This is a genomic window from Sneathiella sp. HT1-7, from assembly GCF_020731145.1.
GTDB lineage: Bacteria > Pseudomonadota > Alphaproteobacteria > Sneathiellales > Sneathiellaceae > Sneathiella.
Genome location: NZ_JAJFZN010000004.1, coordinates 113842 through 229184 on the forward strand (window position 1 = coordinate 113842; position 115343 = coordinate 229184).

The 115343-nt window shown below is 50.4% G+C and carries 106 protein-coding genes, 3 tRNA genes and 1 pseudogene (2 of these 110 only partly in view); 54 read left to right on the forward strand and 56 right to left on the reverse strand.

The genetic code is table 11. From position 1 onward, the window contains the following. A protein-coding gene (locus LKE13_RS14120) for a Ppx/GppA family phosphatase (RefSeq protein ID WP_227952035.1) crosses the window boundary here: on the forward strand, positions 1 to 771 show its 3' portion. It extends 744 nt beyond the left edge of the window; only the last 771 of its 1515 coding nucleotides appear in the window; the start codon falls outside the window, past its left edge; it ends in the stop codon at positions 769 to 771. On the opposite strand, the gene rnd is transcribed toward LKE13_RS14120, so the two are convergent. Then, positions 755 to 1906 carry a ribonuclease D gene (gene rnd, locus LKE13_RS14125; protein ID WP_227952036.1) on the reverse strand — a complete coding sequence of 384 codons (1152 nt, stop codon included), beginning with the start codon at positions 1904 to 1906 and terminating at the stop codon, positions 755 to 757. The two genes, LKE13_RS14120 and rnd, sit on opposite strands and share 17 nt — an antisense overlap. A gap of 202 nt (positions 1907 to 2108) precedes the next feature. Here rnd and aspS point away from each other — a divergent pair, with 202 nt between their 5' ends. Beyond that, the gene (aspS, locus tag LKE13_RS14130; RefSeq protein WP_227952037.1) at positions 2109 to 3893 is read left to right on the forward strand and encodes an aspartate--tRNA ligase; all 1785 of its coding nucleotides are present in this window, start codon (positions 2109 to 2111) and stop codon (positions 3891 to 3893) included. 130 nt (positions 3894 to 4023) lie between these two features. After that, a complete protein-coding gene (locus LKE13_RS14135) occupies positions 4024 to 5706 on the forward strand; it encodes an EAL domain-containing protein (RefSeq protein ID WP_227952038.1) in 1683 nt (560 codons plus the stop codon). A gap of 226 nt (positions 5707 to 5932) precedes the next feature. On the opposite strand, the gene LKE13_RS14140 is transcribed toward LKE13_RS14135, so the two are convergent. Beyond that, complete coding sequence (locus LKE13_RS14140) at positions 5933 to 9595, reverse strand: vitamin B12-dependent ribonucleotide reductase (RefSeq protein WP_227952039.1); 3663 nt, start codon at positions 9593 to 9595, stop codon at positions 5933 to 5935. Between the two features lie 447 nt (positions 9596 to 10042). Between LKE13_RS14140 and LKE13_RS14145 the strand changes: the two genes are divergently transcribed. From LKE13_RS14145 to LKE13_RS14155, 3 genes are read left to right on the forward strand one after another with little or no spacing between them, the layout of a single operon-like run. Beyond that, a complete protein-coding gene (locus LKE13_RS14145; RefSeq protein ID WP_227952040.1) occupies positions 10043 to 10405 on the forward strand; it encodes an NADH:ubiquinone oxidoreductase subunit NDUFA12 in 363 nt (120 codons plus the stop codon). Positions 10406 to 10459: 54 nt separating this feature from the next. Further along, positions 10460 to 10921: an outer membrane lipid asymmetry maintenance protein MlaD gene (gene mlaD / locus LKE13_RS14150; protein WP_227952041.1), complete on the forward strand. Its 462-nt coding sequence runs from the start codon at positions 10460 to 10462 to the stop codon at positions 10919 to 10921. Between the two features lie 36 nt (positions 10922 to 10957). After that, complete coding sequence (locus LKE13_RS14155) at positions 10958 to 11416, forward strand: DUF2155 domain-containing protein (RefSeq protein ID WP_227952042.1); 459 nt, start codon at positions 10958 to 10960, stop codon at positions 11414 to 11416. On the opposite strand, the gene aat is transcribed toward LKE13_RS14155, so the two are convergent. The 4 genes from aat to aroQ are packed head-to-tail and all read right to left on the reverse strand — an operon-like array spanning position 11353 to position 14289. Beyond that, positions 11353 to 12006 (reverse strand): leucyl/phenylalanyl-tRNA--protein transferase, encoded by a 654-nt coding sequence (gene aat / locus LKE13_RS14160; RefSeq protein WP_415776542.1) that lies wholly within the window; start codon positions 12004 to 12006, stop codon positions 11353 to 11355. The two genes, LKE13_RS14155 and aat, sit on opposite strands and share 64 nt — an antisense overlap. Positions 12007 to 12015: 9 nt before the next feature. Next, positions 12016 to 13356, reverse strand: a complete 1341-nt coding sequence (gene accC / locus LKE13_RS14165; protein ID WP_227952044.1) for an acetyl-CoA carboxylase biotin carboxylase subunit — start codon at positions 13354 to 13356, stop codon at positions 12016 to 12018. Between the two features lie 15 nt (positions 13357 to 13371). Then, positions 13372 to 13830, reverse strand: a complete 459-nt coding sequence (gene accB / locus LKE13_RS14170; RefSeq protein WP_227952045.1) for an acetyl-CoA carboxylase biotin carboxyl carrier protein — start codon at positions 13828 to 13830, stop codon at positions 13372 to 13374. A 21-nt stretch (positions 13831 to 13851) separates the two neighbouring features. After that, entirely contained in the window at positions 13852 to 14289 is a 438-nt protein-coding gene (gene aroQ / locus LKE13_RS14175; RefSeq protein ID WP_227952046.1) for a type II 3-dehydroquinate dehydratase, read from the reverse strand. A gap of 212 nt (positions 14290 to 14501) precedes the next feature. On the opposite strand from aroQ, the gene LKE13_RS14180 reads away from it, so the two are divergent. Then, positions 14502 to 14927, forward strand: a complete 426-nt coding sequence (locus tag LKE13_RS14180; RefSeq protein ID WP_227952047.1) for a hypothetical protein — start codon at positions 14502 to 14504, stop codon at positions 14925 to 14927. A 111-nt stretch (positions 14928 to 15038) separates the two neighbouring features. Here LKE13_RS14180 and LKE13_RS14185 read toward each other — a convergent pair whose 3' ends face one another. Next, positions 15039 to 15434: a hypothetical protein gene (locus LKE13_RS14185; RefSeq protein WP_227952048.1), complete on the reverse strand. Its 396-nt coding sequence runs from the start codon at positions 15432 to 15434 to the stop codon at positions 15039 to 15041. 83 nt (positions 15435 to 15517) lie between these two features. Between LKE13_RS14185 and LKE13_RS14190 the strand changes: the two genes are divergently transcribed. Next, positions 15518 to 15925 (forward strand): hypothetical protein, encoded by a 408-nt coding sequence (locus tag LKE13_RS14190; protein ID WP_227952049.1) that lies wholly within the window; start codon positions 15518 to 15520, stop codon positions 15923 to 15925. A gap of 364 nt (positions 15926 to 16289) precedes the next feature. After that, entirely contained in the window at positions 16290 to 17066 is a 777-nt protein-coding gene (locus tag LKE13_RS14195) for a DUF3750 domain-containing protein (protein ID WP_227952050.1), read from the forward strand. On the opposite strand, the gene LKE13_RS14200 is transcribed toward LKE13_RS14195, so the two are convergent. Then, on the reverse strand, positions 17058 to 17510 hold the full coding sequence (locus LKE13_RS14200) for a MarR family winged helix-turn-helix transcriptional regulator (RefSeq protein ID WP_227952051.1): 453 nt from the start codon (positions 17508 to 17510) through the stop codon (positions 17058 to 17060). The genes LKE13_RS14195 and LKE13_RS14200 overlap by 9 nt on opposite strands. An 87-nt stretch (positions 17511 to 17597) precedes the next feature. On the opposite strand from LKE13_RS14200, the gene hppD reads away from it, so the two are divergent. Then, entirely contained in the window at positions 17598 to 18656 is a 1059-nt protein-coding gene (hppD, locus tag LKE13_RS14205) for a 4-hydroxyphenylpyruvate dioxygenase (protein ID WP_227952052.1), read from the forward strand. A 10-nt stretch (positions 18657 to 18666) separates the two neighbouring features. Here the strand turns inward: hppD and LKE13_RS14210 are convergent, their stop codons facing one another. Further along, on the reverse strand, positions 18667 to 19452 hold the full coding sequence (locus LKE13_RS14210; protein ID WP_227952053.1) for a DsbA family protein: 786 nt from the start codon (positions 19450 to 19452) through the stop codon (positions 18667 to 18669). A gap of 233 nt (positions 19453 to 19685) precedes the next feature. On the opposite strand from LKE13_RS14210, the gene mscL reads away from it, so the two are divergent. Then, entirely contained in the window at positions 19686 to 20105 is a 420-nt protein-coding gene (gene mscL, locus LKE13_RS14215; RefSeq protein ID WP_227952054.1) for a large-conductance mechanosensitive channel protein MscL, read from the forward strand. 19 nt (positions 20106 to 20124) lie between these two features. Here the strand turns inward: mscL and LKE13_RS14220 are convergent, their stop codons facing one another. Beyond that, complete coding sequence (locus LKE13_RS14220) at positions 20125 to 21474, reverse strand: M48 family metalloprotease (RefSeq protein WP_227952055.1); 1350 nt, start codon at positions 21472 to 21474, stop codon at positions 20125 to 20127. Between LKE13_RS14220 and LKE13_RS14225 the strand changes: the two genes are divergently transcribed. Both LKE13_RS14225 and LKE13_RS14230 read left to right on the forward strand, forming a co-directional pair. Next, positions 21443 to 22978: a gamma-glutamyltransferase gene (locus LKE13_RS14225; protein ID WP_227952056.1), complete on the forward strand. Its 1536-nt coding sequence runs from the start codon at positions 21443 to 21445 to the stop codon at positions 22976 to 22978. The genes LKE13_RS14220 and LKE13_RS14225 overlap by 32 nt on opposite strands. Positions 22979 to 22995: 17 nt before the next feature. Beyond that, on the forward strand, positions 22996 to 24156 hold the full coding sequence (locus LKE13_RS14230; RefSeq protein ID WP_227952057.1) for a pyridoxal phosphate-dependent aminotransferase: 1161 nt from the start codon (positions 22996 to 22998) through the stop codon (positions 24154 to 24156). 34 nt (positions 24157 to 24190) lie between these two features. Here LKE13_RS14230 and LKE13_RS14235 read toward each other — a convergent pair whose 3' ends face one another. Next, complete coding sequence (locus LKE13_RS14235) at positions 24191 to 26803, reverse strand: Rne/Rng family ribonuclease (RefSeq protein WP_227952058.1); 2613 nt, start codon at positions 26801 to 26803, stop codon at positions 24191 to 24193. 502 nt (positions 26804 to 27305) lie between these two features. Here LKE13_RS14235 and LKE13_RS14240 point away from each other — a divergent pair. From LKE13_RS14240 to prfB, 3 genes are all read left to right on the forward strand, one after another. Then, positions 27306 to 28502, forward strand: coding sequence for an N-acetylmuramoyl-L-alanine amidase (locus LKE13_RS14240; RefSeq protein WP_227952059.1), 1197 nt, complete (start codon positions 27306 to 27308; stop codon positions 28500 to 28502). 111 nt (positions 28503 to 28613) lie between these two features. Beyond that, entirely contained in the window at positions 28614 to 31052 is a 2439-nt protein-coding gene (locus LKE13_RS14245) for a penicillin-binding protein 1A (RefSeq protein WP_227952060.1), read from the forward strand. 52 nt (positions 31053 to 31104) lie between these two features. Continuing rightward, positions 31105 to 32221 (forward strand): peptide chain release factor 2 gene (gene prfB / locus LKE13_RS14250; RefSeq protein WP_227952061.1). Its coding sequence is split into 2 segments (ribosomal slippage): positions 31105 to 31173 and positions 31175 to 32221, totalling 1116 coding nucleotides; the frame shifts between segments, so codons are not numbered across the junction. Here the strand turns inward: prfB and LKE13_RS14255 are convergent. From LKE13_RS14255 to purC, 7 genes are read right to left on the reverse strand one after another with little or no spacing between them, the layout of a single operon-like run. After that, positions 32222 to 33247 (reverse strand): alpha/beta hydrolase, encoded by a 1026-nt coding sequence (locus LKE13_RS14255; RefSeq protein ID WP_227952062.1) that lies wholly within the window; start codon positions 33245 to 33247, stop codon positions 32222 to 32224. A gap of 41 nt (positions 33248 to 33288) precedes the next feature. After that, positions 33289 to 33627, reverse strand: coding sequence for a Grx4 family monothiol glutaredoxin (grxD, locus tag LKE13_RS14260; RefSeq protein WP_227952063.1), 339 nt, complete (start codon positions 33625 to 33627; stop codon positions 33289 to 33291). A gap of 26 nt (positions 33628 to 33653) precedes the next feature. Then, positions 33654 to 33896: a BolA/IbaG family iron-sulfur metabolism protein gene (locus LKE13_RS14265; RefSeq protein WP_227952064.1), complete on the reverse strand. Its 243-nt coding sequence runs from the start codon at positions 33894 to 33896 to the stop codon at positions 33654 to 33656. 12 nt (positions 33897 to 33908) lie between these two features. Next, positions 33909 to 36110: a phosphoribosylformylglycinamidine synthase subunit PurL gene (purL, locus tag LKE13_RS14270; RefSeq protein ID WP_227952065.1), complete on the reverse strand. Its 2202-nt coding sequence runs from the start codon at positions 36108 to 36110 to the stop codon at positions 33909 to 33911. 4 nt (positions 36111 to 36114) lie between these two features. After that, positions 36115 to 36804: a phosphoribosylformylglycinamidine synthase subunit PurQ gene (purQ, locus tag LKE13_RS14275; protein WP_227952066.1), complete on the reverse strand. Its 690-nt coding sequence runs from the start codon at positions 36802 to 36804 to the stop codon at positions 36115 to 36117. 21 nt (positions 36805 to 36825) lie between these two features. Next, positions 36826 to 37068 carry a phosphoribosylformylglycinamidine synthase subunit PurS gene (gene purS, locus LKE13_RS14280; protein WP_227952067.1) on the reverse strand — a complete coding sequence of 81 codons (243 nt, stop codon included), beginning with the start codon at positions 37066 to 37068 and terminating at the stop codon, positions 36826 to 36828. A gap of 43 nt (positions 37069 to 37111) precedes the next feature. Continuing rightward, complete coding sequence (gene purC / locus LKE13_RS14285; protein ID WP_227952068.1) at positions 37112 to 37876, reverse strand: phosphoribosylaminoimidazolesuccinocarboxamide synthase; 765 nt, start codon at positions 37874 to 37876, stop codon at positions 37112 to 37114. Between the two features lie 294 nt (positions 37877 to 38170). Here purC and LKE13_RS14290 point away from each other — a divergent pair, with 294 nt between their 5' ends. Continuing rightward, complete coding sequence (locus LKE13_RS14290) at positions 38171 to 38494, forward strand: DUF1476 domain-containing protein (RefSeq protein ID WP_227952069.1); 324 nt, start codon at positions 38171 to 38173, stop codon at positions 38492 to 38494. Between the two features lie 50 nt (positions 38495 to 38544). Here LKE13_RS14290 and purB read toward each other — a convergent pair whose 3' ends face one another. The 4 genes from purB to sfsA all read right to left on the reverse strand — a co-directional run bounded on the left by purB (position 38545) and on the right by sfsA (position 42284). Then, the gene (purB, locus tag LKE13_RS14295; RefSeq protein WP_227952070.1) at positions 38545 to 39840 is read right to left on the reverse strand and encodes an adenylosuccinate lyase; all 1296 of its coding nucleotides are present in this window, start codon (positions 39838 to 39840) and stop codon (positions 38545 to 38547) included. Between the two features lie 94 nt (positions 39841 to 39934). Then, the gene (gene radC / locus LKE13_RS14300) at positions 39935 to 40714 is read right to left on the reverse strand and encodes a RadC family protein (protein ID WP_227952071.1); all 780 of its coding nucleotides are present in this window, start codon (positions 40712 to 40714) and stop codon (positions 39935 to 39937) included. Further along, a complete protein-coding gene (map, locus tag LKE13_RS14305; RefSeq protein ID WP_227952072.1) occupies positions 40704 to 41504 on the reverse strand; it encodes a type I methionyl aminopeptidase in 801 nt (266 codons plus the stop codon). The genes radC and map overlap by 11 nt, the downstream gene beginning before the upstream one ends. A 78-nt stretch (positions 41505 to 41582) precedes the next feature. Continuing rightward, positions 41583 to 42284 carry a DNA/RNA nuclease SfsA gene (sfsA, locus tag LKE13_RS14310; protein WP_227952073.1) on the reverse strand — a complete coding sequence of 234 codons (702 nt, stop codon included), beginning with the start codon at positions 42282 to 42284 and terminating at the stop codon, positions 41583 to 41585. A 105-nt stretch (positions 42285 to 42389) separates the two neighbouring features. Between sfsA and LKE13_RS14315 the strand changes: the two genes are divergently transcribed. After that, the gene (locus LKE13_RS14315; protein WP_227952074.1) at positions 42390 to 43163 is read left to right on the forward strand and encodes a competence/damage-inducible protein A; all 774 of its coding nucleotides are present in this window, start codon (positions 42390 to 42392) and stop codon (positions 43161 to 43163) included. A 121-nt stretch (positions 43164 to 43284) separates the two neighbouring features. Here LKE13_RS14315 and LKE13_RS14320 read toward each other — a convergent pair whose 3' ends face one another. Further along, entirely contained in the window at positions 43285 to 43806 is a 522-nt protein-coding gene (locus LKE13_RS14320; RefSeq protein ID WP_227952075.1) for a fasciclin domain-containing protein, read from the reverse strand. A gap of 238 nt (positions 43807 to 44044) precedes the next feature. Here LKE13_RS14320 and LKE13_RS14325 point away from each other — a divergent pair. The 3 genes from LKE13_RS14325 to LKE13_RS14335 all read left to right on the forward strand — a co-directional run bounded on the left by LKE13_RS14325 (position 44045) and on the right by LKE13_RS14335 (position 45982). Next, a tRNA-Leu gene (locus LKE13_RS14325) sits at positions 44045 to 44131 on the forward strand. Between the two features lie 89 nt (positions 44132 to 44220). Continuing rightward, on the forward strand, positions 44221 to 45564 hold the full coding sequence (locus LKE13_RS14330; protein WP_227952076.1) for an ABC transporter substrate-binding protein: 1344 nt from the start codon (positions 44221 to 44223) through the stop codon (positions 45562 to 45564). A gap of 1 nt (position 45565) precedes the next feature. Continuing rightward, entirely contained in the window at positions 45566 to 45982 is a 417-nt protein-coding gene (locus LKE13_RS14335) for a YybH family protein (protein ID WP_227952077.1), read from the forward strand. 9 nt (positions 45983 to 45991) lie between these two features. Here the strand turns inward: LKE13_RS14335 and LKE13_RS14340 are convergent, their stop codons facing one another. Continuing rightward, a complete protein-coding gene (locus tag LKE13_RS14340) occupies positions 45992 to 47566 on the reverse strand; it encodes a pentapeptide repeat-containing protein (RefSeq protein WP_227952078.1) in 1575 nt (524 codons plus the stop codon). Positions 47567 to 47747: 181 nt separating this feature from the next. On the opposite strand from LKE13_RS14340, the gene LKE13_RS14345 reads away from it, so the two are divergent. Then, positions 47748 to 48410 (forward strand): hypothetical protein, encoded by a 663-nt coding sequence (locus LKE13_RS14345; RefSeq protein ID WP_227952079.1) that lies wholly within the window; start codon positions 47748 to 47750, stop codon positions 48408 to 48410. A 5-nt stretch (positions 48411 to 48415) separates the two neighbouring features. Here the strand turns inward: LKE13_RS14345 and LKE13_RS14350 are convergent, their stop codons facing one another. Both LKE13_RS14350 and LKE13_RS14355 read right to left on the reverse strand, forming a co-directional pair. Then, positions 48416 to 49045: a MarC family protein gene (locus tag LKE13_RS14350; RefSeq protein ID WP_227952080.1), complete on the reverse strand. Its 630-nt coding sequence runs from the start codon at positions 49043 to 49045 to the stop codon at positions 48416 to 48418. A gap of 133 nt (positions 49046 to 49178) precedes the next feature. After that, positions 49179 to 49254, reverse strand: a tRNA-Lys gene (locus LKE13_RS14355). A 264-nt stretch (positions 49255 to 49518) separates the two neighbouring features. On the opposite strand from LKE13_RS14355, the gene LKE13_RS14360 reads away from it, so the two are divergent. Beyond that, positions 49519 to 50046, forward strand: coding sequence for a peptidylprolyl isomerase (locus LKE13_RS14360; protein ID WP_415776543.1), 528 nt, complete (start codon positions 49519 to 49521; stop codon positions 50044 to 50046). Between the two features lie 18 nt (positions 50047 to 50064). On the opposite strand, the gene LKE13_RS14365 is transcribed toward LKE13_RS14360, so the two are convergent. Next, on the reverse strand, positions 50065 to 50820 hold the full coding sequence (locus tag LKE13_RS14365) for a glucose 1-dehydrogenase (RefSeq protein WP_227952082.1): 756 nt from the start codon (positions 50818 to 50820) through the stop codon (positions 50065 to 50067). Positions 50821 to 50921: 101 nt separating this feature from the next. After that, complete coding sequence (locus LKE13_RS14370; protein WP_227952083.1) at positions 50922 to 52634, reverse strand: PAS domain-containing sensor histidine kinase; 1713 nt, start codon at positions 52632 to 52634, stop codon at positions 50922 to 50924. A 218-nt stretch (positions 52635 to 52852) separates the two neighbouring features. Here LKE13_RS14370 and LKE13_RS14375 point away from each other — a divergent pair, with 218 nt between their 5' ends. After that, positions 52853 to 53620, forward strand: coding sequence for a DUF502 domain-containing protein (locus LKE13_RS14375; RefSeq protein ID WP_227952084.1), 768 nt, complete (start codon positions 52853 to 52855; stop codon positions 53618 to 53620). On the opposite strand, the gene recG is transcribed toward LKE13_RS14375, so the two are convergent. Further along, on the reverse strand, positions 53612 to 55702 hold the full coding sequence (gene recG, locus LKE13_RS14380; protein ID WP_227952085.1) for an ATP-dependent DNA helicase RecG: 2091 nt from the start codon (positions 55700 to 55702) through the stop codon (positions 53612 to 53614). The two genes, LKE13_RS14375 and recG, sit on opposite strands and share 9 nt — an antisense overlap. Before the next feature lie 156 nt (positions 55703 to 55858). On the opposite strand from recG, the gene LKE13_RS14385 reads away from it, so the two are divergent. Then, positions 55859 to 56137: a succinate dehydrogenase assembly factor 2 gene (locus LKE13_RS14385; protein WP_227952086.1), complete on the forward strand. Its 279-nt coding sequence runs from the start codon at positions 55859 to 55861 to the stop codon at positions 56135 to 56137. A gap of 6 nt (positions 56138 to 56143) precedes the next feature. Beyond that, a complete protein-coding gene (gene mfd / locus LKE13_RS14390; protein WP_227952087.1) occupies positions 56144 to 59641 on the forward strand; it encodes a transcription-repair coupling factor in 3498 nt (1165 codons plus the stop codon). Between the two features lies 1 nt (position 59642). On the opposite strand, the gene LKE13_RS14395 is transcribed toward mfd, so the two are convergent. Both LKE13_RS14395 and LKE13_RS14400 read right to left on the reverse strand, forming a co-directional pair. Beyond that, positions 59643 to 60296, reverse strand: coding sequence for a DsbA family oxidoreductase (locus tag LKE13_RS14395; RefSeq protein ID WP_227952088.1), 654 nt, complete (start codon positions 60294 to 60296; stop codon positions 59643 to 59645). Positions 60297 to 60366: 70 nt separating this feature from the next. Next, positions 60367 to 61671, reverse strand: coding sequence for a diguanylate cyclase domain-containing protein (locus LKE13_RS14400; protein ID WP_227952089.1), 1305 nt, complete (start codon positions 61669 to 61671; stop codon positions 60367 to 60369). Positions 61672 to 61869: 198 nt separating this feature from the next. Here LKE13_RS14400 and LKE13_RS14405 point away from each other — a divergent pair, with 198 nt between their 5' ends. Together LKE13_RS14405 and LKE13_RS14410 are read left to right on the forward strand one after the other, a co-directional pair. Then, positions 61870 to 62637 carry a glucose 1-dehydrogenase gene (locus LKE13_RS14405; protein ID WP_227952090.1) on the forward strand — a complete coding sequence of 256 codons (768 nt, stop codon included), beginning with the start codon at positions 61870 to 61872 and terminating at the stop codon, positions 62635 to 62637. Positions 62638 to 62646: 9 nt separating this feature from the next. After that, positions 62647 to 63900: a flavin-dependent oxidoreductase gene (locus LKE13_RS14410; RefSeq protein ID WP_227952091.1), complete on the forward strand. Its 1254-nt coding sequence runs from the start codon at positions 62647 to 62649 to the stop codon at positions 63898 to 63900. 3 nt (positions 63901 to 63903) lie between these two features. Here the strand turns inward: LKE13_RS14410 and LKE13_RS14415 are convergent, their stop codons facing one another. The 4 genes from LKE13_RS14415 to LKE13_RS14430 form a co-directional block, all read right to left on the reverse strand. Further along, positions 63904 to 64515, reverse strand: a complete 612-nt coding sequence (locus LKE13_RS14415) for an NADPH-dependent FMN reductase (RefSeq protein WP_227952092.1) — start codon at positions 64513 to 64515, stop codon at positions 63904 to 63906. 171 nt (positions 64516 to 64686) lie between these two features. Next, on the reverse strand, positions 64687 to 65781 hold the full coding sequence (gene arsB / locus LKE13_RS14420; protein WP_227952093.1) for an ACR3 family arsenite efflux transporter: 1095 nt from the start codon (positions 65779 to 65781) through the stop codon (positions 64687 to 64689). Positions 65782 to 65819: 38 nt separating this feature from the next. After that, a complete protein-coding gene (locus tag LKE13_RS14425) occupies positions 65820 to 66332 on the reverse strand; it encodes an arsenate reductase ArsC (protein ID WP_227952094.1) in 513 nt (170 codons plus the stop codon). Positions 66333 to 66347: 15 nt separating this feature from the next. Further along, entirely contained in the window at positions 66348 to 66677 is a 330-nt protein-coding gene (locus LKE13_RS14430; RefSeq protein WP_227952095.1) for an ArsR/SmtB family transcription factor, read from the reverse strand. 160 nt (positions 66678 to 66837) lie between these two features. Between LKE13_RS14430 and LKE13_RS14435 the strand changes: the two genes are divergently transcribed. Further along, on the forward strand, positions 66838 to 67518 hold the full coding sequence (locus tag LKE13_RS14435; RefSeq protein WP_227952096.1) for a 5-formyltetrahydrofolate cyclo-ligase: 681 nt from the start codon (positions 66838 to 66840) through the stop codon (positions 67516 to 67518). Here the strand turns inward: LKE13_RS14435 and LKE13_RS14440 are convergent. Continuing rightward, positions 67515 to 68558: an alpha/beta fold hydrolase gene (locus LKE13_RS14440; RefSeq protein WP_227952097.1), complete on the reverse strand. Its 1044-nt coding sequence runs from the start codon at positions 68556 to 68558 to the stop codon at positions 67515 to 67517. The genes LKE13_RS14435 and LKE13_RS14440 overlap by 4 nt on opposite strands. 190 nt (positions 68559 to 68748) lie before the next feature. Between LKE13_RS14440 and LKE13_RS14445 the strand changes: the two genes are divergently transcribed. From LKE13_RS14445 to LKE13_RS14455, 3 genes are all read left to right on the forward strand, one after another. Beyond that, positions 68749 to 69474 (forward strand): carbonic anhydrase, encoded by a 726-nt coding sequence (locus LKE13_RS14445; protein WP_227952098.1) that lies wholly within the window; start codon positions 68749 to 68751, stop codon positions 69472 to 69474. Between the two features lie 89 nt (positions 69475 to 69563). Beyond that, positions 69564 to 70385: a helix-turn-helix domain-containing protein gene (locus LKE13_RS14450; protein ID WP_227952099.1), complete on the forward strand. Its 822-nt coding sequence runs from the start codon at positions 69564 to 69566 to the stop codon at positions 70383 to 70385. A gap of 94 nt (positions 70386 to 70479) precedes the next feature. Further along, positions 70480 to 70917 carry a VOC family protein gene (locus LKE13_RS14455; RefSeq protein ID WP_227952100.1) on the forward strand — a complete coding sequence of 146 codons (438 nt, stop codon included), beginning with the start codon at positions 70480 to 70482 and terminating at the stop codon, positions 70915 to 70917. A gap of 15 nt (positions 70918 to 70932) precedes the next feature. Here LKE13_RS14455 and LKE13_RS14460 read toward each other — a convergent pair whose 3' ends face one another. Continuing rightward, on the reverse strand, positions 70933 to 71280 hold the full coding sequence (locus LKE13_RS14460; RefSeq protein ID WP_227952101.1) for an antibiotic biosynthesis monooxygenase family protein: 348 nt from the start codon (positions 71278 to 71280) through the stop codon (positions 70933 to 70935). 225 nt (positions 71281 to 71505) lie between these two features. Between LKE13_RS14460 and LKE13_RS14465 the strand changes: the two genes are divergently transcribed. After that, positions 71506 to 72090, forward strand: coding sequence for a carboxymuconolactone decarboxylase family protein (locus LKE13_RS14465; protein ID WP_227952102.1), 585 nt, complete (start codon positions 71506 to 71508; stop codon positions 72088 to 72090). A gap of 73 nt (positions 72091 to 72163) precedes the next feature. Here LKE13_RS14465 and LKE13_RS14470 read toward each other — a convergent pair whose 3' ends face one another. Continuing rightward, a complete protein-coding gene (locus LKE13_RS14470) occupies positions 72164 to 72529 on the reverse strand; it encodes a response regulator (protein ID WP_227952103.1) in 366 nt (121 codons plus the stop codon). A 215-nt stretch (positions 72530 to 72744) separates the two neighbouring features. Between LKE13_RS14470 and LKE13_RS14475 the strand changes: the two genes are divergently transcribed. From LKE13_RS14475 to LKE13_RS14505, 7 genes are all read left to right on the forward strand, one after another. Further along, on the forward strand, positions 72745 to 75249 hold the full coding sequence (locus LKE13_RS14475) for a response regulator (protein WP_227952104.1): 2505 nt from the start codon (positions 72745 to 72747) through the stop codon (positions 75247 to 75249). 731 nt (positions 75250 to 75980) lie between these two features. Then, the gene (locus tag LKE13_RS14480; protein ID WP_227952105.1) at positions 75981 to 77333 is read left to right on the forward strand and encodes a serine/threonine protein kinase; all 1353 of its coding nucleotides are present in this window, start codon (positions 75981 to 75983) and stop codon (positions 77331 to 77333) included. Continuing rightward, positions 77330 to 78163: a PP2C family serine/threonine-protein phosphatase gene (locus LKE13_RS14485; RefSeq protein WP_227952106.1), complete on the forward strand. Its 834-nt coding sequence runs from the start codon at positions 77330 to 77332 to the stop codon at positions 78161 to 78163. Before LKE13_RS14480 ends, LKE13_RS14485 begins: the two co-directional genes overlap by 4 nt. Before the next feature lie 2 nt (positions 78164 to 78165). After that, entirely contained in the window at positions 78166 to 79614 is a 1449-nt protein-coding gene (locus LKE13_RS14490) for a PrsW family intramembrane metalloprotease (RefSeq protein WP_227952107.1), read from the forward strand. Then, entirely contained in the window at positions 79589 to 80308 is a 720-nt protein-coding gene (locus LKE13_RS14495) for a vWA domain-containing protein (protein WP_227952108.1), read from the forward strand. The genes LKE13_RS14490 and LKE13_RS14495 overlap by 26 nt, the downstream gene beginning before the upstream one ends. 12 nt (positions 80309 to 80320) lie before the next feature. Continuing rightward, positions 80321 to 81424, forward strand: coding sequence for a hypothetical protein (locus LKE13_RS14500; RefSeq protein ID WP_227952109.1), 1104 nt, complete (start codon positions 80321 to 80323; stop codon positions 81422 to 81424). Between the two features lie 3 nt (positions 81425 to 81427). Continuing rightward, the gene (locus LKE13_RS14505; protein WP_227952110.1) at positions 81428 to 82570 is read left to right on the forward strand and encodes a rhodanese-like domain-containing protein; all 1143 of its coding nucleotides are present in this window, start codon (positions 81428 to 81430) and stop codon (positions 82568 to 82570) included. 258 nt (positions 82571 to 82828) lie between these two features. On the opposite strand, the gene LKE13_RS14510 is transcribed toward LKE13_RS14505, so the two are convergent. The 11 genes and pseudogenes from LKE13_RS14510 to cadR form a co-directional block, all read right to left on the reverse strand. Beyond that, on the reverse strand, positions 82829 to 83929 hold the full coding sequence (locus LKE13_RS14510) for an alanine/ornithine racemase family PLP-dependent enzyme (RefSeq protein WP_227952111.1): 1101 nt from the start codon (positions 83927 to 83929) through the stop codon (positions 82829 to 82831). Beyond that, a complete protein-coding gene (locus LKE13_RS14515) occupies positions 83926 to 85125 on the reverse strand; it encodes a DUF1611 domain-containing protein (protein WP_227952112.1) in 1200 nt (399 codons plus the stop codon). The genes LKE13_RS14510 and LKE13_RS14515 overlap by 4 nt, the downstream gene beginning before the upstream one ends. A 255-nt stretch (positions 85126 to 85380) precedes the next feature. Next, the gene (locus LKE13_RS14520; protein ID WP_227952113.1) at positions 85381 to 85731 is read right to left on the reverse strand and encodes a hypothetical protein; all 351 of its coding nucleotides are present in this window, start codon (positions 85729 to 85731) and stop codon (positions 85381 to 85383) included. Positions 85732 to 87341: 1610 nt separating this feature from the next. Then, a complete protein-coding gene (locus LKE13_RS14525; protein WP_227952114.1) occupies positions 87342 to 88550 on the reverse strand; it encodes a radical SAM protein in 1209 nt (402 codons plus the stop codon). Between the two features lies 1 nt (position 88551). Next, positions 88552 to 89235, reverse strand: a complete 684-nt coding sequence (locus LKE13_RS14530; protein WP_227952115.1) for a hypothetical protein — start codon at positions 89233 to 89235, stop codon at positions 88552 to 88554. Between the two features lie 488 nt (positions 89236 to 89723). Continuing rightward, the gene (locus tag LKE13_RS14535; protein ID WP_227952116.1) at positions 89724 to 92660 is read right to left on the reverse strand and encodes a UvrD-helicase domain-containing protein; all 2937 of its coding nucleotides are present in this window, start codon (positions 92658 to 92660) and stop codon (positions 89724 to 89726) included. 535 nt (positions 92661 to 93195) lie between these two features. Further along, positions 93196 to 93597, reverse strand: a complete 402-nt coding sequence (locus tag LKE13_RS14540) for a hypothetical protein (protein ID WP_227952117.1) — start codon at positions 93595 to 93597, stop codon at positions 93196 to 93198. A 395-nt stretch (positions 93598 to 93992) separates the two neighbouring features. Further along, positions 93993 to 94421, reverse strand: coding sequence for a hypothetical protein (locus LKE13_RS14545; RefSeq protein WP_227952118.1), 429 nt, complete (start codon positions 94419 to 94421; stop codon positions 93993 to 93995). 184 nt (positions 94422 to 94605) lie between these two features. Next, complete coding sequence (locus LKE13_RS14550; protein WP_227952119.1) at positions 94606 to 95502, reverse strand: phage integrase SAM-like domain-containing protein; 897 nt, start codon at positions 95500 to 95502, stop codon at positions 94606 to 94608. A 24-nt stretch (positions 95503 to 95526) separates the two neighbouring features. After that, a pseudogene (locus LKE13_RS18915) lies at positions 95527 to 95703 on the reverse strand (DUF6538 domain-containing protein); the annotation flags it as partial. Between the two features lie 701 nt (positions 95704 to 96404). Then, positions 96405 to 96809, reverse strand: coding sequence for a Cd(II)/Pb(II)-responsive transcriptional regulator (gene cadR, locus LKE13_RS14555; RefSeq protein WP_193717955.1), 405 nt, complete (start codon positions 96807 to 96809; stop codon positions 96405 to 96407). A gap of 98 nt (positions 96810 to 96907) precedes the next feature. Between cadR and LKE13_RS14560 the strand changes: the two genes are divergently transcribed. The 6 genes from LKE13_RS14560 (at position 96908) to LKE13_RS14585 (ending at position 101510) form a co-directional block, all read left to right on the forward strand. Further along, the gene (locus tag LKE13_RS14560; RefSeq protein ID WP_193717956.1) at positions 96908 to 97771 is read left to right on the forward strand and encodes a cation transporter; all 864 of its coding nucleotides are present in this window, start codon (positions 96908 to 96910) and stop codon (positions 97769 to 97771) included. A gap of 9 nt (positions 97772 to 97780) precedes the next feature. Next, positions 97781 to 98263, forward strand: a complete 483-nt coding sequence (gene lspA / locus LKE13_RS14565) for a signal peptidase II (RefSeq protein WP_227952120.1) — start codon at positions 97781 to 97783, stop codon at positions 98261 to 98263. A 153-nt stretch (positions 98264 to 98416) separates the two neighbouring features. Then, entirely contained in the window at positions 98417 to 98992 is a 576-nt protein-coding gene (locus tag LKE13_RS14570) for a c-type cytochrome (RefSeq protein WP_193717958.1), read from the forward strand. Between the two features lie 71 nt (positions 98993 to 99063). Next, positions 99064 to 99351 carry an SHOCT domain-containing protein gene (locus LKE13_RS14575; protein ID WP_227952121.1) on the forward strand — a complete coding sequence of 96 codons (288 nt, stop codon included), beginning with the start codon at positions 99064 to 99066 and terminating at the stop codon, positions 99349 to 99351. Positions 99352 to 100178: 827 nt separating this feature from the next. Then, complete coding sequence (locus LKE13_RS14580; RefSeq protein ID WP_227952122.1) at positions 100179 to 100727, forward strand: recombinase family protein; 549 nt, start codon at positions 100179 to 100181, stop codon at positions 100725 to 100727. Between the two features lie 348 nt (positions 100728 to 101075). Next, a complete protein-coding gene (locus LKE13_RS14585) occupies positions 101076 to 101510 on the forward strand; it encodes a hypothetical protein (protein WP_227952123.1) in 435 nt (144 codons plus the stop codon). Between the two features lie 289 nt (positions 101511 to 101799). Here LKE13_RS14585 and LKE13_RS14590 read toward each other — a convergent pair whose 3' ends face one another. The 5 genes from LKE13_RS14590 to LKE13_RS14610 all read right to left on the reverse strand — a co-directional run bounded on the left by LKE13_RS14590 (position 101800) and on the right by LKE13_RS14610 (position 106064). After that, positions 101800 to 103311 carry a hypothetical protein gene (locus tag LKE13_RS14590; protein ID WP_227952124.1) on the reverse strand — a complete coding sequence of 504 codons (1512 nt, stop codon included), beginning with the start codon at positions 103309 to 103311 and terminating at the stop codon, positions 101800 to 101802. Then, the gene (locus tag LKE13_RS14595; RefSeq protein ID WP_227952125.1) at positions 103308 to 104015 is read right to left on the reverse strand and encodes a hypothetical protein; all 708 of its coding nucleotides are present in this window, start codon (positions 104013 to 104015) and stop codon (positions 103308 to 103310) included. The genes LKE13_RS14590 and LKE13_RS14595 overlap by 4 nt, the downstream gene beginning before the upstream one ends. Before the next feature lie 5 nt (positions 104016 to 104020). Beyond that, positions 104021 to 104314 (reverse strand): hypothetical protein, encoded by a 294-nt coding sequence (locus LKE13_RS14600; RefSeq protein WP_227952126.1) that lies wholly within the window; start codon positions 104312 to 104314, stop codon positions 104021 to 104023. Beyond that, the gene (locus LKE13_RS14605; RefSeq protein ID WP_227952127.1) at positions 104305 to 105630 is read right to left on the reverse strand and encodes a site-specific integrase; all 1326 of its coding nucleotides are present in this window, start codon (positions 105628 to 105630) and stop codon (positions 104305 to 104307) included. Before LKE13_RS14605 ends, LKE13_RS14600 begins: the two co-directional genes overlap by 10 nt. A gap of 344 nt (positions 105631 to 105974) precedes the next feature. Beyond that, positions 105975 to 106064: transfer RNA gene (locus LKE13_RS14610), tRNA-Ser, on the reverse strand. A 226-nt stretch (positions 106065 to 106290) separates the two neighbouring features. On the opposite strand from LKE13_RS14610, the gene LKE13_RS14615 reads away from it, so the two are divergent. The 7 genes from LKE13_RS14615 (at position 106291) to LKE13_RS14645 (ending at position 112898) form a co-directional block, all read left to right on the forward strand. Then, the gene (locus LKE13_RS14615) at positions 106291 to 107277 is read left to right on the forward strand and encodes a lytic transglycosylase domain-containing protein (RefSeq protein WP_227952128.1); all 987 of its coding nucleotides are present in this window, start codon (positions 106291 to 106293) and stop codon (positions 107275 to 107277) included. Positions 107278 to 107313: 36 nt separating this feature from the next. Then, positions 107314 to 108315 carry a septal ring lytic transglycosylase RlpA family protein gene (locus LKE13_RS14620; RefSeq protein ID WP_227952129.1) on the forward strand — a complete coding sequence of 334 codons (1002 nt, stop codon included), beginning with the start codon at positions 107314 to 107316 and terminating at the stop codon, positions 108313 to 108315. A gap of 97 nt (positions 108316 to 108412) precedes the next feature. After that, positions 108413 to 109576: a D-alanyl-D-alanine carboxypeptidase family protein gene (locus LKE13_RS14625; RefSeq protein ID WP_227952130.1), complete on the forward strand. Its 1164-nt coding sequence runs from the start codon at positions 108413 to 108415 to the stop codon at positions 109574 to 109576. Positions 109577 to 109591: 15 nt separating this feature from the next. Further along, positions 109592 to 110233 (forward strand): dTMP kinase, encoded by a 642-nt coding sequence (tmk, locus tag LKE13_RS14630; RefSeq protein ID WP_227952131.1) that lies wholly within the window; start codon positions 109592 to 109594, stop codon positions 110231 to 110233. Continuing rightward, on the forward strand, positions 110230 to 111330 hold the full coding sequence (locus LKE13_RS14635) for a DNA polymerase III subunit delta' (protein WP_227952132.1): 1101 nt from the start codon (positions 110230 to 110232) through the stop codon (positions 111328 to 111330). The genes tmk and LKE13_RS14635 overlap by 4 nt, the downstream gene beginning before the upstream one ends. 24 nt (positions 111331 to 111354) lie before the next feature. Next, a complete protein-coding gene (locus LKE13_RS14640) occupies positions 111355 to 112140 on the forward strand; it encodes a TatD family hydrolase (RefSeq protein WP_227952133.1) in 786 nt (261 codons plus the stop codon). Continuing rightward, a complete protein-coding gene (locus LKE13_RS14645) occupies positions 112140 to 112898 on the forward strand; it encodes an MBL fold metallo-hydrolase (protein WP_227952134.1) in 759 nt (252 codons plus the stop codon). The genes LKE13_RS14640 and LKE13_RS14645 overlap by 1 nt, the downstream gene beginning before the upstream one ends. 217 nt (positions 112899 to 113115) lie before the next feature. On the opposite strand, the gene LKE13_RS14650 is transcribed toward LKE13_RS14645, so the two are convergent. Continuing rightward, positions 113116 to 113703: a regulatory protein RecX gene (locus LKE13_RS14650; protein ID WP_227952135.1), complete on the reverse strand. Its 588-nt coding sequence runs from the start codon at positions 113701 to 113703 to the stop codon at positions 113116 to 113118. A gap of 106 nt (positions 113704 to 113809) precedes the next feature. Between LKE13_RS14650 and mazG the strand changes: the two genes are divergently transcribed. Next, a complete protein-coding gene (gene mazG / locus LKE13_RS14655) occupies positions 113810 to 114634 on the forward strand; it encodes a nucleoside triphosphate pyrophosphohydrolase (RefSeq protein ID WP_227952136.1) in 825 nt (274 codons plus the stop codon). 10 nt (positions 114635 to 114644) lie between these two features. Here the strand turns inward: mazG and hflX are convergent, their stop codons facing one another. After that, positions 114645 to 115343, reverse strand: the 3' portion of a protein-coding gene (hflX, locus tag LKE13_RS14660; protein ID WP_227952137.1) for a GTPase HflX. 615 nt of this gene lie beyond the right edge of the window; 699 of the gene's 1314 nt are visible here — the last part of the coding sequence; the start codon falls outside the window, past its right edge — the gene reads right to left on this strand; it ends in the stop codon at positions 114645 to 114647.

The following is a 115343-nucleotide window of genomic DNA, read 5'->3' on the forward strand; positions in this document are numbered from 1 at the left end:
GACGAAATTCTTGGCATGTCAATTCAGGAACTCAATGCCGCCAATGGCATTCCCAAGTCACGTGCGAACACCATGCACACCGCCGCCATCATCATGCAAGAACTGATGACGATGACGGAGCCAAAGAATATTATCTTCTCCGGAAACGGCCTGCGCGAAGGGATGCTGTTTTCCGAGCTTAAGAAATCCGTTCGACGCCGCGATCCGTTGCTTGATGCCTGCCGGGACATGGCCGCCGCAGAAGGACGCTTCGCCGAGCATGGGGAAGAAATTTTTGCCTGGCTCCATGATATATTGGGGAATGTTGACGAAAACGGGAAACGCCTGACCCTGGCCGCCGCCACACTGTCTGATATTGCCTGGTGGGCCAATTCTGACTATCGCGCAGCGCAGGCGTTCCGGCGGATATTCCGCGCACCCTTTAACGGTATTGGTCATCGCGGCCGGGCCATGGTCGCATTATCCGTTTATGCTCGATATAAAGGCGATTTTTCCGGACCCGCGACAGATGACAGCCTGCGCCTGCTCTCCGATGAAGAGGCGAAAGATGCCTTGACCGTTGGCCTCGCCCTTCGTCTATCGCATACGTTAAGCGGCGGGACGATTGGCATTCTCTCCCAGACACGGCTGGAAGTCTCCTCTACGGCCATAGCATTGAGAATTCCGTCCACTCTCTCTCCGCTGGTCGGGCATCATGTGGTCAATCAGTTCGAGGCACTGGCCAACAATCTCGAACTAAAATCCGCCATTGATATTATGCCAGATCAATAATCTTGATCTTCCCGCTCTCAGAGGAGAGGGCAATCTCACCATTTTTAAGCTTCAGGGCGTCGTCGCCAAAGACACGACGGCGCCAGCCTTTAAGCGCGGGAACATCGGCATTATCGTCGATGGCAATTTTCTCTAAATCCGACATATTGCAGATAAGCTTCTGCGCAACCTCGTTTTCCTCACACCGGAGCTTCAACAACACCCGAAGCAATTCCATTAAGGGCCCAATTCCTTTTGGCGGCGGCGTCTTCTTATCCATTCGCGGCGCCATATCTGCGGGAAGGTTCACGCCTTCCTGAATAGCCTCAAGGAGACCGCGTCCCATTTTTCCTTCGGCAAATTTAAGGCCAATCCCCCGGACATGGGAAAGGGAATTTGCGTCCTTCGGTGGATTGGATGAAATCTCGATCAGAGCCTCGTCGCGCAAAATCCGGTTGCGGGGAATATCCTGCAAATGCGCCTGACGCTCCCGCCAGGCGGCAACGGCCTGCAACAGGCCGAGGAATTTTGAATGATGATTACGGGCTTTGATCCGTTGCCACGCATTTTCCGGGGGAATAAAATATGTCTCGGGAGAGCGAAGAATTTCCATCTCCGAAGTTACCCATTCTTCGCGGCCGCTCTCCTTTAGTTTTTTCGAGAGGAACTTATAGACCTTTCGAAGATGGGTCACATCCGCCTCTGCATAGGTGAGTTGCCGGTCGGACAAGGGACGGCGTGACCAGTCCGTGAAACGCGAAGATTTATCGATGCCTTTACCGGTAATCTTGGAGACCAATGTATCATAACCCACGGATTCACCAAATCCACAGACCATCGCCGCGACCTGTGTATCAAAAATCGGTTTTGGAACTTCACCGTTCAAATGATGGAAAATTTCAAGATCCTGTCGGCCCGCGTGGAAGACTTTTAATACATCCTCATTCTGCAACAGACGGAAGAGGGGGGCGAGATCAATCCCATCCGCCATCGGGTCGACAATCGCCGATTCATCATCGGTCGCCAATTGAACCAGACAAAGAATTGGCCAAAAGGTGTTTTCGCGCAAAAATTCTGTATCAATCGTGAAATAGGGATATTTTTCGAACCGTGTTACCAGTTCTTCAAGGTCCGCTGTTGTTTTTATTATCTGCATTGAGTTTCAGTGCCCTTTCCCAACAAAACACGCCCGGGGGCACCCAAACGCTACTTGTTACATTGCAAAGTTCTATTCTTGGTAAGATAGCTGATAATTCCCAATAAAGGAAGGTTGGCGACAGGCGAAAAACCATGTAATACAGGCCCTCATTATCAAATACGGCCCTTTGCGGCCCCGAAGATTTTATAAGAGAGTAACGATGCATAGCTACCGAACCCATACTTGCGCGGAACTGCGCGAGAGTGATGTTGGCGAAACCGTCCGGCTGTCTGGCTGGGTTCACCGCAAGCGCGACCATGGCAACCTTCTGTTTGTCGATCTGCGCGATCATTACGGTATCACCCAATGTGTGATCGAACATGATGTCGCTAATTTCGAGGCCGTGGAAAGCCTGCGGTCCGAGAGCGTCATCACCATCACGGGGAAAGTGGTAGCCCGGAGCGACGAGACGGTGAACTCGAACCTGCCAACCGGTGCAATTGAAGTCGATATCGAAGAATTCGCGCTTCAGTCCGCAGCGGATGAACTTCCCATGCCGGTCTTTGGCGAGCAGGAATATCCGGAGGATATCCGCTTGCGTCATCGCTATCTTGATTTGCGCCGCGATCGGCTGCACCAAAATATCGTGCTTCGTTCCAATGTTATCTCCGAATTACGCAATCAAATGGTTGGCCAGGGATTTCAGGAATTCCAGACCCCTATCCTGACGGCATCATCGCCCGAAGGCGCGCGCGACTTTCTCGTACCGAGCCGCATCCATCCGGGCCAGTTCTATGCCCTGCCGCAGGCGCCGCAGCAGTTCAAGCAGTTGATCATGATGTCCGGCTTTGACCGATATTTCCAGATCGCGCCCTGCTTCCGTGATGAAGATGCCCGCGCAGACCGTAGTCCGGGTGAGTTTTACCAGCTCGATATCGAGATGGCGTTCGTGACACAGGAAGACGTCTTCGCCGCTGTTGAACCCGTCCTGACGGAGGTATTCCAGAAGTTCGCAGGTGAACGCAAGGTCGTCACCCCGTTTGAGCGGATTCCCTTTGATGAAGCTATGCTGAAATACGGCACGGACAAGCCGGACCTTCGCAACCCGATTATCATTAGTGATGCGACCGAACCCTTTACAGGCTCAGGCTTCGGGCTGTTTGCCAAGAATATCGAGAAAGGTTCCGTCGTCAGGGCCATTCCCGCGCCAGGGGCGGCTGACCGCCCGCGCAGCTTCTTTGACAAGATGAATGACTGGGCCCGCAAAGAAGGCGCTGGCGGCCTCGGTTATATTATCTTCAAGGAAGGTGAGGCCAAAGGACCGATCGCGAAGAACCTTGATGAAGAACGTATTGCGAAAATCCGCGAGTTAACTGGCGTAGGTGAGGGAGATGCTGTTTTCTTTGCCTGTGACAAGGCTGCGGGTGCCGCCGATATTGCCGGCAAGGCGCGCGTTCGCATTGGCGAAGAGCTCGATATATCCGAGAAGGACGTCTTCCGCTTCTGCTGGGTTATTGATTTTCCAATGTTCGAATATGACGAGAATGAAAAGAAAATCGATTTCAGCCATAACCCGTTCTCAATGCCGCAAGGCGGGCTTGAGGCGCTGGAGACCATGGACCCGCTCGATATCAAGGGCTATCAGTATGATATCGTCTGTAACGGGATTGAATTGTCGTCGGGTGCTATCCGGAACCATCGCCCTGATATCATGATGAAGGCCTTCGAGATTGCAGGATATGAAGCGCAAGTCGTTGAAGATCGTTTCGGCGGCATGTTGAATGCGTTTCGCTATGGCGCACCGCCGCATGGTGGCATTGCTCCGGGTGTAGACCGCATTGTCATGCTGTTGGCGGACGAGCCGAATATCCGCGAGGTTATTCTGTTCCCGATGAACCAGCAGGCGCAGGACCTGATGATGCAGGCTCCGGCGGAAGTACCACTTAAAAACCTGCGGGAACTGCATATCCGTACGGTAATGCCACAGCCAAAATCGGAAGAATAAACCTCCCATCAACGGGAGCGATGAAAAACCCGCCCAGTGGCGGGTTTTTTTGCGTAATTTTCAGGCATTTTTCTGATTTGTTAATAAATCAACGGTTAATGTTACCGGGAATTAACCAAAAGGCTGCAAGGTGACTCAAGATATTAAACTAGAAAATCTGCGGACAGAAAAAGAGCGATTTGTTGCCTTTTCTTTTGCTGCAGCGGACTTATTGATTGAGCTGGACAATAACGGGGTCGTCATTTTCGCTTCCGGTGCCGCCAAAGGACTGACCGGCGTTGACATGGCGGATCTTAAGGGGATGCCGTTTGTCGATCTGGTCGCGCAACAGGATAAAGGCGTCCTCACCCATATCCTTGACACTATGAACGTCGGGGACCGTATTACGCCTGTCGTCGCACGGATGGAAAAGACCAAGGTCTCAGCCATCGTTGGCGCCTGCAAGCTGCCCCGAAATCATGAACATGTCTTTCTTGCCCTGAATGTCTCAAGTATGGCAGCCGCCCGTTCATCGACAAAATATCGAGACAACGAAACCGGACTTCTCGATCGACAAGATTTCCTGAAACTTGCCGACCAGCAGTTGGCAATTGCCTCCGACGCCGGACAACGGACGGAACTCACGCTTCTTCACTTGAACGGCCTTTCCGCGCTCAAAGAAAGCGTTGGCGATGATGAAATGAACGGTTTCCTCGATAAAATTGGCATTCTCCTGCGGCGTTATTCTTTGGGTGGCGATGCCGCCGGCCGGCTTGATGACGATAAATACGGATTGGTACACAGCCCCTCTGTCAATGGAAAAATCCTTGAAGAAAAAATATCTACCCTGACAACTGATATCGATCCCAAGGCGAATTTTTTAGTGCAAAGAAGCACTGTAGATCTTTCAAAAGGCCAACTTTCCGCAAATAATGCGACACAGGCGCTGATGTATGTGATCAACCGCTTCGTAGATAGCGATCAGGAAGAGTTCAACATAAAATCGCTGGCCGAAGGGATGGATACCCGTCTCGAAAAGACGATGAACCGGATGCTGGCACTGAAATCCGTCTTTCAGAACTACAAATTCAAGCTGGTCTATCAACCGATCGTTAAAATTGCCGACAAGGAAGTCCATCATTACGAAGTGCTTTCCCGTTTTAAGGACGGGGAGTCTCCCTATGAGACCGTTGTTTTTGCCGAAGAGACCGGCATTATCCAGGACCTCGATCTCGGTGTTGCGCAGAAGGCAAAGGACAAGTTGCTGGAATTCCAGAAACGCGGCGACGTGTTACCGAAACTGGCAATCAATATATCTGGATATTCGCTTGAATCGAATATCTTCATCGACAATCTTCTTGCCCTTTATGCGGATAACGACGAAATCCGTGAACATGTCGGCCTGGAAGTCACTGAAACCAGCCGTATTAAGGACCTGCAGAGGGCGGAGAATATTATTCAGACCCTGCGCGAGACGGGCATGGAAATCAGTCTCGACGACATGGGATCGGGGTCTGCATCCTTCCAGTATATACGCGCCATGACAGTTGATTATATCAAGATCGACGGCACCTATATCAAGGAAGTGCTGACCAACAAGCGCGACGCCGCCATTCTGAAGGCGCTCTCACGTCTTTGTCAGGAGCTGGATATCGGAACCATCGCGGAAATGGTGGAAACGAAGGAACAGCTACATGTTCTCAACGTCTTGGGCGTCAATTACGGCCAGGGTTGGTACTTTGGCAAGCCACAGCAGGAAATTGAAACAAAGCGAAAGTCCCGGTCAATTACCAAGAATTTGAAACGCAAGGGGTTTGCCACAAGCTGGTCCTAGAAAAAAGAGCATGCCTCCGGAGACATGCTCTTTATCTTAGGGAGTAAGACAAATAGGTTTAGCAATCTCGAAAGTGCTGCAGCACAACACTTTCTAACCCTTACTCGACGTAAATTTACGTTTTACGCTACTGGTTACACTACTCTTGTACTCTACTGGTTACGCAACAAAACTCTTAATCTGCCAGATTTAAACAACTACTCAAGCAACTGAATCTTTTGTACTTTTAAGAACAACCGCTCGTTCCGCCGCAAGTATCGCATTTCATGCATGTCCCGTTGCGAACGAGAGTGAAGTTGCCGCATTCACCGCAGCTGTCCCCTTCATATCCCTTCATTCGGGCTTCCATCGACCGGCTTAGTTTATCGGAGCCACCTGGTGTTCCGCCGCCAATCGACACACTGGCCGCGGCAACAGAACCGGAGGCGCTAACGCTTGCGGCGGCGGCACTGACCTCGCTTTGGCCAAGGTTTGCCGACATAGCCGATAAACCGCCCTGCAATACTTCGAAATTGTTTGCCCTGACATAACCTGTCGACGCAAGATTGATCACATTGTTAATGGCGGCTCTATTCTCGGAATATTCATCCTCGGTGATTTTGGCCTGATCATCGCCGGTTCCGAGGCTGTCACTATGCAGATCATCAAGGGCAACATGCGCCAGATCATTTCGGCCAAGGTAGGAGATAGCCAATTCCCTGAAGAGATAGTCGAGAATTGACGTCGACATCTTAATGGCGTCATTTCCTTCAACAATGCCCGATGGTTCAAAGCGGGTGAAGGTATAGGCCTCAACAAACTCTTCCAACGGCACGCCATACTGCAGACCAATAGAAATCGCGATTGCGAAATTGTTCATCAGACTGCGGAAGGCAGCGCCTTCTTTATGCATATCGATGAAAATCTCACCAACACCGCCGTCGTCATATTCGCCGGTGCGCAGGTAAACTTTATGCCCGCCAACAACCGCCTTCTGGGTGTAACCCTTGCGCCGTGTTGGCAGTTTTTTGCGCTCAGATACGATCCGTTCCACAATCCGTTCCGCAACAACGTTACTGGCTGCTGCAGGGGAGGCTTGAATCTCTTCCTTAACCTCCTCCAGATCGTCCTCGTCAAAGGTGAGGGCAGAGAGGGGTTGGCTTAATTTGGAACCGTCGCGGTAAAGCGCGTTTGCCTTAAGACCAAGCTTCCAGGAGAGGAGATAGGCTTCCTTGCAATCCTCAACCGTCGCGGCATTCGCCATATTGATGGTCTTCGAGATAGCGCCGGAGATAAACGGCTGTGCCGCCGCCATCATCTTGATATGGCTCTCGACGGAGAGCATCCGCTTGCCGATCCGACCGCATGGATTGGCACAATCGAAGACGGAAAGATGCTCTTCTTTTAGGTGAGGGGCGCCTTCTAGCGTCATGGCACCGCAGCAATAAGTATTCGCAGCCTCGATTTCTTTCTTGTTGAAGCCGAGATGCGAGAGCATATCAAAAGTGTAGTCGTTTAGCTGCGCATCCGAAATGCCCAGCACTTCGCGGCAGAATTCTTCACCGAGCGAGAATTTATTAAACACAAACTTAATATCAAAGCTGGCGCCAAGCTCACTCTCTATGCGAACCAATGTCTCGGCTGTGAATCCTTTTTCCAACAGGACCTGATGGTTGATGCCGGGCGCTGTTTCAAGAGTGCCATGACCCACCGCATAATCAATGATGTCCTTGACCTGTGCTTTGTCATAGCCCAGATGATCCAATGCCTCGGGCACCGTGCGGTTGATGATCTTGAAATATCCCCCACCGGCGAGCTTCTTGAATTTGACAATGGCGAAATCAGGCTCAATGCCGGTGGTGTCGCAATCCATAACAAGGCCTATGGTGCCCGTTGGGGCAATTACGGAGACTTGCGCATTACGATAGCCGTGGCTTTTTCCGAGTTCAAGCGCGGCATCCCAGGCATTCTTGGCGGCCTCTGTCAGGCCCGCTTCCGGGCAGTTAATCGCATCAAGCGGGACCGGAATAACCGAGAGGCCTTCATACCCGTCGTTTAAGCCATAGGCCGCATTGCGATGATTGCGGATGACGCGCAGCATATTCTTCGCGTTTTTCTTATACCCCGGGAAGGCCCCAAGCTCTTCGGCCATTTCCGCACTAGTCTTATAGGCAACGCCGGTCATAACCGCTGTGATCGCGCCGCAAAGCGCGCGGCCTTCATCCGAATCGTAAGAGAGGCCCTGTGCCATCAGCAATCCGCCGATATTGGCATAGCCAAGACCGAGGGTGCGGAATTTATAGCTAAGCTCCGCGATTTCTTCTGACGGGAACTGCGCCATAAGGACAGAAATTTCCAGAGAAATGGTCCAGATTCGCACCGCATGTTCAAATGCCTCGATATCGAAGCTCTTATCCGCGCGGCGGAACGTCATCAGGTTCAAAGACGCAAGGTTACAGGCCGTATCATCAAGGAACATATATTCCGAGCAGGGGTTCGATGCGTTGATCCGGCCATCTTCGGGGCAAGTGTGCCAATCATTGATGGTGGTGTCATACTGAAGGCCAGGATCGGCAGACTGCCAGGCGCTTTCGCCAATTTGTTCCCAAAGATCGCGCGCCTTGACGGTCTTCGCGACCTTGCCGTCGGTGCGGCGGATCAGGTTCCAGTCACCGTCTTTCAACACGGCCTCAATAAAGCCGTCAGTGACCCGGACCGAGTTGTTGGAGTTTTGGCCCGATACCGTCAGATAGGCATCTGAATCCCAATCGGTGTCATATGTCGGGAAGTCAATTTCGGTGTAGCCCTGTTTCGCGAACTGGATCACGCGCTGAACGTAGTTTTCCGGCACCATGGCTTTGCGGGCGCCAATGATCGCCTTTTTAAGGGCAATATTTTCTGCCGGGATAAAGGCCTCATCGCCCTTGATTTCATGGCAGGCCTTAATGACGTTATTCAGATGGATATTACAGAGCTTTGAACCGGCGACGAGGGAAGCAACCTTCTGCTCCTCAATCGCTTTCCAGCCGATATACTCTTCAATATCCGGATGATCGATGTCGAGCGTGACCATCTTCGCCGCACGCCGCGTCGTGCCGCCGGATTTAATGGCGCCCGCCGCCCGATCCCCAATTTTCAGGAAACTCATCAGGCCGGAGGATTTACCACCGCCAGAGAGACTTTCGCCTGCACTTCTAAGATTGGAGAAGTTTGTGCCGGTGCCGGAGCCATACTTAAAGAGACGCGCCTCGCGCACCCAGAGATCCATGATGCCGCCTTCATTGACGAGATCGTCATCAACGGACTGGATAAAGCAGGCATGAGGCTGCGGATGCTCATATGAATTAACAGATTTTTTCAGTTTGCCGGTTTTGAAATCAACATAGGAATGCCCTTGCGCAGGCCCTTCAATACCATAAGCCCAATGCAGGCCGGTATTGAACCATTGCGGCGAATTCGGCGCGCCCATCTGGCTGGCAAGCATATAGCGCATTTCATCGAAATAGGCGCGGGCATCATCCTCGCCGTCGAAATAACCGCCTTTCCATCCCCAATAGGCCCAGGTTCCAGCGAGCCGATCGAAAACCTCAGTAGAAGACGTCTCGCCAACATAGCGCTCCTCTTCGGGCAACTTGTCGAGCGCCTTCTTGTCGGCCGTCTGCCGCCACAGCCATTCCGGTACATCCTTTTCGGATACCGGTTTCAGGCGGGCAGGGACGCCCGCTTTGCGGAAATATTTCTGGGCAATGATGTCGCAGGCGACCTGAGACCAATCGGCAGGAACATCGATACCTTCCAGTTTAAAGACAATAGACCCATCGGGGTTCCGTATTTCACTCGTAGTCTGTCTGAATTTTACGCTCGCGTAGGGAGAAGAATCTTTATTTGTAAAACGTCGCTCAATACGCATCTCGTACCTTCCATTTACCAGTCATGTTTTCGTCTTTAAACAAGGGGGAATTTTGTCATAAACGCCAGAAAACGCAGGAACGGCAACGGGTCCCTCATTTCTAGCGCCCACTATATCTTGTGGGCAAATCCCCCTCATGGCATAGGATAATGTCGTTGGGGTTTAGCCAAGTCAACGCAAAAATACTACATTTAGTGGCTAAAATTTTAGCTACCGCGAAATATGGCAGTTTCGTGAACATTGACCAATAATATGGTTAACAAGAATTTTAGAAGGCGTTGTACAAAAGCAACGTATCAGAGCGATCGCGATGCATTATGTTAGAATCAGAAGCCGGAATCGCCTGTCTATGACAAGCCCCGTGTAAAAAGTTAGACTGGACGAAAGGCCGCCACAATGCCATATTCCGGGCAAATAACTCAGTTTCTAATTAGCGAGAAGTTCCAGATGGCGACGATTGGCACAAGGCTGTTTACATGGTGGCGCGGAGAGCAGGTCGGAGAAGACCAGTTCGGCAACCGTTATTACCGCGAAAAAGGCAAGCCGACAGGCCCCACAGGGCGGGAGCGCCGCTGGGTCGTGTATAAGGGCAAGCCGGAAGCCTCCAAGGTGCCACCGGCGTGGCATATCTGGCTGCATTACACTACGGACAATCTTCCTGATCAGCAGGAACTGCCAAATGCCGACTGGCAGGAAGAGCATCTGCCCAACCTCACGGGAACGGAATTTGCCTATCATCCGGGTGGATCGATTGTAAAGGGTGGCACGCGCCAGAAGACAACCGGCGACTATGAAGCCTGGAAGCCATAGAATAAGAAGACGAGTTCCTTGCGCCAGTTTTTCGCGCAAGCGGAGGAGGATTAGATGAGCAGTAATATTGTGGAAACCGTCATTGGCGCCGTCGTTCTGGCGTTTGCGACAATTTTCCTTGTCTTTGCCTACCGCACCGCGGATGTAAATACGGGAAGCGGAGGGATTAACCTCTCAGCATCCTTTGACAATGTTGACGGGCTTAGTGTTGGAAGCGATGTCCGAATGAGCGGAATCAAGGTTGGTGCCGTGACATCTCAAACGCTCGATCCAAAAAATTACCGCGCCATTTTGAAAATCAGTCTTGAAGAGAATATCGATCTGCCGGATGACAGCTCCGCCAAGATTACATCGAGCAGCCTGCTGGGGAGCAATTATCTACAACTAACTCCCGGTGGTTCGGAAGATATGCTGAAAGATGGCGGCACCATTTCCTATACGCAGGGCGCCGTAAATATTCAGGATTTGATCGCTCAGGCCATTTTCAGCAGTGGCAGCAGCGACAAGAAGAAATAATCGAATGCTGTCTTACCTTTCTTGCGTGAATTGACGATGGTGTTGCCCGTCTCGTTTCGCTGCCTCCGGCAGATTGTTCTTTTGTCGTTCTTTGGCTTTACTGCGATGGGCGCGTTGCCGCTGGTTGCGGTCGCGGCCGAGCCTCAGAAGGCCGATGGGAAAAACCCCGGAGGGGATATTGTTGTTCTCCGTGCACTCGACAAAGTAACGGCCCGCACGAAAGACCTCTTCGTGCCCATCGATGAAACAGCAATTTTCGGCAGTATTGCGGTCCGGCCACGCAAATGCCTCAAGCGTCCACCAGAAGAACCGCCGGAAACCTCCGCCTTTCTTGAAATTTCCGAAATACATGAAGAGGCAGACAATCTCCCGCTCTTCACTGGATGGATGTTTGCCTCAAGTCCGGCGATCAACGCGCTGGAGCATCCGGTTTATGATGTCTGGGTGATCGACTGCAAGATGTCAGAGCCCGTAACGCCCTCTTCCAAGGAATAGAAATTCCCTTCGCTTTGCAGGCCTTTTTTAAGACGGGAGAGATACTCCAGCCGACTAATCTCCTGCGCGCCGAAAGTCGCCAGATGTGGATTAATGAACTGCGCATCCAACAGCGTAAAGTCGCCGCGGATTAAACGAGCCACCAGATAAACAAGTGCAATTTTGCTGGCATCGGTCACCCGTGTGAACATGCTTTCGCCGCAAAAGACGCTTTCAAACGCAAGACCGTAGAGGCCGCCCGCGAGTTCATCGCCGTCCCAGCATTCCACGCTATGGGCATAGCCCATATCATGGAGTTCACAATACCGCTCAAGAATGATGTCGTTGATCCAGGTATCGCCGCCATCCCCCCGCGGTGTGGCGCATTCCTCCATCACTCGTCGAAAGGCTTTATCCACGGTAACCCGGAACGGCATTTGCCGGATTTTCTTCGCCAGTCGTTTTGGCACATGAAAAGCATCCAGCGGAAAAATCCCGCGCCGTTCAGGCTCGACCCAGTAAAGATCGGGATCTTCCGCGCTATCCGCCATCGGAAAAACCCCGATGCGGTAGGCAGCCAGAATTGTCTCAGCAGTAAGTGACGTCATTATTTACGCGAATTAGCGCGCGGCAATGAATTTTTCCAACCAATGGATATCATAATGGCCGTCACGGAATTCTTGATTATGGATGATTTCCTGATGTAGCGGCAGGGTCGTCTTGATGCCGCTCACAACGAATTCCTCAAGTGCGCGGTTGATCCGGAGAAGACATTCTTCGCGTGTCGCCGCATGGATGATCAACTTGGCGATCAGACTGTCGTAATAGGGCGGGATATTATAACCCGTATAGAGCGCACTATCAACGCGGACACCCAATCCACCTGGCACATGAAACTCCGTCACAGGGCCCGGACTCGCGGCAAATGTATGCGGATCTTCCGCCGTGATGCGGCATTCGATTGCATGGCCGGAGAATTTAATATCCTCCTGTTTCAAATCGAGAGGATAACCTGCCGCCACATTAATCTGCGCCTGAACCAGATCGATCCCGGTAATCATTTCTGTTACCGGGTGCTCGACCTGAAGACGGGTATTCATCTCGATGAAATAGAATTCATCATTCTCGAACAAGAACTCAATTGTACCCACGCCTTCATAGCGCATATCGCGAATGGCGTCGGAAACAGTCTTGCCAATTCGGGAGCGAAGTTCATCGGTGATGGCGGGCGAAGGACTCTCTTCGAGTGCCTTCTGATGCCGCCGCTGGAGCGAGCAATCACGCTCCCCCAAATGCACCACATTCCCTTGGCCATCGGCCAGGATTTGCACCTCGATATGGCGCGGACCGCTCAGGTATTTTTCCATATAGACCGCGTCATTGCCAAAAGCGAGTTTGGACTCTGAGCGGGCGGAAGAAAAAGCCTCCGATAAGGCTTCCTTATTTACCGCTACCTTCATGCCACGTCCGCCGCCACCGGCAGACGCCTTGATGATTACGGGGTAGCCCATTTTGTCGGCCTCGGTTTCCGCATCGGCGAGGGTTTCGACTTCCCCTTCCGATCCAGGCACGCAGGGAACACCGAGCTTGCGCATGGTTTCCTTGGCCGTAATCTTGTCGCCCATCATGCGGATATGATCAGCAGAAGGGCCAATGAACTTGATCCCATGTGCCGTGACGATATCGACAAATTTTGCATTCTCGGACAAAAAGCCATACCCCGGATGAATGGCGTCCGCGTTGGTGACTTCCGCCGCCGCGATAATGGACGGAATATTCAAATAGCTCTCTGTGGAGCTAGGCGGGCCGATACAGACGCTCTCATCAGCGAGGCGGACATGCATGGCGTCCGCATCGGCGGAGGAATGCACCGCCACCGTCTTGATGCCCATCTCGCGGCAGGCGCGATGGATACGAAGGGCGATTTCGCCGCGGTTGGCAATCAGGATTTTTTCAAACATCAAATGTTCCGCCAGTTATTCTAAAATCACAAGCGGCTGGCCGAACTCACACGGCTCTTCATTCGCGACCAGAATCTCGACGACCTTGCCCGCTTTGGGGGAGGCAATCGGGTTCATGGTTTTCATCGCCTCAACGATAAGGAGGGTCTGTCCTTCCGTGACCATATCGCCGGGCCGCACAAAGGGTGCTGCTGTTGGTTCAGGGGAGAGATAAACCGTGCCGACCATCGGAGATTTTACAGCGCCGGGATGGCTTTCTGCATCCGATGCAACGGCCGCAGGCGCGACGGCGACAGGCGCCGCCATTGCGGCGGGAACGAAGGCCTGCGCGGCATCCACTCCGGCGGAGGTAGAGCCACGAGAAACCCGCAGGCGATGATCGCCATTTTCGATTTCAATCTCCCCAAGGCCGGTTTCGTTCATGATCTCGGCCAGGTCCCGGATCGCCTTTTTATCGATATTGAGTTTATTCATAATGTCCAAGTCTCGGTTACTTTAATCAATGATGTCGGCAAGCGCGTCGAGGGCCAGCACATAGCCTTTTGCCCCAAATCCGCAAATAACGCCAGCGGCAACGGGTGAAATATAGCTGTGATGGCGAAATTCTTCACGCGAAAAAACGTTTGAAAGGTGAACCTCTATGGTCGGCACACCGGTTGCCTTGATGGCATCCTGAAGGGCGACAGAGGTATGGGTATAGGCCGCAGCGTTCAGGATAATACCGCCATGATTCCCTGCGGCGCCCTGAATGGCATCCACCAGTTCTCCCTCTTTATTGCTCTGAAAGAAATCAATCTCCAGCCCCAGCGTTTCGCCATGGGCGCGGGTGAGCGCTTCGATATCCTTCAACGTCACGGCGCCATATATCTCAGGCTCCCGTGTGCCAAGCAGGTTTAAATTCGGACCGTTGATAATAATGACTGACTTACCCATACATACCTCTAGAGCTTTCCCCGCGAACGACCCATCGGCCAAACTGCCCCCTTATACAGAAGTCTGCGCCGAGTTTAAAGCAATCGTGAAAATTAGTCGATGAAGGAGTAATGCAACATTTATGCTCAGATGGGAAAACATTCTTCATGTAAACCAAGACATACAACTTATGTTTGTTATTATGAGAATTCCTTGGATCGACGGATCAAAAAATGGATGAAGAAATAAAGAAAAAAAATCGCATTTGGCTGTTTTTTCTCTCATTGCTTACGTTTTGGCCAATTGTAGTTCCGGCTCTGTTCGCGCTACCGGTATTCATCCTCTTTCCTTTCGTTACACTTGAACTGCCTGATATTGATGGTGCGAAAATGCGAAGTATTAAAGAAATAAAGTACGTCACAGAAAGAGTTTGCGGAATAGATGTAGATGTTGAAATTGTCAAATTACGTCTCGAAAGCGAAACCAAAAACGACGGAAAAGCAAGCACACACTATAAGGTAAACCAAATCGTTCATTTCAACAATCAAGAGTATGAAGTTATTTCGCTCGTGCTTAAGGATTTAAAATTATTGAACTTCGAAATTTTCAATGTGGAGTTGTTTGGCGATGTCCATAAATGCCGAAAATTGAACCCATAATCAGTCCCGAGGTCAAAAGCCTGAAACGCGTTTAAAGTACTCGTGAAAAATAGTCGATGAAGGAGTGTGGGGAAGGAAGGCGGCGCTATTAATTTGAATGGCTAAATTAAGTCATCTCGCCTTTATAAATAGATTTCCAAGCAAAAAGAAAATTGCTGAAATACTAGAGCATACAAACGCAAGCTTTACCCTATCGTAAAATGCCGTGGTTCCGATTGCAGATTGATGAAAACAATATTCATAGATCAACCAAAGCAGCACGACGATAAGCGGAGACAAAATGGCATATATTTCTATTTTAGGCTGAATTTTTGCGTAGAATAAACTGAATAGAATATTGGCAAGTGCATAGAGGGGAAGAGAAAAAATTACTGCAAACAATAAAACAATAGGAAAATATCCGAGTTCCAAAAATTTACCGAACGTTGCCATTAAAAGAATTCCTCCAAACAAACCTGCTGCGTATGAAGTGAAAAGCAGTAGATTATATTTCTCGGGAGTACCCATAAATACCTCTAGCAGATTGATAGAATTTCAAAAACTACTTAATGTAGAATCAAAATGATATGTAAGCTTACGCAAATTACAGCATGAGAAAAGTATTAATTCTAATCGTCCTTGCGGCACTCATACTCGCGCCGTTCTGGGTCACGATACTGGCAAACAATTTTCAGCTTTGGAGTTTCTCACGGCAATTGTCAAAAGTAGAGAGCCTCCTTCCAAAATACTATGTAGTTATGGCTGAAGGTTCAGATATCTATAATGAAGATAACAGCGAATATTGTAGTTACCGGGCCATAAAGGTATATCGGATTTTTGCAACGCAAGAAACCTTGGATAGCTTGAAGAAAGAAATCGAAAAATTAGTTTTCACGCCTGCACAGAAATCGCAAAATTACTATCCAGCAAAAGTTAATGTAGAAATTGCCGACATTTTACTAATTGTCTCTATTTCAGATGGACCATATGACGCAAACTTCGACATAAGGTGCTGGTGAAAGTCAACTGTGTGAGCAATATAGGAAATAACCACTTTCGAATAGTATTGGGCGATAGCAATGGATTTCATTGTTGAAAGTTTTTTAAAGCTGTTGCGGAAAAATTTTTCAAAAAACAAATATCAGCGACTAGCTGTTATCATTCTAGAAATAGTCGCAATCATTTTCTTGCTTGGCGGAATGTACATTTTAGTTTCAGTACAATTAGACAGGATGTAATAAGCAAAACAAAATGGTGAGTGCTCGACTTTAGAAGGATCAATCTCCCAGATCCCCTATAAAGATACTTCTCTCAGGATTGATTTTGTGAAAATCGATCTTACCCTTATACTCAGTTTTTGTGCAGTGCGGAATAAGGGGTGGTATGGCGGCGGTTCGGAAGGTTTTTCTGGTTATACTATGCGCGATCCTGCTCTTTGGGTTGCCACAAATGTTGTCGGTCGCGGCCGGCACCTCATCGGAGGCATCAAGCTGGTCCTCGGCGCGGCGGGATGCAACCGGGCTATCGCCCTCACCGGAGACCCATAAAGAGGCCATCATTCAGATCTTCGGCGCGCGCACCTGGGGCTGGCGCGGGAATTTCGCGATCCACACCTGGATTTCAATGAAACGCAAAGACGCGGACAATTACGACCGCTATGAGGTCATCGGCTGGCGTGCGCGGAACGGCGGCAATGCGTTGGTTCATAGCCGCAGCGCGCCTGATAATCACTGGTTTGGGAATACGCCTGAAGTCCTCGCCGTTGTTGAAGGCCCCGAAGCGGAAAAACTCATCGACCGGATCGAGGCAAGCATCGAGAGCTATCCGCACAAATATGAATATCGCGTCTGGCCCGGTCCCAACTCGAACAGCTTTATCGCCCATATCGGGCGCGAGGTGCCGGAACTCGAACTTGACCTCCCACCCACAGCAATTGGCAAGGATTTCATCTCTGGCAGCCATCTGTTGGGGAACGCCGTGAGCGGACGCGGTATGCAATTTTCCCTGCTCGGTCTAGGCGGGTTCACTTTAAGCCCGGTTGAGGGGGTAGAAGTTCACCTGCTCGGGCTTACCCTTGGCCTGGATATAGATGATTTTGCTTTAAAAATCCCGGGTTTTGGCCGACTGGAACCCTTCAGCGAGCAAAATGAATTACCCTAACGCATCGGCCTTTGCATCCAAGCGGTTCAGAAAATTATCGAGTTGCTCTATCTCTTCCGGGCTGAATTCGGCAAGGAGTTGGTTTTCATATTCTTGTGCGAGCGGAATAATTTCCGCCAGTGTTGTTTGGCCCGCAGCAGTCAGGTAAAGCGCCGCAGAACGGCGATCCCCTTCAAGAATACGCTTTTCAAGGCGGTCCGACTTTAAAAGTCGTTCAACCGCCCGGCTTATGCTCACCTTATCGAGGGAGGCAAGCGGCGCAATCTCCCGCGCGGTCAGGCCGGGATTGGACCCCAACAGAGCCACAATACGCCATTCTGCGATAGTCAGATCGAACATCTTTGAGTATTTCGCGGCGAGGCTGCGGCTGATCATCCCCGACAGCTTGGTCAGACGATAGGGCAGAAACCGGGGAAGATAGAGACTTCGTTGCATTTCATTCATCGAAACAGCCTTGACTTTATGTATTACCCGATCCATTTTACGGATTAAAGTTTCAAATGAAACTACTTTTTTACCGGAGGGATCAAAATGGCTGATTTATGGGACAATCCGATGGAAACCGACGGCTTCGAGTTTGTCGAATATGCCGCGCCGGACCCAGAGGCTTTGGGCAATCTTTTTATCTCCATGGGCTTTCGCCCTGTGGCAAAACATCGCTCCAAGGATGTGACACTTTATCGGCAGGGGGACGTGAACTTTATTGTAAATGCTGAGCCCGATAGCTTCGCGCAGTCCTTCGCGCGCATCCATGGGCCATGTGCTTGCGCGATGGCATTCCGGGTAAAAGATGCCGCAAAGGCAATTAAAAAAGCGGAGGAACTCGGCGCTTGGGTCGTGCCGTCAGATGCGGGTCCTATGGAACTCAATATCCCAGCCATTAAAGGGATCGGGGATTCGCTTATTTATCTCGTGGATCGGTATGGCGATAAAGGCTCAATCTATGATGTTGATTTTTTGCCTATCGAGGGAGAGGAGCGTCATCCTGTGGGGACGGGCCTCACCTATATTGATCACCTGACCCACAATGTGCATCGTGGACGAATGAGCGAATGGTCGGAATTCTATGAACGGCTCTTTAATTTCAAGGAAATTCGTTATTTTGATATCGAAGGCAAACTCACCGGCCTTAAAAGCAAAGCGATGACGAGCCCCTGTGGCAAGATCCGCATCCCCATCAATGAGAGTTCCGATGACAAATCGCAGATCCAGGAATATCTTAACGCCTATCATGGCGAAGGGATCCAACATATCGCACTTGGTACCGATGATATCTATGCAACGGTCAAATCCATGCGGGAGACGGGAGCGCAGTTCCAGAGCACGCCCGATACATATTTCGAGCAAATCGAAGAGCGCGTAAAGGATCATGGGGAGGATGTCGCAACGTTAAAGGAACTGCAAATCCTCGTCGATGGGGCGCCGACCGAAGGGCAGGGGCTGCTTCTGCAAATATTCACCCAGAATGTCATCGGCCCGATTTTCTTCGAGTTTATCCAGCGAAAAGGCAATGAAGGTTTCGGGGAGGGGAACTTCCAGGCACTTTTCGAATCAATAGAACTCGATCAAATCAGGCGCGGCGTCATTTAGCGCGATAAGATCAGGAATCATTTTGGGCGGCGAGAGCAGCCGTTTCCCGCGCCGCCGAAATAAGGGCTTGCATTTGCTCCGTGGAGACAACGCCGGGAATAAATTCATCGCCGATGATAAAGGCCGGCGTGCCGCTGATCCCTAACTGCTTGGCGAGAGCATAGTTTTTCTCCACAACCTCGCGTACAGAGTCTTGTTTCATGTCAGCCTCAAGCTTTTCCACATCAAGGCCCAAATCGCCGGCGATACTACGGATACGCTCAATCGTCACGCCACCTCGACTTTCCATCAACGCTGTATGAAATTCGAGATACTTATCCTGCTCTAACGACGCAATGGCCGCCTGGGAGGCAAGGAAAGAATCCGCACCAAGGATCGGAAACTCCTTCAAAACCAGCCGAACATTGCCATCTTCCTCGACAGTTTTCATCAACGTCGGATATGCCTGCTTGCAGTACCCGCAGCGATAATCAAAAAATTCTACAATCGTTACATCACCATCGGGATTCCCGGCGACAAAGCTATGCCCATCCTCTTGTAAATCCGTTGCGAGCGAAGCAATCAGGCCCTGACGTTCCGTTGTGGCCGCCATCTCTTCTTGTTTGCTGAGTTCCGCAATTACTTCACGCAGAACCTGCGGGTTGGAGAGGAGATAGGCACGAACCCGGTTTCCAAATTCATCTTCCGACACTTCAGGTTTTGCCTGCACATAATGATAGGTGCCGAATGCAATCAACCCGACGAGGGCACAAAGTGAAAAAATGCTGAGGCTGCTGAGCTTCGATTTGCCGGACATGGTATTGCTTTCATTGGGTTGTTTCTCGTTGAGTATGCGCAAGCGCCTGATAAAATCAAATAAACTTTACTGTGATCATAGTTGCGGAAATAAGATGCAGGACAATCCCAATGCAGATAAACACGATTGTGGATTTTCCAAACTATATTATAATCAAAAAATGGGAGAACTGCGCAATAACCCGTAAGATTGTAGAAGTATGCGCTTATACTTTTGAGAGTTGGGGGTAGTTAATGCTTAAAGAATTTAAAGAATTCGCCATGCGCGGTAATGTTGTCGACATGGCAGTCGGTATCATTATTGGTGCTGCATTTGGAACAATTGTAAAATCACTCGTTGCCGACGTCATCATGCCGCCAATTGGCATGCTTTTGGGTGGGGTCGATTTTACAGATTTCTTCATCACCCTCTCCGGCGGGACATATGAAACTCTTGCCGCGGCAAAAGAGGCCGGGGCGGTCACCCTGAATTACGGTGCTTTCATCAACACGGTGTTCAGTTTCATCATCGTCGCGTTCGCGGTATTCCTCCTGATCAAGCAGATCAACCGCTTGACCCCGAAAGAAGAAGAGGCCCCAGCCGAACCCGCCGCACCGCCACGTGAAGAGGTTCTACTCGAAGAAATTCGTGATTTGCTGAAAAGCCAGAAATAACCATTCCGGGCGTCACGGGTTACTGCTTCCGTGACGCCTGATTTGCATAGGTGATGATATCGTCCAGCCGAAGGTAGGACGGACTGCCAAGCTTAAAGAAATCCTGTGCCCGCTTGGCATAAAATATAGCCTTTTGGTTATTTCCCTCGAGCAATGAACGTTCCGCGCTCGCCAGAGACAACATTCCTGTATCACCGGTTCTGCTATAGGCAGTGGCAAGTTGGTCCCAGGTATTCCCATTATTTGGATCGAGTGAGAGACTGTCGTTTAGAACGATAATGGCCCTCTCTGAATCCCGTAAATCTCCCGTCGCGTTCAGGACAGTCCCATACATTGTCAGGATCAAGGGCTCGTTCGGCGCGAGAGTAATTGCTGTCTCAAGAGAGGGAAGAGCCCCCAGAATATCTGCATTTTCATAGAGTGCCTGACCCTTTAACTCATGAAAATAAGGATCAGCAGGATATTCTGCGATCAGACTATCAATCTCCTTCATTGCCTTTGGCAAATCTGGATATTTGAAGAAACCAATGGCCCGCGCATAGCGGGCTTCAACGCTGTTATCATTCACCGGGTATTTCTTCAATGTCTTGGCAAGCGGACGCGTATAGCCATAGAGCTTTGCCTGCATCTTTTTTAGGGCAATGATGTCGATATCACTCGCCGGAATGTTCTTATATGGTGATCCGTCAACGCGCTGGGCGAGCGCGGATACGCGCTCACTGCTGACTGGATGGCTCCGGTAGTAGGAGGAAATGGTCGTTTGGGGCTGATATTGATCCTTGCCGATGATTTCCAGAAACTCCACCATGCCGCGGCCCGATTGACCCGTCCGGTTGAGATAGGTGATGGCCGCCTGATCTGCGGAGCTTTCCTGCGTCCGGCTATAACTAAGGAAGGATTTGGTTGCCGCATCCTGAGAGCCAAGCACCACTGCTGCGCCAGCCTCGCCACCACCCGCTACCATGGCAGCAACGCCAAGGATCATACCGACAATGCTCTTTACGTTCGCATTGGCAAGCGCATCACGCGTGCGCGCCAGATGACCACCCGCAATATGGCCCGTTTCATGGGCAATTACGCCTTTAAGCTGGCCTGGAGTTTCAACCCGCTCCAACAGACCGCGATATATGAACAACCGCTGTCCGCCCGCGACAAAAGCATTGAGATCATCGCTGTTGATGATATAAATTTCCACATCATCGCCATTCAGCCCTGCCGCCTTGAACAGAGGCCTTGCGTAAGCGCGAAGGGTATGTTCAATTTCTGCGTCACGAATAAAGGAAGGGGCCGTCTGTTTGGCAGCAGCGCTCCCCAAAGACAGTAACAGGACCAAGAATATGGATACCGGCGTTAATATACGTTTGATCAAGAACAAATTCCTTTTATCACTCCCTAAAACTAGGAACTGGGGAGACGTCCGTCAATGGAAGGTTCGCCTATTATCACTCGCCTGTCTTGCTCCTCTCACCCTCAGCGCCTGCGGCGGCCCGAGTGTCCCGCTTGGCGAAATTGGTAATGTTGAGGGAAATCTTGGTGGCGCGGCCTCCGATGAACCACGCGCGACCCTTGTTGCGGAGGATATCCTTTCCTCTGGCGGCACCGCGGCGGATGCGGCAACTGCGCTTTATTTCACCCTTGCTGTGACCTATCCAATTGCTGCATCCCTTGGTGGTGGCGGGGAATGTATTGTCTATGACACCAAAACGAACAAACTTGAAAATCTGCAGTTTTTCAACCGCGCGCCCGCCGAAGGCGGATCCATCGCCATTCCCGGCAACATCCGTGGCATGGCGGCATTGCAGGCGCGCTACGGAAACCTTGAATGGTCTCAGCTTCTGGCTCCCGCAGAACAGATTGCCAATTTCGGCCAACCTCTTTCGCGTGCGCAGCATATGGCGATGGTCCTGAATAAGGATCAACTCCTCCTCGACTATAATATCCAGAGTATTTTCATGGATAAAGATGGAGAGTTTGTGGCGGAGGGCACTAAAATTCGACAAATCCGCCTCGCCAGCCTGATATCGGCCCTGCGTAGTGAAGGCGGGGCCTCCTTCTACAGCGGCAACTGGGCTCGGACATTTAGCGCGGATGCGCTTGAGGCTGGCGGCAAAATTACCCCGTCTGACATGCTGAACTTCAAACCGGTCTGGCAGGAGGCGCAAAGCTTCCGCGTCGGGAATAACATGGCCGGCGTTTCTGCCAGCCCGTCTGGCGACATATATCGCAAGCTTTGGAAGTTGCTTTTTGACGGCAAAGGCATTCTTGGGATCGATGTTAAAATTCCCCAGGTCGAGATTGCCAAGGCCACGGCGGCTGTCTTCTCAGAAATTTCTGCCATTTCTCCCTTTATCAACCATGGCACCACCTCATTTGTCACAACGGATAACCGTGGCGGGGCAGTAGCATGTGTTGTTGGCCTCGGGCGCCCATTTGGAGGGGGTCAGATGGGCGACATAACCGGTATAGTCATGGCCGGGAACCAACCGCCAGAAAACAGGGAGTTTACGGCCTCTCCAATTCTAATTGCAAACATTCCGAACAAGGATTTTTACTATGCCGGGGCGGCAACGGGTGGAGCTGCGGCAACGGTTGCCTCCGTTTCTACAGCACTGAATATCTTTGCCCAGGGCGGCAATCTCGAACCTGCAATAGACGAAGCGCGCCTTTTCACTATGGGAAACCAGCTTCCGCTCCTGTATGAAACCTCTATGGCGCCGGAAAATATTAACAGCCTAAAGGCCGAATTCCCTGTCATGGTGGAGGTTGACCGGCTGGCTGCGGTCAACGCCATCTACTGTCGGGATGGGAAAGTCCCGAATTGCATCTCCCGACATGATCCGCGTGGCTACGGCCTGTCCCTTATCGAGAACTGATATCCAAAGGAAGAAACATGTCCAGCAAGACGGGCCGGGAAATCAGCCCTTTTATCGCTATGGAAGTTTTGAAAGCAGCAAACCTGCGAGAGCAAAACGGCGGCGAGGTCTTTCATATGGAAGTGGGGCAACCAGGAACGCCCGCGCCATCTAAAGTATTGGCCGCGGCTAAGGACGCCCTTGATAACAAACAGATCGGCTATACGGATGCTCTCGGCATAGCGCCATTGCGCGAAGCTATTGCGCGGCACTACAAGGATTTCTATGGCGTGAATATCCCGAAGGAACGGGTTGTCGTCACCACTGGGTCCTCAGGTGGATTTCTATTGTCTTTTCTCTCAGCATTTGAGAAGGGGGACGGCATCGTCCTCGCGGAGCCGGGTTATCCCGCCTATCGCAATATCCTGACGTCTCTGGATCTCGTGCCGGTCGGCTTGCCCTGTCACTCGGAAACAAATTTTCAGCCAACGCCAGAATTGATTGACACAGTGTCGGAGCCGATTGCCGGATTGTTGGTTGCCAGTCCATCAAATCCCACGGGCACCATGATCAAGCGGGATGAATTGGCCGCGCTTGTTGAGTATTGCGCGAGCCGAGATCTGCAATTTATCTCTGACGAGATATATCACGGCATCACCTATGATACGCCCGCCACGACAGCACTGGAATTGACGGACGAAGCAATCATCATCAACTCCTTCTCAAAGTATTTTTCCATGACCGGCTGGCGTTTGGGCTGGATGATCGTGCCCGAACGAATGATCAGTACAATAGAAAAGCTGGCACAGAATATCTTCATCTCACCGCCCGCGCTCAGTCAGTATGCGGCCGTTGCCGCGTTCGACTGTATTGACGAGATGGAGGAGAATGTCCGGGGCTATGCCCGTAATCGTGAAATTCTGCTGCGGGAGTTACCTAAACTCGGGCTCACGCGGCTGGCTGCCGCCGATGGTGCGTTCTATGTCTATGCAGACGTGCGTGATTACACCAATGATTCCGTGGCGTTCTGTCAAAAAATGCTCGACGAGACGGGAGTTGCGGCAACCCCGGGCCTTGATTTCGACCCGCATCGCGGCAACGGCTATGTCCGCTTTTCCTTCGCCGGGCCAACCGCCACAATTGAGAAGGTGATAGAGAGCCTTAAAAACTGGTCCGGCATAAAAAAAGGGAGCCATTAAGCTCCCTTTTTCTTAGTCTATATTTTAATAAAACCTAGCCGCGCCGCCACCAACCGCTGCGCTTGGGCTTCTTTTCCACCACAGCTTCTTCCGATGCCTGCTCATTCACCAAAGTAACCGATACCGGCTTTTCGGCAACTTCCGGTTCATGGGTTTCGGTTGGGGCAGGGGCTACGGGTTCAGACGGGGCTTCCATAGCGACGGCTGCCTCAGTTGGCTCAGCCACAGCTGTTGTTGGTTCTTCATCTTTTTTGGCGGTCCGGCGTCGGCGTACAGGTGCTTTCTTCGGTTTATCCGCCTGTTCAGAAGTCTCTTCAGAAGACGTTTCCGCAGTCTCGCTTGATGCACTTGCGACTGCTTCGATATCAGCCTTTGGCTTACGACGAGAGCGACGTGGTTTCTTCTGCGTCTCTTCAGATACTTCCGCCGTGTCTGACTGTGTCGCCATTTCAGCTACATCGGTCGAGTCCGCTGTGGTCTCGTCCGTTACAGTGATTGGAATGACAACCGCTTCGGCGCCTTCTGAGTTTGAACTATCTTCGCCCGCACTGTTATCCTGCGTTTGCTGATCATCTGAGGAAGCGTTGCGCGAGCGCCGACGGCCACCACGTTTACCGCGGCGACGGCGTTTAGGCTCACCACTCTCGCTTTCGTCTTCACCGCCCGTAGGCTGGCTCTCACTTGACTGCTCTTCGGTATTCGCTTCCTGCGGAGCATTCTCATCGCGCGGCTTCCTCCGACGACGGCGACGACGGCGTTTTGGCGCCGCGCCATCCTCATCCCCATTTGACTCGACTGCGGATTGCTCGGTTTCTTCTTCCTCAATGTTGCCTGTGTACGCAGTTGTCACTTCGCGGGTGACAGGCGTCAGATCGCCCGGTTTTCCTTTTTCCCGGTCAATCTTATAGTCATTCATATTGGATGTCGGGTCGGCGACAATCAGAATTGTCATGCCATAGAGATTTTCAAGTTCCTGAATGACGGCGCGCTTCTGGTTAAGCAGGAAGATCGCTACATCCGTATGAACAGCAACGGTAATTTTCGCGCTTCTCTCGCGGACACCTTCTTCTTCGAGAGTACGGATAATCAGAAGTGCCGTCGACTCGATGGAACGGACAAAACCCGAACCACCGCAGGTGTGGCACATGGTCGTACTGGTTTCCAGGAAGCTCGGACGGAGTCGCTGACGTGACATTTCCATCAGACCAAAGGGACTGATCCGTCCCACCTGAATTCGTGCACGATCAGATTTAAGGCAATCCTTCATCCGTCGTTCCACCGCACGGTTATTGCGGTTGTCATCCATGTCGATGAAGTCAATGACGATCAGACCGGCAAGGTCGCGCAGGCGTAATTGCCGAGCGATTTCTTCTGCAGCTTCCAGATTGGTTTTCGTTGCCGTATCCTCGACATTGCGCTCCCGCGTGGCCTTGCCGGAGTTGACGTCAATGGAAACAAGCGCTTCCGTCGGATTTATAACAATATAACCGCCGGATTTAAGCTGTACTTCCGGATGATACATGGAGGCAAACTGCTGTTCCACCTGGAACCGATGAAAGAGGGGAATCTTGTCCTTGTATGGTTGGACCTTCTTTGCATGGCTCGGCATCAGCTTGCGCATGAAGTCCTTCGCCACCTTATAGCCCTCGTCACCCTCAACCAGAACTTCGCTGACCTCCTTGTCGTACAGGTCACGGATACTCCGCTTGATCAGGTTCGCTTCTTCATAGACGCAGTAAGGCGCAATGGATTTAAGCGTCAACTCCCGGATATCATCCCAGAGGCGCATCAGGAATTCGTAATCGCGCTTGATTTCGACCTTGGTCCGGCTAAGCCCCGCTGTACGGATAATGACGCCAATACCTTCGGGCACTTCGAGTTCGTTCGCGATTTTTTTGAGTCGCTTACGATCGGCAGGGTTGCTGATCTTGCGGCTGATTCCGCCACCACGACCCGTATTCGGCATCAGCACACTGTATCGACCGGGCAGGGAGATATAAGTCGTAAGCGCCGCCCCCTTGTTGCCGCGCTCTTCCTTGACCACCTGCACCAGCAGGATCTGTCGACGCTTGATCACTTCCTGAATTTTATAATTGCGGCGCGGTTTTATAGCACGCCGATCATCGACATCATCCTCACCGCCGAGATTCTCGACAACATCATCGTCATCGTTATCGACAATTTCCAGATCACCGCCCGTGTCATCGGCATCGTCGACAACACCTTCTTCATCATCCGGGGCGGAGGCTTCCACCATCGCTTCGGTGTCGTCTCCATCATCTTTGGAGTCGATTGCTGTTGTTTCATCCGCAGCGGACCCGTCAATCTCTGCATCTTCCAGGTCGCTTGCTTCCCGTTCAGCCGCAGCTTCCTGTTCAATCAGGACCTCGCGGTCAGAAATCGGCACCTGGTAATAATCGGGATGGATTTCATTGAAGGGGAGGAAGCCGTGGCGATTGCCGCCATATTCGACAAAGGCTGCCTGAAGAGAGGGCTCTACTCTTGTTACTTTTGCAAGATAGATATTGCCTTTGAGTTGTTTTCTTGACGCCGTCTCGTAATCAAATTCTTCGAGACGGGTACCTCTAACTATTACGACGCGTGTCTCCTCTTCATGAGACGCGTCGATCAGCATGCGCGTAGCCATACTTAAGCTCCGTGACTGGACACCCTCTCTATGAGAAAAAGAGCATCAGCCTATTTTTATGGAAATCGTCGGCGCCGCGTTCTTTAAAAAACGTTTTCCAAACCTGCCAACTGGTCCGGCTTGGGTCTTTGGCTGCCATAACCTGCGCTCGACATTGAGATCAGGAACGATTTCTGTTTCACCTATTTTCTCTGCATTGTCTTAAGCGCTGTCATCAGACGCTCCGGGGATTGAAAATTTTCAATGCCTGCAAAAGCTGTCGATAACGGCGCCGCCCTAACTCATATATATGAGTATGGGACTGACCACAGGAACTCACATCACTATAGTACCTTCAATATGATGGACTTACCAAGTGAATAATGATGGGGGGATTAAAATTATTATACTATATAAGGCGGCATGCATTGAAAAGAGGGTACGAAGTCGCTAATTTAAGCCGTTCGGCGAATGCATAGTCGTCAAAATTGTAGCGTAAAATATATATGATCCGGATATGGATATGGTCAATCGCTTTTTCCGATATGTTTTTCTGGCCAGCCTGATGGTTGCCGGGGGGTGTTTGTCGATGCTCGCTAACGCAGCGCCCGCCATCGATGTATCCTCTGCTCGGCTTGGACAGCATACGGACAAGACGCGCTTCGTTCTGGAAATGAGCGCCGCCCCAAAATATGATGTTTTCCTGCTCGCCGACCCTTATCGGATTGTCATCGACTTACCGGAACTTAACTGGCAAGCGGACGAAAACGCCGGCCGTAAAAAAGGGCTGGTTGAGAACTATCGTTTCGGTTTGTTCAAGAAAGATACCTCCCGCGTTGTGCTGGATGTCGGCGGACCGGTAAAAATCCTGCGCACAGTGACCCTGCCGCCATCATCGGGCAAGCCCTATCGCTTCTTTATTGATATTCAGAAAACCGATGAGGCCAGCTTCCAAAAAGAATTGGCCGCGCGCCGTAATCAGCAGAAGAGGACCCAGGTCGCGATTGTCGCACCGGAGCCGCCCGTTAAAAGCCGGAAATATACGATCGTCGTTGATGCAGGCCATGGCGGCATCGACCCTGGTGCCATCGGCAAGAGCGGTGTCTACGAGAAGAAAATTACTCTTGGTGTCGCCAAACGAATAAATACCATCCTGTCGAAGAACAAAAAGTACAATGTCATCATGACCCGAAATGATGACACCTTCCTCAGCCTGCGGGAGCGGGTCTCTGTCGGACGACACGCCGGGGCCGATCTTTTTGTCTCTATCCATGCCGATTCGATCAGCCGCCCTGATTTTCGTGGATCAACGGTGTATACTCTCTCCGAAAATGCCTCTGATGACGAAGCGGCGGAACTGGCCAAGAGCGAAAACAAATCAGACCTGATTGCTGGTGTGGATATGAGCGTCCAGGACGATACGGTACAGGGCATCCTGATTGATCTCGCACAACGCGAGACCATGAATTTTTCCGTCAAATTCGCCGAAATGATTATCCCGGAAATATCCAAATCCGGCATGAAAACACGCGGCCGCTCTCACCGCTTCGCAGGATTTCGCGTGCTGAAGGCTCCTGACGTTCCCTCTGTCCTTGTGGAACTTGGCTATTTATCGAACCGCGAGGACGAGAAAATTCTAAAATCAGCTACGGGGCAACAACGGCTGGCGCAGGCAATTGTCAATGCAATAGACCGATATTTCAAAACCGTTGATCCATAACATTAGAGTTGGCAGGGGCTGGTTTTTCGAAAATTCGTATTTTCTACCTGAAAAAAGTCTAATCTGCTCTATATTCACAATTTGATTATGTAATTTGAGATTTGTTAGCTTATGAAGCGCTTTGCGAAATTTCTTTTTCTCTGTTTTGCCTTGGTGATTTTCTTCGGAGTTATTGCCGTTGGAGCCGTTGGCTATGGCCTTTATCATTTCGGCAAGGGGCTGCCGGAATATGATCAGCTTACCGAGTATGAACCACCGGTGATGACGCGGGTCCACGCGGCGGACGGAAGCCTGATTGCAGAGTACGCCACGCAGCGACGTCTTTTTGTGCCAATCGAAACTATCCCCGAATTTGTCAAACAGGCCTTTATTGCAGCGGAAGATCAGAATTATTACGACCATCCGGGCCTGGATTATAAGGGAATTGCCCGCGCGGCTTTCACCAACCTCAAGAATTTGGGGCAGGGCCGGCGACCAGTCGGTGCCTCCACCATTACGCAGCAGGTGGCGAAAAACATGCTGCTGACGAACGAGGTATCCTACGAACGCAAAGCCAAAGAAGCCATTCTCGCGCTTCGGATCGACCGCGCACTTACAAAAGATCAGGTGCTGGAGCTATATCTGAATGAAATCTACCTCGGTCATCGCGCCTATGGCGTGGCGGCGGCGGCCCTCTATTATTTCGACAAACCACTCGATCGCCTGACAATAGCCGAGGCCGCGTATCTCGCGGCGCTGCCCAAGGCGCCCAATAACTATAATCCCTTCCGCTACCCAGAACGCGCGGTCCAGCGTCGAAACTATGTCATCGGCCGGCTGCTTGAGGATGAGTATATTACCCAGGAAGAGGCCGATGAGGCTCTTGCCACGCCACTTCTTGCACGCAAGGGCGGTGATGCCGAGGTGATCCAGGCTGAATGGTTCGTCGAGCAGGTGCGACGCGAACTCTACGATGTATATGGCGAGAAGGCGCTCTATGATGGTGGCTTATCCGTCCGAACCACCATGCTGACATCGATGCAGCAGGTTGGTGAGCGTATCCTGCGCGAGGGTCTGCGCGCCTATGACCGTCGACATGGATGGCGCGGACCGCTTTCCACGATTGAAGTCGGCGAGGACTGGACCGTGAAAATGATCAAGTTCCCCCGTCCGAAAGGCCTTGGGGACTGGCATATGACGGTCGTGCTGGAACTGGACGACGAGGCGGCAACCATTGGCTTTCCTGACACATCAAAAGGCCGCATCCTGCTTGAAGATATGACTTGGGCGCGGCAATATATCGAGGTGGATAAAAAAGGCCCGGGAATTAAAAAGCCGTCCGATGTCCTGAAAGTCGGCGATGTCATCGCGGTCTCCCCCAAGGAGGGAGCAAAGGCAACGGAAAAGCTTTTCAGCCTGGAACAGATCCCGAAGGTCTCTGGCGGTCTTGTCGCGATGGATCCGCACACGGGCCGTGTCTATGCCATTGTTGGCGGCTGGAGCCCGGATTCTTCCGAATTTAACCGCGCCGTTCAGGCATATCGTCAACCTGGATCTGCCTTCAAGCCCTTCGTCTATGCCGCCGCGCTCGACAACGGCTTTACACCCGCTGACAAGGTAATGGATGGCCCGTTCGTGCTCACACAGCCGAATGGGGATCGCTGGAAGCCTTCGAACTATACGAACCGCTTTTACGGGCCAAGCACGCTCCGCCTCGGGGTGGAAAAATCACGAAACCTGATGACGGTACGGCTTGCCCGTGCCATCGGGATGGAGCCGATTGTCGATTATGCGCATCGCTTCGGTATTACCGATAACCTGATGCCAACGCTTTCCATGGCCCTCGGTGCAGGGGAGACAACGCTTCTTAAGCTGACAACGGCCTATGCGGAACTGGTGAACGGCGGCAAGAGAATTACACCAACCTTGATCGATCGTATTCAGGACCGTCGCGGCAAGACCATCTATCGCCATGACGAACGCCCGTGCGAAAGCTGCAATGTTGAAGCCTGGGACAATCAAGATGAACCCGAGCTTCCAGATAACAGGGAACAAATATTGCCGGCGACGACTGCCTATCAGGTTGTCTCCATGCTTGAAGGCGTCGTCACCCGGGGAACAGGGATACGGATCAAGGCAATCGGAAAGCCACTGGGCGGCAAAACCGGCACGACCAATGAAAGTCAGGATACCTGGTTTATGGGTTTCTCACCCGATCTTGCTGTTGGTGTCTATGTCGGCTTCGATACACCGGAGAGCCTTGGCAAGAAGGAAACAGGTTCCTCCGTTGCTGTGCCAATCTTTCGCGATTTCATGGCCGAAGTCCTAAAAGACAAGCCCGCAACACCCTTCCGCGTGCCAGAGGGCATCCGCCTTGTCCGGATCAATGGACAGACCGGGGAGCCCGCGAAGCGGGGCGACAAGAATGTCATTCTGGAAGCGTTTAAAACCACGACGAGCACCCTGACCAGCAACGGCGTCCTCGATGGGTCCGAAACCGGAAATTCCCCCGTTATTAGCGGGACGATCCCGGAAAAGGCTGTTCGCTCCGGCACAGGCGGGCTTTACTGATCAGAAATTTCGGATTACCTTCCGCCAGAATTTTACGTTGTTGGAGTGAAGAATGCGTGCAGAACACCAGTCGCTAGTCGATGAAATCAAGCAGGGCATGGACCTGCTGAGGAGGTATCTTTGACTGGGAAAATGCAACCCGCCGACTGGATGAGTTGAACGCGCTCGTCGAAGATCCCGATCTTTGGAACGACGCCACCAAGGCACAGGCCCTGATGCGCGAAAGAACCTCTCTTGAAGGGGCGCTCAACGCTTATAACCGCGTCAGTCAGGAACTGGACGATAACTGCGAACTCATCGCCCTCGCCGAGGAAGAAGAGGACGAAGAGACCGTTCTGGAAGCAGAAGAGGGGCTTAAATCCCTGCTGACCGAAGTCAACCGGCGGCGTCTGGAAAGTATGCTGTCGGGCGAAGTAGATGCCAATGATTGCTATGTGGAAGTTCATTCTGGCGCCGGCGGCACCGAATCGCAGGATTGGACACAGATGGTCCTCCGGATGTATATGCGTTGGGCCGATCAGCATGGCTACAAGGTCAAAATACTGGAAGAAAGTGCCGGGGAAGAAGCGGGCATTAAATCTGTCACGATTGAGATTTCGGGCGAGAATGCCTATGGCTGGCTCAAGACAGAGAGTGGCGTTCATCGGCTGGTTCGGATATCGCCTTTTGATTCCAATGCACGTCGCCATACAAGCTTCTGCTCCGTCGGGGTTTATCCCGTGATCGATGACAATATTGACGTTGAGATCGATGAAAAAGACCTCCGCATTGATACCTACCGCGCCTCTGGTGCCGGTGGACAGCATGTGAACCGGACAGAATCCGCAATCCGCATCACCCATATCCCCACGAATGTTGTCGTACAGTGCCAGAACGACCGATCCCAGCATAAAAACCGCGCAGAGGCGATGAAAATGCTAAAATCCCGCCTCTATGAGTTGGAACTGCAAAAACGTGAAGCAGCCGCGCAGGAAACGCGGGACGGCCAGACGGATATTGGCTGGGGGCACCAGATTCGCTCCTACGTGCTGCATCCCTACCAGATGGTAAAGGACCTGCGTACCGGAGTGGAGAAGGGCAATGCCCAGGGTGTATTAGATGGCGATCTTGATGATTATCTCGCGGCAGCACTCGCCCAGAAGGTCGGCGGGGAAGAAGACGCCGCCTGATCAGTCTTGGTTAAAGACGTGACGAAGTGCGTCCGCTGCTTGGTGGACGGCTTTGTCGGCCTGCGGCAATAGCGCCGTCATCGACATAAACCCATGCACCATACTCGGAAAACGTACCGTGCCGACAGCAACTCCAGCCCCTTGCAACGCCTTACCATAGCTTTCCGCTTCATCACGGAGTGGATCAAATCCTGCGGTAATGATAAGCGCCGGAGGAAGGCCGGTGAGGTCTGAATTTAAAATAGGAGATGCACGGAAATCACCGCGTTCTGACGCATTATTCAGATACATGTCGCGATAATCACGGATGCGGTCGTAGGTTAGGAAATACCCTTCCTCGAACAGTTGATAGCTTGTCGCAGAGAGATGCGCATCCAATGTTGGGTAAAGCAACATCTGGAATACCGGCTGAGCATCACCTTTGGATTTCGCTTGCTGCGCCACTGCGGCCGCAAGACATCCACCCGAACTATCGCCGCCAACGGCAACATTTGAAGGATCGAGGCCAAGGCTCGCACCTTGTTCAACGGCCCAGTTAAAGGCATTTATGGCATCATCGATAGCAGCAGGAAATTTATGTTCCGGAGCAAGACGATACTCAACGGAAAGAACCGCAAAGCCGCCATATTTTGCGAGACGAGCACATAGACCATCATGGCTATTCAGCGAACCGCGAATATAGCCGCCGCCATGATAATAAACCAGAACAGGAAGGGAAGGGTTATTGTCGGGCTTATAGAGCCGAGCCGGGAGTGCGCCGAAATCCGTCGGGATTTCAATATTTTGCACGGACTTTAGCTTTGGCCGTTTTCCCGCCAGAGCACCCGCCAACCGCTCCATATTGGCGCGGGTCGTCTCAACCGGAGTTTCCCGGACTGGCGTCGCCGTCTTCCAATCTATATCGCAAAGAAGACGTGCCTTGCTATTAAGCGTCTGGCCATCAATGACGACCGGCTTCAAACCATAACAGAGACTGAAAAAAGAATCAGGGAGAAGCGCGATAAGGGCAAGAAGCAATCGTTCCATCTTATCGGCTCTATATCTCACGGATCACGAAGCGGCGGTGATTATGCCGATGCGCGGGCGACCTGTTTCTGTTCAAAAATTTCCTGTAATTCGCCGGTTTCGAACATTTCACGCATGATGTCACACCCACCAACAAATTCGCCTTTGACGTAAAGCTGCGGGATCGTTGGCCACTGGCTGAATTCCTTGATGCCTTCGCGCACACCCGGATCACTCAACACATCGACACCTTTGAATTTCACATCCAGATGCGACAGGATTTGTACGGCCGTCGCCGAGAATCCGCACTGCGGAAAAATGGCGGAGCCCTTCATAAAAAGCACTACGTCGTTGCCAGAAACTTCCTGGGAAATTCGATCTTTTGTTACTTGATCAAGCATTTATCGATCCTTCTTAATGTTAATTCTTACGATTGTCCATCCGGCACGGAGGTCTGAAGGGCGAGGGCATGGAGAGCCTCTCCCATATTCCCTTGCAGCGCCTCATAAACCATTTGATGCTGACGAACACGCGGCAGCCCGGCAAAGCTGGCGGAGGTTACCATGGCGGCGTAATGATCACCGTCTCCGCGCAAATCAGTGATCTGCACTACAGCATCGGGGATGCCTTCCTTGATAAGCCGTTCAATTTCACTCGCATCCATTGCCATGGATCAAAACTCCTATTCACTACCCGGACGGGACATAAGGTCCGGCAGCCAATTTGCATGTACATTTTTCAGCCTACTCACGGATATGGTGAGGACGCCGTCTATTTTCAAATCAGTATGACCGATCGTTCCAATTATGTGTAGGGGAATATCTTCAGCAAGCGCAAATCCCCGCACCATCTCCACATTATCGGGCTTCACTGTAATCACGTAGCAAGCCTGATTTTCCGCAAAGAGAGCGGCATGGGACGGCAACGCAGTATCCAACAGGATTTCCGCGCCGACATTCCCGGCAATCGCCATTTCGGCAAGCGCGACGCCAAGGCCACCATCGGAAATATCATGGGCCGCTGTGATAAGACCCTTTTCAATCATCTCCCGAAGGTAATCGCCATGTTTGCGCTCTTTTTCAAGATCGACAGTTGGCGGCGCGCCATCTTCGCGCCCTTCAATCTCGCGGAGATATATTGTTTGCCCTAACTCGCCCGTTAAATCACCGAGCAGCATCACTACATCTCCCTCAGACTTGAAGGCGAGGGTAGTCATTTTAGAATAATCAGCAAGCAACCCGACACCGCCAATTGCCGGTGTGGGATAGATGCCTGTGCCATTGGTCTCGTTATAGAGGGAGACATTCCCGGAAATCACCGGATAATCGAGGGCAGTACAGGCGCGGCGCATCCCATTGATACAGCCGACAAACTGCCCCATGATCTCAGGCCGCTGCGGATTTCCGAAATTCATGCAGTCGGTAATAGCGAGCGGTTTACCGCCGGTTGCGGTGATATTGCGCCATGTCTCGGCCACGGCCTGCGCGCCCCCCATTTCCGGATCGGCGTAGCAATAACGCGGTGTACAATCCGTTGTTATCGCAAGCGCTTTTTTAGTGCCATGCACACGGACGACCGCCGCATCACCGCCCGGCCGCTGAATCGTATCGCCCATGACCATATGGTCATACTGCTCCCATATCCATTTGCGACTCGCAATTTCGGAAGACCCCATAAGTTTCAGAAGTACGTCGCCCAGATCATTCGGTTCCGGCACATCCTCTCCTTTGAGGATTGTCGGCGGCGGAGTCTTTATCCAGGGACGATCATATTCCGGCGCGGCATCCGCAAGTGGCGCGACGGGAAGGTCCGCAGCAATCTCACCATTCATGGTGAGGACCATCCGTCCCGTATCAGTCACCTTACCGATGACGGAGAAATCCAGCTCCCATTTCTCAAAAATCTTGCGCGCTTCTTCTTCGCGGCCCGGTTTCAGGACCATCAGCATCCGTTCCTGACTTTCGGAGAGCATAATTTCATAGGGCGTCATGCCTTCTTCGCGCATCGGTACGTGATCGAGGTTAAGCTCAATTCCGACGCCACCCTTGTCCGCCATCTCAAACGATGACGAGGTGAGGCCCGCCGCGCCCATATCCTGAATGGCAACAATCGCATCGGTCGCCATCAGTTCAAGGCAGGCTTCGAGCAGGAGTTTCTCCGTGAACGGATCGCCAACCTGAACCGTGGGGCGTTTTTCCTCGCTGTCGTCATCAAACTCCGCCGACGCCATGGTCGCCCCGTGGATACCATCGCGCCCAGTTTTTGACCCGACATAGACCACCGGATTACCAATACCGGCAGCAGCGGAATAAAAAATGTTATCCGTATCCGCAAGGCCCACCGTCATGGCATTGACAAGAATATTCCCGTCATAGGAAGCGTGAAAATTAGTCTCGCCACCAACTGTCGGGACACCCATGCAGTTGCCATAGCCTGCGATGCCCGCGACCACACCAGAGACGAGATGTCCGGTCTTTGGATGATCCGGACGCCCGAAGCGAAGCGCATTCATATTGGCAATAGGCCGTGCGCCCATGGTGAAGACGTCACGCATAATGCCGCCAACGCCGGTCGCCGCGCCCTGATAGGGTTCGATAAAGGAGGGGTGGTTATGGCTCTCCATCTTGAAGATAGCGGCCTGCCCATCACCGATGTCGATAACGCCCGCATTCTCGCCGGGACCGCAAATCACCCATGGCGCTTCTGTGGGAAGAGTTTTCAGCCATTTTTTGGACGATTTATAGGAGCAATGCTCACTCCACATCACGGAGAATATACCAAGTTCCGTGAGGTTCGGCGTCCGACCAAGAATTGAGAGGACGTCCGCATATTCATCTTCAGTCAGGCCATGCTCGGCAACGATGTCTTTGGTGATTTCAGTCATATTTTCAAACGATAGAATTTACAAGATGATCGAAAAAGCGTTTACCGTCAGTCCCGCCAAGCTCATCAGAGATCAGCCGTTCCGGATGCGGCATCAGGCCCAGTACATTGCCCACTTTGTTATAGATACCGGCGATATTATTCCTGGACCCGTTGGGGTTGGCCTCATCAGTCTGTTCCCCGTCTGGCGTGACATAGCGAAAGGCAACCTGGCCTTCTGCCTCCAACTCATTGAGCTTGTCATCATCCGCGTAAAAATTGCCGTCATGATGAGCGACGGGGAAGCGAACGACTTCACCCTGCTCAAACCCGCCGACAAAGCGTTCATTCTGTGAGGTGATCAGCAAATCAACATCGCGGCAAACAAACTTTTGCCCTGCATTCCGCAGAAGCGCACCCGGCAGCATGCCAGTTTCCGTTGCTATCTGAAAACCGTTACAAATTGCCAGAACAGGCGTGCCAGATTCGGCTTTCTTCACAACTTCGCGCATGATGGGGGAATTCGCGGCCATCGCCCCTGCGCGGAGATAGTCTCCGTAGGAAAATCCACCGGGAATCGCGATCAAGTCCGTATCGGGCAACTCGCTATCACCATGCCAGACCATATCCGGCTCCCGGCCCATGGAATGGGTGAGGGCAACTTTCAGGTCACGATCACAATTTGAGGCGGGAAATACAATAACAGCGGCCTTCATTGTCCAAAACTCCCTGTCCGGTCAATCCAGCATTTCAATGGTATAGTTCTCGATCACGGTGTTGGCGAGAAGTTGTTGGCACATTTTTTCCACTTCCGCCTCTGCTGCGTCGCGATCCATATCGGCGAGATCCAGATCAATCGTCTTGCCCTGACGGACATCCACAACACTCTTGAAGCCAAGCCCCTGCAGGGAATGGGAAATCGCTTTCCCTTGCGGATCAAGAACCCCGTTTTTCAAGGAAATATAGACACGTGCTTTCATCTGGTCCTCTTAAGGTTTAAAAAAAGGCGCTAAATATGCGCCTTTACTGGATTGCGGTTGTCCCTTGCAAGTCTCCGGGGCCACCTTCGGGAATAATGCCGAGACGGCGCGCAACTTCCTGATACGCATCCTCAACATCACCGAGATCGCGGCGGAACCGGTCCTTGTCGAGTTTCTTGTTTGTCACAACGTCCCACAGGCGGCAGTTGTCCGGGCTGATTTCATCAGCGAGGATAATCTGCATTTCATCAATTTCGTAATAGCGACCGAACTCCAGTTTGAAATCCACAAGGCGAATGCCAATTCCAGCAAACAAGCCGAGCAGGAAATCATTCACACGGAGCGACTGACTCATAATGTCGTCCAGTTCCAATGGATTGGCCCAGCCAAAGGCTGTGATATGCTCTTCTGAGACCAGCGGATCATTGAGTTCATCTGACTTGAAGCAATATTCAATGATCGGACGGGGCAGGGGCGTTCCCTCTGTAATCCCAAGACGCGAGCAGATCGATCCGGCGGCGACATTGCGTACAATCACCTCAACAGGGATAATCTCCACTTCCTTGATCAACTGCTCACGCATGTTGAGGCGGCGAATAAAATGATTGTGGATGCCAATTTCGGCAAGTTTCACCATCAAATATTCCGAAATACGGTTATTCAGAACACCCTTACCGGTGACCGTTGCTTTTTTTTCACCATTGAATGCGGTGGCATCATCCTTGAAATACTGTACTAGTGTGCCCGATTCCGGACCTTCAAAGAGAACTTTTGCCTTGCCTTCGTAGACTCGTCTACGTCGGGTCATGGATAAACTCCAACTCATCGAAAAGGCGGCTATCCGCCGGAGAAATAAACGTCAGACGACCGTCATTCGGAAATAGATTGGCGCTGTCTGGCCATGTCGGAGAACACTCTCCGTCAAAGCAAGCGGAACATAATGCAGAAATACCGGAAATACAACATTTCCTGTCAGCTAAATGATGTATAATCTTCAGAAATTAACTTGCGGGGCTAGGCGGCGCACACCATCTTAGGTATAACGCACTGCCAGAGACCAAATTAGTGATTTGAAACAGGATTTTAAGGACTGGAAACGGATATGTCAGGATTCGACGATCGCAAAAAAGGCCAGGAAGGCAAATTCGCCCATGATCAGGAAATGGAATTCAAGGTCATGGTACGCCGAAACAAGTTGTTGGGTGGCTGGGCCGCTGAGCTTCTCGGCAAAACAGGTGCTGACGCCGAGGCCTACGCCAAGGAAGTCATAATCTCCGACATGGAAGAGAAGGGCGATGAAGACGTCTTTCGCAAAGTCCGGGGAGATCTTGATGCGGCAAATGTGGAAATGTCAGACCATCGCATCCGCCGCCAGATGGAAGAACTGCTGTCCGTCGCACGCGGACAGATCGCCGCCGGCAAATAGGTTAATTGCGGTATAAGGAGGCGCATGGGAATTGCGCCTCTTTTACCAGTCTAGTCGCCAAAGACCCGGCGGAAAATCGTCTCCACGTGCTTAGTGTGATATTCTAGGTCGAACACGCCTTCGATCTCCTCATCCGACAATGCTTTCGTTACTTCCTCATCGGCTTTCAGAAGTTCGAGGAAATCCGCGCCCTCCCGCCAGACACGCATCGCGTTGCGCTGCACGAGACGGTATGAATCCTCTCGACTGACACCGGCCTGTGTGAGAGCAAGAAGAACACGCTGCGAATGGATCAGGCCCCCGAGCTTGTTCATATTCGCCATCATGTTTTCCGGGTAAATCACCAGCTTCTCGATAACGGAGGTGAGGCGGGCGAGCGCAAAATCGAGCGTGATCGTCGCATCCGGACCAATTCCGCGCTCAACAGAGGAATGGGAGATATCCCGTTCATGCCAGAGGGCGACATTTTCCATTGCCGGGATTGTCGCCATCCGAACAAGACGGGCAAGGCCAGTCAGGTTCTCGGTCAGGACCGGGTTGCGCTTATGCGGCATGGCGGAAGAGCCTTTCTGCCCCGGCGCGAAATATTCTTCCGCCTCCAGCACTTCCGTCCGCTGTAGGTGACGAATTTCAACGGCGAGCCGCTCGATAGAGCTGGCGATCACGCCAAGGGTCGCAAAGAACATCGCATGACGGTCGCGCGGGATCACCTGCGTCGAGGCAGGCTCCGGCGTGAGGCCGAGTGATTTCGCCACATGTTCCTCAACGAAAGGGTCGATATTCGCAAATGTTCCGACAGCACCGGAAATTGCACAGGTCGCAATATCTTTTCGTGCGTTCACCAACCGTTCGCGGTTGCGATCAAATTCCGCATAGGCTTGCGCCATTTTGAGGCCAAAAGTCACCGGCTCCGCATGAATACCATGAGAGCGACCGACACAAACGTCGTCTTTATGAGCGTAGGCTTTCGCCTTCAACGCCGCGAGTAGTTTGTCCATATCATCGAGAAGGATATCGCAGGCCCTGGTCAGTTGCACCGACAGGCAGGTATCCAGTACGTCCGATGACGTCATACCCTGATGCACGAAGCGCGCCTCATCGCCGACATATTCGGCAAGGTTGGTGAGAAACGCGATCACATCATGCTTGGTTTCCCGTTCAATTTCGTCAATCCGGTCAATATCGAAATTACCGCGCTCCCACACGGCCTTCGCCGCAGCTTCGGGAATAACACCGAGTTTGGCTTGCGCATCACAGGCATGGGCTTCAATTTCAAACCAGATACGGAATTTGCTTTCCGGCTCCCAGATGGCAGTCATTTCTTCTCGGGCATAACGCGGGATCATGGCGGGTCTTACTTTCTGAAAACATTTGTTGGAAGAACGGGTGACTAGCAGAGATAACGCAAAATCTCAACCACTTCCGTCGCGCCACAAGCCTTTACATCAGGCCCAATGACTTGAAGCTAGTGCATTTACTGTTGCCCACAATAATATGATCATGAATTCGGATACTGAGGGCAGCGGCGGCGCTCATGATCTCTGACGTCATATCGATATCGGCTTTTGACGGCGTGGTATCACCGGACGGATGGTTATGAACAAGGATCATTGCCGTTGCACCAAGTTCAAGCGCGCGTTTCACCACTTCACGTGGATAAACTGCGGTATGGTTGACGGTACCGGTTTGCTGTACCTCGTCAGAAATCAGGTGATTCTTGTTATTGAGAAACAGAATGCGGAAATGCTCGATTCCTCTGTTGCCCATTGTGCCTTGACAATATTCGAGCAAAGCCTGCCAGGAGCCGAGTACATTTTTCTTCTCGATCTCCGCGCGAAGCAGTTTCTCGCCAAGGGTTTCAGCAACTTTTAAGGTGGCAATCGCCGCATCGCCAACTTTCGGCACCTTGCGTAGCGCCTCCGGTTCCGCCTTCAGAACCTTCGAGAGGCTGCCAAAGGTTGAGAGAAGGTTCTTCGCGAGTGGTTTTGTATCACCACGCGGGGAGGCGGCGAAGAGCAGCATTTCAAGTATTTGATAATCCGCAAGGCTCCGTGCTCCGGCGCGCAGCACCCGTTCGCGCATTCTCTCGCGATGGCCGAGGCGATGGTCGTCTTTCTCTTTCATCTTGGGAGGGCTATCTTCAAAACCGAAACCGAAGTCAAGCGCATCCAATTCATGCAGCTCCGTCTTCGTTGTCGGTTTATCTGCCTCAGACGTCATAAGGCGGTTTGTCCAGTCCCTTGGGCGAGAGGGTAAAGATTTCATATCCGGTTTCGGTTACACCGAGGGAATGTTCGAACTGAGCGGAGAGGGACCTGTCCTTCGTCACCGCTGTCCAGCCATCATCAAGGATTTTAACCTGCCAGGTACCGAGATTAATCATCGGTTCGATCGTGAAAATCATGCCTGCGCGCAGCTCGACTCCTTCACCGGGCGTGCCGTAATGGACAATATTCGGCACATCATGAAAAACCTGCCCCAAACCATGGCCGCAGAAATCGCGTACCACGGAGCAGCGCTTGCCTTCGGCATAATTCTGAATCGCATAGCCGATATCGCCGGTTGTTGCACCGGGTTTCACCACCTCAATCCCGCGCATAAGCGATTCATAAGTAATATCAATCAGGCGCGACGCCTTCACACTTGGCTTACCGGCGACGAACATACGGCTGGTATCCCCATGCCAACCATCGACAGTCGGGGTGACGTCGATATTGACAATATCCCCATTCTGGAGCTTTTTCGGACCCGGAATGCCGTGGCAAACCACATGATTGATGGAAGTACAGATGGATTTTGGAAAACCGCGATAGTTGAGCGGGGCACAAATGCCGCCACGCTCCGCGATGAACTCCGCACAAAGCGTGTTCAACTCGTCCGTGGTGACACCCGGCACAACATGCTCGGCGATCATATCCAATGTTTCCGCGGCCAGACGACCTGCTGTCCGCATGCCCTCGAATGCCTCGGGACCATGCAGCTTGATAACGCCGGTGTTACGATCCGGCATATCTATACTTGTTTCATATCTCATAAGCGCTCAATCATGTTTTCTTTGAATAATACCCCATGTCATCCTAAAAAAAAACTAAGGAATAACCGGAATGGCCGACCCGGGGCGAATCTCTTTGGTCGATATGTGGCAGTCATAGCAGATAATTTCAACTCCCGCAGCGATTGCCTCTTTAAACGCCACCGCATATACCGGATCTATATCTGCTGCAATCTGAAATTTCGTACAATCGGTTCGCTGGATCAGGTAAAACATCACGGCCCGATGGCCTTGCTCGACCATCGAGGCCAGTTCTTTCAAATGCTTGGCGCCGCGCGCCGTCACTGAATCGGGAAATTCCGCCAAGGAATCATCGCGTTTCAGGGTTACGTTTTTAACTTCCACATAGCAATCCGGCTTATCATGCCCAGAGAGCAAGATATCAATTCGGGAATTTTCTCCGTATTTCACTTCCCGCGTCAGGTTTTCATACCCGGCAAGCGCGTCGATTTGCCCACCCTCAATCGCGTCGGCAACGATGCCGTTTGGATGCGCGGTGTTGATCCCGACCAGAGCGCCGTCCACCTCCACCAATTCCCAGCTATAGGGAAGCTTGCGCTTGGGATTATCAGAAAGGGATAGCCAGACAGTCAACCCTTCGTCCTTCAGCCCCATCATCGATCCCGGGTTGGCAACATGGGCCGTAATCATCTCGCCGCTTTCCAGTTCGATATCGGCAAGGAAGCGTTTATACCGCTTGATCAAACGACCTTTAATAAGGGAAGCAGGAAACTTCATAATTTTACGTCAAACATATTCCGGAGGGTAAAATAGCAGATGCCCTTTGTAATCATTTTGCTATGATAAGAACAACCCCAAGTTCAGAAGTTACAGGGAATTTCCATGTCAGACTCGAAATCCGCGCCCGCAAAAATCGTCACAGCCGCAATTCTTATAATCGGAGATGAAATCCTTTCCGGCCGCACTCAGGATAAAAATATGGCCTGGCTCGCCGGGCGGCTCAACGACATTGGAGTACAATTAAGCGAAGCGCGGGTTGTCCCGGATATCGAGGCCGAGATTGTTGCAGCCGTCAATGCCCTCCGCGCAAAGTTTGATTATGTCTTCACGACCGGCGGTATCGGCCCAACCCATGACGACATCACGGCTGATTCCATCGCCGCGGCTTTCGGGGTCGGTATAGATCATCATCCCGAGGCCATGGCGCTGCTGACCCGCCATTATGAAACCAGCGGGATTGAATTTAACGATGCCCGCAAAAGAATGGCGCGCATTCCCGATGGAGCCAGCCTGATCAATAATCCGGTCAGCAAGGCGCCAGGCTTCAGGATTGAAAATGTCTATGTCATGGCTGGCGTACCGACCATCATGCAAGCCATGTTTGAAGAAATCGCACCGGAACTGCATGGCGGCCCGAAGATGTTAAGCCGGACAATCGGCGCGGGACTTCCTGAAGGGCGGGTGGCCGATAAGCTTGGCGCGTTACAGAAAGCACATCCCGATGTTTCAATGGGATCTTATCCTTATTTCCGCCAGGGCGAGGTGGGGACAAATCTTGTCCTGCGCTCGTTTGATAAGGCATCGCTCGATACGGCCTATAGCGAACTTGTGGCATATCTTGAAGGGGAAAGAGTGTCTGTGGTTGAGACGACCTGATAGCCGGCTTCAATATGTATGTCGTGTGGCTAGCGATTTGAAAAGGGAGAGATTGTTTCAAAACGCCGCCACAACGACAAGAGAGGGTCCTCTAAGGGAGAAAACAGGACCCTTTTTTCAGCTACATTTTCGGCGGCATGATAACCGTATCGATCACATGAATAACGCCGTTGCTTGCCTTAACATCGGCCGTAATCACCTTGGCGGACCCATTCAGAATAACGCCATCCATACCGTCAATCATGATCTTGCTGCCTTCAACACTGTCGGCTTCAACAATTTTGCCGACTACTGCAGAGGCCGGAACCTCCCCGGAGACGACGTGATAGGTAAGGATTTGCACCAGCTTCGCCTTGTTTTCAGGTTTCAGCAAATTCTCAACCGTGCCCGCGGGAAGCTTGGCAAATGCTGCGTCTGTCGGGGCAAAAACCGTGAAGGGCCCTGGGCTTTGAAGTGTTTCCACAAGACCCGCTGCCTTAACGGCTGCGACAAGGGTGTTAAAATCATCTGCCTCAACAGCGGTGACCACGATATCTTTTTCTGCAGGCATTGAATTGTGAGCCATCTTTTTGTCCTGCGCACAGGCTGCCGTAAAGATGCCAACGAAAGAAACGATAGTGAGTAGTTTAAGAAGTTTTGACATTTTCCCTCCTCAGGGGTTTAGAATTATTTTTCAAAACTCAGTCGCGACCTGTGTTTGATTAGATTTACGGGCTAGGATCAGGGGCGGATCACACAGGAGCCCGTTTTCCTGATCACCAATTCGTGAAGAAGACGGGGCGTCTCGTCTGGCAAGGCATCGAAAAGAGCAGTCAAAAATTCGAAATTGCGCCATTATCCCCTTGTTTCCCAACGTTTCATTGGGTAGGTTGCAAATCGCCGCCCGCATGGTGAAATTGGTAAACACAGTAGACTTAAAATCTGCCGCCCGTAAGGGCTTCCCGGTTCAAGTCCGGGTGCGGGCACCATCCTCTTCCTGATAAAGCCTTTTGCAATTTTCAGCCAAGTCCATACTATATCAAGTGGAATGGCGCGACCGGAGGTTGGGGAAGTAAGGATGGCACTCTTTCGTATAGCGATGCTGGGGGCAGGGCTTATCATGGCCCTTGCGGCTGGGCCCTTGATTGCCACTGCCGGGGAACGGGCGACGCGCGCCGAGGCGGTTATCCTTGAGTTATCGCAGCAGGCGCGGGATATCCTCTCTCAAACGGATACGCCACTCCGCACGCGGGAGAGCCATCTCGCGGCGCTTATCGGGCGACATTTTCACTTCACGCTGATATCCGAGCTTGTCGTCGGGCCGGACTGGACCGATATGCCACAGCATCAACGGCAGGAATTTCTCAACCTGTTTCGTGATTTCTACCTATATTCATATGGCAGCCAGCTCGGCGGTTATCCCGATGATGAGTTTACGATCCTTTCAACCGAGGAAAAAGGCTCCCGTGATACCTTTGTCACCACGCGCCTGACCCGCCCGAAGCGCGAACCCGTGGTGATTGACTGGCGCCTGCGGGAGGTTCTGGGATCGCCGCTAATCATCGATATCCTCATCAATGGCACCAGCGTCGCCATCAGCCATCGGGAGGGTTTTCATCCCGTTTTGGCGAGCGAGGGGATTGGCGGCCTGATTACGCTGTTCCAGATCCGTGCCGAGCGGCTCAATGCAGAAACACGCGGCTTTGCCGCCGGTGAATTGTTTGAGCAGGGTCGCTTCGCCGAGGCCGTCGCCATTTGGGAGGAACTTGCGAAAACGGGCGACCCGGAGGCGCAATTTAACCTCTCCATCATGTATGCGGAAGGACGCGGGATAGAGCCGGACAGCGCCAAGGCTGAATATTGGAACGATCGGGCGCTTAAATCAGACTATCCGCCCGCGCAGCATAATCATGCGCTGACCCTCTTGGCGCAGAAGAAAGAAAAGGACGCCATTGCACTTCTTGAAGACTCCGCGCGATCCGATTTCGCGCCGTCGCAATATACCCTTGGCAAGTTATACAGCTATGGCCTTGGTGTACCAGAGGATCCGGCGCGCGCTTTCGAGTTTATTCGTCTTGCCGCTCATTCCGGCATGGCCGCGGCACAGTATAACCTCGGCAAAAGCTACCGCGATGGTTATGGCACGGCGGAGGATATAGATGCCTCCTTCACCTGGTTTGAACGGGCGGCTCAGCAAGGCCACGGCAAGGCGCAAGCCAAGCTCGCGGCGCGCTACGGCGAAGGGGAGGGGGTCGCGCAGGATGATGTTCAGGCACTGAAATGGGCTATCCTCGCCGCGAATGAGGGGGAAGAGGACGCAGCCGAATTGCAGAAACTCTATAAAAGCCGCATGGCCGAGGCCGATATCACCCGCGCCGAACTGCTCGCCAAAGAGTTCAAACCCAACCGCGAGGAACTCTGACATGACAACAGCCACGAAAGAGGAAGTCCTGACTATTGCCCATAAATACTATGCCGCCGTCAATGAGATGTTCACGGGCAAGTTGACCTTGATGGAAGATGTCTGGTCGAAGGCGGAGGATGCCGTCTATATGGGCCCGGGCGGCGGATATAACATCGGCTGGCCCGCAATCCTGAAGGACTGGCAGGCCCAGGCCGCGCTGAAACTCGGCGGCACGATCGAGCCGAGCGAGATCAATATCATCCTCGGCGACAATATCGCTATCGTCCATAGCGTCGAGATCGGCCAGAACGCCAATATCTCAGGCCATGAGGAAGTGGTGAAAATCCGCGCGACCAACGTCTACCGCAAAGAGGCCGATGGCTGGAAGATCCTCAGCTGCCATACCGACGCGATCACCTTTTTGCAGGATATGTAAAAAAACCGATCAGATACGGAAACGATTCCTGAGCGCAAGGCCAATCAGGAAGATAAAGGCAACTGCGAGGATGCCTTCAAAGACCATGGCGAAATCCAGCAGATGGTTGACGTCCGATCGGAATAGCGCCTCACGCGCCTCCAGCATTGCCGTGCGGGATATCGCCGCAAAAGGAACAAGCGTCGCAAGGGAGAGTTTCAGGCCATTCCATAACGGCTCAAGCGGTGAGGGGGCATATTTCAGGCCATTCACGCCGTAAAGCAGCCCGAATATCAGCCATGTCAGACCTAGACAAAGAGCGGGCCGCCAAAGGCTTCGCCCGAAATCACTTGTCCATTCATACAGATAGTTTGGAAGTAAACTGATAAATGCAAGAAGTGATCGAAAAATCAAAAGGAAACGAAATAAATACCCCAGGTTTTTAGAAATAAACTTTCTCGCCCATTCAGTATTGTAAGGAGGTTTGGCGCTAAATCCTTCATAAAATCTTTTGGCTTTGAGTTCCTTCGCAAAAAAATCCTGCTCCCGCTCATGATCCCGAGCGTAAACCGCCAGTTCTTTTAACCGGCGGAATTTATCAGTATCGATACTGGTCGAAGCTTTCTTGAATATACCCCATATTTTTTTTGGGTGGGTCGTGTATCCAACTTTCATATCGTGCAAGGTAAAATGTGCTGTCATTGTTGAGCGACGGAAATCAGGCGCTCCTGCAAAACGGCTTCCCTCCAGATCAACAGGACCGCTAAAATTAGCGCCTTGGAAGGTGCTTTGATGCTCAAAAGTCGCCTCGCGGAAATAAGATTCCTTTTTAAATTCGACTCCTTCAAAATCGGCTTTTCCGCCGCTGAATTCGGCTTCCACAAAAGAGGCATCTCCCCCGCTGAATTTGGCTGCCGTAAAATTGGCATCTCCCCCGCTGAATTTGGCTGCCGTAAAATTGGCGTCTCCCCCGCTGAATTTGGCACCATAGAAAGAGGCATTACCCCCGCTGAAGTCGGCAATCCAAAATTCGGCTACTCCCCCGCTGAAGTCGGCTTTAGCAAAAAAGGCATTTCCCCCGCTAAATTCGGCTTCCGAAAAATAGGCATTACCCCCACTGAATTTGGTTGCCGTAAAATTGGCATTTCCCCCGCTAAATTCGGCTTCCGAAAAATAGGCATTACCCCCACTGAATTTGGTTGCCGTAAAATAGGCTTGTCCCCCGCTAAATTCGGCTGCAATAAAATTGGCATCTCCCCCGCTGAATTCGGTTGCCGTAAAATTGGCATCTCCCCCGCTGAATTCGGTTGCCGTAAAATTGGCGTCTCCACTGCTGAATTTTGCTCCATGGAAATTGGCATCTCCCCCGCTAAATTCGGCATTTATAAAGTTAGCGTCGGCAATTATCGTCTCGGAAAAATCTACGTCTCCCGGAAATTTGAACCCGGCAAAAGAGATATCTTCTTGCGAAAAATCATGCCCCGAGAAATCTACCTTTATGCCCGGATTCTCCGCCGCCCATCTATTCCAAGCGTCTTTACCCTTACGGGCGAGGGCGAGGGCTTCTTCCTTGGGAAGGATTTTCTTTTCTTCTTCGTCGGCCATAAAGTTCCCCTGCTTACTTAAAGTTCTTAAACCCACCACCCCCGCTATTATAACCAATATTCTATTAAATCGCCTGCATAATCCTGTGGGGCGGAAAGAGTTGTCGGGTGGGGTGGTTTCTGGTAGGACGAGAGGGCATGCTTGGGGCATGCGTACACACTCATATCAAGTGGAAAAAATCGTGAGCGAGTTGATCGATCTGGAAACAACCTTTCTGAAATCCCTCGATACGGCGGGCCATACCGATGATCCCTATGATCTCTGGGAGTTGAACGAGGTATTCCCAACCGACGTGGTCGATGACCTGCTCGCGCTCGATATCGGCCCCTCAAAGATGGATTACCGCATTGGTCGCCGCGAGATCAATAACGACAAGCGTAACTATTTTGATGTCGGGCGGCAGGCGGAATTCCCGGTCTGCAAAAACGTGGCGGAGATGCTGCAGGCGCCCGCCACCGTCGCCGCGATCGAGAAGAAATTCAACCTCGACCTCACCGGCACCTTCCTCCGGATTGAGCTGACGCAGGATACGGATGGTTTCTGGCTGGAGCCGCATACAGATATCGGGGTGAAGAAATTCACCATGCAGATTTATCTCTCCCGCGAGGCGGAGGCGGGGACATGGGGCTCCTCCATCTATAAGGACAGCCAGACATTTGTGCGCAATGTGCCGTTCCGGAGCAATTCAGCGAATGTCTTCGTGCCGTCGCCGCATACCTGGCACGGGTTCGAGCCACGCCCCATCAACGGCGTCCGCAAGAGCCTGATTGTCAATTATGTGACGGATAAATGGCGCGCACGGCATGAACTGGCTTTCCCCGAAGCTCCCGTCCGGCTCGCGTAACCCCCTTACTTAGAGAGGGCAGGGATCAGCGCGGCAAGGCCAGAGGTCAGCATCCCCATTGAGAGCGCGACCAGAACCATCCCCATGATGCGGGTGACAACCGCCATGCCACTTGTTCCAAGCCTCGCGGCGACGGGCTTGGCGAAGGCGAACAGCAACCCGATCAACAACGAGAGCAGTAGGATGACCACGGAAATCTCAATACGTGCCATGATATCGGGATAACGTTCCGCCCCGACAAGGGCTGTCGCCATCGTGCCCGGCCCGGCAACGATGGGGATGGCGATGGGCACAATCGCGATGGAGGCACGGTCCTTTGCATCCTCGGTTTCAGCATGGCTTGTTTTGTGGCCCGCCTTGTTAAACAGCATTTGCAGGCCGATGATCAGGACAATAATTCCGCCCGCAGCACGTAACTCATTCACATCAATGCCGAAAAACTTGAGAAGCAGACCGCCCGTCCAGACAACGATTAACAGGGTAATCGCCGTGGCAATGGCGCTCCGGATGGCGATCGTGCGGGCCTCGGCGGTGCTGTAATCTTCCGTCAGTCCGGCAAAAATACCGACATTCCCAATCGGGTTCATCATCGAGAAGAGGGCGGCGACAATCGCCATAAGCTCCGGTTCCGTCATCACATGCTGCCTCTGGTATATTTGTTATTTCTAAATCCGGGAATAATCTACAGGCAACAACGCATAAAAATCCATCCCCTTCGCTGAAAGCGCGAAACGGCGACATAATAAAATATTCGGTGAATTGGGGAAATGGTGAGCCCGACAGGATTCGAACCTGTGACCCGCTGATTAAAAGTCAGCTGCTCTACCAACTGAGCTACGGGCCCACAATTTGCGATGTATATCACGACCTTGACGCCCATAAAAGAGCGCGACAACGTCGCAATGCGGCTGCAACATAGGGTCGTCCCGCCAGATGGTCAAGCATCCATTTTGTTTTTTTTGGAGGGCCCGTGAAATTGCGGTTATTTGCCACGCCGGTATTTTAAGGATGGACGCCCCGGTCGCCAGATGGCAGTAAATAAGGCCAATCTTGTTAATGAAAGAGGAAACGGATGATTTCGAAATTTCTGTCGCGTGTAAGCGCGGTTATGATGCTGACAGGCCTGCTCGCGCTCCCTGTTACAATGGCTGAGGCTGCGGATCTGGAAAACACCCTTTACCTTGACCTGCAATATGGGCGCGTTGTAATCGAAATGCGGCCCGATCTTGCCCCTAATCATGTCGCCCGGATCAAGGAGCTGACGCGGGAGGGGTTTTATGATGGCCTTAAATTCCATCGGGTCATTCAAGATTTTATGGCGCAAACTGGCGATCCCAAAGGGGATGGTACGGGCGGCTCGGGTCGCAAGCTCCGCTCTGAGTTTTCCAACACGCCGCATAAGCGTGGGACCGTCTCCATGGCGCGATCCAGTTCTCCCCACAGCGCCGATAGCCAGTTCTTTATCGTGAGTGCGGATTCGCCTTGGCTGGACCGGAAGTATACTGTCTGGGGTGAGGTCGTCGAAGGGATGGAATTCGTTGACCTGATCAAAAAGGGGGTTGGCAAGAGCGGGATGGTACCGGGCGAACCTGACATTATCGTGAAAATGCAGGTAGCGGCGGACGTAAAGGAATAACGCCCGCCAGTAACTAACCTAGATACATCTGCCGCCGTCCACTTCCAGAGCTACGCCGGTGATAAAGGACGCATCGTCAGAGGCCAACCACAGCGCCGCGTGAGCCAGATCACGTGGCGTATTTTCCCGGCCAATCGGGATTGACGCGACAAACTTGTCGCGGATTTCCTGAGTATCTACCCCGCCCATGAATTCCACCGCCATCGGCGTATGGGCGAAAACCGGACACAGCGAATTCACCCGCACTTGCTGCGGTGCCAGTTCAATCGCCATGGATTTCGACATTGTGACCACGGCTCCCTTGCTCGCGTTGTACCAGGTAAGGCCGGGACGGGGGCTGAGCGCAGCCGTGGACGCGATATTGACTACATTGCCACCATTTTCCAGCATATGTGGAATAATACCCTTCGTGGTGAGGAAGATGCTTTTAACATTAACCTCGAATATTTTATCGAACGTCTCCACATCCACATCGAACATAGAACCATTGCGCTGTGGCATACCCGCGTTATTCACAAGAATGTCGATTTTCTGAAAGTTATCGAGGGTCTGCTGCGCCATCGCGGCAATATCATCGGCACTGGTGACATCGCACTCGCAGCTGATGGCCACACCGCCAGCATCGACAATATCCTTTGTAACCGCTGCTGCTGCTGCACCATTGACGTCACTGACAACGACTTTCGCCCCTTCGGTGGCGAAAAGTTTCGCCATACCTTCACCAAAACCGGAACCTGCGCCCGTTATAATGGCGACCTTATCTTTTAACCGCATAAATATCCTCCTTTTAGTTGGCAGGATATTTCACTCTTCCGATCAGATTGGCAAGAGTGGCCGTAAAATAATTAGAAAATTTTCACCGGCGAACAGCATGATCAGGCAGCTTTTTCGCAGATCCTGTCTCGTGGCAGATAGAGGGTGACAACGGTCCCTTCGCCATATTTACTCAATAGCTCCAACCGTCCTTCGTGCATTTCCGCAAGGTTTTTTGAAAGTGGCAAGCCAAGGCCTGTTCCCTGATATTTCCGGTTTTTCTCGCTGTCCACCTGAACAAACGGGGTTAGCGCCCGCTCTATATCGCCTTCACGAAGTCCGATACCATTATCGCTCACACTTATCTTCATACCCTCATTTTCCACCAATTGGACAGAGGTAATAATGCGCCCCCCAGTCGGTGTAAATTTAACGGCATTAGACAACAGGTTGATCAGGATTTGCTTGATCATGCGGCGATCCGCAAATATCTGCGGCAGCAGCGGATCAAACTCCAGTTTGATGTTGATATCATTCTCAATCGCGCGTTGCTGGGTGAGGCGGATGCACTCATTTACCAGAACATCAATCTCAACTTTTTCCTCGTTGATCTTCTGTTCCCCCGCCTCAATTTTGGAGAAATCCAGAATATCGTTGATCAGTTCAAGAAGATGCAACCCACTCGCATTGATATCGTGGGCATATTCCAAATACTTACCCGATCCGACTGGTCCGAATATCTGGCTTATAATGACCTCTGAGAAACCAATCACGGCATTGAGCGGCGTGCGCAACTCATGGCTCATATTGGCAAGGAACTTGCCTTTGATCTGCGCGGCATATTCCGCCTCATCCTTGGCCTGCTTAAGAAAATCCTCAATCTGCATCTGCGCCGAGATATCACGGATCACCAGCTGTAGAATATTATCTTCGCCGTAAAGGAGGACAGTGGCTTCCATCTCGACATCAGTTTGCCCGCCATCCTCACGGATAACTTTCGACTTCAGAGCAGATAAATTTTTGACAGCTTCGGCATCATCGGCACTTCCGAAATAGGGTGCGAGTGCCTCTCTATCTGCGTAGGGGAAATAGCTGGAAATTTTTTGACCTATCAAATCATGACGATTTCTCAGCTTGAACAGGGCCAGCGCAGCTTCATTAACATAAATGATAAATCCGCCTTTATGAGCAACGATCGCATCCGGGGATAGCTCTACCATACTGCGGTAACGATCTTCGTTCTCGCGCAAGGTCTTATCAGCAAGGCGGGTGGCCGTCACATCCGAAACAGTCAGAATATATCCGCCATCCGGACATACATTAAAGGAAGCCTCAATGATTTTTCCATTCGCAAAATGGCGATCAATTTTGCCAGAAACACGCTCGTCCAAATATTCAAGTGTATCTGCAATGAAGGCTTCCCGATCATCACCAGCATCAATATAATTGTCAAAATTCCAGGACAGTATGTCCTGCAAAGTGGTTTGCGGCGTAATTTTTTCTTCTTCGATCTCCATCAGTTCCGCATAGCGTGAATTTAACTCTAACAATCGAAGCTGCTTATCAAAAACACTGATACCAATCTCGATATTATCAAAGACAACATCCAGTACTGATTCCTTCGCTTGCAACGCATAATAATCTTTTCGCGTCTGTCGCCCGTGCAAAAAAGCAAACCCCGAACAGACCAACAAACCACCGGCCGCAATAAGACATACAACAGAGCTGAACATACTTTGGGACAGAACAGACAACATCAAAGCCGCGCCGAGCGAACCCGACAGCAGGGCAACTCCGTTATTTTGCCAAATACTTTTAAGTTTCTTATAATTCATTGAGAGTCTTCTGACCTATTAGAGACAAACTGCGTTTCCGACAGCTTTGTAAACTAGTAGTAATTGTATCCTATTATTCTTAAGAGGAAGTTTACGCGACAGGGCAGAATTGAAATTTCCAAAGACAGCTCCCGGGCTTCATGATAAGGTGCAAAATCGCTCAGGAAATACTGGTAACCCTGTAGAATTTATATTGTTTTAAAATCAGTTGGCGAATAATGTTTAACAAATCGACGGACCCTTCTGAAGACGAAGACAAGAAGCCGGTTCTGGTAGAGCCCGCCCCGAAGGTCAGCGCATTGGCGCGGCTTCGCACTTATTTCCTGACCGGGATTGTTGTGACTGCACCAATTGCGATCACGATTTACCTGACTTATGTCTTTGTCTCCTTTGTCGATGCCAATATCACCCCACTGATACCGGCACGGTATAACCCGGAGACATATCTGCCATTCAGTGTGCCGGGCCTTGGCGTTATAATCGCCGCCTTTGCCCTGATCATGATCGGTTTCCTGACCGCAAACTATCTCGGCCGCGCCTTTCTGACATTTGGCGAACGTATTGTCGGCCGTATGCCAGTGGTCCGTTCTATCTATCATGCACTCAAACAGATAATGGAGACCGTCCTTGCGCAATCGAGTTCCTCCTTCCGGGAAGTTGTGCTCCTTGAGTATCCTCGTAAGGGTGTCTGGGCATTGGCCTTTGTGACCAGTACCGCAGAAGGGGAAGTCGACGGATTGCAAGATGACGATATGATCAGCATCTTCCTCCCAACAACCCCCAATCCGACGTCCGGTTTTCTGCTGTTCGTGCCCAAGAAGGATCTCAAATATCTCAAAATGTCGGTTGAGGAGGGGGTTAAACTCGTTATTTCCGCCGGCATGATCTGGCCCGAACCACCGCAGCCTGACGAAACCGGTAAGGATGAAAAGAAGAAGTTACCGCCGCAATCACCGGACAGAAAATCTCCCCCCTCGTCAGCCTGATAGATATCGTATCGCGCTATCCCGCTCGAAAAGATAGAGCAATGTTCTAAGTGCGGCCCCACGCTCACTGGCAAGCTTCTGGTCTTTTTCAAGGATCAGGCGCGCGTCATCCCTGGCTATATTCAACAAACGGGAATGGGCATGCAGGTCGGCAATTTTAAACTCCGGCAGACCACTTTGCCGGGTGCCGAGCAGTTCTCCTGCACCGCGCAACCGCAAATCTTCCTCCGCAATACGAAAGCCATCCTCTGTATCGCGCAAGATACCGAGGCGCGCTTTTTGCGTCTCGCTAAGCGGTGCCGCATATAGCAACAGGCAGGTTCCTTCCAGCCCGCCACGCCCGACACGTCCGCGTAGCTGATGCAACTGGGCAAGACCAAAACGCTCCGCATGCTCAATAATCATCACCGTCGCCTCGGGTACATCAACGCCCACCTCAATCACTGTGGTGGCGACAAGGATCTTGATCTCCCCGGCCATGAACCGACGCATGCAGGCCTCTTTCTCATCCGCCTTCAACCGACCATGAATTAACCCGACCCCATCGCCATAGAGATGCTGCAAATAGGTAAATCGTTCCTCCGCCGCGGCAACATCGAGAACCTGCGATTCTTCCACCAGTGGACACACCCAGTATATTCGTTCTCCAGCGGCAAGTTTGCGCTCCAATCCCGCTGCAACGGCATCAAGACGCGCCAGATCAATCGCGCGGGTATCGACAGGTTTTCGGCCCGGCGGTTTCTCCGCGATGATAGATACATCCATATCTCCATAGGCGGTGAGAGCAAGGGTACGGGGAATTGGTGTCGCCGTCATCACCAGCACATCGACGCCCCCTTTGCCATCACGGCCTTTAGCGCTCAAGGCGAGCCGCTGATGGACACCAAAACGGTGCTGCTCATCGATGATGGCAAGGCCCAGATCGTGAAATTTCACATCTTCCTGAAAAAGGGCATGAGTGCCGACCACCAGATCGACTGATCCGCATTCGAGTTTTTCAAGTATTTCTGCGCGTTTTTTGCCCTTAAGCCGTCCGGTAATCAGCAGGCATTTAAGGCCTACCTCAGCTGCAAGCAGCTCAATCGCATTAAAATGCTGGTGTGCGAGGATTTCTGTCGGCGCCATAATGGTGGCCTGCGCCCCGGCCTCGACTGCCTGCGCCATGGCAAGCAGGGCAACTACCGTCTTGCCGCTACCCACATCCCCTTGCAGGAGGCGCAACATTCTATGCGGTCCCGCCATATCGTCTTCAATCTCTTTTAGAGCGCCATCCTGTGCCGTCGTAAGTTTAAAGGGCAGGGCGGTCCGGATCTTCCCACGTATATCGCCGTCGCCAACCAGAGAACGGCCTGGTTTTCGCTTCATACTGCGGCGAACCAGCTCCAACGCAAGCTGATTAGATAGTAATTCATCATAGGCAAGACGCGAGCGGGCCGAGGTGTTGCGATCAAAATCCTCCTCCCTTGTAGGGGAATGCGCCTCGACGAGGCTTTCCTTCCAACTTTTCCATTCTTCACGTGCCATCAGACTGGCATCATTCCATTCGGGGAGGTCTGGCAACATGGCGAGAAATTGCCGGGCGGCCTTCAGAAAAGTCGCGTTCGTGACTCCCGCCGTCAGCGGATAGACGGCCTCAAATGTCGGGATCGTCTCCGCCTTTTCCTTCGTTGTGACATAATCTGGATGGGTGATCTGATAGGCGCCCCCATATTCCTCCAACTTGCCGCTGACGATCCGCTCCTGCCCTTCGGGGAGTTGCTGACGCAAGTAGCTCTCGCGCCCATTGAAGTAGGTGAGGGTGAGGGGCGAATCGCCCGTCTGACACTGTATCCTGTAGGGAACGCGACGATTACGGGACGGCTGATGATGCTCTATCCTCAAGGTGACTATCACATTTTGGTCGATGAGGTCGGACGTCAAACTCGTCACCTGTTGCCGCGTGACAAGTCCCGACGGCAAATGCCAAGCGAGATCGATAATGTTCGGACCGGCCAATTTCTCTATCAGCGCGGTCAGCCGGGGCCCAATACCGGTAAGCTTGCTGACGGGAGAAAAAAGTTGAAACAGGATTTCTGGGCGCACCGGCTTCCCTCATAATTTATTTCCGGCTATTGTGCTGCGTGACGGCATATCAGGTCAATGGCGCATCCCCATATATCGTCATTCGATGTCACTTCCTGCTGACAGGGCGAACAAGACAGGCTATATCCAAGCCCTATAAAAAATGAGCATGTGACCATGACTGAAGACATCACCATTCGCCGCAAACGGCTTATCCATCGTTCCCTTTATACCGGCATGAAGGAGACGGACCTGCTGCTCGGAGGTTTTGCCCGCAAGTATCTCGCGGATTTTTCGAGCGATGACCTCGATATCTATGAGGCTTTACTTGAAGCGGGGGATCCGAACATTTACGTCTGGGCCGTCGGGCGAGAAGAGGTTCCGCCGGAGTATCAAACCAATGTCATGGCGCTCCTTCAGGAATTCACCCAATTCGAGCAACGCAGCAAAGACTAAGCCTGGATGAGTGATACTAAAGTCAAGCACCTTCGCACCCAGATATTGGAGTTGTCACAGGGCAGCCATACATTTCGCCTAGAATCTGTGCCGGAAGGATACGACGCTTATCTTCTGGGGGAACTGCTGCGCGAAAGTGAGCACGACCTTCTTTTCGTGCTGCGTGATGATCTCCGCATGGCGGCGAGTGAGGTGACGCTCGCTTTTTTCCGACCCGACATAGAAGTCATCAGCTTTCCCGCCTGGGATTGCCTGCCCTATGACCGCGTATCGCCGCATGCCGAAATTGTCGCCCATCGGATGACCAGCCTTGGCCGAATGACCGAACAATCCGACCGGCCTCGTATTTTCCTCACCACATTGAACGCGGTGACCCAACGGGTGCCGCCAGTGGAGATGGTGAAAAACAGCCGGCTCAGCATTCGGGTTGGCGACAAAATAAACGGACCGGAACTTACTGCCTATCTGGTGGCAAATGGCTATTCCCGGATCGGAACGGTGATGGAACCGGGCGAATTTGCCGTACGCGGTGGCCTGATAGATATTTACCCGCCGGGTGCGGAAAACCCGGTTCGGTTGGATCTTTTCGGCGATCATGTCGATGGCATTCGCGAGTTCGATGCACTCACCCAACGTTCAACCGGAAAAATTGACAAACTCGAGTTTACCGCCGCGTCGGAATTCCTGCTCAACGACAGTTCCGTGCCGCTGTTCCGCTCCCGCTACCGGGAAGAATTCGGTGCGGTCACACAGGATGATCCGCTTTATGAGGCGGTGAGCGAAAAACGCCGCCACGCCGGGATGGAGCATTGGCTGCCACTTTATCATGAGAAAATGGCGACGGTTTTTGATTATCTTCCCAATGCTGTCCTTTTTCTCGATCATATGCTGGAGGAGGCACTTTCAGCACGTCATGACACCGTTATAGATTACTACCAGAGCCGGAAGGAGGCCGCGCCCTCAGGCAGCGCTGATTATAAACCGCTTCCCCCGCAATATCTTTATCTCGATCCTGAAGAATGGCATCAGCACATCGCCAGCCGCGCAGTCGGTCAGTTCTCACCCTTTAAAAGCGGTACAGAAGATGCTGTGACTTTGGATGCGGAAGGGAAGGCCGGTCGCGACTTCGCGCCGGAACGTGCGCGGCATGAAGCAAATATTTATGATTATCTCAAATCCCATGTTGTCGCGGCACTAGATGATAAAAAGCAGGTCATTCTCGCCTATTTCACCACTGGTTCCCGCGCGAGAAACAAGACCGTACTCGCCGACCACGGGATCGAACCAGTTCGCGAAATCAATAATTTTCGGGATGTTTCCGGGCCGAATATTCCCAATCTCGCTATTCTACCGCTCGAAAAGGGGTTTGAAACCCCGGATTTCATCGTCATCGGCGAACAGGATGTGCTCGGCGATCGCTTGGTGCGACCGCGTAAGTCTTCCAAACGGCATGAAAATTTTATCGCTGAAGCCTCGCAGCTTTCTCCCGGTGACTATGTCGTTCATGTCGATCACGGAATTGCACAGTATGAGGGGCTGACGACAATTGAAATTTCCGCCGCACCACATGACTGCGTAACGCTGCTCTATGCGGGTGGCGATAAGATCTATCTGCCCGTCGAAAATATCGAGATGCTCTCCCGTTATGGTGGGAGCGATATGGCGGCGGTACTCGACAAGCTTGGTGGCTCCGGATGGCAGGCCCGCAAGGCGAAACTGAAAAAACGCGTGATGGAGATGGCCGATCAGTTGATCGGGATCGCTGCCGCCCGTCAACTTCGAAAGGCGGATCGCCTGTCGCCGCCGGACGGGCTTTATGCAGAATTCTGCGCCGAATTCCCGTTTGAGGAGACGGAGGATCAGCTCAAGGCTATCGAGGACACGCTCACCGATATGGCGAGCGGTCGACCGATGGACCGCCTGATCTGCGGCGATGTCGGTTTCGGCAAGACGGAGGTGGCCCTTCGCGCCGCCTTCACCGCCGCTATGGCAGGGCAACAGGTCGCCATCGTCACCCCGACAACGCTGTTAGCCCGACAACATTATAAGGGCTTTACGGCGCGGTTCGCGGACTTGCCCGTCCGGGTCGCGCAGCTTTCGCGCATGGTGACAACGAAAGAGGCAAACCAGACAAAGGCGGAACTCGCCAGCGGACAGGTCGACATCGTCATCGGCACCCATGCTCTCCTTGCAAAAACCATTAAATTCAATAACCTGGGACTTGTTATTGTCGATGAGGAGCAACATTTCGGCGTTGGCCATAAGGAGCGGTTGAAGGAGCTGCGGGCCGATGTCCATGTGCTGACGCTAACGGCAACGCCGATCCCGCGTACCCTCCAACAGGCCATGACGGGCATTCGCGATCTCTCTATCATTGCAACGCCGCCGGTCGACCGCCTTGCCATCCGCACCTTTGTCCTGCCGTTCGACCCGGTGGTACTGCGCGAAGCGCTCCTGCGAGAGCATTACCGCGGCGGGCAAAGCTTTATTGTCTGCCCACGTCTGAAAGACCTGCCTGACGTGGGCGAGTTTCTGAGGAACCATGTGCCGGAAGTGAAATATGTCACAGCCCATGGCCAGCTTCCCGCCAAAGAACTCGATAGTGTGATGAATGCCTTCTATGACGGCGCCTATGACGTTCTGGTGGCGACGAATATCGTCGAATCTGGTCTTGATATTCCGTCCGCCAACACACTGATTACCTATCGCGCCGATATGTTTGGATTGGCCCAGCTTTATCAGATCAGGGGGCGGATAGGGCGTTCCAAGACGCGTGCCTATGCGTATCTGACGCTCCCACCGCGCAAACGGCTCTCTGATGCCGCAGAGAAACGCCTCCGTGTCCTGCAATCACTCGATACATTGGGGGCAGGCTTTACGCTTGCGAGCCATGATCTTGATATACGCGGGGCAGGGAACCTTCTTGGCGATGAACAATCAGGCCATATCAAGGAGGTCGGGTTTGAGCTGTATCAGGAAATGCTGGAAGAGGCGGTTGCAAATGCCCGAGAGACAGAACTCGGCCATACGGGTGAGACAGAGGATAAATGGTCGCCGAGCATCAATATCGGCACCTCTGTCCTGATACCGGAACATTATGTCGCCGATCTTTCTCTCCGTATGGAGCTGTATCGACGGATCGCGGCGCAGGAAACGGCAGCAGAAATCGATGCTTTCGCCATCGAACTGGTGGATCGTTTCGGGCCGCTACCTGATGAGGTTTCCCATTTGATCGAGGTGATGACGATCAAGCATTTCTGCCGGGCGACGAATATCGAAAAGATCGAGGCAGGCCCAAAAGGCGCGGTGCTGACATTTCGCGAAAACAAGTTCGACAACCCGGGCGGGCTGGTAGAGTTTATCTCCCGCGCGCCCGGCTCAACGAAGCTGCGCGGTGATCACAAGCTGGTGCACAGCCGCAGCTGGCAGCATCCGGAGGATCGATTAAAAGGAGTTCTCTGGCTGGCGCAAAATCTCGCGAAGATCGCCAAAGCCACCAACTGAGTTATTCAGGCGCATCCGAAGAGTTTTCGGCTTCATCTGCGATTTTGTCAAACGCGGCGAGAAAGGCCGCAGGATCCTGAGCCCCCGAGACAGCATATTTGTCATTTAGGATAAAGAAGGGGACACCAGACACACCCATCTGGCGGGCTCGCATATCCTCTTGACTTACCAACTCACGATCAGCGCCATTTTCAAGCAGCTCCGCGACCAATGTCTTGTCCATGCCGGCCTCTTCCGCGGCGTCAATCAAAACAGCATGGTCCCCGATGTCTTCGCCATCGATAAAAAATCGGCGGAACAGAATTTCAACAAGCGCATCCTGACATCCGGCAGAACTCGCCCAGCGGATCAACCGATGCGAGTCGAGCGTGTTCGGGCTTCGTTCAATTTTTGAAAAATTAAAAGGAATATCAACATCTTGTCCCGCGACCTTTATGTTTTCATAAAGCTCCTTTGCACGTTCGGGGCTTCCAAATTTTCGGGCGGTGAATTCTTTCCGGTCCGCACCACCTTCGGGCATGTCGGGATGGAGCTGAAAGGGGTGCCAATTGATCTCCGCCTCAAGATCGGGACGTGCAGCAAGGGCGGCTTCTAGTTTCCGTTTGCCGATAAAACACCAAGGGCACACGGTATCGGAGACAATATCTATTTTCATACCCTGACTATAGGGCGACCGATAGGTCCATTCAAGGGGCAATTGGAACGATCGGTCCAATATGTGGATATTACGCGGCTTTTTCCTCGCTTAGGCCCGCGGACAATCCACGCTCAACGACATCTTCTATATTGTCGTTGGGCATAACTTCTGCAAGCCCAACACGCGTTTCCACGCGGATCGGATTCGTGAGCTGCGGGAGCGCAAATTCAGTCGCACGCAGCACTCCTTCCACTCGCTTGAGGGCGATAAGGGCCTCTACCTTCCGGGTACCGGGAAGGGCAACCAAGAAATGTCCGGGTCGGAGATGACTACAAAAGTCCTCTCCCCTGACAAGATTGGAAAGGGCCGATCCGATCTGCCGAAGAAGCTGATCCGCGGAAGGATATCCATGCTGCTCCCTTACGCCATCAAGGTTCTCAATCATGATGGTCGCCACGCTCAGGACTTTGTGCTGAGCCGCATGATCCTGAAACATAACAGGCAGATGCGTCCGCATAAAACCACTGGAATAGAGGTCTGTCGGGCCATCCGCGACGGGATGTGGCTTGGCGACCCTGAATAATTTCTGGATGGCAAACCGATACCGATATTGTTGTATTTGCAGAGCGACCCTGTTAATCAACGCATCCATTTCCGTCTCATGAAGGATAACGTCTGACACGCCGTGAACAAAGGCGGCGCGGCGGTTCTCTGCTTCCTCCAGAACCATCAATACAGGCAGGTTATAAAGCTTTGTGTCCGCCCGAATATCATTGCACAGCCGGAGATTACTATCCCCATGACCAACACCGGAGAGGATAACGGCGTCAAAATTCTTTGACCGGAGATCCTCAATCGCCATTTCCGGATTTTTACAGATATGGATATTGGTTCGCGTATCGAGCCGCAGGAGAATATTACCCAACACAACCGTTTTGTTGCCGACGATCAGGATGTTGGCCTCTCCGATATCCGTTTCAGGGGCAGTAACGGTCGATAGATCAACGCCATAACTTTCAGTGATCGCAAAACGCCGCGCAAGTTCCTGCTCCATCGTTTCCAGCCGCACAAGAGAGGCCACACGTTTGATCAATTCAAGATCGCAAAAGCCCGGAGAGATGGTCTGTATCCGGCATTTAAAGTCCGCAGGTCCAATCAATAAGGTAGGAAAAGAGTTTTCGACCGCCATTTTGGCAATATCCCTCACATTCACGTTGGCGGCATTGTTTTCACCATCGATCAGAATAAGGTCAAACGATTGATCTCCAAATTCCTGCTCAAACATCTCCAAAAATGACAGACGTGTAATGCGGTACCCTGCCTCAATCAGGCAGGGTTCTATGTTATTTGCCGAGCTGTCTGAGACAACCAGAAGATTTGCGGCGTAACGCATACTCATTTTCTCCAAAAAATACGAGCGGACAGTTTGACACGAAATTTCTTAAAATAACGTGAGTTTCCCCCAAATTCCGCCAACCCCGCCGGATGCACCGCCAGATAAGCAAATGGAACCTTGATTTTGCGCTTGGGACGGGAAATCATATGGTTGGGGGAAACAAAAAGAACAAATGCAAATCAGGAGATATTTTGTATGACATCGCCGCATAATCTTGAAGGGAAGCACGCGCTTGTAACAGGCGCTTCGTCCGGCCTGGGCCGACAGTTTGCGCTAACGCTTGCACAGGCTGGCGCAAAAGTGACTGTTGCCGCCCGACGGACAGAGAGGCTGGAAGCGCTGGCGGCGGAAATTGCGGCGTTTGATGGGCGGGCATTGCCGGTGCGGATGGATGTGACCGATGTCGCGAGCATACAGGAGGCCATTCATGTTGCGGAAACAGAACTCGGCCCCCTAGATATTCTCGTAAATAATTCCGGTGTCAGCGCTCAGTGTCGGGCCGAAAATGTCACCGAGGAAGATTTTGATTATGTCATGGATACCAATGGGAAAGGGGCTTTCTTTGTCGCGCAGGCCGTTGGGCAAAGCATGATCCGTCATGGTCAGGGTGGCAAGATCATCAACATCGCCTCGGTCGCCGCCTCAAGAGTGCTCAAACAGAGCGTCACCTATTGTATGTCTAAGGCGGCGGTGGCCCATATGACCCGCGCGCTTGCCGATGAATGGGGCCGATATAAAATCCAGGTCAATTGCCTGAACCCGGGTTATATTGTGACGGAACTTAACCGCGATTATTGGGAAACAGAGTCGGGCAAGCGCCTCACTTCCAAGCTGCCGGGACGCCGGGTCGGCAATCCGGCCGACCTTGACGGGGCGCTATTGCTGCTTGCCGGGGCCGGTTCCGATTTTATGACAGGCTCTGTAATCGCTGTGGACGATGGCATGACCGCACAAGGCTTCTAGGAAGACTGTATGACGGAATTCAGCGGAATAATCGCCGGAGGAGGGCTGGTCGGATTGACCCTTGCGCTTGCCCTTCATCAAAAGGGAATAAAGGCGCGCGTTTTTGAGGCTGTAAAAGAAATCAAACCTTTAGGGGTCGGAGTTAATCTCCTGCCTCACTCCGTTCAGAATCTCGTAAATCTGGGGCTGCTGGACGAGATCGAGAAAGTTGCCATCAAAACATCAAGCCTCGCCTATTATACGCAGGACGGAAAAACCATCTGGCGCGAAGCTCGCGGGCTGAATGCGGGCTATGACGTCCCGCAATTCTCCATTCATCGCGGCGATTTTCATATGATTCTGCTTAACGCAGTACGGGAACGTCTGGGCCCAGAAAATGTCATCACGGGACATCACTTTACTCATTTCGAGCAGGACGGGGAGGGTGTCACCGCCCATTTCACCGACCGCCATACGAGAGACGAGGTCGGCTGTGCCCAAGGTGATTTCCTCGTCGGCGCGGACGGCATCAATTCCCGTTTGCGCGAGATATTCTATCCCAATGAGGGCCCGCCAAAATATTCCGGGCAGATGCTCTGGCGCGGCGTGACGGAGATGGAACCCTTTCTCGACGGGCGCTCCATGTTCATGGCCGGACATAATGATCTCAAGCTGGTGGCCTATCCGATCCGCGCGGAAAGTGCCACACGCGGCAAATCCTATATCAACTGGATCGCGGAACGGCTTATCCCCTCCGATCTGGCCGCACGCGCCGCAGACTGGAACGAGAGAGGCCGGCTTGAAGACTTCAAACCTTATTTCGCGGACTGGAATCTCGGCTGGCTGGATATCGACAAGCTGTTTGAGAACGCCCTTTCGATCCATAAATTTCCGATGGTTGACCGCGACCCGCTCCCTAAATGGTCCTTTGGCCGGGTGACCCTGATGGGGGATGCCGCCCACGCCATGTATCCAAACGGCTCCAATGGCGTCTCTCAGGGGGTGCTGGATGCAATGACGTTCGCCGACTTGCTCGCGAAGGCATCAGACGTAGAAACGGCGCTCACCGCCTATGAAGAGGCGCGGCGGGAGGCAACCGCGAAAATCTCCCTCGCCAATCGCCAAACAGGACCGGAATTGGTCATGCAGATGGTCAAGGATCAATGTCCGGGCAGTTGCGGGGCGACCCATAGCTGCATTCCAAAGGAAATACTGGAAGAAGTTGCAACCGCCTATAAAAAGCTCGCAGGATTTGACAAGCAAACCCTGAAAGCCACGAAGTAGCGTTTACATCCCGTTCTTGTAGAGCTTTAGGTTCTGTACCTTCTCACGGACCGGCTGTATCGCTTGTGCTGTTTCAATCAGAAATTCCAGTCCGTAGTTGAGACGCGCGGTAAGGATCTCATCCAACGCACTCGGCGGAGTGCTCATAAACAATCCCTCCACCTGACGGAGGATCATGTGATCAGGCATCCACCAGAGGAAATTGTTCTTGTAACCACTCATGCGAAGCTCAGCGACAGGGTAGGCACCGCCCATGCCCGAGCTCACCCCGATGAGTTGCGCGGGTTTATGAGCCAATTCCCCGCCATCACACATAAGGAGAAAATTCTTGAGGTGCGGCGGCACCATGCCCGCCCATTCCGGACTGATGACGACAAATCCATGGCATGATTTCAGGCGGTCAGAAATAGGCTTCCAGAACGCCTTGAGATCGCTACCACTTTCCCATTTTTCCTCACTCCAGAGCGGAATATCAAGATCGCGCAGCGAAAAATACTCAACTTCTATATTTGCATTAAAATTATCAACCAGAGAATTGATATATTTACCAATTCTTCCAGATTCTGATTTCTTTCGGATGCTGCCGACAATGATACCTATTTTTACTTCCGACATAAGTTATCATTCCTTAAAACATCTGGTATTGCATTTCATCATTTTCCCACCGGAGGGTCACCTTGGGCCGAAGGGCACGAGCCAGTTCCAAAGCTCCCGTCCAATATAAATGTTACAATGCAAAGTTTTTACCGGCAATAGATGATCCTCAACCGAGAGTAAACCGCGCGCCTAATCCGAACTGGAGAAAAGACCGCGTGTCCGGTTTGCAAAAGCGACGAGGGATAGCATCACCGGCACTTCCACCAGAACCCCGACGACGGTCGCAAGCGCCGCACCGGAATTCAAGCCGAAAAGACTGATGGCCACGGCAACGGCAAGTTCAAAGAAATTCGACGTTCCGATGAGAGCGCAAGGCGCTGCGACATTAAACGGAACACGCCACACCCAGGCGGCACCATAGGCGAGGGCGAAAATGCCATAGGATTGAATGACCAGTGGCACCGCAATTAACAGGATCAGGAGGGGCCGCTCCAATATAACCTGCCCTTGGAACCCAAACAATAGAACCACCGTCGCCAACAATCCTAAAACCGAAAATGGTTTCACCTTTGCCGTAAACTGATCAACCCGCGTCGAGGCCGTGGGAGACGATTTCGATCCGGTCAACAGATGTCGCGTGATAGCCCCTGCAAGTAGCGGGATCACCACATAGAGCGCGACGGAAAGGATCAACGTCTGCCAAGGCACAACGATATCGGTAATGCCGAGCAAAAAGGCGACTATCGGCGCAAAAGCAAAAATCATGATCACATCATTAACGGAGACCTGCACAAGAGTGTAGGTCGCATCGCCCTTTGTGAGTTGGGACCAAACGAACACCATGGCCGTGCAGGGCGCCGCACCGAGAAGGATCAGGCCCGCAATATAGCCCTGCGCATCTTCTGGTGCGATCAAGTCTGCAAATACATACTCAAAAAAAAGCACACCAAGCGCCGCCATGGTGAAAGGCTTGATCAGCCAGTTGACCACTATCGTCAGGATTAATCCTTTAGGACGGTCGCCAATATGTTTCAGGCTGGCGAAATCCACTCCGACCATCATCGGATAGACCATAGCCCAGATCAGGACGGCAACGACAAAGTTGACGGACGCATATTCAAACAAGGCAATGGTCTCAAACAGGGCCGGGAACAGGTTCCCCAAAAGCAGACCGGAAATTATACAGAGAGCAACCCAAATGGAGAGCCATTTTTCAAAAAACCCGATGCTAGCTTCTACCGTTTTGTCCTTGCTGAGGTGTTCTTCTAAATTTTCTTGGGACAAGTATTACTTCCTTAAAATAATAGGTTGGGAACTATAACTTAAGAATCCACTTTATCGGTCTGCGTTCCAATCACATCAAGATGTTTCTGTAGAGACAACCGGTCAAGACTTGCAATCGGCAGGCTAGTGAAGATCGATATTCTGTTGTTTAGCATCCGGTAAGTGTCCATAAGGGCGAGGTTAATCTCCGCCTCGGTTCCATTGGCCGCCTTTGGATCGGGCACCCCCCAATGGGCCGACATCGGCTGACCCGGCCAGACAGGGCAAACCTCTCCAGCTGCGTTATCACAAACTGTAAAGACGAAATCCATTTCCGGCGCATCAAGACCTGCAAATTCATCCCAGGATTTTGATCTCGCAATGCCCGTATCGTGGTTGAGCTGTTTCAACAGCGCAATTGTACGGGGATTCACTCGTCCCTTCGGCGTGGAGCCCGCCGAGAATGCCTTGAATTTTCCCTGTCCGATCCGGTTCATAATGGCTTCCGCGATTATGGACCGTGTAGAATTGCCGGTGCAGAGAAACAAAACGTTGTAAACCGCTTCAGTCATTATAATCACCTAATGTTATGAACAGCTTATTTCATCAAATACACCTTCACAGATTTCCGGCCGCCCGTTACAGCAGTCATCCATCAGAAAGGAAAGCAATCCGCGCATGGCATCATAATCCGCAAAATACCGGACCGTTCTGCCCTGACGTTCATTCTTGATCAATCCGGCATTCATCAGGATCGACAGGTTCGTCGACATTGTGTTCTGCCGAACATTAAGGCTTTCACCGATTTCACCCGCGAGCATCCCTTCGAACCCCGCCTTGACGAGCAGGCGGAAGACATCAAGCCGTGTTTTCTGGCTTAAAGCCGCGAGGGCGCGTAATGTAGTATTTTCATCCATATATCTTGAATACTAGATATTTTTTATTCGCGCAAGGTAATTTTTGTTACATTTCTGGGTAACCAGAATTCGATTGCATTTCAGTTAGCCACTTTGCAAAATTTCCAGCAACTCTATATTGAATTATAGGGCAAATAAATTCTGTGATAGGGATAGAGCCATGGTGGACAACGACGATATCAAGACGGGCTTTGCATCACCTCCCTGCTATGCGCATGAGCTTGAGCTATATGACAACGGATATATGGGTATTGATACGCAGGCGGCCCTTGATGTCGCGCGCTGGCGCAAGGCCAAGCGCGAAGAACTGATTGCCGCCCGTTTAAAATTTTCCGTAAAAGACCGCCGCGCATTGGCTGAGGACATTACCGAAGAACTAGAAAGGATTATTTCCCCAAAAGCCGGCATGATCATCAGTCTGTACTGGCCGATGAAGGCGGAGTTTGACCTACGCGGCCAAATGAAGAAATGGGTGGAGCAGGGGGTCCGCATCGCCCTTCCCGTTGTAACAGTCAAGGCGCAGCCGATGATTTTCCGCGAATGGACGCCGGACGCTGAGATGGAGCCCGGAATCTGGCAAATCCCGACCCCTGTCAATACAGACGAGGTGACACCTCATGTGGTTATTGCGCCGCTGGTGGGGTTCGATAAGGACTGTTACCGGCTCGGTTATGGCGGCGGATATTTCGACCGGACCTTGGCGGCGCTAAAGCCGCGCCCTAGGGTGATCGGCATCGGTTACCCGGACAGCCAGCTATCTAGCATATTCCCTCAGCCATATGATATCCCGATGGATATGATTGTGACAGGGCGGGGCGAAGTGATGAGCTGCGAACACTAAGCTGAAGTACCATTGGGCCAAGCACCCGGCACTGACGTTGCCAGCCAATGAGTCAGGGCGGCATTGACCTGCCTTGGTTTTTCCTGCGCCATCCAGTGACCGCATTTGATATTCCGGATGGTGAGGTCGCTGCAATATTTCTTCATTGGCTCCGTCAAGGGCGAGCGGACGCATTCACATGTATAGTCATATTCCGCGAGGAGGAAGAGCGTCGGCAAATCGATATACCCCTCGTTCAATGCCGTCGCGGCATAGTCGGCGTTTGCCACATTATTCATATAGTAAGAATCAGGACCGAAAAAACCATTACGAACAAGGCCTTCTGCATAGATCTTGAGTTCCTCTTCGCTCAATACATCGTCATCGCGCGGGAGGTCGGGTGCTTCCTCCGCACCGCCATACCATCCGCCTTGTTTTCTCACAAACGCGGTGAGGGAAGGTTTATCGGTAAATCCGGGTTTGCCTTTACGCAAAAGAGCCTTCATCGAGTTATAAGGATTGGCATCGAAGACAGCGCAGGCACGAGCAAAATTCTCTTCATAGAAACGGATATACTCCCATTGCCCTGCCGGAAATTCCTCCTCCGGATAGAGTTCCCGGTCAATCATGGGAAGGATGGCATCCCAGCCCCTCTCCAGGCATCCATAAGGAACGCATAGATTGGCAACCGCGTGGCATCTATCCGGATGATGGCTCGCAATATTCCATACCGTCGGGCTTCCCCAGTCATGGCCCACCCAGACCGCCTTTTCATGGCCGAGGTTATCCAGTAACTCAATCATATCCGTGACGACCTCTTCCTGCGCATAGGCGCCGTGCTCATCATAAATGCCGGAACGGCCATAGCCCCGCATATCCGGCGCGATTCCCCGGAACCCAAGGCTTGCCATTGCGGGCAGTTGATGCCGCCAACTCAACGATAATTCCGGCCAGCCATGTACAAAAATGATAAGGGGCCCATCCTCTGGTCCGGCAGAAAGGTAAAACGTCGTATGCCGTGCGGTCTTGATGGCGTTTTCGGTGATTGTCATGATATTCATGGATTTCCCCAAATAGTAAGCTCGACGCGAATATTAAGTCTGATCCTACCACCCGCGAGACACCACCTGTCAACGACCCTCTCTGCCCGACTTAGGATCCATGGCTTTTTCCCACCTTGACCGCACTCGGATGATGTGAAAAAGTCTTTGAAACATACTTAAAAATGACAATAAGGTGAGGGGTATCTATATGTGCGATTTTCCGAGGAAACCTTCACCTGGAATTACCTTCACTCGGCGCCACCTCCTGAAGGCTGGCGCCTTTGCGGCCATAACGCCTTTCAGTATGTCGCACGCCTTCGCGGCAGGGGACGTTCCCGCGGCCAACGCCATTCCGCCGTCACTCGCTTTATCACGACTTGTGGAAGGCAATATCCGATATGCAGAGAACAGGCCGAATGAGCGAGATTTCTCCGCGGGACGCGCCACGCGGGCAAAATCGCAATTCCCGATTGCCGCCATCCTGAGTTGCGCAGATTCACGCGTCGCACCGGAGCTTCTCTTCGATCAGAATCCAGGCGATCTTTTCGTCATGCGGGTTGCGGGGAACGTCATGAGCACCAACTTGCTGGCCTCCCTTGAATATGGCGTCAAGTTTCTGGGCACACCGTTGGTTATGGTGCTCGGGCATTCCAATTGTGGGGCGGTCAGCGCCGCAATTAACGTCCTCAGGGATAATGCGGAGCTTCCGGGCCATTTACCAGAATTGATCTCGTCTATCAAACCGGCGGTTGCCGAAGCCAAAACAAAAAAACCGGATGACCTGCTGAAAAGTGCCATTGCGGAAAATGTCCGGATGCAGGTGGCCCAACTTAAAAAATCAACACCTATTGTCGACAGATACTACGCGGACCGGAAAATCGATATCGTCGGAGCCGTTTATGATCTAAAGACGGGACAAATTGGCCTTATCTAGTAATCGGCCGAATGCGCAGTTTCTGTTATTGAGGCCGAAGCTGATATAAAATAGCTTTGCTTTGCTGGATTGGAGGTTGTAATCGGACCATGATGCTCAGTCGACCGCCCAGGCCCAACCTGACGCCGTTCGTAGATCTTCTATGGGCATCAGATGACGCCGTCCCGTCCAATCCAAAGGCATCCGCGAAAGAAATTGTACTTCCGACCGGCGCGACCCATATAGTTTTTCGCCTCGGGGAGACGCCACTGCAACTCTATGCTGCTCCTGATGATACAACGGCTCAGGATATCGGAAATGCCCTGATCGGTGGCCCGCGCGCAGGCTCCTACATCAAGGCCACCTCAAACCGCGAGCCCACGGTCGGCATCATGCTGCGACCCGGCGCGGCAGAGCTTATGCTGGGTGTCTCGGCCCTTGATCTCGCAGAACGGCATACAAGGATAGACGATATCTGGTCGCACGCGCAGATTGATGAAATCCGGACCCGGTTGCAGGAAACGCTAAATCTCGAAGAGCGCCTGTCAATTATTGAGGGATATCTCTTGATCCGCCTGCCGCGGATGCAAGGCATTCATCCGCTAATTATGCATTCGCTGGAGCAATTCCGCCTGTCATCCCCAGTTGGGAAGGTTGTTGAGAAAAGTGGCTTCAGCCATCGTTATTTTACCAAGCTCTTTACAGAGACGGTAGGCCTCCGGCCCAAAACATACTGTCGCGTCTTGCGTTTTGGCCGCATCCTGGATCGAATACAGTCAGAACCCAACATCGGCTGGGCCGCTCTCGCCATTGACGAGGGATATGCCGATCAAGCGCATTTGAACCGGGATTTTCAGGCATTTACCTCCCTCACGCCGGGCGCCTATCGCAAAGCCGCCCCAACGGCTCCCCGCCATATTCCCTTGCCCTGACGGAGCGCCGTAGGCAGGTCAAAAATATTCAATACTGCGAAACCTACTTACAGCATAGTTGGCAGGAAAATTACAGAAAGTCAGGAGGCCCCTTATGTCAATTCATGAAGTCTATATCTACCTGCGCGCCAGGAATGCCGAAAAAGCTATTGCCTTTTACAAAGATGTTTTCGGCGCAACCGAGAAATTCCGCCTTGTTGAGCCGGGCGGACGGATCGGCCATATCGAGTTATCGCTCGGCAATACAGTGATTATGCTGTCCGACGAATTTCCCGAATTCGATATCCATGCACCAAGCACGGAGGCGCCGAACGGTGTATCGATACATCTTCATGTCGATGATGCGGACGCGCTTATCTCTAAATGCGCCGCCGCAGGTGCAACTGTGATCCGCGAGGCCGCAGACGCCTTTTATGGGGAGCGTTCCGGCACGATCCGGGATCCCTTCGGCCATAACTGGATTATCGGTCATTCAATTGAAGAGGTTGAACCGGAAGAAATGCAGCGCCGCTATGATGCGATGGGGGGCTAGGCGCCGCAAGCTTGGCTAATCCGCGTGTTTTGCCTTGCTGTCTAACGGGACCTGATCCCGATCATTCATACCATAGTCGCGAATGACACTGGCAATACGTATTCGATAGTCCTTGAATACCTCTGCGCGTCCTATGGTCTGGGCATTGCGATGCGCCGATATGTTACGCCATTGCTCTATTGCCGCTTCATCGCGAAAGAAAGAGATGGAAAGAATTTTTGACTCATCCGTCAGGCTTTGAAATCGCTCGACCGAGATAAAGCCGTCTATTTCTTCCAGCGTCGGGCGCAGGCTTGCCGCAATATCCAGGTACTGCTGTTTATGCTCTTTATGCGGATACACTTCAAATATGACAGCAATCATAATTCGCAACCTTTCTAAGACTAATGCAGAATACGAAACCACTGTGAGAGGGCGCAAGTCATAAAAAATAACCTCAAAACGGGTTAGCCCGAAAATACTTCCTAATAGGGAAACAGGATGCGAGTATTTTAAGTGATATTCGCTTCATCCTTCGACAAAACATTAGTTTGGCGAAAGGGTTACTGGTATGAAAGCAATATATTCGAATAAAATGGAAAATAGAACATGAGTGAACAACCTGTCAGCCGGCTCGCCCCCCTTCAACCCGAAGAAATGACACCGCAGCAAAAAGTCGTTTATGAGGATATAATGGCGGGCCCCAGAGGGAGCATGAAGGGGCCATTCAATGCATGGCTGCGTAGTCCTGCTCTCATCGATCCAGCACAGAAGCTGGGTGAGTTTTGCCGCTTCAGGACCAGCCTTGGTGCCCGTCTTTCAGAAATTGCAATCCTTGTTACCGCTCGAAAATTCAAATGCCAGGTCGAATGGTTCCTTCATGCAAGGCTCGCAATTGAGGCAGGACACAGCCAAGCGACCATTGATACGCTAAAGGCAGGAAACCGTCCTGATTTTTCATCGGTGCCCGGCGGCGATACAGACAAGGAAAACATGGTCTATGACTATTCCGTCGCTTTGGTTAGGGATGGCCGAGTCGACGACGAAACTCATACCCGTGCTATTAATCTATTTGGAGAGCAAGGGGTAGTCGAACTCGTGGGGATTATCGGTTATTATCATCTTGTATCCCTGACCCTCAACGCGTTTAACGTCCCGCTGCCTGAAACTGGCGAACTGCCTTTTCCAGAATAGCAGGGTACACAATTAACCTAGCGTTGGAAACTTGGTGTCGAGCCGCACTTGGTAGACGTTAAATTTACTCTTGTTACCTTACCAAATCAGAAACTGTTGTTATGAGTTGTTTTATATCCAAGGGTTTCGCAAGGGACGCGTCCGCTCCAAGTTTATTCGCCATTTCCAGAAAAGAATTTTCTAAAAATTCACCACTCCCCGATATTACCAGAACCTTTATATCGGGGCAGGATTTTTTTAACTCCATCAAGGTTTCCAGGCCGTCTTTATCCGGCATCAAAATGTCTGTAATCACGACATCAACATGTTCTGTTTGAGCAATTTCAACACCCTCCACACCCGACGGAGCCGAAACAACGTCAAAGCCGCTTTCAGTAAGCGCGTCCTCCAAAAGCAATCTAACCGCGTCATCATCATCGATAATTAATATAGCAGGCATTCAGTCCCCCTGTATCGTGCCGCTCATTCTACTCGACTATCCTGATTGGATAATATGCTATTTCCTACATAAAGGGTATTTGAAATGTGCTTGCTGGAATACCTCAAGACAATATTAACCAACTGAATTGATAATGCAGAGTTCGAATGGGCAAAAGCTAGATAGATACCCGGTCAACCTGACCGCAACATTTATAAAATGAGTAAGGCCGCAAAATGACGATATTTGCGAATAAGCATGAAGAAGAGTCAGAGCGCCTTAAAACGCTAAGGCGTTTTGCCATTCTCGATACCCAGCCTGAAAAATGTTTTGACGATATTACCAAATTGGCCGCAAAGCAGTTTCAAGTCCCTGTTGCTCTTGTTTCACTCGTTGACGAAAACCGTCAATGGTTTAAGTCCAGAATTGGGCTCCAGGAGACAGAGGCAGAAATCGATCGTGATGTTGCGTTTTGTGGACATGCCGTATTGCAGGAAGATGTTTTGGTTATTCCAAACGCTTTCGAAGACGAGCGTTTTCGTGATAACCCACTTGTTGTCGATGAACCAAAAATAAGGTTTTATGCCGGCGCCCCGTTAAAGGCTGCGAATGGCCACAAGATAGGGACTTTATGTCTTCTTGATTATAAGCCGAGGCCGCCTCTCACTGATCAGGAAAAGACACTCCTTCAGGGACTCGCTGATATCGTTATCGGCGCGTTTGAGATGCGACTAGCCACAGGTGTCGTAAAATCCGAGATAGAAAGCAGGGTCAATGCTGAAATAAAACTCGAAGCCACTCAGAAGCAGATGCAGCTATTTATTGAACATGCCCCGGCGGCAATCGCAATGGTTGACAAGGATATGAGTTACATCATGGCCAGCCAGAGATGGTCCAGTATCTACGATCTCGAAGAAGAGACAATCATTGGCAAATCTCACTATGACGTTATTCCAGACGTACCAGATTTCTGGAAGGAAGATCATCGGCGGTGCCTTGCGGGAGAAATCATCAAGCATGAAGACGACTGTTTTAAACGTAAGGACGGATCAATAGAATGGACGCGACGGGAATTGCATCCCTGGCATAATTCAGAGGGAGAAATTGGCGGCATCATCCTGTTTAATGAAGTGATCACTGAACAGAAAAAAACAGCGGATATACTTCAGCGCAATACTACTTTCCTCGATACTGTTCTTGAGAATATTCAAGAGGGTATAGTGGCCTGTGACGCCGACGGCTATCTTTCACTATTCAATTCGGCCGCGCGAAGTTTCCATGGCTTGGATAAAAAATCGATACCGCCTGAAGAATGGGGTGAACATTATGATCTCTTCCAGGCAGATGGAGAGACGCCCCTTGAAAAAGAACAAATCCCTTTGTTTCGCGCATTTAATGGTGAGCGTGTAGAAAACGCCGAGATGGTTATTGCGCCAAAAGGCCTGTTGCCACGACATATAGTCGCGAAAGGTCAGGCCCTGTTTGATGATAACAATAACAAGCTGGGAGCTGTGGTGTCGATGCAGGATGTTACCCAGCAACGGATTGCTGAAGCTCAATTCAGACAGGCGCAAAAAATGGAAGCCGTTGGACAACTGACCGGAGGATTGGCTCATGATTTTAATAATCTGCTCACAGTCATTCTGGGCAATTTACAGCTCCTTGAAGGTGCATTAGATGCCGATCAGAAAAATGCCCGCAGAGCTAAATCTGCCGCAGACGCAGCTCAGAAAGGAGCTCAGCTGACCAAAAGGCTTCTCGCGTTTTCGCGTAAGCAGGCGTTAGAGACCGAGGTGCTTAATATAAACGATCTGGTGTTTGGCCTGGAGGATTTGTTGGGGCGCACTCTTGGTGAAATGATTGACCTGGAAATATCTATTGATGAAAATCTATGGCTAGTGGATTTGGATAAACACCAGTTAGAATCCGCCATTCTCAATCTCTGTGTTAATGCTCGCGACGCAATGGGGGGAGCGGGGAAACTCACAATTGAGACAAAGAACGTAACTTTCACCAAAAAGCCAGCGAATACTAAATATAACATGCAAGTTGGAGATTTTGTTTTGATCGAGGTTACCGATACGGGAACCGGTATCGAAAAATCTGCGTTGGAAAAAGTATTCGAACCCTTCTTTACAACTAAGGAAGTAGGTGAGGGAACCGGCCTTGGATTGAGCATGGTATATGGATTTACGAAACAGTCCGATGGCCATGTTTACATCTATTCTGAGGTTGATGTTGGTACAAGCGTGAAGATGTATTTCCCAAGAAGCGGTGCGTTGATGACGGGGTGCGATCTTGAAACAGACGTCGACACCATAAATGTGGGAGGCAGGGAGCGCATTTTGGTCGTAGAGGACGATGAGGATGTAAGAGCTATCAGCACTGCAATGCTGGAAGACTTGGGATACGACGTATGTGAGGCAGAAAATGGAGTATCGGCGCTTCAACTTCTGCAAACTTCTGAACAATCCTTTGATCTGCTGTTTACCGATATCGTCATGCCAGGGGGTATTTCGGGCCCGCAATTGGCGAAAAAGGCCACAGCGCTATTCCCGACGATCAAGGTGCTCTTTACCTCCGGATTTTCTGAAGCCGCGGTTCTTCGAGATAATGAAATCAGTCAATCTAAAAATCTGATTAGCAAACCTTTTCAACTGGATGATCTGGCCAAAATGGTGAGGGCTCTGCTTGATCCGCCGTCAAAATTTTTGGAAGTTAGTGGACTTGATGGACAGTAAAATTCTCATTATCGATGACGACATTGCCGTCAGCAGCCTATCAAGGATGTTACCGAAGAGGTAGGGTTTGAGGTTATTGTCACCCATTGTGCCGAGGGCGTAGAAAATAAGACCGGCTCTTCTTTCATCAATCAATCGGGTGCAAAAAATATCAAGGGTACTGTTTCCATAAACCTATGCCCGCTGAAGAGTTTACAAAGATTCTAATGCATTCAAAGGAAACCGAATTGGTTTAGTTGCATCTGAGATTTACTCTTATTCGCCGTCGCATTTTGAGTTCAAAGGAAGTGCAACTGCCATCCGCGTTTTATATAATTAGCAACAATTAGCGGGAATTAAAAATTCGACCTGAAGGAATTGTGGCGGAGAGTCGGGGATACCGTCGTGTTTTTTCAGATGTAATTATTTCAAGGAGTTAGGGCAACACTGCCTCCTTGAATCGGTTAATCCTATACAGTCCGGTGGGTTTTCAATTGATTGCAAACTGCTAATTTATGCCGTTTTACTTATTGCTACATTCGCTTGGTAAGGGCTATCAAACAATTAAATTTGTTGAGCGAAATACGGTGATTTTTTTAAGTAAGTCGTTGATTATTTGCACTTTCCTGACCAAAAATATGAGCAACTTAGATCATTAAGTTTGCCAAGGATATCTTCGTATGAATATATTATCATGAATGGAGTTGGCTTTGACGCCTTCCATACGAAAATATTAGAAGGGGAGGCGCGGTATGAAAGTTCCCGCGGCTGGGGCGGTAATGTCAGGTCAGTCCTTCGCTACTTTGAGCGGAAGACAAGGACGCATTGGAGAGTTACTTGGGGCAGGCGGACAGGGCGAAGTCTACCATGTCGTTGTTGATGGTCTGCCTTTTGCCCTGAAGTGGTATCACCAACACTACACAGAAATTGATACAGGATTAAGGTTGCGGCTGGAACGTGGCGTTAGACGGGGCGCCCCGACAACTGATTTTCTTTGGCCCCTTGACCTTGTCGAAGTCCCCGGGAATAGTAGCTTTGGTTATATTATGCCGTTGCGGAAAAGCGACTTCAGAGGCATTCGCGACCTGATCTCGCCGCCACCACATCGTCTAGAGTTAACTCTTGCCAGCCGAATTATTCTTTGCCAACAACTTGCCCATAGTTTCTTTGAACTGCATGCTGCAGGTTTCTGTTATCAGGATATAAATTTTGGCAATATATTTGTTAATCCAGATACGGCGCGTATTCTCATCTGCGATAATGACAATGTAAATATAGATGGTGCCGACGCGAGTATTTATGGCACACGAAAATTTATGGCGCCGGAAGTCGTTCGCCGAGAATCCTTGCCAAACAGCCGCACCGATCTGTTTTCAATGGCTGTTTTGTTTTTCTATTCCATTTTCGGATGGCACCCGCTTGACGGTCGCAGAGAAAACGATATCAGTGTCTTGAATCCTGAGTTAGAAATGTCTCTTTATGGCACCAATCCTATTTTCCTGTTTGATCCAGATACAGATGAAAACGGGCCCGTTGACGGTGTGCATGACTGGATTGTTGCACGGTGGCAAAGCCTGCCTCATACTTTGCGGCAGCTATTTATTCGCTCATTTACGGTCGGGCTTCACGACCCATCTTTGCGGGTGCTTGAAACGGAATGGATGAATATCTTAAACCTCATTCCAGGTTCAATTCATATCTGTCACGATTGCAGTTTTGAACATGTCATATCAATAGAACTAAAAAAACCCACCGCACCTAGTGAATGCCTTTGTTGCGGAGAAGCCCCGGAATATTCTCCTATTTTATTACTTGGATCTCGCATCATTGTCTTGAATATTGGGCAAGAAATCCGCGCCGAACACCTAGATAGTGCCGATGATGCGACCACTATTATGGCAAAAGTTGAATCTCACCCCACTCGGGCTAATTTAATAGGGCTTCGCAATTTGACCAACGCACCATGGCGGGTATCCCTTCCCGAGGGAACGTCGCATATCGTCCCTTCAGGACAAGCCGTCCGTATTGCGCCTGGTACCACCATTGAATTTGGTAAATCCATCGGCACCATATCTGATGTAAATATGCTGGAGCCTACTTCATGAGTTTTGATTGCCCTGACTGGAAGATAGCTGGCGCCTCAGTACGAGGAGCTGCGCATTCTCGTTCCGGCCGTCCTAATCAAGATGCCGTCATGTTTCTGCCCGATACAGGGATCGGGACCCGAATTGTCGCCGCGGTTTCGGACGGTCATGGATCCGCACCATATTTTCGCTCGTCGACTGGTGCCAGACTTGCAACTCAGGGAGCCGCGGACATATTAGCATGGCATCTCGACACGCCAGACGAGGACGAAATAGAGGGGGCGCTGGTCGGTGAAATTATTTCCCACTGGCAAACATCGGTGATCGCTGATCTGGACACTAATCCTATTTCAGAAGAAGAAGGCCATTACCCTAGTCGTTCTGCATTTACACCTTATGGTACAACACTGATTACGGCTGCCGCGAATGAAAACATTGCAATTTTGCTGCAAATTGGGGATGGCGACTTACTACTCGGCTACGCTGACGGCAACATAGAGCGTCCACTACGTGACGACGTTGGTTTGCAAGGTGAAGAAACCTACTCTCTATGCCAAGATGATGCAGGCCAGTATTTTAGGATAGCCACAATGTGGAACCAAGGGGATCAACGTTGGCCTGACTTTTTACTTCTTGCAACTGATGGCGTCGCCAAATCGTTTCGCGATAACTCTGGTTTTGAAGAAGCCATAAAACATTTGCGCACACTTGCACATAACAATTGGGAAGAAACAATAGAAGCGCTTCCAGCCTGGCTGGAAGAAGTCTCCAGCAATGGCAGTGGGGATGACAGCACGATATGTATTGCCATCCGTACTGATACCGATATGCCCAGAAAGGACAAAGAATAATTATGGCCAAGAAAAAAAAGCCTGTTATGCCCACGGTTCCCCGTGATCATGACGAAGCAAGTTTTTCGGAACTGGTTCCATTTCGCTCCAAAAACATAAAAATATTCAAAAGCCCACTATTCTTGCTTACCATTCTGCTAGCCATTGGCGTGCCGTTTTTATTCGCTGCAATGGGCGGCGTTCTAGGAAATCCGGATGCTCAGCAGCGGTTCGGTACTTTGGTTACTATCAACCTGGTTATCTGCTTCTTCGTTGTCATGTTGTTTCAACTGATGATTTTCTTTTATTCCCGCACATCGCGACCCATCTGGACATATATGTTCCCGTTTGCCGCTGTTTGTGTGATCATGATGACCCCCCTGATTACGCCTTACTTCTTCGTTTTCCGTACAATTCTTCCGGGCAACATCGGCTCAGGACCAAATGCAAACTTTATCATGACATTCATCGGAATGTTCTTTGGCGCTGGCCTGATGGAAGAATTATTGAAAGCCACACCTATCCTATTCGGGGCATGGTGGACTCTCAAGGCCGACACCAAACCTAGTTTGAAAGAAAATATTTTCTGGAAGGTAATTCACGTGCGCGGGCCGCTGGACGGCGCACTTATGGGAATTTTTGCAGGCGGCGCCTTCACATTTATTGAAACCGGCACGCAATATGTTCCCAATATGGTCCAGAGTATTGCAAAGGAAACAGGTGATCTTTCGCTCGGCATGGCGGGCGGATTGCTACTTCTTATGCCTCGGGTGCTTGGTTCATTGGTCGGGCATATGGCCTATGCAGGCATTGCCGGATATTTCATTGGCCTTGCCGTTATTCGGCCAAAACAGATGTGGAAGTTAATGGCGATCGGTTGGCTTGCCGCCTCAATCATCCACGCATTATGGAACAGTGTTTCCGATATTTCGCCCATGTTACAGTATGTTATTGCGGGCATTTCCGCCGTCGGGCTGGTTGCTGCAATTTTAAAAGCTCGACACATTGAAGCAAAAGATGCGGGCCGTACTGCGGAAAGTTTCGGATCCATTGTTGTCGGAGATGACGACAAGCCAAAAGAAAGGCCGGTCACAACTGCGCCGCCGCCACCCGCGCAGGCCAAGGTAGCTCCGGCTCCGGCTCCAACTGCGGCACCGGCCGTCAATAAGGAAGAAATATTGATGCTTGATATAGAGGGGCTGCAAATTCCGCTCAGGGCAAATAGTGTTATCGATTTGGGGAATGAACCTGCACTCGACGGGCGTGGTGCCGGGGTTGCCGGTTCCATCGTGCCTCATCCCACCCGTGAGAACGTTATTGGGCTTCGAAATAGTGGCGCTGCCGCTTGGTCGGCAACTTTACGCGATGGCAGCAAGCAGATGATTGAAATCAATCAAAACATCCGCCTGGCGCCCGGCGTTACAATTGATTTCGGCAGTAACTTGATTGGCACTGTCGTGGGGCTGGGGTAGTAATGGCAAAAAAATTCTACTCGATCCCGCCGCAATCGCACGCCGGCAATTACAAATACTGCTAGCCATCGACTGCTCCGGATCGATGCAGGGCGACCGTATTGCCTCCTTGAATTACGCGATGCGAACTGCCTTGCCGGAGTTAAGAAATGTTGCGGCGGATAATCCTGAAGTCGACGTTAGAATGAGTGTATTGCGATTTTCATCCACTGCAGAATGGCAAATCGAAGCCCCGGAACCTGTAGAAAATATTCAATGGACTGATCTGAAGGCAGAAGGGGAGACCCATATGGGGGATGCACTGCGCCTCCTAGCCGCCAGGTTGACCCCAGAAGCTATGCCAGGGCGACAGCTTCCGCCCGTTTTGGTGCTGGCATCTGACGGATATCCAACGGATGATTTTGAATCCGGGTTCGACGCATTCTTTGCAGCTGACCTCACAAACTCTGCGATCCGGCTGGCGATAGCAATAGGATCCGATGCTGACAACGACATACTTGGCCGCTTTATCCGCCATCCAGACCTAAAACCACTAAAGGCAAATAACGCAACCGACCTCGTAAAATATATCAAATGGGCGACTACCGCCCCCGTTAAAGCAGCATCATCACCAACAAATTCACCCAATCCACTCCAAGAGTTCGCACAGGAAATTGATGAAGATCAACCCGTGACGAGCGATATTATCTGGTAAGAGGAAACAGTCATGTCCGTTGAAGATCGCCTATATACTCTTGTAGACCAATGCCGGCAGCAACAGGGTGATGGTTTCCTCCAATCTCCCGCTATGATTGTACCGCGCCTCAGCAGTCAGGCGCCAGATCTGCATGCCGAAATAAAGGCATTGTCCTCGGCTTTAGCAATGAATGCAGTCAGTCGTATTGAAAGTGCCAGCGATAGCGACGCTGAAACTGAGAAAATCAGGAATGAAATAGCCATAAATGAAAAATTGTCTGCAGGTGTTGTTGAGACTGCTTTAAACGTTGCCAAAAGAATGGGGCCCTTGGCACCGACAGCTAGTGGTGCGGCGGCACCAGCAAGCGATGAATGGGCCGGGGATTCTGTTGTTGTAGGCAGCACCCCCACAACACCGCAACATCAACAATCGCATACAGGCTCAACCGGCCAGCAGACACAAGATCAGCACGAAGAAGATGATGATGACGAAGAAGAGAAACCTCCCATTTGGAAGGACAAGCGTGTGATTGGAGGTGCAGCTATTGCTTTGGTAGCATTGCTATACTTTTCGCAGCAACAGGGAGGAGGGCCGCAACCAGCCCCCCAACCAAATCCGCAACCTGCGCCACAGCCAATGCCGCAACCCGGACCACAGCCTACACCCCAACCTGGGCCTCAGCCAACGCCCCAACAACCCGTACAGCAAACGTTACCCTTGCTTCAGCCTCCGAATGGTCAATTACCAACCATACAAACTCAGCAAATGCCAAATGGTAGTCTGGGTCTTAGCTTTTCTGTTACTACACAGGCGGGACAAGCCCCAGCCATGATCATGTTGCCCGCTGGAAGCTGGGACGGAGGAGAAGCTATGTTTGGTGTCTGGCGCCCAGGGGTTAATTATAACACAACCAACCCAGATACTCTGGGCAGTGGGTTTTTGATACCCTACAATATAAATGGTGCTCCAGTTCGGGCCGTGATCCCCGTGTGGCAGCAGGATAATATGGGGTTCGGCGGCGTCTGTATCGCATTTATGGGCTCCGGTGGACAAGATGTGCAATTAAAGGGCTCGACCATGTGTGTAATGGATGGAAGCTGTCAACAAGCAGCCGCATGTGGCCGGATACAATAAAAAATGACCGGAAATACTCCTACATATGATTCACTAGCAGAGGTCTTGAAGACCCTTGTCGAACGATTTGGCAGTGAAATTTTCAATGATCGCAGAAGATTGGTATCACTGCTCGCGGACCATTTGCCGGAAGCCAAGCGAGAACTACGCGTTGTACGTTCCGCTGTGGATGAAGGCGTCCCCTCGGCACTTATCAGTACAGAGCGTCATCTATCCGGAATTGAGATGGACCGTCAAGCAGGCCGCCTTGAAGCCGGCACAGGACTCCGTATTGATATTGCCCGGCAGGTCGTCCGGGCTTTCGCTTATTCTCTCGGACTCGGTCCATTGCCGTCGGTATATGAAACTCCGTCATCAGATGGCGAAGTGTCTTCACAATCCTCAGGCGACAATTGGGCCGGTCTTTCGCAACCAGTACAATCTGAGACCGGAGGGAAAGCAACCAATTTTCCGCCTAAAAATATCAATACAAACAGCCCAAAAAAGGACACAACGAAAAAAGCAGAAAACACCATCACTATCGGCCAGTTTACGTTTGATCGCAAGTACGCGGCGATTGCCCTCGCTATTGTTGCTGTTGTGATATTTGGTATCCTGGATCAATTCGGCGGTGATGACGCCATTCCATCACCCGATAACAATGACCCAGTGGTAGTGAATAACAATCCTGTCGATACCACCGGTTATGCAAACGAGCTGACAAACTGGGGGGTGCCAGCTAAATCAACTCTTGAAAGCAATGTTGGCTCTGCAACGCCTATTTCAATTCCTGTAGGTCGACGCGTGACGACTGGCGAGGTCCAAAACATGATTGCGCGTGACGCGTCAGTTCAGCTAATTGATGTGCTGGCAAATTCTCATGGATCCACCATAAAAAATTCCGTCTTTATTCCCTCTGGTGGGTATGGCGGCAACTTCAACGACAATGCTCAACAAAATTTTGTAGCGTCGCTCCGATCGTTGTTTGGAAGTAATACATCTATACCGACTATTTTCTTTTGTGCCGGGTCAGAATGCTGGGAATCTTATAACGCGGTGCTTCGGGCCAATGCAGCTGGTTATAGCAACCTTTACTGGTATCGTGGAGGTCTGGCATCCTGGAGTGCCGCAGGGCTACCAATGGAGCCAACGCCACCTCCTCGTTAAATATGCGGTCTTGGTAAGGATTGGTAATATTTGTAAAACAGCCCACGGGGAGAAACCGCCGCGTTTTTCAAATGTAATTATATCAATGGGTTAGGGCAACACTGCCTCCTTGGATTGGTAAATTCTGCACCAGTCCAGTGGATTTGCACTTAATTGCAAAATATTGGTTATGCGGAAATGGGGGTTTGTGTTTCCCGTTGGAAAGTTAGATAACTTCAACAATAGAATAACAGCAGGACTTATTTTATTATACCGGTGCTAGGCAGATACAGGTAATTGAAGTGCCAATGCTGTTTCCTCTGAAAAAGGTATTTTGGCGACGAAGGGGGAAGACATGGCGCGGACCAGAGCGCTGTAGTTAAGCTGGAATGGAATTTCGGTGCCGATTGGCAGGCGGTCGCGGCCAGAATCCACAATAAGGTGATCACTACTCGATCCGAGGATTTTCATCCCGGGCGGCGGAATTAACCCTTCCGGGTCGGTATCCATATGTCCCAGCGCAAAAATGGACTGGGAGATACTGCCGCTGTCGGCCGGCGGTGTTGCTTTCCCAAAGGCGGATTCTGCAATCATACCCCAAGGCTGCGATGGTTTGACCTTTGACTCGATCACCTCCGCGATGAGTGTTATGGCATCAGTAAAGAGTCCCTCAATCATTTGGCGATGAAGCGGCTCGCAGCCCAGCAACATGGCTTCGCCAAGACGGAGGTTATTAATCCGGCCGGTATCGGCACCCCCCAAAATCCAATTGAGATTACTTGAATTTCCGCCTGAGACAATTGAGATTATAGGCCCAAAAGTTGCGTCAATCGCATTCGCTAGTGCTGACAGTTCTGCCATATTTACTGCATCCGGCACGACACCGCAACGACAGGCCAGATTAGTGCCGATGCCTTTGAGAACAATGTTTGGGAAGTCCAGCGTACGACGCACGACATCCTCGAGGTCAGCAGGCATGATACCCTCCCGCAAATCCCCAAGCTCAATCATCAACAGTACCCCGTGCATCCGCCCCTGTGCTTGTGCAGCTTTGGAAAGTTCCGAGATAACGTCAAGTTCTGTGTTCAGGCTGGTGTCCGTGTCTCTTACGATCTCGGCTGCCTGACTGATCATGGGCGAGCGGATGAGTGTCATAGGTGCTTCTATCCCGGCACGGCGCATGGTCTGGATATTCTCAATGCGCGAATCCGCCAGCCCACTTACCCCTGCGGCCAGCAATTGCCTGGCAACGATTGGCAGGCCTAACACAGCTTTTGTCACTGCCGAGACGGAGATGCCACGACGGCCAAGCAGATTGACCAAAAACCGGGCGTTATGATGGATTTTCGAGAGGTTGATTTCAAGTCGCGGGGTGGTCAATTAATGATCCCGATCGACTTCTTTCTCAGCTGCGGGAAGGAAGCTAGAACCATCTCTACCAGATGATCCGGCGACTTTGTCAATGCGTCCGTCACAGGAATACCAAGTTCGCTTTCAAAGTGGGTGATCGCCGAGTCTATCTCGGCTTCGATCATGTTCTCGTGATTGATTGTGAGCCCAATGACCTTGGTATCTGCAAAAGTCTCGATCAGGTTTACCTCGCTGGCAGGTGTCGGCATCGGCATTTGATCGAAGTCGCATCGGTAGATCCGTCCGGGAGCATGCTGGAGTACAACACCGTCAGGACAGGCCCCCCTTAGAATGAAAGATGATGTTGAAAAGGCCGGATGGCTGAGCGCTCCCTGACCCTCTACAATTATTATATCCGGGCTTTCTGCCTCGAAGGCTTCGACGATAGTCGACTCTAGCTCGCCGCAACAAAACTGGGAGGGGACGGCATCAAGCGCGATGCCGTAGCGCGCGCCTTGAATCAGTCCGGTCTGTCCAGTGCCGACCATCACCGCCTTCACGCCATACTCGTTCAGTGCGCGTGTCAGGATGGTCGCGGTCGTTCGCTTGCCGATGGCGCAATCCGTACCGAGCACCGCAATTCGGGGGCAAGTGACCTCGGCAATCCTGCCGCTGAACATGCGCAAGTCTTTTTTGTCGCGGAGCTTGCGGATATCAAGAATTGTAACATTGTAAGAGAGACAAGCAGCAGCAAAGACGGGGTCGTCATTGAGGAACTCATGCAGGCCATTCACGATGTTCATGCCGTGGCTCATGGCCTCAATTACCAGACCGCGCTCACGCGTCGACAGCATGCCGCTTGAGGGCGCCATTCCGAATATAAAATACTCAGGCAGGCTATCCGCCAGAAATAAGGCCTCGGTGAGGTCACGGCAAATAGGAATACCGTTCGGCGCGTCTCCAAGGGCGGCGCCGGAATCAAGGCCAGCCTTTTCACTATCGATAACCGATAGGATTTCATACTTCTCGGAATGACGGACCAACCCGTTGGCCGTTTTACCGTCAATGGCACCGAAATTGCCTTCACAATAGACGATTGCTGTGTTGGTCGATTTTGGAATATCGCGAACCGGAAGTTTAATGGCCGATCCAGAACCCTTGAGAATTGCGGGTTCGTTTACGCGGGTAAACGCCCGCGGTTGATTGAGATGTGTAACGGAAGACATATTGGTTCCTTGATGATCACTTGGAGCCAGCAACAGGATCGCGCTGGCAAAGCGATTACAGTTCGCGGACATGTAAGCGAAGGCAACGAAAGTTGGGCGGCACTTTCGGTCACAAGTACCACAGATATATTGCCTTGATTACGCAGAGAGAGCGTTGACAAGACTTCCAGAGAAGACGCGGCTCACCGCGCCTCCGGAATGTTTGATAATGAAAACTATCCGCGTATGGCCTAAGGCACCCGCGCGACTAAAAAACTAGATTTTTTCTGCTAATGCATTCTGGCAAGCTTCTGCCAGTTCGCGATCCGGCTTTTCAGCGCCTAACGGAGTTGCCCAGCCGGCATCCTCAACAATCCCACGTCGTTTATAGCTATTAGCCTCTCCAAACTTGGCGAGCACGTCCATTGAATTGGGATCATTCCTGGAGTTTTCTAAGCAATAGGGCATAAGTGCCGTCGCAACCGCCATTTTGGAGTTCTCGCTCGACATATCGTTGGCTGCGTTCTCTGTCATCCAGCCACCCCAGTTAAATCCCACTATAGCCACGGCGATAGCGCCTGCTCCCGCGCCCATAAGCGCAGGTTTAATCCATGTAGGAATTTCCATAAATAAGTCCGATCTGTATCAGGACAGACACGCAGTATCGCGTGCAAGATCCTGTATCGTAACACAGTATGCCAAATATCTAGCATGGTTTAAGGCATATTTAATTCTCCTTCCGCTTGCACAATTACTTGTCAGTGTCTTGGGTCCTACTTAATTGGGAGATAATTTTTAGGTGGTTCTACAAAGATGGAGAACTTTTAAGATAGCAAGGGAGTGTTATTCGGTTGAAGATATCCGTGGTCTTACGCGATAGACTGAACTCGGTTGTTCTTCTGGGAATAATGTTGAATCGTGATACCGATCCGGCAAATTAATCAAAAAAAATTGGATACTGTAGAGGAGGGTCGGAGAGAAACCGCTGCGTTTTTCCGACGTAATTATATCAAGGGGTTAGATCTAAACTACCTTCTTGCATCGGGTAATCCTGTACCAGAGGTCCGCCAGCCGCGTTTTATGCGCAATTGGGTTTTTCAGCTAAAACCAGAATTGATATAATTAGCAACAGGTTAGGGAGAATATAAACCTAAACTGAGGAAAATGTGGCGGAGGGTCGGGGAGAAACCGCCGCGTTTTTCCGATGTAATTATATCAAGGGATTACAGCTACACTGCCTCCTTGCAATACTTAATCCTGTACCAGTTCTCTGTACCAGTCCAGTGGATTTGCAATTAAGTGCAATTAATAATGCTCTAGAGTTTCAATAGTAGGCGTGTGCTAATCTGTACGAATGACGAAAGAAGAATATCAAAGCTATTTAATTCTAATCTTGAGCTGAGAGCTGGAGTACAGCGTTCGAATTACGACCGAGAACCAAGGCATTGGTTTGTGTTCAGAATAAGTTGGGTTGGAAATTTTCTGACAAATCGTTTTACCGAGAAAATATATCAGAGGGCTTATAAAATTATTCTTTCCGGGCAGGCGAGCAGTGGATGTCGACTTAGAATATCCTCCTGACAGCTATCCCCCGTACTCAGCCTTAGGTAAATTAACGCTGAGAGGAAACAACCGTGAATATCTTGGATCGCTACCTACTTCGTCTCTTTGGAATATTATCCTTTTGCTGGAAATCAAGAAATTTCAGTATGTTGTTTTACACGGCCCAAAGCTCAAGTATGGTTCTGCCCCAATAATTTCAGTGAATTTTAAAACTTCATTTGACCCGGAGAATTTTTAATCCGACTCTAACTCTAGCCTACTCCGAAGGCAGAGGTCACACGTTCGAATCGCGTCGGGTGCGCCAATGTTTTCAATGAGTTAGATGGTTTTAAAGTATTGGGGGTATTGCTTCAGTACCCGTATAACACCCACTAAATGAAGCTATAGTAGAGAGTTAAGTTGTCAGCTTTTCGCCCTTAATGAAATTAATTCTGGAGTCACTAGCTTGTCCACTCTGTGTCAGTAGGAGACAATGAAGAAAGATGCGTAATGTCAGCTCTGGGCGCAAAGCAGACTTGCAGCGGCGCGGGACGCTGTTCTAATCACTGCATGCGCCTTGTCGAGATAAGCAGACCAATCATCCTAGACATTCGGTGCGACAGCTCGTTCATTCATGGAAGTAATGCCTGCAGGGCCTGACTAAATTGAGGATTATTGCCAACCGAAGAGCCGAGCTAACAATCCAAACGATAAATGTTGTTACCTGCTTCATCTATTGATCCCGTATTTACCACCCCATCAAAGCTGGCAGGTCCGCCGCGCCAAGGGCCTGTATTCCACTTGTCTTTGAGGAATTTTGTCCAAGCATCACGGTTGGAGCCGTTGCCGGCGGGAACTCTCGATTTTGAATTGAGATGACTGAAAACAGAATGAGATGGCAGCCATTCATTGTCGGTAACAGAGAATTTGAACTCGCCCAAGTGCAGTTGTTTTATAAGAATTCCAGCAATGTTGAAGTCGAAATAATTGGCGTCCCGCAAAAACAAATCAGACGCGTTGCAGCAGGCAGAAAAGTTATTTTGCAGAAGCAATTCGTTCTCCGCGAAACCAAAAACGAGCCCCAGTTGTTCGGCAACTCTTTTCAAGTTGATCAACCGCGGTTTCTTGAATGTGGTTGGTAGGATGAACTCCCGTCCCACCCGCGTAGCGTTTTGCTCGGCGTAAAATTTGCGAATTTCGGGTAACGTCTTCTGGAGCTTTGCGAAACTATGTGCTGTGGTTTCTACTGGAAGCTTCAGGTACTCGGCAGAAATGTGTTTGAAACCATGGTTGGCTGCGTCAATGATCAGCCTTTCCGCGTCTTGTTCATAGTCCGGAATAATCGGTTGCAAACGTAGCGATACCGGAACGCCTTTGGCGGCTATTTTTTTTGCGCAATTCATGCGGGAGTTTACAGACGGTACACCCGGTTCCAGACTTGATGATAGCTCAGGGTCAACGGCTGCGACCGAAATTCTGACATAGAAATTCCCCCGAGCTAAGACCGAAAGGTACTCATCGCTGGCGAGGATGGTTCCCTTTGTGCTGATTATAGTTGGGTAATCGAACTCTGCCAGCGTCTTTAATGTCTCAAGCGAGACCGACTTCTTGATCTCGGAGGGGCCAAAGGGGTCATTCATTCCTCCAAATTGGACGGGAATTCGTCTTTGGAGGAAGTCTTCGGTTGCGCCCTGAGGTTTACCTTCCACAGCACGTTTGAGCCGTTTCCTAAGTTGTGAATTGTTAATTGTAGTTGCGCGGTTCACATTGAAAGCGCCGCCGCGCGCTTTTGAAAAGCAATACTGGCAACCGAATTGGCAGTTGCTGTAGGAGTCCAAACGTAATGGAACGCTGCAAAAATGCATTTGGCTCGTCGGAGCTATGTAATACTTGTAGGATGACATTCTAATTTTTCACCCAAAGCGATAATACGAAGCAAATATCCTGAACGACAGTCCACACGACCAAAGCCATCGCTATGGCTAGAAGTCCCCATATGGAAAAGCGCGTCTTAGCGCGACTACTGCTCCACCTGCCAGAAATTTCCCAAAAGAGGTCTCTTGCCAATTCTTCTGGCGCGTCTTCCTTTACCTTAAGTTCGTAGCTTTTCCCATCATGCGGGAACTGAAATATCGTCCCTTCTTTAAAAACTTGCGGCTTTTTTGGGAGTTTTAGATCGTTGCTCGACACTTTTGCGTAGTTCTTTTCGACCACCCGATTTTCGAGCTTTTCACGACCGGCTTTATCAATGCTGGTCCAGCAGCCATGAAATTCCCAAACAAGCCAACGTGGAGAGTGTCCGCGTGCTTGATAGGCTGGATAGGTCGGATATCGCTTAATGAATTGAGGACATCTACATGCGTGCAAAGCGAAAGCAATCGCATAGGCTAAGGATGCGAGCCATAAAATCCACCAATCAAACGGCAACACAAAAATGGTGGGATGCTCTCGGATTAAACTGGCAATCAAAGGTGCGGCGGCAAACCATGTAATGAAAAACCGTGTGACAATGGGTTTGAAATAACCATCAAGGTTATGCCAATGTGTTGGTTCGCCTTTCCACTTTTCCCACCATGCGGTTATCGACATAGTACACCTGTGTCGGCTTAGAGGTAATTCTCCTTTTGCTCCGTTTATCTTATGAATCACAGAGCGTCAATAAAACTCCATGAGACACTTGTGTTTTGTGGGAATGACCGCTTTCCTTAATATGGGGAAAAATCCAAGCAAACGCGGCGAACGTCCATTGTTCGCCCAGTTCAGCACTTTGTCAATATTTGAGTTTAGTCACTTAGTCTGTATAGCGGAGCTTTAAGCTGTTCAAACGAGTGTCAGATTTGGGTCATATGCAGACATCTGTAATCGTAGAATATAAAGTGCACTATTTGTTCAATAGCAGTCTCCAACAAAGATGGTCCTAAGCAACAATATAGAGAGCTGGGGAGAAACCGCCGCGTTTTTCTAACGTAATTATATCAAAGGGTTAGAGCTATGCTGCCTCCTTGCATCGGTTAATCCTGTACCAGTTCTATGTACCAGTCCAGTGGATTTGCAATTAAGTGCAAATCAAAAGACAGTTAATGTCTATATCTACCGGCACCACTATCAGGAAATTTCCCACGCCCCCGGCATGACGGATAATTGATGCAGCCTAAAAATTTTCCGAACTTGCCTCTGCGCTCGACAAGCCAACCGTCCGTACACTCTGGACATGCCTGATGCTCAGCCCCGCAGCAGCAGATCATATTCTCTGGATTTTTCGCGTCTTTTATCGGCAGGTCGCTTCCGCACACCTGACAGGGAAGAAGCGTCTTGCCGCAAAGTTTTCTATGTTCGCATGAAAAATAAATACGATTACCTTTTCCGGTCTTCGCCAGCATGCGTCCACCACAATCTGGGCACTTGTACACTTTGCTCCCGCTGGACTCATCAAAAGTGAGTATCTGATACTCAGGATCATCGCTCAGTTCACGAACGAACTCAGATGGCTTTTCCCGGTCCGCAAGGATGGCAACAGATTTCCGGGCGCGTGTGAGCGCAACATAGAACAGTCTGCGTTCTTCGGCATGATCAAAATTCTCGGATTTTGGCAGAACAAGATCGAGTAGCGGATCATCGGTGATTTCTGATGGGAATCCCATCGCGCCAGAAGACGCGCGGAGGATTACAACGTGATCGGCCTCAAGCCCTTTCGATCCATGTGCTGTCTTGAATTTCAACGAGAGCTTTGGGAATTTTGCCTTCAGGTCTTTCATATTCTTTGGCCGGAGATAGTTATAGCGCCCCAGAAGCAGTACGCTGCCTCCACTGGCTGCCATTTCTGAAAGTTGCGCCAGCACCTCTGCAAGGGCAGCGCTAACCCGACTATGATTGTAATAGAACACCATAATCGCCGGAACATTACTGGTCGCGATCGTTTTGACTTTCTTTTCTATCTGCGCCGGATTCTTGAGAATGAAGCGGCGGGCAGGGAGCGCAATTCTGTCAACGCTTCTGAATGTGCGACCAAGATCAACGACACTGTGAATGCCTCTATCATTTCCAAAATCTCCACCGAACTCTGTTCCGAAGTCACGCATCAAATGAATGTCCGATCCGGCAAAGCGGAAGATTGACTGCCAATCATCTCCAACCGCGAAGATGCGTGCATCCGAATGCTGCGCTTTCAGAGCCTTAAGTAACCGGGCACGACCTTCAGATATATCCTGAAACTCATCCACGAGCAGATGACGATAAGGGCTCTTGTATCTTCCTGCCTGCACATGCTCCGCGGCGCGATTGATCATATCTTCAAAATCAATCTTGTCGCCCATGCGCTGCTGGTAAGCTTCAAAGAGCGGTTCGAAGATCTTCAAGAATGCAAAATGGCGGCGTTTGTTCTCGAGATTGTCGCTTATCGCCTTGCATTGATTGATGGACAAGTTGGAACTCTTGTAGTGACGTAGGAAGGTTCCGAGGATTTGCGTGAATTGATCGATCTGCCCCATTTCCGTAAGGGTGCTAAACACCTGATCTTCTGGGATCGGTTTTATCTCAACGTATGGGGTAAGCTTCTCTTCCAGAGCTTCCAGCAGGCGCCCTTCAACATTTTCATAACTAAACGTTTCTATCAGCGTAGTGCCGTTTTCATTGTGCACCTTGCGTTTCCACGCCATGCCTTCAAGATAGCGCTTTCGGTCAATGTACGGCGCTGTCGTCAAATATGTCTTTCCGCTAGAATCTTTAGCTTTTCGAACACCGAAATGCTCAATGTAAATGCCGCTTTCCGTCAAACGGAAATCAGGCTTGTAAGCGCCCCGCTTATTATCGGGCAATTCATGCTCATATACCGGCTCATACTCGTACTCAATTCCATTGAGAAAGAGCCAGTTGCCAATTTCCCATTCCTCATGGCTTTTCACCCTGTCTCCATTCAGGGTGCGCAATTCATGGGCTTCAATCCATTCGAAGTATTTAGCCTTGCTCTTGAAGTCCCATTCATTTTTATATGGCCAGAAAAACTCGGAGAACCAGTTGAGGAGTATACTCTTCAAATTAGCTTTCTTTGTGATTTCCGTAAGCAGAATATCTTTCAGCAGGACACGAAACTTCGCGTCATCATCTGCGTGATCTGCAAGGACGGGTCCTTTTCCTTCAACCTCCCGAATGATCCTGTTGCCAAGGGCGTGAAAGGTCATCGCATCAACTGCGGCCCCAGACCGCTTGGCTATCCGCTCCGCCATCTCGTTTGCCGCATCCTTCCCGAATGCCATCAACAAGATTTCTTCGGGCCGACGAATGCCGCGTGTGATCAGATACGCAGCCTTCGCAACAATGACGCTCGTCTTTCCGGAACCTGCACCCGCTAGAATAAGTGTCGCATCCTCATCAATCACAACTGCTCGTCTTTGTTCGGATGTAAGCGGGTTTGATTCAATAGTGTCGAAAAACTCCTTCATTTCGACAAGTTCGGACTCTGTGAAATTTTTGATTGCCTCATCTCGTATTCGTTGCGGAGTTTCTGAAAATCTTTTTACGATTTTGAGAAGCTCTCCCTGTTCAACGGTGAGTGTGCCATCAGGAATGAAAAAGGGAAAGACAGAGACAATATTTTCTGCTCTTTCCAAAAAAGGGTTTAATACACAGGCTGATGGATATCTTCTGGGGCGATGCAGGCGGATAAGAAGCTCACAAAGCTTCCGAAATTCCTGTTCAGCTTCGGTAAATTGCCTGGCGATATTCTGGCGGAATGCGTCATTTGCAGCAGTTGCAAAGCTTTCTGCCTCTCGAGACTTAAGCCCTGCAATCCTAATTTCTTCGCCATTTTGCAAACGCAGAAAAACCGCCGTGAAGCCGAGGAATTTTGAGACTTTTACCGGTCCAGTAAGATTGGCGAAGGGGACATGTTTTCGAGATAGCCCGAAAAGGCCAAGTCCCGTTTCGGCTAATTCTAACCCTGAGTAGATTTGTCCGAGCGGACGAAGCAAAGCGTCATTAATTAAGCTCCTCCTGACCCGATAAATATTCTTTGTCATGGGCTTCTTGAAAATTGGGAAACTCCAGATTACTCTGGAAATAAGGATAAACCTTCTTACAGCTCAGGCGCAACGATAGGCTTGAATGGAGAAAAGCAATATCAATGTAATTTTGCAATTAAGTGCAAATTACAAATTTACCCGTTCTCAGCGACTTGCAGTTCGCGATCTTTTAGAACAACAACTCACATTGTCTTTAAATCTTCAAGTACCAGCGTTCTCGCGTTACTATGCGCATAGTTGCAGTAAACCTGTGCGGATGGTTGCTCCAAATCCGTTCGCCGCATCAACATAAGCTGTTACTTTCCAATGTACTTGCTCGATAACGGCGGCTGTCCCGTAGTTTGATGATCTTCCACCTCGGAGCCTTGGGGAGGGGGGATGAAAAATGAGTGCCGTAAGCCGCCTTTAGCGCCCAGATAGCGGTTTAGGATCATGTTGAGATGAAAGGGGTGAAAATGGGATGTCACGCAGCGTAGCGAGCTTTAATTTGTCCCATATCAGAATATGCTGACCAACAGTGCCGTGAAGCTAGTTAGTTATACCAGTCCCCACTGAACCAAGGGTTTTTTCTAGCCGTTCCAACGACTACGCCGTCACTGATTAACAGCCTGTATTCCTCATACCCGGTATAGGCACCGTAGCTGTTTTTAGCGTTCACATTAGTGTTGACCATATCACCATAGACAGTCGGATCACCGCCGAGGACTGGCGCATTTCTCAGAAACGCCTTGAAAGGTATTCCGAATTGATATTGGGCCGAGAAGGGATCCTTCAGCCGTGTCTGAAAATAGCTCTTGATGATGGTTTCATAGTTATCCGGATAGATACCATAATCGGCAGAAGCCAGAACGTCCGGATCTATCGGTTTTATGCTGCTGCATCCTCCCAGAGCAGACACAGCAAGGCACGCAAATGCGATCATTAAATGTTTCATGAAAATTCCCCTCGATACCGCCACAAGCAGCGCGCCCGCTGTTGCCTGGTATTCCTGAACCTTGGTAGTCGGGGAGTTAGTAAACCGGCCTAAGTCGGTCCCCATGGTCTTTAGCCGAGGGCCTGTTGTATACACCACAGGCTCCCCGACCATAAGATCAAGGAAACGGCATCATTTCCGGTTGATGCCAACCACTTAGACTAGGGGTTACTACGCCCCAGAACCATGCGTCTTGGTTCCACCTGTACGATAGAAGGTATGGGGCTGAAATAAAAGATAATTTATGAACCAGCTAAAGTTTGCTGACTGCATTCTTTAAGTGCGTTCGCTCGTGACCATATAAACAAATTTCGGGATTTTCGTTAATTTTATTGTCGCATTTTAAAAGGTAATGCTTATGTCTTCTTTTCCCAACCCACTACTTGATCGTCATCAAGCGTAATACGGATGCCGTATCTGTTTCCGCCGAGATGATTATACTTCCAAATTTCTTTCTTCTTTGTTTTAAGTATCTTTCTATCAATAGCATGAGGCGACCCCAAAGAATCACGTAGTTGATCAGCCGTTTGTTCCTGCCAAAAAGTTTTATTCATTAAGTCTTCGACTAGCTTTTTATCTTTGTATTTATTCATTAGATAAGCGCGCCTGTTTATCTTTTTAGCGATCATATACCAAACAATTAGAATGATGATTGTCAGAAATATTGCAATCACGCCGAGCCAGCTAATTAGTTCCGAAAGCTTTACCAGCAATGCGATCGGCATAACTATCAAAGCTAGAAAAAAGTAACCTTGTATGTCTGATTTTGAAATTCGCTTTGCCATTATTTCACCTCAAGAAATGTGCTCAGGGCCCGCAGAATTATTCGCAAAATCTATTGCGGAGAATATTAATCCGCCCGGATGTTTTCCACAACCCGTACTATTAAACCATTTCGTGCTCAAATAGTATTTCAAGGAAAATGAAACCAAAAACCAAGTTTATTTGTATATGGTAAGTCTGCCCGCCCTAATCCCCATCTCCTCTCCAAACGGCATTAAGCTCAAATGTCGAGAATGGATGGCGGTCATCTTGTGGATTGGCTTTGCAGTGTATTTTGACATTTGCTCCCGGAACAGAAGGGAGATATTCCTCCTCAACACACCAGTTTAAAAAGCCTTTCAGGGTTTTGAAGTATTTATCTGATGTTTTTGGACTTATCTGATTTCCGTCGATGAGGGCCTCTGCTGCCTGCAGGACATTCATGCCCGCATATTCTTTCTTTTTCTCGAAGCTGCTGGGGACTCTCATCATCAGGTCGCGAAACTTTTCGACATGGCCCTTGGTGATGGAGCTTATGGATAAATCAGAGCCAACAAGTAACTTAAACCAGTTGAGAACTCTTATATTATCCACCGCTGTCTTCTTTACCCATTCATTACTACCAGACTTGAGTTTGATAAATTTATCTGCCAATTCCCCAACCGTGATCTCTGATCCGACAAAGTTCGTCTTTTGCTCATAGGTTCCGTAGGCAGGTGCTTTGAAGAAGACATCCTTGGGCTCAATCTGATCGTAATCCCCTGACAACATGGCGGCATATATTCGGCTTTGTTCAATTTTTGCTCTAAGAATTCCTTCACAAAGATAATCGAAACTGTCGGTTCCCTTTTTTGGAAAAGGATATCCGGAGTTTTCCGTCGCACCCTCCGCAATACCAATTGTCCCAAGCTGAAAGTTTCGGCTTGCGAGTTCCGACTTCAAGGATTTCAGGAATTTCTCGGTCCCAATGAGTTCTTCAGCAACATCAATGCCGGGATTGGGGCCACCAACACCATCTTTGACGATTTCTCGCACTTCCTGCATCGCGGTCGCGAAATAATCTTTAATGATATTATCAATCACATTTGCTGGAAGTTCAGACATTAGCCCGCAATAGTCAAAAAAACGTTCGAAAACATTTGAAATTATCCGGCACCGCCTCCTTGCGATATCCGGTTGATCCGTTCGCAACGATAGCTTGATTTCTGATTTATTCAAATAGGGAATGGCCATGGAAGGGATTGCCCTTCGGAAGTAATACTGACGGCCTCGCCGAACCAAATAATCAAGTCGATATTCGCCCATAATCGGACCTTCTCTGTACCAGTTTTCTGTACCAGAGGCCCGCCAGCCGCGTTTTATACGCGATCAGGGTTTTGATCTAAAACCAAAATTGATATAATTACCAATAGGTTAGGGTGAATATAAACCTAAACTGAGGAAAATGTGGCGGAGGGTCGGGGAAACGCCGCCATAGCGTCAACGTATTGATATCACTGGATTTTGACAACAGCTAGGTTAGTCAATGTCTCACTTACGTGTCACACCAGTAAACCATAGGAGCATGCATTACAACGCTTGTTTCGTCTTTATCACCTGTGCTTATCAGATATACATTAAAAATTTTATAGAGCACTCAACAAAACCTGAGCATCCACACTGCCAATCACGACCTGGGAATAATACTATTGGGTAAGCCTCCTCCTCTTCCAGTTAGTCTGCATTCGGCCCTTAGCCGACCTTCACCGACCAATTTCGATCAGCGTGTATATTCCCGAAAGCGGACGTTATTTCAGAAAATCTGAAAATTCAAAATAGACTTCCGTTATTGATAGACATAGCGGACTCCATTTTCAGTGCGTGAAAAGGGCAGATTTTGACCCAAGGCGGAAGTTTAATGGAAATGTCCGACGATCTCGTCGCTGGCTTTTGTTTTTTTAGAAGTAGAGATTTAAATCTTGGACAGCCTACACCCCATCTAAGTGTCCATCTAATATTTCAAATTGCTACCCTTGTATATTTACTTCCCTGATTCCAGCAAGAACCCCGCAAGCCTGAATTTTCCGGTTGTCGTTGCAAGTAGCTCTCAGTGAGACGAGTTGTTTTTCAAGCGTTTGCAGAGAGGATATTTGCAATCGTACCTGAGAGATGTGTTCCTCGAGTAAGGTGTTGATTTCAGCACAAGGTTGATTAGGAGAATTCTGATAGTTTTGTAGTTTTTGAATCTCTGCCAGTGAGAGGTTCAATGCCCTACAGCTACGAATGAAAACCAATTGATCATGATGCTCTCTAGTATAATAACGATATCCGTTTTCCTGTCGATGAGGCCGTTGCAGCAAGCCTTTCTGTTCATAAAAACGTAACGTCTGGGTATCGAGCCCCACGAGCTTTGCCAACTGACCAATGCGCATCAACTTTCTCCTTTTCTGATTTCCATTTTTTACTCTTGACCTTATATCGACTTTATAGTTTTAAATATTTTATCATCGTACTCAAGTAGATCATTGTCATGAACAATTCTTCAACATCAGAAACCGATAGATCCTTTTCAGAAGCATCCGGAAAATGGTTCAGCGTTTTTGCCGTGCCGAAGATGGACTGCCCATCTGAAGAGCGAATAATCCGAATGGCTCTAAGTGGCCTTGAAAACATTAAGATGTTGTCCTTCGACCTATCAAATCGCCGATTGGAGATCGTACACGATGGCGATATTGAGCCCATAACCCAAAAACTGACAACCTTGGGGCTAGGAGCTTCAATTCAGGAAACCGTTGCTGCCGATCCGGAAATAATCAATGCTGTCGAGGGCTCAGCGGCCTCTACTACGCAAGAGTCTCGCACTCTCCGTTGGTTGCTTGGCATAAATGCAGTGTTGTTTATTGTCGAAATGACCACCGGCCTGATCGCGCAGTCTACCGGCCTGATTGGAGAGTCACTCGATAATTTTGCAGATGCAGCGGTATACGGCCTCGCCCTATATGCTGTGGGACATAGTATAAAAATGCAGGTACGGGCGGCACATCTTTCGGGCCTACTCCAGCTAATATTGGCTATAGGTGTTCTTGCTGAGGTGGTGAGACGTTTTGTATTCGGCAGTGAACCTGAATCGCAAATGATGATGATTATCGCTTTCATCGCATTAATTGCCAATACCACCTGTCTGCTGATGATCAGTAAACATCGAGAAGGTGGAGCGCATATGAAGGCAAGTTGGATCTTCTCGGCAAATGACGTGTTGGTCAATATCGGTGTCATTACTGCAGGTGGCTTGGTAGCCTGGACTGGAACTAATTACCCGGATTTGATTATCGGTACCATCGCTGGGATCATCGTGCTTAATGGTGCTAGACGTATTTTAGCTCTTAAGGGCTAAATAATGTTCATGAATGTCTCAACATATACCTTGTTAGCCATCTCCACATTAATAGCAATCTTGGACCAAGCGACTAAATGGTGGATTAAACAGACGTTGGTTTATGGCGAATCCGTTTTTGTATTACCTTTCTTTAACTGGGTACATGTATGGAACACTGGTGCCGCATTCGGACTTCTGGCAAATGCTGGCGGCTGGCAGCGCTATTTGTTTATTGGGTCTGCTTCAGCCATCTCAATTTTGCTTATCTATCTGATTAGTAAAAGCCATCAAAAAGCTGAAGCATTTGCTTACAGCCTGATCCTTGGTGGGGCTGCAGGTAATCTGTTTGACAGGATTTTCAGAGGCTACGTTATCGACTCTTTTGATTTCTATTGGCGCTCTTGGCATTGGCCTGCCTTCAACGTGGCTGACATTGCCATTGTTCTTGGCGTTCTACTGATCATTTCTAAAAGCCTGATAAGTAAAAATAAAAATTCTGATATCAACTGATAAGATTGGTAGTGGTATATATCTAAATGAGTATGCAGAAGCTTTACATATGTTAGCATATTAAGTCCTCGGACCGATCGTTTGCCGTGCGTGGCAAGAGCTTGAACTACTTCAGATAACCACGGGGCGCGTTAAGAAATAAGGAGAACTGTTATGAGGAAAGTGAGTGCCGAGTCTGTCCTAGGGATTTCCGGGGTTCTGGCGCTAGCCATCGTGGTTACACTCGTATTGAATCTCAACAGCGCGAGTGCCCAATCCCCTGGCACTCAATCACAGCTATGTTGCCAGGACATGTGGGACCCAAATTGGATGCAACGCGACATGTGGGGGCCAGGTAAAATGGGGCCAGGCATGCGACAAAGGATGGAACGACACAGGGTCTTCATGCATGAAGGCATTCCTGTTGCGTACCGCGGTGCACGGAATTCCTTTTCGTCCGATGCTAAAACCATCGGTGAAGGGCGGGCCCTTTATCGGGAGAATTGTGCATCCTGTCATGGGGCCAAAGGTATGGGGGATGGCGAAGGAGGTAAGTCCTTGAGTCCTTCTCCGGCATTACTTGCCAACCTAATAGAGATGCCAATGTCAGTCGATGAGTTCCTGCTTTGGTCTATCTCCGACGGTGGCACGGCCTTTGGAACCGCAATGCCTGCTTTCAAAGATGTTTTGACCAGAGACGAAATCTGGAAGATTGTCACCTATATGCGGGCCGGGTTCCCGGTTCAGTAAACATAACAGCGAGGATTGATCTGATGTCTCGATTTATTAATTACCTGATTTGTATGGGGATTGTATCTCTATTGCCTTCCACCGTTCTCGCGCAACAACAAGGGACAGGATACGGGCCACATATGATGAATGGCGGATGGCATGGCTGGTTCCTTGGCCCAATCATGATGATTGTGTTCATTTCCGTAGCGGTGGTAGTGGTCGTGCTTTTGTTGCGGTGGCTTGGGGTTCTGAGCCATGGCAGTCCTCACCATCAACCGCCAACAAAGACGCCACTCGACATCCTCAAGGAGAGACTTGCTCGGGGCGAGATCGACAAAGAGGAATTCGAAGAGCGTCGTCGCATTATTGATCAATAATAGGCCAGTGTAACGTTTATAGAATGGCTGCTTCTGGCACAAAACCGACTATATTAGAGCGGTAAAAAAAGGTCCGCAACTGCGCGCAAAGCGGAAGTTATTTCTGGAAAAACTGAAATTCCGTTTTCAATGTTCACTATGAATGTCTGCTTTGCCAAATTTTATTGATGGCGAGCTTGAAGAGACCAAAGTCTGCTTCCCGCCCATGAAAGACATTCGTTGCCATGCCTTTTATAGCCTCTTCGGGTCGATAGCAAACATTCTAACGGCGGTCATAGGCCTATAATAGCGTGACTATTCCAACAACAATTAGAACAAATAAAGAAACACAATCACGCGCCTAGCGACCTAAAGATCTAGCTTAGGAGGCATACCATGAGACGACCTTATCGATACGCATTTTATAAATCAGGCAATGCGTATAAACTAACTTCCATAAAATAAAATATCATTATGTTGGTATAGTGGGCCGCATATATTCTTCCCAAAAATGGTGCGTTATTGCGAGAGTCCACATCAATCATTGTGTTTTCTAAATTCCCCCATACCCTTTCGATCCAATTTGGTTTCACTTAATAGGCTCAGAACGGCCAGAGAGATTTGCTGGCTGGACTAAGCAAACTTGGAAGGGGAATTTAACATTATAAGCCAAAACCTATCAGGGATGCCTCAAGAGCGATGGATGCCCATTACCTTCCCATTAGACCTTGCTCTAATGAGACTTTCACATCGCGCCTTTTATGAGTCTCATATAAATACAATTTGACATATGAGACTATATTCTCACATAATCTTATATCTATTGATACATACAAGGATATCAGATTATGAAGGTTGGCTACGCGAGAACATCGACACTTGAACAGGTCGCGGGTTTTGAAGCCCAAATTGATGAGCTCGGAAATCAGAATTGTCAAAAGATATACAAGGAGCAAGTATCGTCTGTAGAACAGCGTCAGGAGCTCTCACAGGCCCTTGATTTCCTCCGAGAAGGTGACACCCTAGTCGTGACGAAATTGGACCGCCTAGCACGCTCTATGCGGCATTTAGGGGAGATTGTAGAGACCATCAGAAATAAGGGCGCTCACCTCCAAATTTTAAACCTTGGGGTTGATACAAGCAATGCCACTGGCGAGCTCGTCTTAAACCTCCTAGGAGCCGTCTCGCAATTCGAGCGGCAAATCATGCTGGAGCGGCAACGTGAAGGCATAGCTAAGGCCAAAGGGGAGGGGAAGTATAAGGGAAGAAAAGCTACAGCTCGAGCAAAGACCGACAAGGTACTGGAGTTAAAGGCACAAGGCGCCAGCGCCACAGCTATAGCTAAAGACCTTGGGATAGGCAGAGCGTCTGTTTATCGTATTCTTAAGAAGCCTTAGTCTGCTTCACTCACCTGATCGGTGGCAATCGCAAAGTTATAATTCGTCGCCATAAACTAACCTTGATAACATGGTATTGCAGTTACTCAATTAACAAGAGAAGACCAACTAATGGGACATCGACAAAGAATTTTTAGCTCGTGCTTCACGGCACTTCTTATGATGCTGTCGTCAATCGCATCAGCCCAATCTAATTTGGACAGCAAAGATATTACACAGGCGCAAAAGGCATTCAATGCCGATGGATTTAGCTCCTATGGTCAATACCGATGGGACAACCCCTTGTGTGAACCAAACGATTACAATCAGAGCCTTGGGCGGTGTGTAGGGCGATATCAGGACGCCAGATTGTCGATTTATCCTGCAAAGGATGCCTATCCAGCAGGAGATTACGGTCAGGCATTCATTCACGGGAAGGTCAAATTTACTGTTACAGACATTCAATATGGAGAAGACCATAAATGGATCGGAAGCACGAAATATGGAGAAGTCTACACTATTGAGGAAGGCTATATATTTCTTCCCAAAACGTCCTTCCCTCCACATGTAGTCTTCTCTAAAGAATGCGAAAGCATAAGGGTCGAACTTATAGAAGGGACAGCGGAGATAGTTCAGTCCGTCATAGCCCGCACGACTTCAGTCGGCGAGATTATTGTAGAATATCCGATAGGGTACGATAGATGGCACTCTAGGAATCCATATCTGATTGAATCAATGTGCTTCGTTGTGAGCAGGGCATATCAAGGAAAATACCAACCTTATCTTGGCCCGCTGCAAAAATGAGAAAAGCTGCTGACCTTCTATTGCGCCCAGACATAATAACCATCCCCTATGGAGGGAGGCTCATCCTTGCAGTCTGACAACAGCAGCGTATCTGTTTTGTCTGCAATCGATAAATATAAGCTATTGATTTTATGAAATTTATTTCTTAATCGACTTAGTAACGAGTGGGAAATATATGGTATATAATAAATTACTAATGAATATATGGTATATAGAATAATATTACTTATATTAATAGCTATCTGTAAGTTTATTCAAGTATAGTTTGTATGTATTATTACAAAAAAATCTATGTAATGTTCATGTTGTCTATATATGAATACCACTGATATTGCCTATTTGTATATTCTCTATATTCACCTCCAGATAACATTTCCTCAACATTGCCCATATCTACAAATTTATGCTCTACAGGTGCGTCATAGGTGAGGATCGACTTGCCGTCTACCTTGGCCATAGCTCCGGCAACCTCCATATAGTAGTGTTCCATATATTCCCTAAGCTCGTCAGCTAAAGCATGGTGCACAAGAAAGCTATCATGCACTGGTAGACACGCATATTGCATGTCAGCAAATCTAAGCATGACTTTTTCTGCTATATCAGCGTCCTTTTTCTGTAATTGCAAACCAAACCCGGAGCCAAAATACTCCCTAATAGGAGAGTGCGCATCTATGATAGCTTCCAATAGTTCTTGCCATGAGCAACCGGCGTCCATCTCGTTAAAGTCGCTGTGCTGTTTGATATTCTTGTTAGAAGCATTCACCAGCGAATTAAAGGCAACTTTCTTAACATCACGGACAACATTTTCCAAACCCATATCATATGGATCTAGGGGAGGGGTAACGCCAACCTCTGCATACACCAAAGCCGGATGCATTCCTGAGTAATCGAGTTCTACTGTTTGCTTACCATTGATATGAATGTATTTCCTGTATTCTTTGGGAATTCCTAGCCACCATGCGCCATAAAAACGGCCACCTTCGTTCCAACTGCTATTGTTAAAGATCCGTCTCAGCGTACGCGCACTAACATCTATTGACGGCAGGGCTTCTTCATCTTCCAAATGCCTGTTCCAAACGTGCCGCCTCAAGGCTTCAAACTCTGTATCTTTCAAATATAAATCAATCCAAAAAGTTGATAGGTGCCTATTGATACGTTCTAAATTTTCCGACATTTTCGTTGTTTGACTATTATGCTCGTAAGGAATGATATCTTTATTTTCATCCTTGAGAATAATATTGTTGCACCCTTCTAATTGCCGTATCTGCCACAGAGTAATATGGGCCTGCTCTTCCAGTGCCGACATCAGTTTCTGAGTTGCTCTAATGCGGGTCCGCTTACCTTTACCCTTCTCCTTGTCGAAATGCCCTTTCTTTTCTGTTCTTAAATATCCGCAAGCTTCTAGTCCTTTATAGGCTGACTGGACATGCACATAGGAAAGAGCCACTGACTGATAAAAACTGACCATCCTGTGGTAGTTGTTAGTAGGGCTGTACTCATTCTTGTTTAACGGCAACCCAAGCTGCATTCGCTTATTTGACTTTCGGGCTACATATAGGTCAAGCACCAGAGCCTTTACCATGCGAGTAAAACCATGATGCGCTCTTATAGAACGTTTTCTGGAGCGTTCCTCTTTGCCCTCAATCTCATTACATATATTTTGGAGAACTATCTCAAATAAAGGTGACGCAATATCACGCGACCAAAAGATAGATCGAGACGGTTGATTTATTTTACGTGACTGGTCATCATAGTTAGCCGCAGCCATAGCTTCTTCTCTTAGCTGCTCGTCCTTAATCATCCGTTTATATCCGTAATTTTGGTGCTACTTAGGACTATTTCAGCCAGTTTCTTTGGGTCCACACCATCGCCGTAAGCCCTCTTCGTACCTTCTTCATCTGCGAACTCCAACCAGTGCATTCCTTCAACCACGCTGTCAGGGTCTTGTCGCTTAACTTCTTCAAAGTACCTTTTTTTGTACTCCTCGAAATTAAGGTCAATATCTTGCTTAGGTTCAATAGCGTTTTCATTTTGCTTAGCAACAGAAACTGCCTCAATTATTTCTTCGGCACCAGAGGTGTTCGTCACCTCCTCAGAAATCTCAATGTAAGTCGCCATTGCTGATTCTAGCAATTGATGGTCTAGACTATTCAGAGGGTACAACTGTCCATTAGTCTCTATCTCAAGGAATATATTTCCAAGCGAGAGAACAAGAGCATCTCTAGTCGATGTATCAGACCTTACTTGAGATGTATGGCCTGAAATATGAGATAGGCCGTTGGCTAAAGCTGTAGCAGCGACTGTAAGCTTGAATGGACGTTGTCCAAAACTTCCGTTGAAGATCGCTGGCTTTGCAGACCATATTGCATCAACGAGTACACCCGCATATGCTCCACAGTCTTTATCAAACAGGCCTGCATTAGCTTGTATTTCAAGCAACTTTTGCACAACTACAGCAGCTTCGCTTTTTTTGTATGTATTTATTATTCCGCTAAAAGGCCACATGCTGATTATCCTTTAAATCCCTTAGCTTGAGCCTCAGTTATCACTGACAACTGCTTTCCGCCGTGAACTGCGGCGGCATAAGACCGCGCCAATCCAATAGTTCTACTATCACTGTCTGGATTTGAGTGTTTAGAGAAAACATTTGCAGCAATACGATTTGCTTCATCAACATTACCGCCATCATCAATCTGCACTAAGAATGCATATGCGCGAACAAACCGCTGCCCTCTCTCAGTGTTTTTTTTAAAGAAAAAATACCCACCGATTATCAATACGACTATCCAACCCATCACTTCCATTTTAACATCTCCAATGCTGACTTCTTTTGGGCAACCGTATAGCCATCACCAAAATATACTTGTTGCGTTACGCCTTCTTGAGCGTGCCCTACGATAGCCTTGACGAGAGGCTCAGCGACGCCGGATTGAAGCAAGTTCGTGACCATCGTGTGGCGAAAGCTATGAAACACCAAGCCTTGGCCACTCATGTCCACAGCCTTCAAGAACGGACCATTAAACCACCGGCTGAGATTGCGCCCGTATCCGGTTCCTTGACTAAGGGATAGCTCATGCAGCAACCTTTGCTTACCTGCCTTCATTAACCTTTCGACATGCTCTAAGAAGCCGAGTTCAAGCAACTCAGAATGGATGGGGATTAGGCGTGTTGCAGATGAAGTCTTGAGCCTTACCCCATCAGCTTTCTCATTAATATCAAAGCACCAAAGACCATCTACTTGTCTGACATCACCAAGTTGCAACTGTGCAATCTCGTTGAGGCGTGCCCCTGAATAGATAGCAATGAGGGGTCCCCATCTTTGATATTCTTTCTTAATTGCGCTGGTTTCATCTTTCAGGATCGCACTGAGTATTTTGCCAATCTGATCCTTAGAGAATGCTGTCCGTTCCCCATCACCTGATTTCTTGAGCTTGATGGTAAGGCCGGTAAATACGTTCTTAGAGACATACCCGTTCTTTTCAGCCCACTTGAATAAGCCGTGGCATGCATTGAGATGTTTATTAATTGTTTTCACATGCATCCGTTCTACACCCACAACCGTGATAGCATCTTCAAACGTAAGCCCCCTAGTCTTCGGGTTCGAATTAATGTTCTTGGGCACCTGCTGCAAAGTGCTCTTCACCTTCTGGGCACTCTTGGAGTTAATAGCAGTACAGGCGATGTCAGTACCCAAAATGGCAAGCAGCAAATTAAAGATTGCCCGATATTCCTTCTCTGACTTTTTTGTCCAATTGTCGCCCCTTACTCTCTCTTCCACAAACCGCCTGACAAGCTCACTGAGAGGGGTGTCCATACCTTCGCTTGAGGATGGTGAGCGGGAAGGCTCAGCAGCGCTTGAGAGGTCGTATTCTTCCATCGACTTGTCATAGTCAAGAACATGTTGGCAATAAGCTTTGTAAGAGCTCCTGAACTCCGTTTCCATAGTTTTATAGGTATCACTGCCTTGAGAGACGGGAAGCCCATACAGGGCGATCAGACGATCCACAGGCGGCTTTTCGTCGTTAGCCGTATGGTTGAATATTTCTGGTGCGTCGGATGTTAAAATACTCGATCTTAGGACGTTTAGCTCGAGCCCGCTCAGGCGTCCTTTATCAGCCATAGACGACTTCCGTTGCTCTAGGAGGCTTGCGAAATGCGACTTAAGCAGGGTTCTTATTTCGTGATATTTCATATTTTTATTGGCAACGCTACTCAGCAATTCATCAGCCCAGTATGATAACCACCGTGACAATTGCATGGCAAGGCGATTATCTCTCGTATCCAGAGACACTCTAATATGCGTGCATTTATTGTAAGGATGGAGGGCCTTAGGAATAGGCCAACGGAAATAGAAGACGTTGTGTCTGGAAAGCATCAGGTAGGTAGATATATGCATGGATAAATGGCTCACTTCAATGTGCCACCATCAAAACTAGGTATCTAATGCATTGATTTTAAAGCAAATGGCGGAGGGTCGGGGATTCGAACCCCGGAAGGGCTTGCACCCTTGCTGGTTTTCAAGACCAGTGCATTCAACCGCTCTGCCAACCCTCCGTATCGCAAATTCGGTGCGGCGCCAATACTATGGCCCCTTACGGTTGCGAATAGTCCTGATCGTTTAAAGTTCCAGCCGGGTGCTGTCAATATATTTGATTTTAAAATCCGCTTTATCTCTGAGCGTGAATAAAGAGCGGCAATAATCAAGCCTTTTCCGCCTGAAGCCGTTGCGAATCCGCAGAATTTGTGGCAAAAAAGGAGAGATCAGTAAATCGGAGTTCCAATGGTAAAGAAATCGGCGCGTAATTTTATTTTCTCTTTGGTCGGCATTTTCTTAGTTGCTATTTCAACACCGAGCTTTGCGGCGCAAGAACCGTTCGACCAATGGCTGCCCAAGTTGAAGGCTGAAGCGCGGGAAAACGGCATCAGCCAGGCAACAATTGATGAGGCTTTCGCCAACGTCAAGCTGATCGAGAAAGTCGTCAAGCTGGACCGCAAGCAGCCCGAAACCGTCCAGACTTTTCAGGAATATATGGCGCAACGCCTGCCAAAATCTCTCGTTGATTCCGGCAAGGCCATGCTTAACCAAAACCGCGCCCTGCTAGAAGAGGTGGGTCGTAAATTCGGTGTACAGCCCCGCTTTATTGTTGCGCTTTGGGGGGTCGAAACCCGCTATGGCAAGTATACTGGCGGCTTCAGCGTGATCGATGCGCTTACAACATTGGCCTATGATAATCGCCGTGCCGCCTATTTCAGAAAAGAGTTGCTGCTTGCGCTCAAAATTCTTGATGAAAATCATATTGCCCTTGCAGATATGAAAGGCTCTTGGGCCGGGGCAATGGGACAGTCCCAGTTCATGCCGTCTAGCTTCGTCAATTTCGCTGTTGACCATGATGAAGACGGCCGTCGCGATATCTGGACAACAAAGGCCGATGTCTTTGCCTCTGCCGCCAATTATCTGTCGCAGTCAGGGTGGAAGTATGACCAGACATGGGGCAGGGAGGTCCGGTTACCAAAAGACTTTGACCTCTCCCTAGTCGATTTAAAAATCGCCAAACCCATGGATGAGTGGGAAACTCTCGGCGTGACCAAGGCCGACGGCAGCCCGCTCCCGTCTCGCCAGCTTGTTGGGTCACTGGTACAGCCCAAGGGTGGGAACGGGCAGACCTTTCTAGTTTATAATAATTACCGGACAATCCTGAAATGGAACAGGTCAACTTATTTTGCGATGTCCGTCGGCCAGCTCGCTGATCTGATCGGAGACGGGTAAATGTTTGTTAAGCGTAGCGTAAAAGGTGTCAGTAACATGAGAAAATTATTCCCCAACGCCGGAATTCTGACCATTCTTGCAACAACACTACTGATCGGCGGCTGCTCCGAGGTTAATCTGCTCAGCTATGGGGCAAAAAAATATCATGCCTCCCATGACAAAAACAGTTCTACCGTCGACAACAAAGGTATTGATCGTGGCGTGCCCAAGCTTGGCAGCCCCTATGAAGTCGCAGGCGTCTGGTATTACCCAAAGGTGGATAACGGCTATGACGAAACCGGCATTGCCTCCTGGTACGGGGAGCCGTTCCACGGTCGCAAGACCGCCAACGGTGCGGTCTACGACATGCATAAACTCACCGCTGCCCATAAAACGCTGCCCCTGCCAACGGATGTACGAGTAACGAACCTTGAAAATGGGCGCTCCATAATCGTCACGGTCAATGACCGCGGCCCGTTTGCCCATTCGCGCATCATTGATATGTCATACCGCGGGGCGCAGCTTCTTGGGATGGTGGAGAAGGGGACTGCAAAGGTCCGCGTTCAGGTCATTAACGGAGGCGGCGACCTGGATCAGTCTATTATCGCCAAGCCAACAACCCCTGTGAGTGAGAAAAATAACGTTGCCGCTGCGCCTCAGGCCAAGATAGTTTCAGGCACCCTTGCGCCGCCGCCAAATATCAAGGCGGCACCACTGCCAAAACTGGAAACACTTCCGGCGCCAGCAAAGCCAACAACCGAAACTCAACTCGCGTCGGCCTCTGCTTACAGCGCTCCGTCACCTATTGTGAGTGCCGCTCCCATCACTGAAAGTGAGATTTTTATTCAGGCCGGCGCGTTTGTCGATTATAACAACGCCAATGTTTTGAGCGCGCGGCTTTCAACGATGGGGCCGACGAAGGTCAGTCAAGTTCTGGTAAACGGTCAGGATTTTTATCGTGTCCGTGTAGGTCCCGTTCAGGACATTGCCAGGGCGGACCAGGTTCTGGAAAATCTAATTAATACCGGTCATACGGATGCCCGGATTATTATCGAGTAAGCGGCCATAAACTGGTCAAATTACCGCATTAGGACATAAATTCGTTTATCGAATGCTCCCTGCCGAGCCAGCGATAAGAATAAGACAAACTGAAAGCATGAGTGCGATGACACACAGGACCTCACCAACAGGATTTTTCTCCGCCCTTTTCCTATGCCTGACGCTCTTTGCAGGCAGCACTTTAGCCCAAAGCATTGAGACCCCGGCGCGGGAAGCATTCGTCTTTGATTTGAACACGGGCGCGGTACTCCTTGAGAAAAATGCTGATGAGTTGATGCCGCCAGCCTCCATGAGCAAACTGATGACGGTGACAATGGTATTTGAGCGCCTGAAAGAAGGCTCTCTCAAGCTTGATGATACACTGCCCGTTAGTGAGAAAGCCTGGAAAAAGGGCGGCTCAAAGATGTTTGTCGAGGTGGATACACGGGTTGCCGTTAGTGATTTACTGCGCGGGATTATCGTTCAGTCCGGAAATGACGCCTGTATCGTGGTTGCCGAAGGGCTTGGCGGATCCGAGGAGGGCTTTGCGGAGGCCATGACATCCAGGGCGCGGGAGCTTGGTCTTGAAAAAAGCACCTTCCGGAACGCGACCGGCTGGCCGGATCCGAACCACAAGATGACAGCGCGTGAACTTGGTTTGCTGGCAAAGCATATCATTCAGGATTTCCCGGAATACTATCCGATTTTTGCCGAAAAAGACTTCACTTTCAGCGAGATCAAACAGGGCAACCGCAATCCGCTTTTATATAAAAACAATGGATCTGACGGCCTCAAAACCGGCCATACCGAAGAATCCGGCTACGGCCTTGTTGGATCGGCGGAACGGGACGGGCGACGTATTGTTGTTGTTGTGAATGGGCTTGAAAATGCCAAGGCGCGCAGCAGAGAATCCGAACGGCTGATGGAATGGGCCTTTCGCGAATTCAATAACTACGCTCTCTTCAAAACTGGCGATATTGTCGATAATGCGCGGGTCTGGCTCGGGAACGAAGATACAGTTCCACTCACTGTGGAATCTGATTTGACTGTCACTCTCTCACGGGCGGAACGGAAATCCATGACGGTCAAAGTCGTGTATAACGAGCCGATCCCGGCACCGATTATCAAGGGAACACCTGTGGCCCAGCTTGTCGTTGAAGGCCCCGAAATTGAAACGATAACGGTTCCACTGATTGCGACAGAGGATGTGACCCGCCCCGGCGCAATCAAGCGTCTGACGTCGGCGGTTGAGTATCTTGTTTTCGGCCCGTCCTCAAACTAGGTCGAAGCAAGCAGGATGCAAACGCAAAAGCGGCCAGGAAAATTCATCACGCTTGAAGGAGGGGACGGAAGCGGCAAATCCACGCAAAGCCGTCTTCTCGCCGAATTTCTACAAGAAAAAGAGATCGACACCCTACTCACACGAGAACCGGGCGGTGCCCCGGGCGCGGACGAAATCCGGGAGCTTATTCTGACGGGAGAACCAGACAGATGGGACGCCATTGGAGAAACGCTACTTTTCTATGCCTCCCGCAGAAATCATTTGCGCCTCACAATCTGGCCAGCCCTTGACGAAGGCCGCTGGGTTATATCCGACCGCTTCGCGGATTCCACCATGGCCTATCAGGGATATGGCAATCAGTTGGGCGAAGAAGCCGTGCAGAAAATCCATGATTTCGCTGTTGGGGATTTTAAGCCGGACCTAACATTCATTTTTTCCCTGCCTGTGGAGGAGGGGCTTCAACGCACCATGGGGCGAACTCATAACGAGGATCGTTTTGAGAAGATGGATCTTGCGTTTCACGAACGCCTCCGCGATGGATTTCAAAATATTGCACGGCAAAACCCGGATCGTTGCGTCCTTATTGATGCGACGCGTTCCGTCGAAGACATCCAGCAGGAACTTCGCGATATCCTAACAGCGCGTCTGTTGTCGTGACTGACTTACCGCAATCTGACAAACTCGATGGTTATCCCCACCCGCGGGATACTACTCATCTTATTGGTCATGAAGAGGCAGAGGAGCGCTTTCTCGATAATTTCATGAGTGGGCGCTTTCATCACGCATGGCTGATCACCGGTGCGAGGGGCGTCGGCAAGGCCACCTTCGCCTATCGCGCGGCAAAGTTTCTCTTAAGTCAGCAAGCAGGCGGAGGTGGGGGGCTGTTTGGCCCGCCCGAGACCCTCGACGTGCCAGAGGACGATCCGGCGCTTGCGTTGATGCATGCAGGATCGCACCCGGGCCTTGCAGTGCTCCGGCGGCAGTATGATACCAAGGGAAAGAAATTCTATACCGCGATCCGTGTCGATGATGTGCGCACCCTGAGCCCGTTTTTCCAGCTCACCGCCTCCGAAGGGAGTTGGCGGATTGTTATCGTTGATTCCGTGGATGATATGAACCCAAGTGCGGCCAATGCAATTTTGAAAACACTGGAAGAACCGCCGAAGAAAACTCTGTTCCTGTTACTTTCGCACACACCGGCGGGGCTGCTCCCGACTATCCGGTCTCGCTGCCGTCAGCTCGCACTGCGTCCGCTGGATGACGCCAATATGAGAAAAGTTCTGGCGCCGCATTGTGAGACACTGTCGCCGGAACAACTTGATATGCTACTGACCCTCTCGGAAGGAAGTCCTGGAAAGGCACTTCGTCTGCTGGAGGCAGGAGGGCTTGAAATCTTTACTGCTCTTCTCGATATCTTTAAGGAATATCCCCGTCTTGATGCCGAAAAACTACATGCCCTTGCAGATAAAAGCGGCCTGAAAGATGGAGAGACCAGATACCGGAGTGTGTGCGAGATTTATCCCTGGTGGCTGACCCGTCTTGTGCGTGCCGCCAGTGAGGATTTTGCGGGCAATAATCTTATAGCTGGCGAAGCGGAAATCATGAAACAGATGATCTCCCGCCATTCTCCCTCTGACTGGGCGCAGCTTTGGGAAAAAGGGAATGAGTTGATCAAAAGAGCGGATTCAATCAATCTCGACCGCAAACAGGTTGTGCTCAACCTGTTTTTAAATGTAGAACGCATGGGCAGATAAAACCAAAAACGGTGCGGATAGTTGATGTTAGTCGATAGCCATTGCCATTTAAATTTTGAACAGCTCTCCAGCCAGCTTGACGATGTCGTTGCACGGGCGAGGGAGGTCGGGGTCGGCCATATGCTGACCATCGGCACGAAGCTGCGTGAGTTTGAAGCGGTGCGCGCCATTGCCGAGCGGTATGACGATATCCATTGTTCCGTCGGTGTGCATCCGCATGAGGCCGAAAGCGAAGGCGATGAGGTCACGGCAGCGAAGTTGATCGAGCTGGCATCGCATCCGAAAGTTGTCGGAATAGGCGAAACGGGCCTTGATTATTTCTATGAACATGCTCCGCGGGAACTCCAGAAAAAATCCTTCCGACTGCATATCGAAGCCGCACGCGAAACCGGCCTGCCAATCATTGTGCATACGCGCGATGCCGATGCGGATACCGTTAACATTTTGCACGAAGAGTACGAGAAGGGGCCTTTCACAGGGGTTATCCATTGCTTTAGCTCAGGCTGGGAAGTCGCAGAGAAATCTATGGAAATTGGGTTTTATATCTCCATTTCCGGGATAGTGACCTTCAAACCCGCGGATGAACTCCGTGGTCATGTTCGCAACATACCTGTCGAGAAATTATTGGTCGAAACGGATAGCCCGTATCTTGCACCGGTTCCCAAACGTGGCAAGACGAATGAACCATCCTTCGTTGCCCATACGGCGGCGAAAGTCGCAGAACTAAAGGGGCTCGACCCGGATCAGCTCGCCGCCATCACGACTGAAAATTTCTTTAACCTTTTCAATAAGATAGAGCGGAAACTTTAATGGAAGTGACAATATTAGGTTGCGGCACCTCCGGCGGGGTGCCTCGCATCGGAAATGATTGGGGTGCCTGCGATCCAAATGAGCCTAAAAATCGCCGCCGTCGCTGTTCCATTCTGGTCAAGGAAAAAGACACAACTGTTCTGATCGACACATCACCGGATATCCGTGAGCAACTTCTCGATGCGGATATTGGTAAACTTGACGGCGTTGTCTGGACCCATGAGCATGCCGATCAGTGCCACGGGATCGACGAGCTTCGTGTACTCGCTATTCGCAACCGCGAACGCGTTAACGTTTGGAGTGACCAGAAGACACTCGATATCCTGATGACACGATTTGATTATTGCTTCCGGCAAGAAGGCAAAAATCCATATCCCGCCATATTGCAGGAGCATTATATTAACGGGCCGTTCAGTATCGGCGACATCGACTTTATTCCGTTCGATCAGGATCACGGCAGTATCACAAGTCTTGGCTTTCGCATGGGTGCCATCGGCTATTCAAATGATCTTGTTAATCTTGATGATCGAGGATTTGAAATCCTTAATGGCGTTGATACATGGATCGTCGATGCGATGCGCTATACGCCGCATCCAACGCATGTAAATCTTGAAACAGCGCTTGAATGGATTGAGCGCCTGAAACCACGGCGCGCAATCTTAACGAATATGCATGTGGATCTGGATTACCAAACATTGATCAAGGAATTGCCTGACGGTGTCGAGCCAGCCTATGACGGCATGGTGATCTCTGTATAAGAAAACATACCCTTATTTTCAGCGCGCTCAGCGTACGAGACGCTCCCTTGTATCGACGAACCCCCTCAAAATGGGGCCTTAAAAGCCCCCCGGCCTGTAGGAGCCCCATTTATCCCTATCCAATATTTTCCATAATATATATTATGCGTAAAATTGATATTTGGATAAATACTGCATTCCGCCGCCCTCTTCAGAGAATTATTTAAATGGCACGCAGTTATTCTTCGCCATAGATAATGGTTTCTATAACATCAACGCTCTCGGCATCAATCACCAGCGTCGCGACATCAAAAGAAAATCCCTGTCGTGCAAGTGATGCCAGTTCCTTGTTACGGCGCTCGCCCCGTGTCTCTTCCGATTTATACGGCCCGAACCGCCTTCGTTTCACAAACCGCGCTGCGGCCCGTCTATCGAGCTCGTTCCTGTTATCTCCAAGCGCATCGAGCGCCCGCGCCTGATCGGCGTCCGAAAACGCCATCTCCTGCAATTTGAGGCCGATCTGGGCAATTGACCGCCCCTCCCGTGCCATTATCCGTGCCTTGCTAGCGGCAAATTCAGCATCATTGATAAAGCCGGCCTTGATCATATCCGCGACGACCTTCGCAATATCCTCTGTCAGTTTTTCCTCCGACAGATCAAAATGCTCCAACTGCGGCGCGGCTTTATTCCGCAGATGCCGTGCCATTTTATGGCTTGTCGCCGGAAATCGGTTCAAATAGCGGAGCGCCTGATCCCGCAACCATTTCGGCGTCGGTTCAACCGGCTTTCGGGGACGTTTTTCTTTCGCCTTTTTCTCTTCAGTCATCCAAAACTCGATTATTTCGTCAGTTTTCGCATGTTACTTATGGCCAGAGCCAAAGGAAATCCTTTAAACTTCACTTCTCTTGAAGTTTTAGCGCGAAAGACTCTGCATGTCCGAAAATAAGGCATCCACCCCGATCGACCAACTCCTTGATATTATGTCTAAATTACGCAATCCGGATGGAGGGTGTCCGTGGGACTTGGAACAGAATTTCGAAACCATCGCCCCCCACACAATCGAGGAAGCCTATGAGGTTGCGGAGGCTATTGCAAAAAACGATATGACTGAGTTGAAAGATGAACTTGGCGATTTAATGTTTCAGGTGGTGTTTTATGCGCAAATGGCAAAGGAGGCCGGTGATTTTGACTTCAACGACGTGATTGCCGCCATATCGGAAAAGATGATCCGCCGCCACCCCCATGTATTCGGCAATGCCGATATCGCGACAGCAGAAGCGCAAACGACGGCCTGGGAAGAAACAAAGGCGCAGGAGCGGGCGGAGAAAGGAAAAAACTCCAATAAAGCCCCTTCTGCCCTTGATGGCGTTGCCAAGGCCCTACCCGCCCTGACCCGCGCCGTAAAGCTACAGAAGCGCGCGGCACGCGTTGGTTTCGACTGGCCTTCCATTGCGCCGGTATTTGATAAAATCGAAGAAGAACTCGGCGAACTTCGGACGGAGATCGACACGAACGGCGGCCATGACCGTATTGCCGAGGAATATGGCGATCTGCTTTTTGTGCTCGCCAATCTGGGACGACATCTCGATCTTGAGCCGGAAACCGTCCTGAGAGCCGCAAATCGAAAATTTATACGACGCTTTCAATTTGTTGAACAACGGATTGAAAATAAAGGAAAAATACTAGAAGAATGCAGCCTTGAGGAATTGGATAGCGTCTGGAATGAAATTCGTTCGGAGGACAAATTAAATCAATAAAACCAGATCATTAAGCCTGATCTTTAAGAATTTTCTCTAACCTGCCCAGATTTTCCGGCGAAAACTTCGCTTCGATATGCACTTTGTCATCCCTGTCCGCTCGTTCAAGCACTGTCCCATGTCGGTAGATCCAGGAGAGCGTCGCCCCGTCTTCGGCTGGGATATCAAGCTCCATTATTTTCTGCTTCGCTGTCAGCTTCTCTTCAATAAGCGCGAGGAAAGCTGGGGTTCCCTCACCTGTCACGGCGGAAATGGCAACCTGCCCTTCCTCTCGCGCGACACTGTTGAAAAGTTTCTCACGCGCGTCTTCGTCCAGAATGTCGATCTTGTTCAGAATTTCCAGATAGCTGCCCGTATCATCCGTATCAACGCCGAGCCTCTCCAATACATCAAGTACATCCTGCCGCTGAGCGCCCGTGTCAATATGGGTAATATCTCGCACATGGACAATCAGGTCCGCCTCCAGCACCTCTTCCAAAGTCGCACGAAATGCCGCCACAAGCTCTGTCGGCAAATCGGAGATGAATCCCACTGTGTCAGAAAGAATCACCGGTTGCCCGCCGGGCAGGGTAATCTTTCTCATTGTTGGATCAAGGGTGGCGAAAAGTAAATCCTCCGCAAATACATCCGATTCCGTCATGCGGTTAAACAGCGTTGATTTTCCGGCATTGGTATAGCCGACAAGAGCAACGATGGGATAAGGAACCTT

What these genes read in the sequence shown, in the direction of transcription:
- LKE13_RS14490 (WP_227952107.1), top strand. Translation starts at nt 78,166, where the DNA reads ATGGCCAAGAAAAAAAAGCCTGTTATGCCCACGGTTCCCCGTGATCAT.
- LKE13_RS14505 (WP_227952110.1), top strand. Translation starts at nt 81,428, where the DNA reads ATGACCGGAAATACTCCTACATATGATTCACTAGCAGAGGTCTTGAAG.
- accB (WP_227952045.1), bottom strand. Translation starts at nt 13,830, where the DNA reads ATGAATAAACTCAATATCGATAAAAAGGCGATCCGGGACCTGGCCGAG.
- LKE13_RS14485 (WP_227952106.1), top strand. Translation starts at nt 77,330, where the DNA reads ATGAGTTTTGATTGCCCTGACTGGAAGATAGCTGGCGCCTCAGTACGA.
- LKE13_RS14645 (WP_227952134.1), top strand. Translation starts at nt 112,140, where the DNA reads ATGGAAGTGACAATATTAGGTTGCGGCACCTCCGGCGGGGTGCCTCGC.
- grxD (WP_227952063.1), bottom strand. Translation starts at nt 33,627, where the DNA reads ATGCTTGATCAAGTAACAAAAGATCGAATTTCCCAGGAAGTTTCTGGC.
- LKE13_RS14480 (WP_227952105.1), top strand. Translation starts at nt 75,981, where the DNA reads ATGAAAGTTCCCGCGGCTGGGGCGGTAATGTCAGGTCAGTCCTTCGCT.
- LKE13_RS14255 (WP_227952062.1), bottom strand. Translation starts at nt 33,247, where the DNA reads ATGGAACGATTGCTTCTTGCCCTTATCGCGCTTCTCCCTGATTCTTTT.
- mazG (WP_227952136.1), top strand. Translation starts at nt 113,810, where the DNA reads ATGTCCGAAAATAAGGCATCCACCCCGATCGACCAACTCCTTGATATT.
- LKE13_RS14410 (WP_227952091.1), top strand. Translation starts at nt 62,647, where the DNA reads ATGACGGAATTCAGCGGAATAATCGCCGGAGGAGGGCTGGTCGGATTG.
- accC (WP_227952044.1), bottom strand. Translation starts at nt 13,356, where the DNA reads ATGTTTGAAAAAATCCTGATTGCCAACCGCGGCGAAATCGCCCTTCGT.
- hppD (WP_227952052.1), top strand. Translation starts at nt 17,598, where the DNA reads ATGGCTGATTTATGGGACAATCCGATGGAAACCGACGGCTTCGAGTTT.
- LKE13_RS14545 (WP_227952118.1), bottom strand. Translation starts at nt 94,421, where the DNA reads ATGGCAAAGCGAATTTCAAAATCAGACATACAAGGTTACTTTTTTCTA.
- LKE13_RS14650 (WP_227952135.1), bottom strand. Translation starts at nt 113,703, where the DNA reads ATGACTGAAGAGAAAAAGGCGAAAGAAAAACGTCCCCGAAAGCCGGTT.
- purL (WP_227952065.1), bottom strand. Translation starts at nt 36,110, where the DNA reads ATGACTGAAATCACCAAAGACATCGTTGCCGAGCATGGCCTGACTGAA.
- LKE13_RS14580 (WP_227952122.1), top strand. Translation starts at nt 100,179, where the DNA reads ATGAAGGTTGGCTACGCGAGAACATCGACACTTGAACAGGTCGCGGGT.
- cadR (WP_193717955.1), bottom strand. Translation starts at nt 96,809, where the DNA reads ATGCGCATTGGTCAGTTGGCAAAGCTCGTGGGGCTCGATACCCAGACG.
- LKE13_RS14320 (WP_227952075.1), bottom strand. Translation starts at nt 43,806, where the DNA reads ATGTCAAAACTTCTTAAACTACTCACTATCGTTTCTTTCGTTGGCATC.
- rnd (WP_227952036.1), bottom strand. Translation starts at nt 1,906, where the DNA reads ATGCAGATAATAAAAACAACAGCGGACCTTGAAGAACTGGTAACACGG.
- LKE13_RS14185 (WP_227952048.1), bottom strand. Translation starts at nt 15,434, where the DNA reads ATGGGTACTCCCGAGAAATATAATCTACTGCTTTTCACTTCATACGCA.
- aroQ (WP_227952046.1), bottom strand. Translation starts at nt 14,289, where the DNA reads ATGGGTAAGTCAGTCATTATTATCAACGGTCCGAATTTAAACCTGCTT.
- LKE13_RS14640 (WP_227952133.1), top strand. Translation starts at nt 111,355, where the DNA reads ATGTTAGTCGATAGCCATTGCCATTTAAATTTTGAACAGCTCTCCAGC.
- LKE13_RS14225 (WP_227952056.1), top strand. Translation starts at nt 21,443, where the DNA reads ATGGATACCGGCGTTAATATACGTTTGATCAAGAACAAATTCCTTTTA.
- LKE13_RS14445 (WP_227952098.1), top strand. Translation starts at nt 68,749, where the DNA reads ATGTGCGATTTTCCGAGGAAACCTTCACCTGGAATTACCTTCACTCGG.
- LKE13_RS14210 (WP_227952053.1), bottom strand. Translation starts at nt 19,452, where the DNA reads ATGTCCGGCAAATCGAAGCTCAGCAGCCTCAGCATTTTTTCACTTTGT.
- LKE13_RS14550 (WP_227952119.1), bottom strand. Translation starts at nt 95,502, where the DNA reads ATGTCTGAACTTCCAGCAAATGTGATTGATAATATCATTAAAGATTAT.
- LKE13_RS14375 (WP_227952084.1), top strand. Translation starts at nt 52,853, where the DNA reads ATGTTTAACAAATCGACGGACCCTTCTGAAGACGAAGACAAGAAGCCG.
- mfd (WP_227952087.1), top strand. Translation starts at nt 56,144, where the DNA reads ATGAGTGATACTAAAGTCAAGCACCTTCGCACCCAGATATTGGAGTTG.
- purB (WP_227952070.1), bottom strand. Translation starts at nt 39,840, where the DNA reads ATGATCCCGCGTTATGCCCGAGAAGAAATGACTGCCATCTGGGAGCCG.
- LKE13_RS14450 (WP_227952099.1), top strand. Translation starts at nt 69,564, where the DNA reads ATGATGCTCAGTCGACCGCCCAGGCCCAACCTGACGCCGTTCGTAGAT.
- LKE13_RS14530 (WP_227952115.1), bottom strand. Translation starts at nt 89,235, where the DNA reads ATGTCGATAACCGCATGGTGGGAAAAGTGGAAAGGCGAACCAACACAT.
- LKE13_RS14235 (WP_227952058.1), bottom strand. Translation starts at nt 26,803, where the DNA reads ATGGCTACGCGCATGCTGATCGACGCGTCTCATGAAGAGGAGACACGC.
- purQ (WP_227952066.1), bottom strand. Translation starts at nt 36,804, where the DNA reads ATGAAGGCCGCTGTTATTGTATTTCCCGCCTCAAATTGTGATCGTGAC.
- radC (WP_227952071.1), bottom strand. Translation starts at nt 40,714, where the DNA reads ATGACGTCTGAGGCAGATAAACCGACAACGAAGACGGAGCTGCATGAA.
- LKE13_RS14500 (WP_227952109.1), top strand. Translation starts at nt 80,321, where the DNA reads ATGTCCGTTGAAGATCGCCTATATACTCTTGTAGACCAATGCCGGCAG.
- LKE13_RS14400 (WP_227952089.1), bottom strand. Translation starts at nt 61,671, where the DNA reads ATGCGTTACGCCGCAAATCTTCTGGTTGTCTCAGACAGCTCGGCAAAT.
- LKE13_RS14195 (WP_227952050.1), top strand. Translation starts at nt 16,290, where the DNA reads ATGGCGGCGGTTCGGAAGGTTTTTCTGGTTATACTATGCGCGATCCTG.
- LKE13_RS14435 (WP_227952096.1), top strand. Translation starts at nt 66,838, where the DNA reads ATGGTGGACAACGACGATATCAAGACGGGCTTTGCATCACCTCCCTGC.
- LKE13_RS14360 (WP_415776543.1), top strand. Translation starts at nt 49,519, where the DNA reads ATGATGCTGACAGGCCTGCTCGCGCTCCCTGTTACAATGGCTGAGGCT.
- LKE13_RS14460 (WP_227952101.1), bottom strand. Translation starts at nt 71,280, where the DNA reads ATGATTGCTGTCATATTTGAAGTGTATCCGCATAAAGAGCATAAACAG.
- LKE13_RS14515 (WP_227952112.1), bottom strand. Translation starts at nt 85,125, where the DNA reads ATGTCTTCCGTTACACATCTCAATCAACCGCGGGCGTTTACCCGCGTA.
- LKE13_RS14455 (WP_227952100.1), top strand. Translation starts at nt 70,480, where the DNA reads ATGTCAATTCATGAAGTCTATATCTACCTGCGCGCCAGGAATGCCGAA.
- lspA (WP_227952120.1), top strand. Translation starts at nt 97,781, where the DNA reads ATGAATGTCTCAACATATACCTTGTTAGCCATCTCCACATTAATAGCA.
- LKE13_RS14245 (WP_227952060.1), top strand. Translation starts at nt 28,614, where the DNA reads ATGAAGCGCTTTGCGAAATTTCTTTTTCTCTGTTTTGCCTTGGTGATT.
- purS (WP_227952067.1), bottom strand. Translation starts at nt 37,068, where the DNA reads ATGAAAGCACGTGTCTATATTTCCTTGAAAAACGGGGTTCTTGATCCG.
- LKE13_RS14470 (WP_227952103.1), bottom strand. Translation starts at nt 72,529, where the DNA reads ATGCCTGCTATATTAATTATCGATGATGATGACGCGGTTAGATTGCTT.
- mlaD (WP_227952041.1), top strand. Translation starts at nt 10,460, where the DNA reads ATGAGCAGTAATATTGTGGAAACCGTCATTGGCGCCGTCGTTCTGGCG.
- LKE13_RS14415 (WP_227952092.1), bottom strand. Translation starts at nt 64,515, where the DNA reads ATGTCGGAAGTAAAAATAGGTATCATTGTCGGCAGCATCCGAAAGAAA.
- LKE13_RS14330 (WP_227952076.1), top strand. Translation starts at nt 44,221, where the DNA reads ATGGCACTCTTTCGTATAGCGATGCTGGGGGCAGGGCTTATCATGGCC.
- LKE13_RS14365 (WP_227952082.1), bottom strand. Translation starts at nt 50,820, where the DNA reads ATGCGGTTAAAAGATAAGGTCGCCATTATAACGGGCGCAGGTTCCGGT.
- LKE13_RS14140 (WP_227952039.1), bottom strand. Translation starts at nt 9,595, where the DNA reads ATGCGTATTGAGCGACGTTTTACAAATAAAGATTCTTCTCCCTACGCG.
- LKE13_RS14440 (WP_227952097.1), bottom strand. Translation starts at nt 68,558, where the DNA reads ATGAATATCATGACAATCACCGAAAACGCCATCAAGACCGCACGGCAT.
- LKE13_RS14385 (WP_227952086.1), top strand. Translation starts at nt 55,859, where the DNA reads ATGACTGAAGACATCACCATTCGCCGCAAACGGCTTATCCATCGTTCC.
- LKE13_RS14370 (WP_227952083.1), bottom strand. Translation starts at nt 52,634, where the DNA reads ATGAATTATAAGAAACTTAAAAGTATTTGGCAAAATAACGGAGTTGCC.
- LKE13_RS14340 (WP_227952078.1), bottom strand. Translation starts at nt 47,566, where the DNA reads ATGGCCGACGAAGAAGAAAAGAAAATCCTTCCCAAGGAAGAAGCCCTC.
- LKE13_RS14315 (WP_227952074.1), top strand. Translation starts at nt 42,390, where the DNA reads ATGTCAGACTCGAAATCCGCGCCCGCAAAAATCGTCACAGCCGCAATT.
- LKE13_RS14590 (WP_227952124.1), bottom strand. Translation starts at nt 103,311, where the DNA reads ATGATTAAGGACGAGCAGCTAAGAGAAGAAGCTATGGCTGCGGCTAAC.
- LKE13_RS14240 (WP_227952059.1), top strand. Translation starts at nt 27,306, where the DNA reads ATGGTCAATCGCTTTTTCCGATATGTTTTTCTGGCCAGCCTGATGGTT.
- LKE13_RS14465 (WP_227952102.1), top strand. Translation starts at nt 71,506, where the DNA reads ATGAGTGAACAACCTGTCAGCCGGCTCGCCCCCCTTCAACCCGAAGAA.
- LKE13_RS14520 (WP_227952113.1), bottom strand. Translation starts at nt 85,731, where the DNA reads ATGGAAATTCCTACATGGATTAAACCTGCGCTTATGGGCGCGGGAGCA.
- LKE13_RS14180 (WP_227952047.1), top strand. Translation starts at nt 14,502, where the DNA reads ATGGATGAAGAAATAAAGAAAAAAAATCGCATTTGGCTGTTTTTTCTC.
- LKE13_RS14190 (WP_227952049.1), top strand. Translation starts at nt 15,518, where the DNA reads ATGAGAAAAGTATTAATTCTAATCGTCCTTGCGGCACTCATACTCGCG.
- LKE13_RS14615 (WP_227952128.1), top strand. Translation starts at nt 106,291, where the DNA reads ATGGTAAAGAAATCGGCGCGTAATTTTATTTTCTCTTTGGTCGGCATT.
- LKE13_RS14625 (WP_227952130.1), top strand. Translation starts at nt 108,413, where the DNA reads ATGAGTGCGATGACACACAGGACCTCACCAACAGGATTTTTCTCCGCC.
- LKE13_RS14425 (WP_227952094.1), bottom strand. Translation starts at nt 66,332, where the DNA reads ATGACTGAAGCGGTTTACAACGTTTTGTTTCTCTGCACCGGCAATTCT.
- LKE13_RS14395 (WP_227952088.1), bottom strand. Translation starts at nt 60,296, where the DNA reads ATGAAAATAGATATTGTCTCCGATACCGTGTGCCCTTGGTGTTTTATC.
- LKE13_RS14475 (WP_227952104.1), top strand. Translation starts at nt 72,745, where the DNA reads ATGACGATATTTGCGAATAAGCATGAAGAAGAGTCAGAGCGCCTTAAA.
- mscL (WP_227952054.1), top strand. Translation starts at nt 19,686, where the DNA reads ATGCTTAAAGAATTTAAAGAATTCGCCATGCGCGGTAATGTTGTCGAC.
- LKE13_RS14145 (WP_227952040.1), top strand. Translation starts at nt 10,043, where the DNA reads ATGGCGACGATTGGCACAAGGCTGTTTACATGGTGGCGCGGAGAGCAG.
- LKE13_RS14335 (WP_227952077.1), top strand. Translation starts at nt 45,566, where the DNA reads ATGACAACAGCCACGAAAGAGGAAGTCCTGACTATTGCCCATAAATAC.
- LKE13_RS14595 (WP_227952125.1), bottom strand. Translation starts at nt 104,015, where the DNA reads ATGTGGCCTTTTAGCGGAATAATAAATACATACAAAAAAAGCGAAGCT.
- LKE13_RS14405 (WP_227952090.1), top strand. Translation starts at nt 61,870, where the DNA reads ATGACATCGCCGCATAATCTTGAAGGGAAGCACGCGCTTGTAACAGGC.
- LKE13_RS14560 (WP_193717956.1), top strand. Translation starts at nt 96,908, where the DNA reads ATGAACAATTCTTCAACATCAGAAACCGATAGATCCTTTTCAGAAGCA.
- LKE13_RS14430 (WP_227952095.1), bottom strand. Translation starts at nt 66,677, where the DNA reads ATGGATGAAAATACTACATTACGCGCCCTCGCGGCTTTAAGCCAGAAA.
- aspS (WP_227952037.1), top strand. Translation starts at nt 2,109, where the DNA reads ATGCATAGCTACCGAACCCATACTTGCGCGGAACTGCGCGAGAGTGAT.
- LKE13_RS14600 (WP_227952126.1), bottom strand. Translation starts at nt 104,314, where the DNA reads ATGGAAGTGATGGGTTGGATAGTCGTATTGATAATCGGTGGGTATTTT.
- purC (WP_227952068.1), bottom strand. Translation starts at nt 37,876, where the DNA reads ATGACCCGACGTAGACGAGTCTACGAAGGCAAGGCAAAAGTTCTCTTT.
- map (WP_227952072.1), bottom strand. Translation starts at nt 41,504, where the DNA reads ATGCCGGATCGTAACACCGGCGTTATCAAGCTGCATGGTCCCGAGGCA.
- LKE13_RS14525 (WP_227952114.1), bottom strand. Translation starts at nt 88,550, where the DNA reads ATGTCATCCTACAAGTATTACATAGCTCCGACGAGCCAAATGCATTTT.
- LKE13_RS14265 (WP_227952064.1), bottom strand. Translation starts at nt 33,896, where the DNA reads ATGGCAATGGATGCGAGTGAAATTGAACGGCTTATCAAGGAAGGCATC.
- LKE13_RS14605 (WP_227952127.1), bottom strand. Translation starts at nt 105,630, where the DNA reads ATGGCTGATAAAGGACGCCTGAGCGGGCTCGAGCTAAACGTCCTAAGA.
- LKE13_RS14620 (WP_227952129.1), top strand. Translation starts at nt 107,314, where the DNA reads ATGAGAAAATTATTCCCCAACGCCGGAATTCTGACCATTCTTGCAACA.
- LKE13_RS14200 (WP_227952051.1), bottom strand. Translation starts at nt 17,510, where the DNA reads ATGAATGAAATGCAACGAAGTCTCTATCTTCCCCGGTTTCTGCCCTAT.
- LKE13_RS14155 (WP_227952042.1), top strand. Translation starts at nt 10,958, where the DNA reads ATGGTGTTGCCCGTCTCGTTTCGCTGCCTCCGGCAGATTGTTCTTTTG.
- sfsA (WP_227952073.1), bottom strand. Translation starts at nt 42,284, where the DNA reads ATGAAGTTTCCTGCTTCCCTTATTAAAGGTCGTTTGATCAAGCGGTAT.
- LKE13_RS14290 (WP_227952069.1), top strand. Translation starts at nt 38,171, where the DNA reads ATGTCAGGATTCGACGATCGCAAAAAAGGCCAGGAAGGCAAATTCGCC.
- tmk (WP_227952131.1), top strand. Translation starts at nt 109,592, where the DNA reads ATGCAAACGCAAAAGCGGCCAGGAAAATTCATCACGCTTGAAGGAGGG.
- LKE13_RS14350 (WP_227952080.1), bottom strand. Translation starts at nt 49,045, where the DNA reads ATGACGGAACCGGAGCTTATGGCGATTGTCGCCGCCCTCTTCTCGATG.
- LKE13_RS14230 (WP_227952057.1), top strand. Translation starts at nt 22,996, where the DNA reads ATGTCCAGCAAGACGGGCCGGGAAATCAGCCCTTTTATCGCTATGGAA.
- LKE13_RS14535 (WP_227952116.1), bottom strand. Translation starts at nt 92,660, where the DNA reads ATGACAAAGAATATTTATCGGGTCAGGAGGAGCTTAATTAATGACGCT.
- LKE13_RS14570 (WP_193717958.1), top strand. Translation starts at nt 98,417, where the DNA reads ATGAGGAAAGTGAGTGCCGAGTCTGTCCTAGGGATTTCCGGGGTTCTG.
- LKE13_RS14540 (WP_227952117.1), bottom strand. Translation starts at nt 93,597, where the DNA reads ATGAAACATTTAATGATCGCATTTGCGTGCCTTGCTGTGTCTGCTCTG.